This window comes from Pseudomonas sp. SST3, assembly GCF_003325755.1.
In genome coordinates, this window is sequence record NZ_QORI02000010.1 from 1 (window position 1) to 115,343 (window position 115,343).

The 115,343-nt window shown below is 59.7% G+C and carries 95 protein-coding genes, 3 tRNA genes and 8 pseudogenes (1 of these 106 running past the window's edge); 47 read left to right on the forward strand and 59 right to left on the reverse strand.

What is annotated here, in order from left to right; translation table 11 throughout:
- A pseudogene (locus DQ405_RS11800) lies at positions 1–460 on the forward strand (Tn3 family transposase); the annotation flags it as partial.
- 22 nt (positions 461–482) lie between these two features.
- Here the strand turns inward: DQ405_RS11800 and DQ405_RS11805 are convergent.
- Positions 483–785: pseudogene (locus tag DQ405_RS11805) on the reverse strand (MerR family DNA-binding protein); the annotation flags it as partial.
- 141 nt (positions 786–926) lie between these two features.
- On the opposite strand from DQ405_RS11805, the gene DQ405_RS11810 reads away from it, so the two are divergent.
- Together DQ405_RS11810 and tnpC are read left to right on the forward strand one after the other, a co-directional pair.
- Complete coding sequence (locus DQ405_RS11810) at positions 927–3,944, forward strand: Tn3 family transposase (RefSeq protein ID WP_168424415.1); 3,018 nt, start codon at positions 927–929, stop codon at positions 3,942–3,944.
- Positions 3,941–4,303, forward strand: a complete 363-nt coding sequence (gene tnpC / locus DQ405_RS11815; protein WP_125024939.1) for a Tn3 family transposase post-transcriptional regulator TnpC — start codon at positions 3,941–3,943, stop codon at positions 4,301–4,303. Before DQ405_RS11810 ends, tnpC begins: the two co-directional genes overlap by 4 nt.
- Before the next feature lie 235 nt (positions 4,304–4,538).
- On the opposite strand, the gene DQ405_RS11820 is transcribed toward tnpC, so the two are convergent.
- The 8 genes from DQ405_RS11820 to merR all read right to left on the reverse strand — a co-directional run bounded on the left by DQ405_RS11820 (position 4,539) and on the right by merR (position 12,382).
- The gene (locus DQ405_RS11820; protein WP_125024942.1) at positions 4,539–5,885 is read right to left on the reverse strand and encodes a dihydrolipoyl dehydrogenase family protein; all 1,347 of its coding nucleotides are present in this window, start codon (positions 5,883–5,885) and stop codon (positions 4,539–4,541) included.
- Complete coding sequence (locus DQ405_RS11825) at positions 5,882–7,693, reverse strand: glycoside hydrolase family 15 protein (RefSeq protein ID WP_168424416.1); 1,812 nt, start codon at positions 7,691–7,693, stop codon at positions 5,882–5,884. Before DQ405_RS11825 ends, DQ405_RS11820 begins: the two co-directional genes overlap by 4 nt.
- Positions 7,694–7,860: 167 nt before the next feature.
- Positions 7,861–8,667, reverse strand: coding sequence for an SDR family oxidoreductase (locus DQ405_RS11830; protein ID WP_125024946.1), 807 nt, complete (start codon positions 8,665–8,667; stop codon positions 7,861–7,863).
- Positions 8,668–8,749: 82 nt separating this feature from the next.
- Positions 8,750–9,043, reverse strand: a complete 294-nt coding sequence (locus tag DQ405_RS11835; RefSeq protein ID WP_125024948.1) for a hypothetical protein — start codon at positions 9,041–9,043, stop codon at positions 8,750–8,752.
- Between the two features lie 94 nt (positions 9,044–9,137).
- Positions 9,138–9,833, reverse strand: coding sequence for a hypothetical protein (locus DQ405_RS11840; RefSeq protein WP_168424417.1), 696 nt, complete (start codon positions 9,831–9,833; stop codon positions 9,138–9,140).
- A gap of 479 nt (positions 9,834–10,312) precedes the next feature.
- On the reverse strand, positions 10,313–11,095 hold the full coding sequence (locus DQ405_RS11845) for a hypothetical protein (RefSeq protein ID WP_168424418.1): 783 nt from the start codon (positions 11,093–11,095) through the stop codon (positions 10,313–10,315).
- A 498-nt stretch (positions 11,096–11,593) separates the two neighbouring features.
- Complete coding sequence (locus DQ405_RS11850) at positions 11,594–11,809, reverse strand: hypothetical protein (RefSeq protein WP_168424419.1); 216 nt, start codon at positions 11,807–11,809, stop codon at positions 11,594–11,596.
- A gap of 144 nt (positions 11,810–11,953) precedes the next feature.
- Positions 11,954–12,382, reverse strand: a complete 429-nt coding sequence (merR, locus tag DQ405_RS11855; protein WP_168424420.1) for an Hg(II)-responsive transcriptional regulator — start codon at positions 12,380–12,382, stop codon at positions 11,954–11,956.
- 71 nt (positions 12,383–12,453) lie between these two features.
- On the opposite strand from merR, the gene merT reads away from it, so the two are divergent.
- The 5 genes from merT (at position 12,454) to merD (ending at position 16,695) form a co-directional block, all read left to right on the forward strand.
- On the forward strand, positions 12,454–12,804 hold the full coding sequence (gene merT, locus DQ405_RS11860; RefSeq protein WP_168424421.1) for a mercuric ion transporter MerT: 351 nt from the start codon (positions 12,454–12,456) through the stop codon (positions 12,802–12,804).
- A gap of 18 nt (positions 12,805–12,822) precedes the next feature.
- On the forward strand, positions 12,823–13,101 hold the full coding sequence (gene merP, locus DQ405_RS11865) for a mercury resistance system periplasmic binding protein MerP (protein ID WP_125024960.1): 279 nt from the start codon (positions 12,823–12,825) through the stop codon (positions 13,099–13,101).
- Between the two features lie 212 nt (positions 13,102–13,313).
- Positions 13,314–15,002 carry a mercury(II) reductase gene (merA, locus tag DQ405_RS11870; protein ID WP_168424422.1) on the forward strand — a complete coding sequence of 563 codons (1,689 nt, stop codon included), beginning with the start codon at positions 13,314–13,316 and terminating at the stop codon, positions 15,000–15,002.
- A gap of 16 nt (positions 15,003–15,018) precedes the next feature.
- The gene (locus tag DQ405_RS11875) at positions 15,019–15,672 is read left to right on the forward strand and encodes a tetratricopeptide repeat protein (RefSeq protein ID WP_168424423.1); all 654 of its coding nucleotides are present in this window, start codon (positions 15,019–15,021) and stop codon (positions 15,670–15,672) included.
- 618 nt (positions 15,673–16,290) lie between these two features.
- Positions 16,291–16,695: a mercuric resistance transcriptional repressor MerD gene (merD, locus tag DQ405_RS11880; RefSeq protein ID WP_125024966.1), complete on the forward strand. Its 405-nt coding sequence runs from the start codon at positions 16,291–16,293 to the stop codon at positions 16,693–16,695.
- A gap of 486 nt (positions 16,696–17,181) precedes the next feature.
- Here merD and DQ405_RS11885 read toward each other — a convergent pair whose 3' ends face one another.
- From DQ405_RS11885 to DQ405_RS11900, 4 genes and pseudogenes are all read right to left on the reverse strand, one after another.
- Positions 17,182–17,793: an HAD-IA family hydrolase gene (locus DQ405_RS11885; RefSeq protein ID WP_168424424.1), complete on the reverse strand. Its 612-nt coding sequence runs from the start codon at positions 17,791–17,793 to the stop codon at positions 17,182–17,184.
- Between the two features lie 53 nt (positions 17,794–17,846).
- Positions 17,847–19,162: pseudogene (locus DQ405_RS11890) on the reverse strand (three-Cys-motif partner protein TcmP).
- 20 nt (positions 19,163–19,182) lie between these two features.
- Complete coding sequence (locus DQ405_RS11895; RefSeq protein WP_168424425.1) at positions 19,183–19,926, reverse strand: phage Gp37/Gp68 family protein; 744 nt, start codon at positions 19,924–19,926, stop codon at positions 19,183–19,185.
- A 29-nt stretch (positions 19,927–19,955) separates the two neighbouring features.
- On the reverse strand, positions 19,956–20,927 hold the full coding sequence (locus tag DQ405_RS11900; protein ID WP_168424426.1) for a site-specific integrase: 972 nt from the start codon (positions 20,925–20,927) through the stop codon (positions 19,956–19,958).
- Between the two features lie 178 nt (positions 20,928–21,105).
- Between DQ405_RS11900 and DQ405_RS11905 the strand changes: the two genes are divergently transcribed.
- On the forward strand, positions 21,106–22,137 hold the full coding sequence (locus tag DQ405_RS11905; protein WP_168424427.1) for a DNA-binding protein: 1,032 nt from the start codon (positions 21,106–21,108) through the stop codon (positions 22,135–22,137).
- 101 nt (positions 22,138–22,238) lie between these two features.
- Here the strand turns inward: DQ405_RS11905 and DQ405_RS11910 are convergent, their stop codons facing one another.
- Complete coding sequence (locus DQ405_RS11910; RefSeq protein ID WP_174824670.1) at positions 22,239–22,541, reverse strand: hypothetical protein; 303 nt, start codon at positions 22,539–22,541, stop codon at positions 22,239–22,241.
- 319 nt (positions 22,542–22,860) lie between these two features.
- Here DQ405_RS11910 and DQ405_RS11915 point away from each other — a divergent pair.
- Positions 22,861–23,814, forward strand: a pseudogene (locus DQ405_RS11915) (sugar ABC transporter permease); the annotation flags it as partial.
- A gap of 94 nt (positions 23,815–23,908) precedes the next feature.
- Here the strand turns inward: DQ405_RS11915 and DQ405_RS11920 are convergent.
- The 3 genes from DQ405_RS11920 to DQ405_RS11930 are packed head-to-tail and all read right to left on the reverse strand — an operon-like array spanning position 23,909 to position 25,727.
- Positions 23,909–24,958: a threonine aldolase family protein gene (locus DQ405_RS11920; RefSeq protein WP_168424428.1), complete on the reverse strand. Its 1,050-nt coding sequence runs from the start codon at positions 24,956–24,958 to the stop codon at positions 23,909–23,911.
- Positions 24,959–24,981: 23 nt separating this feature from the next.
- Positions 24,982–25,356 (reverse strand): DUF202 domain-containing protein, encoded by a 375-nt coding sequence (locus tag DQ405_RS11925; protein ID WP_168424429.1) that lies wholly within the window; start codon positions 25,354–25,356, stop codon positions 24,982–24,984.
- A 2-nt stretch (positions 25,357–25,358) separates the two neighbouring features.
- Positions 25,359–25,727, reverse strand: a complete 369-nt coding sequence (locus DQ405_RS11930; RefSeq protein WP_168424430.1) for a YidH family protein — start codon at positions 25,725–25,727, stop codon at positions 25,359–25,361.
- Positions 25,728–25,961: 234 nt separating this feature from the next.
- Between DQ405_RS11930 and DQ405_RS11935 the strand changes: the two genes are divergently transcribed.
- Positions 25,962–26,453 (forward strand): copper chaperone PCu(A)C, encoded by a 492-nt coding sequence (locus DQ405_RS11935; RefSeq protein ID WP_168424431.1) that lies wholly within the window; start codon positions 25,962–25,964, stop codon positions 26,451–26,453.
- A 145-nt stretch (positions 26,454–26,598) separates the two neighbouring features.
- Here the strand turns inward: DQ405_RS11935 and gorA are convergent, their stop codons facing one another.
- On the reverse strand, positions 26,599–27,957 hold the full coding sequence (gene gorA / locus DQ405_RS11940; RefSeq protein ID WP_168424432.1) for a glutathione-disulfide reductase: 1,359 nt from the start codon (positions 27,955–27,957) through the stop codon (positions 26,599–26,601).
- A 72-nt stretch (positions 27,958–28,029) separates the two neighbouring features.
- Here gorA and DQ405_RS11945 point away from each other — a divergent pair, with 72 nt between their 5' ends.
- Positions 28,030–28,452 (forward strand): VOC family protein, encoded by a 423-nt coding sequence (locus DQ405_RS11945; protein ID WP_168424433.1) that lies wholly within the window; start codon positions 28,030–28,032, stop codon positions 28,450–28,452.
- A 49-nt stretch (positions 28,453–28,501) separates the two neighbouring features.
- Here the strand turns inward: DQ405_RS11945 and galU are convergent, their stop codons facing one another.
- Positions 28,502–29,341 (reverse strand): UTP--glucose-1-phosphate uridylyltransferase GalU, encoded by an 840-nt coding sequence (gene galU, locus DQ405_RS11950; protein WP_168424434.1) that lies wholly within the window; start codon positions 29,339–29,341, stop codon positions 28,502–28,504.
- Between the two features lie 1,126 nt (positions 29,342–30,467).
- On the opposite strand from galU, the pseudogene DQ405_RS28550 reads away from it, so the two are divergent.
- The 6 genes and pseudogenes from DQ405_RS28550 to DQ405_RS11975 all read left to right on the forward strand — a co-directional run.
- Positions 30,468–30,668, forward strand: a pseudogene (locus tag DQ405_RS28550) (HAMP domain-containing protein); the annotation flags it as partial.
- Between the two features lie 345 nt (positions 30,669–31,013).
- Positions 31,014–31,532, forward strand: a pseudogene (locus DQ405_RS28555) (methyl-accepting chemotaxis protein); the annotation flags it as partial.
- A 204-nt stretch (positions 31,533–31,736) separates the two neighbouring features.
- On the forward strand, positions 31,737–33,125 hold the full coding sequence (gene hemN, locus DQ405_RS11960; RefSeq protein ID WP_168424436.1) for an oxygen-independent coproporphyrinogen III oxidase: 1,389 nt from the start codon (positions 31,737–31,739) through the stop codon (positions 33,123–33,125).
- Between the two features lie 336 nt (positions 33,126–33,461).
- Positions 33,462–35,105, forward strand: coding sequence for a VRR-NUC domain-containing protein (locus tag DQ405_RS11965; protein WP_168424569.1), 1,644 nt, complete (start codon positions 33,462–33,464; stop codon positions 35,103–35,105).
- Positions 35,102–37,360, forward strand: a complete 2,259-nt coding sequence (locus DQ405_RS11970; protein ID WP_168424437.1) for an ATP-dependent DNA helicase — start codon at positions 35,102–35,104, stop codon at positions 37,358–37,360. The genes DQ405_RS11965 and DQ405_RS11970 overlap by 4 nt, the downstream gene beginning before the upstream one ends.
- Before the next feature lie 294 nt (positions 37,361–37,654).
- Positions 37,655–38,923 (forward strand): OprD family porin, encoded by a 1,269-nt coding sequence (locus tag DQ405_RS11975; protein WP_168424438.1) that lies wholly within the window; start codon positions 37,655–37,657, stop codon positions 38,921–38,923.
- Positions 38,924–39,117: 194 nt separating this feature from the next.
- Here DQ405_RS11975 and DQ405_RS11980 read toward each other — a convergent pair whose 3' ends face one another.
- The 6 genes from DQ405_RS11980 to kdgD all read right to left on the reverse strand — a co-directional run bounded on the left by DQ405_RS11980 (position 39,118) and on the right by kdgD (position 47,258).
- Positions 39,118–40,032 carry an aldose 1-epimerase gene (locus DQ405_RS11980; protein WP_168424439.1) on the reverse strand — a complete coding sequence of 305 codons (915 nt, stop codon included), beginning with the start codon at positions 40,030–40,032 and terminating at the stop codon, positions 39,118–39,120.
- Between the two features lie 189 nt (positions 40,033–40,221).
- Positions 40,222–41,151: a 2-hydroxyacid dehydrogenase gene (locus DQ405_RS11985; RefSeq protein ID WP_168424440.1), complete on the reverse strand. Its 930-nt coding sequence runs from the start codon at positions 41,149–41,151 to the stop codon at positions 40,222–40,224.
- 336 nt (positions 41,152–41,487) lie between these two features.
- A complete protein-coding gene (gene garD, locus DQ405_RS11990; protein WP_168424441.1) occupies positions 41,488–43,053 on the reverse strand; it encodes a galactarate dehydratase in 1,566 nt (521 codons plus the stop codon).
- Positions 43,054–43,354: 301 nt separating this feature from the next.
- Positions 43,355–44,698 (reverse strand): glucarate dehydratase, encoded by a 1,344-nt coding sequence (gene gudD, locus DQ405_RS11995; RefSeq protein WP_174824671.1) that lies wholly within the window; start codon positions 44,696–44,698, stop codon positions 43,355–43,357.
- Between the two features lie 109 nt (positions 44,699–44,807).
- Positions 44,808–46,250, reverse strand: a complete 1,443-nt coding sequence (locus DQ405_RS12000) for an aldehyde dehydrogenase family protein (protein WP_168424443.1) — start codon at positions 46,248–46,250, stop codon at positions 44,808–44,810.
- 96 nt (positions 46,251–46,346) lie between these two features.
- A complete protein-coding gene (gene kdgD / locus DQ405_RS12005) occupies positions 46,347–47,258 on the reverse strand; it encodes a 5-dehydro-4-deoxyglucarate dehydratase (RefSeq protein ID WP_168424444.1) in 912 nt (303 codons plus the stop codon).
- A gap of 644 nt (positions 47,259–47,902) precedes the next feature.
- Between kdgD and DQ405_RS12010 the strand changes: the two genes are divergently transcribed.
- The 10 genes from DQ405_RS12010 (at position 47,903) to DQ405_RS12055 (ending at position 58,716) form a co-directional block, all read left to right on the forward strand.
- On the forward strand, positions 47,903–49,297 hold the full coding sequence (locus DQ405_RS12010; protein WP_168424445.1) for an enolase C-terminal domain-like protein: 1,395 nt from the start codon (positions 47,903–47,905) through the stop codon (positions 49,295–49,297).
- Between the two features lie 57 nt (positions 49,298–49,354).
- Positions 49,355–50,320 carry a tripartite tricarboxylate transporter substrate binding protein gene (locus DQ405_RS12015; protein ID WP_168424446.1) on the forward strand — a complete coding sequence of 322 codons (966 nt, stop codon included), beginning with the start codon at positions 49,355–49,357 and terminating at the stop codon, positions 50,318–50,320.
- Positions 50,321–50,389: 69 nt separating this feature from the next.
- A complete protein-coding gene (locus DQ405_RS12020) occupies positions 50,390–50,875 on the forward strand; it encodes a tripartite tricarboxylate transporter TctB family protein (RefSeq protein ID WP_168424447.1) in 486 nt (161 codons plus the stop codon).
- 10 nt (positions 50,876–50,885) lie between these two features.
- Positions 50,886–52,442: a tripartite tricarboxylate transporter permease gene (locus DQ405_RS12025; protein WP_168424448.1), complete on the forward strand. Its 1,557-nt coding sequence runs from the start codon at positions 50,886–50,888 to the stop codon at positions 52,440–52,442.
- Positions 52,443–52,980: 538 nt separating this feature from the next.
- On the forward strand, positions 52,981–53,805 hold the full coding sequence (locus DQ405_RS12030) for an NAD-dependent epimerase/dehydratase family protein (RefSeq protein WP_168424449.1): 825 nt from the start codon (positions 52,981–52,983) through the stop codon (positions 53,803–53,805).
- A gap of 39 nt (positions 53,806–53,844) precedes the next feature.
- Positions 53,845–54,744: an SMP-30/gluconolactonase/LRE family protein gene (locus DQ405_RS12035; protein WP_168424450.1), complete on the forward strand. Its 900-nt coding sequence runs from the start codon at positions 53,845–53,847 to the stop codon at positions 54,742–54,744.
- A gap of 87 nt (positions 54,745–54,831) precedes the next feature.
- Complete coding sequence (locus DQ405_RS12040; RefSeq protein WP_168424451.1) at positions 54,832–55,806, forward strand: TRAP transporter substrate-binding protein; 975 nt, start codon at positions 54,832–54,834, stop codon at positions 55,804–55,806.
- A 67-nt stretch (positions 55,807–55,873) separates the two neighbouring features.
- Entirely contained in the window at positions 55,874–56,401 is a 528-nt protein-coding gene (locus tag DQ405_RS12045; RefSeq protein ID WP_168424452.1) for a TRAP transporter small permease, read from the forward strand.
- Positions 56,402–57,682: a TRAP transporter large permease gene (locus DQ405_RS12050; protein ID WP_168424453.1), complete on the forward strand. Its 1,281-nt coding sequence runs from the start codon at positions 56,402–56,404 to the stop codon at positions 57,680–57,682.
- Between the two features lie 125 nt (positions 57,683–57,807).
- Positions 57,808–58,716, forward strand: a complete 909-nt coding sequence (locus DQ405_RS12055) for an EamA family transporter (protein ID WP_168424454.1) — start codon at positions 57,808–57,810, stop codon at positions 58,714–58,716.
- Positions 58,717–58,842: 126 nt separating this feature from the next.
- Here DQ405_RS12055 and DQ405_RS12060 read toward each other — a convergent pair whose 3' ends face one another.
- On the reverse strand, positions 58,843–59,595 hold the full coding sequence (locus tag DQ405_RS12060; RefSeq protein ID WP_168424570.1) for a FadR/GntR family transcriptional regulator: 753 nt from the start codon (positions 59,593–59,595) through the stop codon (positions 58,843–58,845).
- Positions 59,596–59,762: 167 nt separating this feature from the next.
- Here DQ405_RS12060 and DQ405_RS12065 point away from each other — a divergent pair, with 167 nt between their 5' ends.
- Entirely contained in the window at positions 59,763–60,008 is a 246-nt protein-coding gene (locus DQ405_RS12065) for a hypothetical protein (RefSeq protein WP_168424455.1), read from the forward strand.
- A gap of 49 nt (positions 60,009–60,057) precedes the next feature.
- Here the strand turns inward: DQ405_RS12065 and DQ405_RS12070 are convergent, their stop codons facing one another.
- Complete coding sequence (locus DQ405_RS12070) at positions 60,058–60,306, reverse strand: hypothetical protein (RefSeq protein WP_168424456.1); 249 nt, start codon at positions 60,304–60,306, stop codon at positions 60,058–60,060.
- 204 nt (positions 60,307–60,510) lie between these two features.
- Complete coding sequence (locus tag DQ405_RS12075; protein ID WP_241729958.1) at positions 60,511–60,789, reverse strand: hypothetical protein; 279 nt, start codon at positions 60,787–60,789, stop codon at positions 60,511–60,513.
- 349 nt (positions 60,790–61,138) lie between these two features.
- On the opposite strand from DQ405_RS12075, the gene hglS reads away from it, so the two are divergent.
- Positions 61,139–62,539 (forward strand): 2-oxoadipate dioxygenase/decarboxylase HglS, encoded by a 1,401-nt coding sequence (gene hglS, locus DQ405_RS12080; protein ID WP_168424457.1) that lies wholly within the window; start codon positions 61,139–61,141, stop codon positions 62,537–62,539.
- A 133-nt stretch (positions 62,540–62,672) separates the two neighbouring features.
- Here the strand turns inward: hglS and DQ405_RS12085 are convergent, their stop codons facing one another.
- Complete coding sequence (locus DQ405_RS12085; RefSeq protein ID WP_168424458.1) at positions 62,673–64,019, reverse strand: aspartate aminotransferase family protein; 1,347 nt, start codon at positions 64,017–64,019, stop codon at positions 62,673–62,675.
- A gap of 101 nt (positions 64,020–64,120) precedes the next feature.
- Here DQ405_RS12085 and DQ405_RS12090 point away from each other — a divergent pair, with 101 nt between their 5' ends.
- Positions 64,121–65,032, forward strand: coding sequence for a LysR substrate-binding domain-containing protein (locus tag DQ405_RS12090; RefSeq protein ID WP_168424459.1), 912 nt, complete (start codon positions 64,121–64,123; stop codon positions 65,030–65,032).
- 139 nt (positions 65,033–65,171) lie between these two features.
- On the opposite strand, the gene DQ405_RS12095 is transcribed toward DQ405_RS12090, so the two are convergent.
- From DQ405_RS12095 to gacA, 7 genes are all read right to left on the reverse strand, one after another.
- A tRNA-Leu gene (locus DQ405_RS12095) sits at positions 65,172–65,258 on the reverse strand.
- A 160-nt stretch (positions 65,259–65,418) separates the two neighbouring features.
- Positions 65,419–65,613, reverse strand: coding sequence for a PLD nuclease N-terminal domain-containing protein (locus DQ405_RS12100; RefSeq protein ID WP_168424460.1), 195 nt, complete (start codon positions 65,611–65,613; stop codon positions 65,419–65,421).
- A 177-nt stretch (positions 65,614–65,790) separates the two neighbouring features.
- A tRNA-Cys gene (locus tag DQ405_RS12105) sits at positions 65,791–65,864 on the reverse strand.
- Positions 65,865–65,908: 44 nt separating this feature from the next.
- Positions 65,909–65,984: transfer RNA gene (locus tag DQ405_RS12110), tRNA-Gly, on the reverse strand.
- Positions 65,985–66,054: 70 nt separating this feature from the next.
- A complete protein-coding gene (gene pgsA, locus DQ405_RS12115) occupies positions 66,055–66,612 on the reverse strand; it encodes a CDP-diacylglycerol--glycerol-3-phosphate 3-phosphatidyltransferase (protein WP_168424461.1) in 558 nt (185 codons plus the stop codon).
- Positions 66,613–66,647: 35 nt separating this feature from the next.
- On the reverse strand, positions 66,648–68,468 hold the full coding sequence (gene uvrC / locus DQ405_RS12120) for an excinuclease ABC subunit UvrC (RefSeq protein ID WP_446730878.1): 1,821 nt from the start codon (positions 68,466–68,468) through the stop codon (positions 66,648–66,650).
- Positions 68,468–69,112, reverse strand: a complete 645-nt coding sequence (gene gacA, locus DQ405_RS12125; RefSeq protein WP_168424463.1) for a response regulator transcription factor GacA — start codon at positions 69,110–69,112, stop codon at positions 68,468–68,470. Before gacA ends, uvrC begins: the two co-directional genes overlap by 1 nt.
- Positions 69,113–69,454: 342 nt before the next feature.
- Here gacA and DQ405_RS12130 point away from each other — a divergent pair, with 342 nt between their 5' ends.
- Positions 69,455–70,063, forward strand: coding sequence for a hypothetical protein (locus DQ405_RS12130; protein ID WP_342030412.1), 609 nt, complete (start codon positions 69,455–69,457; stop codon positions 70,061–70,063).
- On the opposite strand, the gene arsB is transcribed toward DQ405_RS12130, so the two are convergent.
- A complete protein-coding gene (gene arsB / locus DQ405_RS12135; protein ID WP_168424465.1) occupies positions 70,060–71,163 on the reverse strand; it encodes an ACR3 family arsenite efflux transporter in 1,104 nt (367 codons plus the stop codon). The two genes, DQ405_RS12130 and arsB, sit on opposite strands and share 4 nt — an antisense overlap.
- A gap of 202 nt (positions 71,164–71,365) precedes the next feature.
- Between arsB and DQ405_RS12140 the strand changes: the two genes are divergently transcribed.
- From DQ405_RS12140 to arsJ, 5 genes are read left to right on the forward strand one after another with little or no spacing between them, the layout of a single operon-like run.
- The gene (locus DQ405_RS12140) at positions 71,366–71,722 is read left to right on the forward strand and encodes a metalloregulator ArsR/SmtB family transcription factor (protein ID WP_168424466.1); all 357 of its coding nucleotides are present in this window, start codon (positions 71,366–71,368) and stop codon (positions 71,720–71,722) included.
- A gap of 17 nt (positions 71,723–71,739) precedes the next feature.
- Positions 71,740–72,471, forward strand: a complete 732-nt coding sequence (arsH, locus tag DQ405_RS12145; RefSeq protein ID WP_168424467.1) for an arsenical resistance protein ArsH — start codon at positions 71,740–71,742, stop codon at positions 72,469–72,471.
- A 26-nt stretch (positions 72,472–72,497) separates the two neighbouring features.
- Positions 72,498–72,824, forward strand: a complete 327-nt coding sequence (locus DQ405_RS12150; RefSeq protein ID WP_168424468.1) for a YnfA family protein — start codon at positions 72,498–72,500, stop codon at positions 72,822–72,824.
- A gap of 25 nt (positions 72,825–72,849) precedes the next feature.
- Positions 72,850–73,857, forward strand: a complete 1,008-nt coding sequence (locus tag DQ405_RS12155) for an ArsJ-associated glyceraldehyde-3-phosphate dehydrogenase (protein WP_168424469.1) — start codon at positions 72,850–72,852, stop codon at positions 73,855–73,857.
- A gap of 42 nt (positions 73,858–73,899) precedes the next feature.
- A complete protein-coding gene (gene arsJ, locus DQ405_RS12160; RefSeq protein ID WP_168424470.1) occupies positions 73,900–75,132 on the forward strand; it encodes an organoarsenical effux MFS transporter ArsJ in 1,233 nt (410 codons plus the stop codon).
- Between the two features lie 108 nt (positions 75,133–75,240).
- Here arsJ and DQ405_RS12165 read toward each other — a convergent pair.
- From DQ405_RS12165 to DQ405_RS12215, 11 genes and pseudogenes are all read right to left on the reverse strand, one after another.
- Positions 75,241–76,973: pseudogene (locus tag DQ405_RS12165) on the reverse strand (PAS domain-containing hybrid sensor histidine kinase/response regulator).
- On the reverse strand, positions 76,957–78,120 hold the full coding sequence (gene ercA / locus DQ405_RS12170; protein WP_168424471.1) for an alcohol dehydrogenase-like regulatory protein ErcA: 1,164 nt from the start codon (positions 78,118–78,120) through the stop codon (positions 76,957–76,959). Before ercA ends, DQ405_RS12165 begins: the two are co-directional and overlap by 17 nt.
- A gap of 112 nt (positions 78,121–78,232) precedes the next feature.
- Entirely contained in the window at positions 78,233–80,149 is a 1,917-nt protein-coding gene (locus DQ405_RS12175) for an alpha/beta hydrolase family protein (RefSeq protein WP_168424472.1), read from the reverse strand.
- Between the two features lie 41 nt (positions 80,150–80,190).
- Positions 80,191–81,344: pseudogene (gene pqqE, locus DQ405_RS12180) on the reverse strand (pyrroloquinoline quinone biosynthesis protein PqqE).
- Positions 81,316–81,591 carry a pyrroloquinoline quinone biosynthesis peptide chaperone PqqD gene (gene pqqD / locus DQ405_RS12185; RefSeq protein ID WP_168424473.1) on the reverse strand — a complete coding sequence of 92 codons (276 nt, stop codon included), beginning with the start codon at positions 81,589–81,591 and terminating at the stop codon, positions 81,316–81,318. Before pqqD ends, pqqE begins: the two are co-directional and overlap by 29 nt.
- 44 nt (positions 81,592–81,635) lie before the next feature.
- A complete protein-coding gene (pqqC, locus tag DQ405_RS12190; RefSeq protein WP_168424474.1) occupies positions 81,636–82,388 on the reverse strand; it encodes a pyrroloquinoline-quinone synthase PqqC in 753 nt (250 codons plus the stop codon).
- 101 nt (positions 82,389–82,489) lie between these two features.
- Entirely contained in the window at positions 82,490–83,401 is a 912-nt protein-coding gene (gene pqqB / locus DQ405_RS12195) for a pyrroloquinoline quinone biosynthesis protein PqqB (RefSeq protein ID WP_168424475.1), read from the reverse strand.
- A gap of 48 nt (positions 83,402–83,449) precedes the next feature.
- Positions 83,450–83,521, reverse strand: a complete 72-nt coding sequence (pqqA, locus tag DQ405_RS12200) for a pyrroloquinoline quinone precursor peptide PqqA (RefSeq protein WP_003253598.1) — start codon at positions 83,519–83,521, stop codon at positions 83,450–83,452.
- Positions 83,522–83,689: 168 nt separating this feature from the next.
- Positions 83,690–84,808 carry an oxidoreductase gene (locus DQ405_RS12205; protein ID WP_168424476.1) on the reverse strand — a complete coding sequence of 373 codons (1,119 nt, stop codon included), beginning with the start codon at positions 84,806–84,808 and terminating at the stop codon, positions 83,690–83,692.
- A gap of 242 nt (positions 84,809–85,050) precedes the next feature.
- Positions 85,051–86,571, reverse strand: a complete 1,521-nt coding sequence (gene exaC / locus DQ405_RS12210; RefSeq protein WP_168424477.1) for an acetaldehyde dehydrogenase ExaC — start codon at positions 86,569–86,571, stop codon at positions 85,051–85,053.
- A 234-nt stretch (positions 86,572–86,805) separates the two neighbouring features.
- Positions 86,806–88,584, reverse strand: a complete 1,779-nt coding sequence (locus DQ405_RS12215) for a methanol/ethanol family PQQ-dependent dehydrogenase (protein WP_168424478.1) — start codon at positions 88,582–88,584, stop codon at positions 86,806–86,808.
- A gap of 553 nt (positions 88,585–89,137) precedes the next feature.
- Between DQ405_RS12215 and DQ405_RS12220 the strand changes: the two genes are divergently transcribed.
- The gene (locus DQ405_RS12220) at positions 89,138–90,295 is read left to right on the forward strand and encodes an MFS transporter (RefSeq protein WP_274597414.1); all 1,158 of its coding nucleotides are present in this window, start codon (positions 89,138–89,140) and stop codon (positions 90,293–90,295) included.
- A gap of 46 nt (positions 90,296–90,341) precedes the next feature.
- Here DQ405_RS12220 and DQ405_RS12225 read toward each other — a convergent pair whose 3' ends face one another.
- On the reverse strand, positions 90,342–91,241 hold the full coding sequence (locus tag DQ405_RS12225; protein ID WP_168424480.1) for a substrate-binding periplasmic protein: 900 nt from the start codon (positions 91,239–91,241) through the stop codon (positions 90,342–90,344).
- 5 nt (positions 91,242–91,246) lie between these two features.
- The gene (pedF, locus tag DQ405_RS12230) at positions 91,247–91,684 is read right to left on the reverse strand and encodes a cytochrome c-550 PedF (RefSeq protein WP_168424481.1); all 438 of its coding nucleotides are present in this window, start codon (positions 91,682–91,684) and stop codon (positions 91,247–91,249) included.
- 344 nt (positions 91,685–92,028) lie between these two features.
- Between pedF and exaA the strand changes: the two genes are divergently transcribed.
- From exaA to DQ405_RS12245, 3 genes are all read left to right on the forward strand, one after another.
- Positions 92,029–93,888, forward strand: a complete 1,860-nt coding sequence (gene exaA / locus DQ405_RS12235) for a quinoprotein ethanol dehydrogenase (protein WP_168424482.1) — start codon at positions 92,029–92,031, stop codon at positions 93,886–93,888.
- 154 nt (positions 93,889–94,042) lie between these two features.
- A complete protein-coding gene (locus DQ405_RS12240; protein WP_127839262.1) occupies positions 94,043–94,690 on the forward strand; it encodes a pentapeptide repeat-containing protein in 648 nt (215 codons plus the stop codon).
- Positions 94,691–94,808: 118 nt separating this feature from the next.
- Positions 94,809–95,408, forward strand: a complete 600-nt coding sequence (locus DQ405_RS12245; RefSeq protein WP_178114095.1) for a 3'-5' exonuclease — start codon at positions 94,809–94,811, stop codon at positions 95,406–95,408.
- A 227-nt stretch (positions 95,409–95,635) separates the two neighbouring features.
- Here the strand turns inward: DQ405_RS12245 and DQ405_RS12250 are convergent, their stop codons facing one another.
- The 4 genes from DQ405_RS12250 to DQ405_RS12265 form a co-directional block, all read right to left on the reverse strand.
- Positions 95,636–97,939, reverse strand: coding sequence for a TonB-dependent receptor (locus DQ405_RS12250; protein WP_168424483.1), 2,304 nt, complete (start codon positions 97,937–97,939; stop codon positions 95,636–95,638).
- A gap of 515 nt (positions 97,940–98,454) precedes the next feature.
- Positions 98,455–99,114 carry a response regulator gene (locus tag DQ405_RS12255; protein ID WP_168424484.1) on the reverse strand — a complete coding sequence of 220 codons (660 nt, stop codon included), beginning with the start codon at positions 99,112–99,114 and terminating at the stop codon, positions 98,455–98,457.
- Positions 99,111–100,376 (reverse strand): HAMP domain-containing sensor histidine kinase, encoded by a 1,266-nt coding sequence (locus DQ405_RS12260; protein WP_168424485.1) that lies wholly within the window; start codon positions 100,374–100,376, stop codon positions 99,111–99,113. Before DQ405_RS12260 ends, DQ405_RS12255 begins: the two co-directional genes overlap by 4 nt.
- A gap of 59 nt (positions 100,377–100,435) precedes the next feature.
- A complete protein-coding gene (locus DQ405_RS12265; protein WP_168424486.1) occupies positions 100,436–100,873 on the reverse strand; it encodes a copper-binding protein in 438 nt (145 codons plus the stop codon).
- A gap of 154 nt (positions 100,874–101,027) precedes the next feature.
- Here DQ405_RS12265 and DQ405_RS12270 point away from each other — a divergent pair, with 154 nt between their 5' ends.
- From DQ405_RS12270 to DQ405_RS12295, 6 genes are all read left to right on the forward strand, one after another.
- Complete coding sequence (locus DQ405_RS12270; protein WP_168424487.1) at positions 101,028–102,221, forward strand: ABC transporter substrate-binding protein; 1,194 nt, start codon at positions 101,028–101,030, stop codon at positions 102,219–102,221.
- Positions 102,218–102,724 (forward strand): tetratricopeptide repeat protein, encoded by a 507-nt coding sequence (locus DQ405_RS12275; RefSeq protein WP_241729960.1) that lies wholly within the window; start codon positions 102,218–102,220, stop codon positions 102,722–102,724. The genes DQ405_RS12270 and DQ405_RS12275 overlap by 4 nt, the downstream gene beginning before the upstream one ends.
- Before the next feature lie 32 nt (positions 102,725–102,756).
- Entirely contained in the window at positions 102,757–103,728 is a 972-nt protein-coding gene (locus tag DQ405_RS12280; protein ID WP_168424489.1) for a YVTN family beta-propeller repeat protein, read from the forward strand.
- On the forward strand, positions 103,725–104,453 hold the full coding sequence (locus DQ405_RS12285; RefSeq protein ID WP_168424490.1) for an ABC transporter ATP-binding protein: 729 nt from the start codon (positions 103,725–103,727) through the stop codon (positions 104,451–104,453). Before DQ405_RS12280 ends, DQ405_RS12285 begins: the two co-directional genes overlap by 4 nt.
- A gap of 56 nt (positions 104,454–104,509) precedes the next feature.
- Positions 104,510–105,301 carry an ABC transporter permease gene (locus tag DQ405_RS12290; protein WP_168424491.1) on the forward strand — a complete coding sequence of 264 codons (792 nt, stop codon included), beginning with the start codon at positions 104,510–104,512 and terminating at the stop codon, positions 105,299–105,301.
- A 304-nt stretch (positions 105,302–105,605) separates the two neighbouring features.
- A complete protein-coding gene (locus tag DQ405_RS12295) occupies positions 105,606–106,271 on the forward strand; it encodes a response regulator transcription factor (RefSeq protein WP_168424492.1) in 666 nt (221 codons plus the stop codon).
- A 107-nt stretch (positions 106,272–106,378) separates the two neighbouring features.
- On the opposite strand, the gene nahK is transcribed toward DQ405_RS12295, so the two are convergent.
- The 5 genes from nahK to DQ405_RS12320 form a co-directional block, all read right to left on the reverse strand.
- Positions 106,379–109,027, reverse strand: a complete 2,649-nt coding sequence (gene nahK, locus DQ405_RS12300; protein ID WP_241729962.1) for a hybrid sensor histidine kinase/response regulator NahK/ErcS' — start codon at positions 109,025–109,027, stop codon at positions 106,379–106,381.
- Positions 108,945–110,084, reverse strand: a complete 1,140-nt coding sequence (nosP, locus tag DQ405_RS12305) for a nitric oxide-sensing protein NosP (protein WP_178114103.1) — start codon at positions 110,082–110,084, stop codon at positions 108,945–108,947. The genes nahK and nosP overlap by 83 nt, the downstream gene beginning before the upstream one ends.
- 235 nt (positions 110,085–110,319) lie before the next feature.
- The gene (locus DQ405_RS12310) at positions 110,320–111,507 is read right to left on the reverse strand and encodes a porin (RefSeq protein WP_168424495.1); all 1,188 of its coding nucleotides are present in this window, start codon (positions 111,505–111,507) and stop codon (positions 110,320–110,322) included.
- A 283-nt stretch (positions 111,508–111,790) separates the two neighbouring features.
- Positions 111,791–114,319, reverse strand: coding sequence for a pyrroloquinoline quinone biosynthesis protein PqqF (gene pqqF, locus DQ405_RS12315; RefSeq protein ID WP_168424496.1), 2,529 nt, complete (start codon positions 114,317–114,319; stop codon positions 111,791–111,793).
- A gap of 101 nt (positions 114,320–114,420) precedes the next feature.
- Positions 114,421–115,343 carry the 3' portion of a MerR family transcriptional regulator gene (locus tag DQ405_RS12320; RefSeq protein WP_168424497.1) on the reverse strand. 19 nt of this gene lie beyond the right edge of the window, so the window shows 923 of its 942 coding nt (coding positions 20–942); its start codon lies beyond the right edge, outside the window — the gene reads right to left on this strand; it ends in the stop codon at positions 114,421–114,423.

The following is a 115,343-nucleotide window of genomic DNA, read 5'->3' on the forward strand; positions in this document are numbered from 1 at the left end:
CGTAATCGAAGAGCTGATCAGCCAGGATTATGAGCTCCCTGCGTACTCGACCCTGAATGATCTCGCTGAGCGAATTCATGCCGAATCCCAAGAGGCAATATTCAACCTCGTAGTAACCAGAACGCCAGTCGAGGTGATCCACAAGTTAAAGGATCTGCTCGACACTGATTTCGGCCGACGCCAGAGCGACTTCAATGCGCTGAAGCAGGCGCCCAAGAAGCCATCTCGCAAGCACTTGGAGGTGCTGATCGATCATCTGGCTTGGCTCGAGAGCTTCGGGGATCTGGGTGCCATTTTTGAAGGAATAGTCGACACCAAGATCCGTCACTTCGCTGCCCAAGCCGCGGCGTCGGACGTAGCCGAGTTGAAGGACTGCTTACTGCCGAAGCGCTACACGCTGATGCTGGCCTTAATCTACCGCATGCGCGTGCGGACCCGGGATCATATGGCCGAGATGTTCAGCCCCGCGCGCCGAACGCCATTCATTTAACGCATGCGTCCTCGCTTATTCCCGCGAGAATTCCACAAGCCTTAACTTCCCGCCCATCGTTGCAATTTGCCCGCAGCGAAACGAGTTGTCGTTCCAGTGATTGCAAAGCGGCTATCTGAGACCTGACTTGAGAAATGTGATCATCAAGCAAGGCATTAACGGCCGCACAAGGCCGGCCAGGGTCATCTTGGTAACTTTGGAGTGCATGAATTTCTGGAAGTGAAAGATTCAGAATTCGGCAGCGTCGGATGAACGCTAGCCGCTCGCCATGCTTCTCGTTGTAAACCCGATAGGGGTGATGCCGAGATAACGGAAAATCAGGACATATGGCGCATGTCGTTGATATAAACGTAGATTTATCGCCATGTACCATCCTGTCAGCGTCATGCCTCTAAGCGTCTATGCTGTTTATTCTTGCCTGCTTGGGGGTTAAACGATGGCTGCATTGGAAAGGACGGCGTATCCACGACTAGCAACCACTCTTAGAGGTAAGGACTTACTCCACAGCTACTCGCTTTCCCGAGTTGAGCTTGAATGGATTGCCAAGACAGCCCGGAGCCCTGCTCTGTCCCTTGGGCTTGCAATCCAGCTCAAAGTCTTCCAAGAGCTCCATTACTTTCCTCATCTAGACGAGGTACCTTCGGAAATCCTCGGCCACATCAGGGACGCGCTTGGCTTAGGCCCTCGCATCACTCCGCATTATGCTAATCCGCGTACTTTATATAGGCATCAGGCGGCTATTCGTGAGCACCTTCAAATCAAGGCCTTCTATGGTAGTGAAGCGCTAAGCATAGCTCTCCGACTCGCGCATGAGTCTGCCGAGGTACTCGACCAGCGGGCGGATATTATTAACGTGCTGATCGGCGAGTTACTACAGCGTAATTACGAACTTCCGGTCTATTCCACGCTTAATGACGCTGCTGAAGATGCTCTGGTTGCAATGCAGGGACGGTTATTCAATCTCGTTGTAGCCCGAGCGCCAATCGAGGCGATCGACAAGCTGAAAGAGCTGCTCGACACGGATTTTGGGCGTCGTCAGAGCGACTTCAACGCACTCAAGCAGGCTCCCAAAAAGCCCTCCCGCAAGCACCTGGAAGTGCTGATCGACCACCTGGCGTGGCTAGAGAGCTTCGGGAATCTGGATGCTATTTTTGAAGGAATCGTCGATACCAAGATTCGCCACTTTGCTGCCCAAGCTGCGGCATCGGACGTGTCTGAGCTGAAGGACTGCTCACTGCCGAAACGCTACACCCTGATGCTGGCCTTGATCTATCGGATGCGCGTGCGGACTCGGGATCATCTGGCCGAGATGTTTATCCGCCGGATATCGACGATCCACAAACGCGCCAAGGAGGAGTTGGAGCAAATCCAGGCACGGCAACGTCAGAAGTTAGAGCACCTGGCAGCAACTTTGGATGGGGTTGTGCAAATTCTCGTTCAAGAGCCGGATGACCACGAGGCTGGCAGCCTGATTCGGGAATACCTATCACCCGACGGCAATCTGGATCGATTGCGAGAGACCTGCGCCGAAGTGCAAGCCACTGGAGGAAATAACTATCTGCCTCTGATCTGGAAGCACTTCAAGTCCCATCGCTCCTTGTTGTTCCGTCTCAGTCATCTTCTCCAACTGGAGCCAACGACTCAGGATCGGTCACTGGTTCAGGCGCTTCAACTGATCCAGGACAGCGAAAATCTACACCGCGAATGGATCGACGAACACGTCGACGTGTCCTTTGCGTCAGAGCGTTGGGTCAAAGTTGTGCGCCGTTCTGCCACCGAAGGACCGCCGACCAACCGACGCTATCTAGAAGTCTGCGTATTCTCCTATCTAGCCAGTGAGCTGCGCTCGGGTGACATGAGTGTGCTGGGGTCGGAATCTTTCGCCGACTATCGTAAGCAGCTGCTCCCCTGGAATGAATGTCTTCAGCGACTACCTGCCTACTGCGAAAAGGTGGGACTGCCAGGCACGGCGAAGGAGTTTGTTGCTTCCCTCAAGGCCCAGCTGGAGGAAACCGCGCAGCAGCTGGATGACAAATTGCCCTCTTGCCGAGGTGACGTATCGATCAACGAAGCCGGCGAGCCGGTGCTGCGCCGAGTGACAGCACGAGACATCCCGCCTTCGGCCATCTCGCTACAGACAGCGCTTATCCAGCGCATGCCGGCCAGGCACGTGCTCGACATCATGGCCAACATCGAGCACTGGATTCAGTTCACGCGGCATTTCGGACCAATGTCCGGCAACGAGCCGAAGCTCAAAGAACCGGCCGAGCGTTACCTGATGACCATCTTCGCGATGGGCTGCAACCTCGGTCCCAACCAGGCAGCTCGGCACCTTGCGGGGAACGTGACCCCGCACATGCTCTCCTATACGAATCGCCGCCATCTCTCGCTGGAGAAGCTGGACAAGGCCAACCGCGAACTGGTGGAGCTCTATCTCCAGCTGGACTTGCCCAAGGTATGGGGTGACGGTAAGGCGGTGGCAGCGGATGGCACCCAGTTCGACTTCTATGACGACAACCTCTTGGCCGGGTATCACTTCCGCTACCGCAAGATGGGTGCCGTGGCCTATCGGCACGTGGCAAACAATTACATCGCGGTCTTCCAGCACTTCATCCCACCAGGCATCTGGGAGGCGATCTATGTGATCGAGGGGCTGCTCAAGGCGGACCTCAGCGTCGAGGCCGACACGGTGTATTCCGATACGCAGGGACAGTCTGCGACGGTCTTCGCCTTTACCCATCTGTTGGGCATTAATCTAATGCCGCGGATTCGTAACTGGCGCGACCTGGTGATGTGTCGACCAGATCGCGGGCTTTCCTACAAGCACATCAACCGCTTGTTTACCGATACGGCCGATTGGCAAATGATCGAGACCCATTGGCAGGACCTTATGCAGGTCGCCTTGTCGATCCAGGCTGGAAAGATTTCCTCGTCCATGCTGCTGCGCAAGCTAGGTTCCTACAGTCGGCGCAACCGCCTCTATCATGCTGCGCAGGCGCTCGGTGCTGTGGTGCGGACAATCTTCCTGCTCAACTGGATCAGCAGCCGTGAGCTGCGCCAGGAGGTGACCGCCAATACGAACAAAATTGAGTCGTACAACGGCTTTTCCAAGTGGCTGTCCTTCGGCGGCGACGTAATTGCCGAGAATGATCCGGATGAGCAGCAGAAGCGCCTGCGCTACAACGACATGGTGGCCTCATCAGTGATCTTGCAGAACACCGTAGACATGATGCGCATCCTGCAGAAACTGGCCCGCGAGGGGTGGCAGTTCACCGATGAGGATGTGTCCTTCCTCAGTCCCTACCTGACTAGCAACGTCAAGCGCTTCGGCGAGTTCAACCTCAAGCTCAACCGACCGCCGGAGCCTTGGATCAAGGACTCGGTGTTTCAACAAGCCGCCGGCTCGCTGCGGGTGATCACTCCCCGCCAGATCGATATCGAGAAAGCCTTATGATCAACCTTCCTACCGCATCCTTTCGCATTACCCCCTATGGAGAGGTGGACGCTGTGGCGTTGGAAAATCTACGCGACGGCTTCGACACGTCGCAACTACTCCGACTGGTTGATCGATTGGACTCCTGTCTGGCCGAACTGGGTGGAATCACCGCCATGCGCGATGAATTGCTGAATTTGCATGCGATGGCGCTGACGCTAGTCGAAGGCGCCGTACCGACAGTCCCTGCTGAGAATATCCGTATCTGGGAGGTGGCCGAATCGTTGAGGCTAGATCTTGAAGCGCTGAGCTCCTGGATTCGCGATGCCCAGTTGACGACCGCACCGCTGAGAGGTCTTGCTCCGGACGGCGGTGCGTAATTGTGTGCGCAAGGCAATGCGGCGGTGACGCATACGCTGTGCGCCAAATGAAAGGCCGCTCGAAGGCGGCCGGAGGGGTGTCGCACGGATGAGCCTTAGGCTAGCCCCAGCAATTGGTATTTTCGCGAGCTGCTCTGAGGATATCCGAACAGAAAAACAAACACGCTCTTACGGCCAAAGCCGAACCTTTGCGGAATAACGCAAAGTCTTGGCAGGGCAATGAATATACCTGCGCTCACACCATATAGCCGATATCGGATGCGCCGGTGGGATAGGCAAACATCGTCGACTTGATGTCGTCGGCGGTAAGTCCATGACGGATCGCCAAGGCAAACAAATTGATCACTTCATCGACATTTGGCCCCACCAGATGCGCGCCAAGTATCCGGCCCGATCCTTCTTCTACCAGCACCTTAAAGCCATAAACCGACTCGGCGGCCTGACGCGCGGTGAACCAGCCGGAGGCCTGTTCACTTTTGAGGTTGAATTTCAGGCCTTGCTCACGCGCCTGCGCCTCGCTCAAGCCGACGCTCGCAATAGGCGGGATCGTGAAGGCCACGCTTGGAACCCCCTGATAATTGGGCACACGGTGATTGCCTTCCAGCAAATTCGCCACAACCACCTTGGCGTCATGGCTCGAAACCGGCGTCAACGGCGGGCCCATCTGCGCGGCATCGCCGGCAGCATAAACGGCCGGGTTGGAGACGCTTTGCAGGTATTCGTTGAGCTTGAGCTTCCCACCTTCCGTAGCGACTCCGGCAGCCTCAAGATTCAGGGCGTCAAGATCGGGGGCGCGTCCGGCGGCATGGATCACGCAGTCGGCCTCGAACTGCAGCTTTTGCCCGCCGCTGGACGCCTGCACCCTGTAACCCTCACCGATCTTCTCAATGGCTTCGACCTGTGTCTCGGTGTGCACCTGGATACCAGCCTCCTGGAACGAGGCCATCAGCCAACCGACCAGTTCCGGCTCAAAGTGTTTCAGCATCTGGGCACCATGCTGCAGAACCACCACCTCTGCACCCGCCCGTGCCGCAAGGTGCGAAAACTCCGCCGCGATATAGCCGCCGCCGACCAGCACGATCTTTTTCGGCAGTTTTTCCAGGGTCAGGAACCCTTCGTTGCTGATCAAATACTCCTCACCGGGAATGCCCAGCGGGATCGGCTCTGCACCCGAAGCGATAAGGATGTTCTCCGCCTCGAGTGACTGGCCTTCGACATCGAGCGTATTGGGACCGGTGAACCGGGCGCGCCCATGGTAGGTATCGATGCCCTTGTCGGCGTAGCGGCGTTCCTGCTTTTCTGGGACCGGATCGGTAAAGCTGCGCTTGAAGCCCATCAATTCCGGCCAGTCGATGCTCACCTCGCCGGTGACACCTTTACCATGCATGCGCCGGGCATGATCCAGCGCGTGGGCGCCGTTGATCATCATCTTTTTGGGATCACAGCCACGCAGCGCACAGGTCCCGCCAAAAGGTCGGAAGTCGATGACGGCCACTGTGCGGCCGGCTTGCCGAACCCGCATTGCAGCCCCCATGGCTGCTGTTCCCGCGCCAATAACGATAAGCCCGTATTGTTTGGTCATGGATTCGTCCTCTCAGTGGTTGAGCGTGGGTATGCCTGTAACAGCTCCTGCGGATCCAGAATGGATCGCCTGGACTCAGATTCTGCCGGCGCGTCGTGGGGGGCGTGCCACAAAGCCTGTCGGTGCAGCATGAGCTCAGCGGCTCGTTTCGAACGGTCAGCATGAGTTCCGCTGAGCGATTCGGCCCCGCCTTCCTCATGGAGCCGCAAGTGGATAGCACTATTAATCAAGGCCAGATGAGTAAAGGCTTGTGGGAAGTTGCCAAGGAAGGCGTCGGTCATCGGGTTGATTTCTTCGGCGTAGAGCCCTACGTCATTGGCTTTGGTCAAAAGCCGCTCGAACAACGTACGCGCCTCCTCGGCACGGCCGCAGATCAGCAGCGCATCAACCAGCCAGAAGCTGCAGATTAGGAACGCGCCCTCGCCACCCGGAAGACCGTCCTCAGTGAGGTAGCGGTGGACGTAGTCACCCACACGTAGTTGTTCCTCCACCGCTTCCACTGTGCGCGCCAGCACTTCTGGCTCTAGGGGCATACCCAACAAGGTAACGAGCAGAAGCGCCGCGTCGAGATCCGGATAACCGAAAGCCTGCACCAGGTGCCCGCCACTGGGATCGACTCCCCGCGTTGAAACAGCCTCCAGAATTTCTGCCCGCGCAGCATCCCAAACTGGATTGGGGCCCAGCAGACGCAGCGCCCGGTCGAGTGCTACCCACGCCATCGCCTTGCCGTGAACGTGAGGGCGAGGTTCGCCGCGCATTTCCCAGATTCCCTGGTCGGACTCGTGCCAGTGTTCGGCTACGTGGTTGGCCATTTCCCGAATAATCGTTTCCAGTGTGGAATCAACGGGACCACCAAGGGCCTGGTAGATCAGCGCCCAATCGGCAAGTTCGCCATAGATGTCGACCTGTTTTTGGGTGTAAGCGGCGTTGCCGACCCGTACCGGAGAGGCACCGTCATGGCCTTCCAGGTGATCGAGCAGGCGTTCATCCAGTTCCGCCTCGCCGGTAATGCCGTACAGGATCTGCAGTTCAGGCAGCGTTTGCACGCAGCACAGCCCCAGATATTCGCAATACTTTCGTGCTTCACCGCCATAGCCGAGCGCGGCCAACGCTTGAAGTACGAATGACGAGTCGCGCAACCAGGAAAAGCGGTAATCCCAATTTCTGACGCCTCCGGCCTCTTCAGGTAGCGAGGTGGTCGGCGCTGCCACGATCGCTCCGGACGGCGCGAAGCTCAGGGCTTTTAAAACCAACGCACTGCGCCTCACCATGTCATCGTAAGGGCCTTGATAACAGCAGCGCTTGCACCATTGTTCCCAAAAAGCGCGGGTTATCGCCTGCAACCGGTCGACCTGGGCCAGGGGGGCACGGGCGGCATCCGATTCCGGGGCGATAACAAACGCTCTCCGTTCGCCAGCCTCTACTGTCAACACCGTGTCCAGCATCGGAGCTCCAGCAGCCGGTGCCGAATCGCAAAAGAGTATCGGCGCTTCGCTGTCCTGGCTGAAACCTCGATCAAATGCCTGCACGGCGCTTCGATACTCAACGCGAAGCTCGCTGCGCCCCTCCAGGCCCTCCACGACACGCACTAACCAGCCTGGCGCGTTGAGGGCGACATAATCTGCCTCGTCGGCCGTTGGGTCACGCCCTACCGGCATGAAATCGGTCACGGCGACTCGACCGCTTGGCGTGGTGAATACGGTGCGCAGCATATTGGTGTCCGGCACGTAGGCCCGCTCGACAGCGGTTTTTTGGGTGGGATGAATCAGGAAAAACGCACCCTTGTTTATGTCGAGCAGGCGCCACAAGCTAGGCTCGGCATCGAAACGACCGAGACAGCACCAATCGATGCTGCCGTTGGTGCCGACGAGCGCGGCACCATGGCAATCGCCGATCAGGGCGTAGTCCTTGATCGGCTGATATTTCTGGGTTCTTATCGGCTCGTCTGGCGCGTTTGGCTTTGCTGCACCCATGTTTAGCCTCCTTCCCGGAACGCTGGGTAGAGCAGCATGCCGCCATCGATAAACAGCGTTGTGCCGACGACGTAGTCGGATTCATCCGAGGCCAACCAAACGGTAGCCTTGGCGACATCCTCGGCCTCACCGATTCGCCCGTAGGGGATCAGCTTCAGTAATTTTTCTTTGGCCTCTTCGGTTTCCCACGCGTCCTGATTGATCGGCGTCTTGATCGCTCCAGGCGCGATAGCATTGACGCGAATTTTTTCGGGCGCCAACTCCTGCGCCATGCTTTCCATGAGTAACTTCAACCCGCCCTTGGCGGTGGCGTAGTTCACATGCCCGGACCAGGGAATCGCCTGGTGCACGGAGCTGGTAAAAATGATTTTACCCAGCGCTGGTGAACGCTCTGGATCGAGGCCTTGATGGCGAAAGCGGCGCACCGCCTCTTGAGTGCAGACGAACTGTCCGGTGAGATTGACTTCGATAACCTTACGCCAGTCGTCCAGTGTCATTTCGGTGAACGCAGCATCACGTTGGACCCCGGCATTGGCGACCACTATGTCGACGCCACCCAGCTTTTTCTCAAGCGCGCCAAACAATCTTTCACAATCTTCAGGCTTGGAGACATCCGCCTGCACCGCAAACGCCTTACCGCCGCGGTGGGTGATATCCGCCACCACCCGTTCGGCCTCTTCCTGGCTGGAGCGGTAGTTAACTAAGACCACCGCGCCTGCGTCGGCAAGCGCGCAGGCGATGGCCCGTCCGATCCCGGAGCTTGCCCCGGTTACCAGGGCTCGTTGCCCTGCCAGCAATTTTTCGGTCATAGAACCTCCATTCAGACGGTGGCTTTGGCAGGCCGCCGCTCGTTAAGAAGGGCACCACGGACACGCGCTTCCATGATCGGTTTCAGCGCGGTGGTTTGCCTTCGTTATCAATCGGGTTGTCTTCAGTGGCACAGGTGAGTCCCGATGAACAGCGGCCCTCGTTGCGGGGACAGGTTGCACAGCCGCGCTTGAGATACCAGATGAAGCCAATCACACCGACCACGGCAAATAGCCCACCCATCACAGGCCAGCTCGGCACCAGAAAAGCCAGTGATACTCCTGAAAGCAAAAGCAGCGGAATGCCGCAGCACAGCAGATGCAGCCCTGCGAAGGCCGCTATGAGCAGTCTGGAATCGCCAGTCTTTCTGTTTTTCATATATCCCGATCCGGTTTGACCATTGTTCGGGCGAGGAGCTGTCGCTTCCCCATCCACTTGCCGTGGGCCGCATTCGCGTCTTAACCACAGGCCATCATCCGTAACGGGTAATGGCAGGTTGTGCTTCGAGGAATTGCATTTTCTCCGCCATCACAATCGCAGCCAAATGCCAACGATTCGCACGGTGGTAATTGCGCAGAAACGCATCTCGAACATCGGCGCGGTGACTGAGGACAGCCCCATGGTTCCAGCGATTCATGAAAGCCTCCACGCTGAATACATGACCAACCATGATCATGCGGTCGTCGATCGCGTCCGTATCCAGACGGCCCAACGACTCGGTACTTTTCGCGTCGTGCACGGCGTTGTAGGGCGCAGGAAGTGCATAATCGCCCTGTTCGAGCAAGACCTTCAGTTCCGTCAGATTGGGCTCACAGACGTCATGCCGATAGGTTTCCATGGACTGGCGAAGCTTTGGGTTCTTCAAGGTCTGAATATAGAGATTGCACTGTCCCATGCAGACCCATTCCCGAAGATAGCCTTGGGAAACGGCGTAATATTCGCTAGCGTCCAGTGTTGTGCGGTTATTGCGGGTCGACTCGTACAGTTTTAGTGGCTCGTCGCTGTAGGGAGTGCGGCCATACTCCTCGCCAATTACGATTTGCGGCTGCTGATCGCCGCCCTCGGTACTACCCCCCATCAACCGGCTCGCTGCTTTCTCAAGGATGTTTTGATCATGCGGCTTACCATGTATTTGGTCGCTCATTGAAATAACCTCCGCTTGGCTCATGATCCAGCCGTTGTTTCGCTTGCTAATCGCCCCTCAAAACCGAGAGGCAACGATTGTTCTTTTACTGATATCAACGAACATAGGGCGTTCAGCGTTAGTAACGTACCAACGTACGGCTATAACCTGCCGAAGCATCCCGAAACACCCAGGCAAACCACCGGGCAGACTCCAAACCGCACACCTGCTACCAAGCACGCGCAGGTCACCGGCTCGGCGTCGAAGCGACTAAAACAGACCAGGCGATTGAACCGTCGCGCGCCGCCAGACAACGGAACATGCCAGCCACCGGCGGATAATCCCGGGCCAGGCGGTAACACGGCTACGGTACTGCTAGGCCGCTTATGAAAGCGGCCGTCTCGGGATGCTGGTTAATTTCGAGGCCTTGATGAAGATTCATCGGGCCGGAAAATCTTTCTAGCAGCCGATGATTGGCCATCGATGTGATTCTTTTGGTCATTAAGTCGACTTGTATTGGCGGCCTACTTCCGAGGCTCATGCTTCGTTGATGGAGGAGCTTCTTTAAGTAAACTAAAGACCGTTCCCTTGTCTCGTATATAGCGCTGAGCTAATAGCCCCACGATTGCACCAAAGACAAGGTGAACGAGAAGGCTGGCAATAAACAGGCCAGGCCAAGCGCCGTAGATTCCGAACGGCCCAAACATCAAGGGCACTGGTGGTAAAGCCATCATGCCCATTTCAAAAAACAGGATCCAGGCAACCCCCCAGCCCCAGTGTGCCCGCCCGGCAATCAAGGCATATAACAGCGCGAATGTGCTTCCGTTGAGGACGATATGGTAAACGGAGCCGGTAAACGTAACGATCGGGCTATCTGTCATTTTTCCTGTAATCCACTTGCCGAACATGACTGGCATATCGCTTGGGAACCAGCCCATCCAGACACCTAGCAAACGTACAGGCTCACCACCGATAAATGTTCCAATCAGGCCCACAGCCAAACCGACACCGATCCGGTTAGCCAGGCGCGGATAACGGCGTACTGAATAGACCCATATCAAGGCAATCACGATCAGGGCGGGGATGATTACGTCCATGATGTACCAGGAGGTAAACGAGTGCATCATCTTCATGAACTCAGGTACCTTGGCCGGATCTGGCGGAGAGAACCACATATCAGCCATTGATATCCCGTTTGAAATCATGAATGCATATCCGCCAAATGTAATCATCAGAACCGGCAGGGAACCTGCAATGATTGTAATCGCTGTAAGCGCGAATTCGATTTTGGAGCTAATTGGTTTCATACAAGCATCCGGCACAAAATAGTTTTTTAAGTTTTAGCCATGTTCTTCGCGTAATTCAGTTTCGGTCAGTATGCCAACTGCTAGTTTGCTTGCTGGCTGTCCTTCCAGCTGGGTATGGTGATTGCTCATCTAGTGATATCAACAAACGCAGGGCGTTCAGTGTTAGTGACGTACTAACGTACGGCTATAGCTGCTAAGGCATCACGGCCACTGACTCACTGCTTTCTGGCGGGCCGCTTTCACAGCCATTTATGAAGGGGAACAGTCGAACTGAGGAAGGCACTCGCAGGACACCGTCCCGGACTACATCTGCAAGTGGTGAAAGTAAATTGCATCACACCGCTATAACAGCACGACGTGGCTGATAGGCGAGCGGACCTTTCGCTGGGCCCCGTCAAGCGCAACTGAGACAATGGCTTTTCTTCGTTGGGCTAGCCATAACCGGCTACGCCAATGGCTAGCCAGCTATGGCTTCGGAAAAGAAGCGGCTCAATTTCCTCACGCACGCGTGAGGAATTCTTTGGCCCGCCTGACCCGTACCTTGTCTTGGTCTTGGACTTCGCGGAAAAAGTCGGCCAAATCCTGGTTACCCGCTTGCTGAGCATCACGAATGTATTGATCGCAGGCCTTCGCGCCGTGAAGCGCGTGATAAAGGATGCTCGTTAGATTGTAGGTGACATCGCTAGTATCAGTTTTCGTTGAGTCGGTGCTCATCTCGATTCTCCTTATGGGGGTAGTAGCCTTTCTGGGAGAGGTCGAATCAATCAAGAAGTTCATAATCACATACGTATCTATGTACGCAGATAGTTGCTTGAGCTGCTGCCGAATCAGGCCGAAGCCCGAATTATATTGAAGCTATTAAGCTAAACGAGTGGTGCTTGCGGCCTGTTGTAACGACACGATGAGCGGACAGCTGATACTGTTATTTTGCTGATGGCAGCGGCTCGTAAATTCACACAGGATAATTTTCATTCGTTCTAGGTCCTCCAGACGAGAGCGTATATCGGATATTTTACGCTCTGCGATTTCCGCCGCCTCAGCGCAATGTGTCCCGTCTTCGAGCTTAAGCAGCTGTGCTACTTCAACTAGTGAAAAGCCAAGACGCTGTGAGAACTTAATGAACTTGACGCGCGCTATATCCGAATCTCCATAGCGGCGAATGCTTCCGTAGGGCTTTTCCGGTTCGGGTAGCAAGCCCTTACGCTGATAGTACCGAATGGTCTCTACGTTTACGCCGGCTGCCTTGGCGAAGACGCCGATGGTGAGGTGGTCGAGTGTTTTTTTCATAACGCTTGACTCCGTAGCTGGATACGGAACCAAGATTATGTCATTCACACATTGATCGAAAGGAGGGTTCCATGTCGGAACCGCGAAGTGGTCGTGCTGCACTTGTCACGGGAGGGCTTGCCGCAGTCGTCGCCTCGGCTTGCTGCCTGGGGCCTCTGATTCTAGTAACCCTGGGAATCAGCGGTGCCTGGATCAGCAACCTGGCAGTTTTGGAGCCTTATCGGCCGATCTTCATCGGCGCGGCACTGATAGCGATGTTCTTTGCGTACCGGGGGATCTTCCGTCCGGCACAAGCCTGCAAGCCGGGTGATGTCTGTGCGGTGGGGCGGGTCAAAACCTCGTACAAAGTGCTCTTCTGGGTCGTGGCCACGCTGGTTCTGGTTGCGCTTGGGTTCCCTTATGTCCTGCCACTGTTTTATTGAAACCGGAAGGAAAATGTCATGAAAAAAATCTTAACAGCAATCGTCCTGGCCGCTGGGTTCAGCTCATCCGTTTGGGCCGCTTCGCAAACCGTCACGCTTTTGGTACCCGGCATGACGTGTTCGTCTTGCCCCATCACGGTCAAACACGCGCTGAACAAGGTCGAGGGGGTCAGCGAGGCGCAGGTTAGCTTTGCAACCAAACAGGCTACCGTGACTTTCGACGATACGCTGACTGACGTCGAGGCGCTGACCAAGGCGACTACAGACGCCGGTTATCCATCTGAGCTGAAAGAATAGTCTAAGCCGGCAGCACGCTTGACTAGGCTCGCCATGTATCCAGGCGGCGCCAATTCTGCTCGCGGCGTCTCCACTCGCTTATCGGCGCAGTGGAGGCCATCGCAAACGTGCTAGCCGAGCATGTCTACCGGTCAGATGAATCGTCAGTAGTTACCGCGCCGGACCAATGCCGAAAGGCTGTCGGCCCCCAGTGCGAAAAAAGGAAATTACATATGAGCAAAACAGATCAAGTCACCCTTCAGGTGACGGGCATGACCTGCCCAAGCTGCACGCAACACGTCGAGGCAGCGCTACTGAAGGTATCTGGCGTATCGCATGCCGTTATCGAATACTCGGAGGGCCTTGCTCGTGTTACGGGCACCAGGCCGGACCTGTCAGCCTTGACCGCTGCTGTCCAGGCGTTGGGTTATCAGGCCGCCCCTGTGGAGGGCGGCTCGCGCAGCGAGGAATCGGCAGGTACGCCCGGCTGGCAGACTGGCGAAACCGCCACGCGGAGCACTGGCGGTCGGTTGCATATTGCGGTCATCGGTAGTGGCGGAGGCGCGATGGCGGCCGCTCTCAAGGCTGCCGAGAATGGTGCGAACGTCACCCTGATCGAGCGCGGCACCATTGGCGGAACCTGCGTCAACACCGGCTGTGTACCGTCGAAAATCATGATCCGCGCCGCGCACATCGCGCATCTGCGCGGCGAGAGTCCATTTGATGGGGGGCTTTCGGCAGCAGCTCCAACCGTGTTACGCGACCGGCTGTTAAAACAACAGCAAGACCGCGTCGAGGAACTGCGCCACGCCAAGTACGAAAGCATTTTGGACAGTAGCGATGCTGTGAGCGTGATCCGTGGTACGGCGCGTTTCAAGGATGGCCACACCCTGACCGTGGCATTGGCCGAAGGCGGTGAGCGCGAGGTGACCTTCGACCGCTGCCTTGTCGCAACAGGCGCGAGCGCGACCATTCCACCGATCCCCGGTCTCGACGGCACCCCGTATTGGACATCCACAGAGGCATTGGTGAGCGAGACCATTCCGGAACGGCTTGCCGTGATTGGCTCGTCTGTCGTCGCACTGGAACTGGCGCAGGCATTCGCCCGCTTGGGCAGTCAGGTCACCGTTATTGCCCGCCGCACGCTGTTTTCCAGCGAAGACCCGGCCATAGGCGAGGCAGTGACAACCGCTTTCCGGGCCGAAGGCATCGAAGTTTGGACACACACGCAGGCAAGCGCCGTGTCTTATGCCAGCGGCGAGTTCGTACTGACGACTGACAAGGGCGAGTTGCGGGCCGACAACCTGTTCATAGCCACCGGACGCTCACCCAACACCGAGGGCCTGCATCTGGAACGCGCTGGAGTGGAACAGGACCAGCGTGGTGGCATCCTGATCGATCAGGGCATGCGCACCAGTGCACCGAATATCTATGCAGCGGGCGATTGCACCGACCAGCCGCAGTTCGTTTACGTCGCAGCCGCCGCAGGCACGCGTGCGGCAATCAACATGACCGGCGGCGATGCGAAGCTGGATTTGGATGCCATGCCAGCGGTGGTGTTCACCGATCCGCAGGTCGCCACCGTTGGCTACAGCGAAGCAGAAGCTGAGCGCGCCGGATTTGCAACCGATAGCCGTACGCTGTCGCTCGACAACGTGCCGCGCGCGCTCGCCAACTTCGATACGCGCGGTTTCATCAAGCTTGTCGCCGAGGCTGGCTCGGGCCGCCTGCTTGGCGTGCAGGCAGTGGCACCGGAAGCGGGCGAAATAATCCAAACCGCGGTGATCGCCATCCGTGCCCGCATGACGGTACAGGATCTGGCCAACCAGCTTTTTCCCTACCTGACGATGGTCGAGGGCTTGAAGCTGGCTGCGCAGACCTTCACGAAGGACGTCAAACAGCTGTCCTGCTGCGCGGGATGAAATCAAGGAGGTTGTTATGTCTTGTAAAAAACTCGCGGGACGCTTTCCTCGGTCTTCACTGAGAAGCCTGTTGCTCGGTGTTGCAGCATTGAGTTTGTCAAACGCGGTTCTTGCCTATGACTTTTCAAAGCTGGAGACGGCATTTGAAACCTTGTCGCCGGAGACCATTAACAGCTGGGAGCAAAAAGCGCACGCCGATAATGCCCTCGCGCAAAATGTCGTAGGCGTGGCTTACAAGTGTGGCATCGGTGTAAAGCAGGACCATGCAGCGTCGGTCAAATGGTTCCGTATGGCAGCTGAGCAGGGTGAAGCTGATGCTCAGTTCAACCTGGCGCGCCTCTATGGAAGTGAGGTCAACGGGGTTTACAAGAAAGCTCGCGCAGTCCCTGCAAACGATAAAGAAGCGCTCAAGTGGTATCAGCGCTCGGCAGAGCAAGGACATACACAGGCCCAGGTAAAACTGGCGGAGATGTACGCAGATGGAGCGGACAAAGGCCTGCACGTTCAGGGCTTTGTCCTGGCTTATAAATGGCTGAGCCTGGCTGCAGCTGCAGGGGAACCAACGGCGAAAGAACTTATCCAGGTCTATTCGACACGGATGGAGCCCGAGCAGGTGGCTGAGGCCGAGTCGCTTGCGCAAGAATGGTTGAACCAAAAACGCGCTAGTTAAGCGTTGTATTCACGCCGATAGGCAAACAGGAGCGGGCGCATCTTGGTTTTTCCTGTTCTGTAACATCGCCGATACGTCCCGTATCCTGCTTGCCGCCCTAGTAGCCAAGAGGGCCCTTGGTACCAGATATAGCCGGAGCGTTGCCCACACCCAGGCCAACGCCCAGTGGCCGGACAGCAGGCGATCATCGCTCACTGTTACGCATACGATGCTGACTTTAATCACATCGTCAGAGCGCGGCAGGCAGGTCCGTTTCCTATTGATGCGCCCATCTTTGTTCAAAAAAAACTTGATCCCGTAGCCTGGTACGGAGACAGCATCCTCTTTTCTGTCTTCAGCGGCTAGAGACCGCCGCTAGGTAAAAATATCCGAACGCGGGATTTGCATGTACACACAAGGAAAGCGCTGTATTACACCTAGGCACAGTAACCAGAAGTACCTGTCTGGAAGCTTTGAGCGGCTACCTCCCGAGGGGGACTCGCGGCTTCCGATCAAGCTCACGAAGGGGTACGCCGTTTACCAGCATAAAGGAGCCCAAGCGGTAAACCTTGTGCAGAAGCTCCAGCCGGCGCGAGATTTCCGCTTACTGTTGGCCCACGACGAAAGCGTTAGCTCTTCGTGACGGAATACACTGTATCTAGGCTGGCGAAGGAAGCGGGAATCAGCATCAACGTGGTGCGTGACTACGTACTGCGTGGTTTGATACAGCCGACACGGCGTACAGTCAGTGGTTATGGCCTCTACGACGAGTCTGCGCTGTCCCGGTTGCGTTTCGTTCGGGCTTCATATGAATGCGGCATTGGGCTCGATAAGCTGGGCCAGTTATGCCAAGCGATCGATGCTGGAAACCGGCTGGATACCATGCGATGCATAGAACATTTGCATGTTCACATCAAGCAGCGGCAGCGGGCATTGACTATTGTTGAGGCCCAATTGGTAGAGGTGGCTGAGCATGCCTCGGAGCAAGGCTGCGGTGATATGTTGTCCAAGTGGTTTGAAGCCAACCTGACACATGACGGATGAACTGTTAATTATATGATCCTAGGTCCAGCCGAGGGACATGATCCGGCGGCGTGAAGGTCGAGTAGTCGGCCCTGGTGGATCGTCAGCTATTCAGCGCGGTGCACCCCGCCAAGTTCTAAGCCATTACGCCGATGCTGGTCTGCTTACTATTAAACCGTACTGCTATCGTGCGGCGATGTTAGCGACTGGCAGTTGAGCTAAATGCCAACATTTAGTTCTAGGACGGGCTTTGCCGCCAGGCCGCTAAAAGAGATCGCAGGATCGATGTACCGCATGGCTGAGTTAATGTCTTTCCAACCGACATAGGTCATCAGCGCCTTGAGCTCCCAGCCGTTGGCCGTGGCCCAGGTTACCAGGGCACTGATTGACGTGATTCAGAGCCAAGCGCGACGCCAGATTGCCGAGAGCTGAGATGGATGACGAGGGCAGATCGGTGCCGATTGTACTTAACAGGCGGCCCGTAAAATAAAGGCTCGGCGGAACGCGCTACTGCAGAACAAATTCCGCAAACTCCCTCAGTGTGGCAAACCCAGCTTGCCGTACCTTACCCTCACGCTGCAGGTGATGGCCCTGCATGCCCAGTGTCTCTGGCCCTAGAACATCGGCAACCAGCGTATCGCCGATCATCGCGATGGCGGAAGCCTCAAAACCAAGTTGTTCGATCACCTGACGATAAATTCCAGGCTCTGGCTTTATCGCCCCGACCTCGAAGCTCCACGCGTAAACATCGAAGGCGAGCAAGAGCAGCTTGGCTGGGATCGCATAAGGGGCCGCGAGATTGGAGCACAACGCGAGCTTCAGGCCGGCCTCCTTCAGTTGATTTAGCGATTCCAGGGTGTCCTCAAAGCAGCGAATGCTGGCCAACTCGGTGAAAAGATCGGTTTCAAGTCGAGCCAGCTCGAAATGGTTCAATTGGGCACCGAACAAAGCGGCAGCTCCAGCTAAGCCCAAATTTTGGGTCATGAGAGTCCGCGCATCGCCTGGCTTTGGTCGCCTGCCCTGAAGCCGCAGTTGCTGCATCAACTGACGGAAAGGATGGCGTCGCTCGCCAATCTGGAGCAGCGTGCCAAATACGTCGAAAACTACTGCTTGTATCACGCCGGTACCTATACCGTTAAAGGCGAACCGCCGCCAAAGAGCGGGGCCGAACCTCAATCTTCTGAGTTGAACTTCTTCAGTGGTGGCAAGAAGAAGATGGGTCTCTGCGGCGGAGCAATCAAAACGTCAGTCGATCTGATGCTTGTGCCTTTGCGGCGCCTTGTTTTGCCCTCCTTGTCGACTGCCAGCAAATCACCGGTCGCGACAGCCATATGGAGAGCCTGCTTTACGCGAAGCTCATCAGCCATGGTGTAATTGGTCAATCCACTCATCAGGCTCAGAAAAGGTTGCCGTTCTACTTCGTAGACCTGCTTAGGCAAGAGCTCTGAAAGCTCGCCACGGATGCGGTCATCCGTGGCATCGTCGAAGTGGTGCTCATCCAGCAGCAAATCGTGTTGACCTGTCACGGCGATATCACGATTGGCGTCGTAGCCGAAAAAGCTGGAAGGCGACAGCAATGTGGGAAAAATTGTTGCCGTATTTCCAGTGGATCTTCTTCATCACATCGTTGGCGCGGTAGTTGTTTGCCAAGTGGATGAACCAATAGGCCATCGGGTTGCTGCCGGCCGGACGAATGAAGAAGACGGTCATGTACTGGGCACCGCTTTCCTGCTTGATCCCCTCGGACAGATAGCGCTGGATAAGGTATTGCCAGCTCCGCGGCTGATGCGCCTTCAGCTGTTTAAGCATGTCCCAAGGAACATGCTGATCCAAGCCTATATTTTGCAATGGCTTTCCGGTTCGCTTGGCGGTCGGCTAGGTAGGTAACCAGAAAATCGACATTGAAGGTCAGTAAGACCTCAGCATTGCTGAGGTTCTGGAAAATCCATTTGATCTTTGGAAACGGTACGTCGGCATAACCGTACTGATCCAGCAGGAAGAGCACACGCTCCCCTTTGCCGAAGTGCTTGAGCTTCTGAGCGATTATCGGCAAGGCCTCGGTAAATTCGGCGCGATGCAGATGCACATCCTGGCCAACCCGAGGGGCGTGACCGCGTGCGCCCAATACCGAATGCAAGCAGGCGATGTTCTCGGGCTTCACATCCACGAAATAGTGCTGGGAGCGGATGGGGCGCGGCTTGATGCGCTCGAGGTTGTTGCGAATTTCCGACGCCTGAATCGCCTCCAGAGCAATCACTGGAGAGCCGAAGTGGTGTTTGCCTGAGCCGTCATGGTAGATACCGCCACCACTGAAGCCATCGACGATGGATAAACCCAGTTCTGGCATCAGCTGGTTTCGCAACAGCACGTCGATGTACGTCTGGATGTATTCATCGATGATCTGGTGTTTGATCTTGCTGTGCGGATCAATGATCGGGAAGGTCTGCGTGCTCCAATCCCAGCGGTACTTTTCATCATCCTTGGCCATAGCCTATTCCTTGTACTGATTCAGGCGAGATTGAGCAGAGGGATTTCATCCCAGGTCTGGCCGTTCAATAGTCGGCCATTCGCCCTTTTCGAACGCTTCACTCCGTCGGCCCCCCAGCCGCCCCATTGCTTGAAGAAGAACGCTGAGCCAAAGGCATCGCACTGGCGATGAATATTGTCGACCCACTCTTGCTTCATCGGCCGCGCCTTAGGCCCTGACTCTCCACCGACAATGACCCAGTGGATGTCGGTCAGATCCAGCTCACCTAAGTCCTCCAGCAGTGGCTCGGCAGAGAGGAAGCGAATCGTGGCATCGACTTTGCGCAAGTAGTCGATCCTCGGCACTCCATATTCGCGGTCCTCAACTGACACCCCCAGCCAGGCATTGGCTGGCGGCGTCCGCTTACTGAAGTAGGCGGCCAGACGCTCGGCACGCTTGGTGAGGATTTGAAAGGTGTGCTGGGAGGCCTTTCGGATGACCTCGAACACTTGGTCAATATATTCGTCCGGTACGCTCTCGTGGAATAAGTCGGACATCGAATTGACGAAGTAAATGGTCGGCTTCTTGCGCTGCAGCGGTTCCTGCAGCTTTTCCGGTCGCAGACTCAGGCGAAAACCGTTCTCGTAGCCAGGCGTCCCCATGGCCTGCAGTCGCCGCGCCATATTCTCCGCATAGCAGTGTTTACAGCCCGGCGACACCTTGGTGCAACCCACTATTGGGTTCCAGGTCATTTCTGTCCATTCGATGCTGGTCTGCGTACTCATTGCACCGTCACTCCTGTTGTGCGTCGATGTTAGTGAGAGGCTGGCAGCTGAGTCAAAGTGCCAGCATTGAGTTCAAGGGCGGGCCTAGCCGCCAGGCCACCAAAGGAGATGGCAGGATCGATATAGCGCATGGCTGATTTAATGTCCTTCCACCCCACATACGTCATCAGGGCTTTGATATCCCAGCCGTTAGCGGTGGCCCAAGTAGCGAAGCCACGGCGCAAAGAGTGGCTGGTGTACAGCTCAGCCGGAACACCGGCGCGCTGCAGGATTTGGCGCAACAGCGTGATGGAACTTCCGGGATGCAACGCTTCGTCGTTGAGGTGCCCCCAGCGATCCACACGGCGGAATACCGCCCCGCGAGTAATCCCGGAGACACTAATCCAGTCGAGATAGGCCTGCACCGGGCACAGTTGTTTCAAGGCCGGTGCGTAATGGGTGGTACCGAAGTTTTCCCGGTCACCCTTGCTCTGCGGTAGAAACAAGCGCATGCCAGCGCCGGCTTCAGCCTGTACATACTCGACCTTTAGTCGACAGAGTTCGTCGCTTCTAAAGCCCCGCCAAAAGCCAATCAGCAGCAAGGCCGCGTCACGCCGGCTACGCAGCAGCCTAGCTAAGTCCCCTGATATCTGAGCTCGCTCGGCTTCCCGATTCAACCATTGAGCCGCGTGTTCGAGATGCTGCAGCTGCAATGGAGCAGCTTGCTTGGCTTGCGCCGGATGCAAGGTGCGAATGCCTTTGAGTACCTGGCGCACCGTGGGGGTCTTCGTCGGGTCAGGAAAGCCTTGGGTGATATGCCACTGAGCCAGGGCCGCTAGGCGCTGCTTCAGCGTGTTTAGGCTCAAGGTGTCTGCGTAGTCAACTAAGTAGCGGACGATGCTGTCGCTGGTCGCGGGCAGGAAACCACCCCAAGTCACTTCGAAGTGCTCGATTGCTGATTGATAGCTGCGGCGAGTGTTTTCTCGCGTGCCAGCTTGCAGATAGCGCCCAACGTCCTTCATCGCCGAAATGACCTTTTATGTACCGAGAAATGGCGTTAACAAGTCATTTTATGCCGATTAGATTGAATAATGCTTCATTATTTTATCTGAATTTAACTATAACACCTCGCTTTACAACGGCAAGTTTTAGTACGTAAATACGTAGTATGTAAAACGTTACGAAATCGTAGGAGCAGCCATGGCCCGCGGCGGCATTAATAAAGCACTGGTTCGGAAGGCCCGCCAAACCATCTTGGCGCGAGGCGAGAATCCCAGCATCGATGCGGTGCGGGTCGAGCTCGGTAATACCGGCTCGAAAACCACCATTCATCGCTACTTGAAAGAGCTCGAAGATGCTGAGCGCGGCCGGGACGCGGCCTCGATCCCGCTCAGCGAGCAGCTGGCCAATCTGGTGTCCCAGTTGGCAGATCAGCTAACGGAAGAGGCTCAGGCCGACGTGGCCCAGGAGCGGGAGCAATTGGCACGCGAACGGCTCGATTTTCAGAACCAGGCTCGGCTGGCCGAAAGCCGAACCCAGCAGTTGGAAAGTCAGTGCAGCGGGCTTACGGAACAGCTCCAGGCTGCCCAGCACGCGTTACAGCAGGAGCAGCAGCACCGCCAACAGAGCGAGATCGAGAACGCCCGTCTGTTGCAGGCCAACCGCGACCTGGAGGAGCGCCTAAAGGACCGCGATGGACAGATTCGCTCGCTGGAGGAAAAACATCAGCACGCCCGTGATGCCCTGGAGCACTATCGCCAGGCTGCCAAGGAGCAGCGTGAGCAGGAGCAGCGCCGGCACGAGTCTCAGGTGCAACAGCTGCAACTGGAGCTGCGGCAGTTACAGCAGACCCTGATCGTCAAACAGGATGAGCTGACCCAGCTCAACCGCGACAACGCACGGCTGCTCGCCGAGGCGCGGCAGTTACAGAAGGATCAACATGCGCAGCAGCAGCTTCTCACCCAGAAGGCTCAGGCCTTAGAGGTCGCTCAGCGCTCGCTGACCGGAATGGAGCGTACGAATGATGCCTTGGAACAACGCAGTAACACTTTGCAGGCCGAAGTAGCCCGGCTTGGTGAAAGGGCCGAGGTTCAGGCACAAAAAGCGCAGACCTTACAGGAGCGTTTGTCCGAAGCTCTCTTGCAACTGAAGCTGATTGAGCATTCACCGCTTGCCAACGGCGGTGCGGATAGCCATGAACCGTTACCGGGGCCAGAAGCAGACACGCCTTAACTTGGGCGGGCGTCAACTGAGCAACGCCGCCGACGGACTGGATTTGTCAGGGTCGCATCGTCGTGAATGAGATGCTACGAACCGGTCTTTGGCCGGCATACTCAACCTTCGGCCCAAAAATCATCCTTGCGCACCAAACCGAACTCATCCTGATTGGTGTCAAGATCATCATCAAACATGGTGTTAACCATTCGCTCCCGACGTAGCATGGCCAGCGTTCGGAAAAAGCAGGGCTCGCAGAGGTGAACCTCATAACGCTCACCATCATGCTTGGAACCATAGCCCCAACACGCTTGAAGAACGCCAAACTGCTGGCCATAGCCCTCAATACTTGTGCTTTGGCAACAAGCGTCACAGGTAACGTCTGAAGTCGTTTCCGTTGGCTGCATTGCAACGTGCCGCATGATCCTCACCTCCGAGGAGAGAAAGTTTACAGCTGCCATCGAGCCCACATTCGAGACCGAAAATGGAAGATGTCGCGAAGGCCGCCTCGAACCATCACTGGGGAGAAGGATATCTTGAGATTAATTGGGGGTGGGCGAACATGCGCAAGCATGTGAGAGCAACACAAAGCCTAGAAATCAAACATTTATGGTTTGAATGTCTTAATTTCTCCGTTATCTCGTCATGCTTCCATAAAAATCCCCATCATGGAAAAGGCCTGATAAATCAATCAGGTAGGAGAGATGTGAGTGAATTTTCCCCTTATCTCGGCATGGCCCCATTATCAGCGGCGAGATCGATCTGTCGGTGGGCTCGCTGCTTGGCCTGCTGGGCGGGCTGGCGGCGATCCTGGACGTGATTTACAACGTGCCGCTCCTGGCGAACCTGAGCCTGGTCGCCCTGTGCGGGCTGATGATCGGGCTGGCAAACGGCTACATGACCGCCTACCTGCGCATCCCCTCCTTCATCGTGGGGCTGGGGGGCATGTTGGCGTTTCGTGGGATCCTGCTGGGTATCACTGGCGGCACCACCATTGCTCCGGTATCGCCGTCCCTGGTTTACATCGGCCAGGGTTATTTGCCGCATACGGTGGGTGTGGTACTTGGCGTACTGCTGTTCGCCCTGACGCTGTTCCTGACCTGGAGACAGCGCCGCAATCGCGCCCTTCACGGGCTGGCTGCGCACTCGCTGGTTCGCGACCTGTTGCGCGTGGCCTTGATAGGCGCCGTGCTGGCCGGGTTCGTCTACACGCTTAACAGCTACGACGGCATTCCGGTTCCCGTGCTGCTCCTGCTCGTTCTGCTTGGCGTGTTCAGCTACGTCACCAGCCAGACCGTATTCGGCCGACGCATCTATTCGGTTGGTAGCAACATGGAGGCGACGCGGCTATCGGGCATCAACGTCCAGGCCGTGAAGCTGTGGATCTTCGGCATCATGGGCGTGATGTGCGCATTCGCCGGCATGGTCAACACCGCGCGCCTGGCCGCCGGCTCACCGTCGGCCGGCAGCATGGGCGAACTCGACGCCATCGCCGCCTGCTTCATTGGCGGCACCTCGATGCGCGGTGGTTCCGGCACCGTCTACGGCGCCCTCCTTGGCGCGCTGGTCATCACCAGTCTGGACAACGGCATGTCCATGCTCGACGTGGACAGCTACTGGCAGATGATTGTCAAAGGCAGCATTCTGGTGCTGGCCGTGTGGGTAGATGTGAGCACCCGAACCGGGCGGCGCTGATCCAGTCCGGCATGAATACTTGAGGAGCGCCGAGGCTCCGGTCCTCTTGCCCTCTCACTGCCGCGCCGTCATTCAACAAGCGCGGCCACCTCCCTTATTGATGGTTCTGAATCACAACGCTGCGGATGTCTTCGGCCAACTGTCGAACACGCTCCTCGCTGGTATCCCAGGAGCACATGAAGCGCGCACCGCCGACACCGATGAAGGTGTAGAACATCCAACCGCGGCTTCTAAGCGCTTCCAGGGCCAAGGGTGGGATGCTTACGAAAACGCCATTGGCCTCGACGGGAAACATCAGCTCCACGTCCGGCACATCGCTGATCAACTTCGCAAGTAACTGGGCGCAGCTGTTCGCATGGTCGGCGTATCTCATCCAGGCATTGTTTTCCAGCAAGCCGACCCATGGCGCAGATAGAAAGCGCATCTTGGACGCCAGCTGTCCGGCCTGTTTGCAGCGGTATTCGAAATCCTCAGCCAAGTCCCGATTGAAAAAAAGAATGGCTTCGCCCACGGCCATGCCGTTCTTCGTGCCACCGAAACAGAGCACGTCCACGCCAGATTTCCAGCTCAGCTCCGCCGGGGACAGACCGAGAAACGCGCAGGCATTGGCGAAGCGTGCCCCGTCCATATGCAGATGCAGCCCCAGCTCCTTGCAGGTATCGCTGATCGCTCGGAGCTCGTCAGGCCGATAAACAGTGCCGATTTCCGTGGCTTGGGTGATGCTCACGACGCGAGGCTTGGGGTAATGAATGTCCTTGCGTTTCAACGCGATTTCACGAATCGCCGCTGGCGTGAGCTTGCCCCCCTCGGTACGCGCGACCAACAGCTTGGATCCGTTAGAAAAGAATTCCGGCGCGCCGCACTCGTCGGTCTCTATGTGAGCGATATCGCCACAGATCACGCTGTGATAGCTCTGGCACAGCGCGGACAGTGCCAATGAGTTGGCCGCGGTGCCATTGAACGCAAAGAAAACTTCGCAGTCGGTCTCGAACAGCTCGCGAAAATGATCGGCTGCACGCGTCGTCCATTGGTCATCACCATAGGCACGATCATGGCCCTGGTTCGCCCGAGCCATGGCTTCCCAGGCTTCCGGGCAAATGCCAGAGTAGTTGTCACTGGCGAATTGCTGATTGGCGGTGGTCATCTAAGCCTCTTTGGGTTGCTGCCTCAGCTGCTGATCGGCAAGAAAATAACGGTATAAAGCCCTAGCGCGCCGAGTACGGATACCGAAGCGCCCAGCCACAAGACAGAGACCGCGTCGGCGTGGATGCGTCCGCTTTTCAGGCCGCTGGCACTGCGTGTGTAACGACGCTTCTGTGTGGTCCATATCCCCAGCGATGTCGCTAATGACAACGCAACCAGCGTGCTGACAAAAAAACCGTGATACGGCATCCAGCGCAAGAAAAGTGCGCTGACGGTAATCATCGTCAGCAGCGTCCTGCCCCAGGCCAGCGAGGTGCGCTCCGGCTGAAGCCCGGGATCCTCGTGCAGTGGCGGAGGTGGCGGTTTTGGCTCCAGACGGCGACGAAAGGACACGTGCATGGTCAGTTACGAAGTGCGACGAAACTGATCAAGACCAGTGTAACCAGGGTACCGCCAATCGACAGAATCGGAATCAGCAGCGGAAAAGGCAACGGGCCGCTGTGGCGCATGGCCCGCTCGATGGTCAACCAGCGGACGCATGCGGTTGAGCTGATAAACATAGCAAGCAGCAGCAGCGAGATCGACAGGACCTTACGTACCTCCAGCGAAAAGATTCCACCGGCAAAGGCTTCGACTGCCACGCCGCCGGCCAGCAACGCCAAAGACGTACGGATCCAGGCGAGAAAGGTTCGTTCGTTGGCCAGGGTGAACCGCGGATCGGGTTCTTTCCCACCGGATAGCAACCGGTGACTCCAGCGACTTCGTTCCATTGGGTGATACATCTCCGATCGGGTGATTTAACGGATGAACAAACGTTGTCCTTTGTGTCTGCCTTCTAGCGCTAACTGGCGCTGGCGAGGCCTGGGATGGAGCGGGAACGGCCCCGGTTCATTCAAACAGAAACGCCGCTGGCCTGCAGGCTCCATTGCGACCACTCGTATCGGTGATCCGAACACCAAGCCGCATGCTAATGTGCGCCGTCGCAAATCACCCTGGAGAGATTCATGTTGCTTCGCATGGTTACCGCTCTTGTGCTTGGCACAGCCACCCTGACGGTCACGGCAGATGATCATATGCATGCCCATCACGCCATGGCCGGAGCGCCTACCGTTACGCAGGTATGGTCCCGGGCCATGCCGCCAACCGTCCCGACCGGCGCAGTGTATTTCACCTTGAGAAACCCTGGCGACACGCCGGATCGGCTGATCGACGTTAAAACGACCCGTGCCGAGAAAGCCGAGCTGCACACACATATCCATAAGGGCGACGTGATGCGAATGGAGCGTATCGAATCGGTCGAGGTACCGGCCGGCGGCGAGGTGACGTTCAAACCGGGCAGCAGCCACGTGATGCTGTTCAAGCTGAGCGAACCGTTGGTGGCCGGCGAGCAGTTTCCGCTGACGCTGATATTCGAGAATGCCGGTGAGGTGACCGTCGACGTTGCTATTCATGAGGATGCGCCGGAACCGAGCACCCACGCTCACGGACATCAGTGACATCGCGGATCGCCGGCGCGGAAGCCCCGTCAGGTTCCCGCTCCGGCGATCGTATCGGCTGGACGACGGCCCCTCCTCCTCGCTCCTTATATCCACGGTCAGAACCGCAGCCATTCTCTACATGATGAGCAGCGTCAGATCCTGATCAGATCCCCGTGGGTGTGCGCATGGTCACGAACTCTTCGGCGGCCGTCGGGTGAATGCCGACGGTATCGTCAAAGATTCGTTTGGTGGCGCCCGCCTTCAATGCCACGGCCATGCCTTGCATGATCTCGCCAGCATCGGGCCCTGCCATGTGGCAGCCCAACACCTTATCGGTTTCGGCATCGACCACCAGCTTCATCAGGCTGCGCTCGAGGCCGCCGGTCATGGTCAGCTTCATCGGGCGGAAGCGGCTCTCGAACAGCACCACCTTGTGGCCCTGCTTGCGCGCTTCCTCTTCGGTGAGGCCGACGGTCGCCATGTTCGGCAGGCTGAACACTGCCGTCGCGATGGTGTTGTAATCGACCGGCCGATATTCCTCGGGCTTGAACAGCTGACGCGCCACCGCCATACCCTCGGCCAGGGCGACCGGTGTCAGTTGGATTCTGCCGATCACATCGCCAATTGCCAGGACCGAGGGGGTCGATGTCCGGAACTGCTCGTCAACCGCGATGAAGCCACGGTCATCCAGCGCGACCTCAAGGTTTTCGAGCCCTAGCCCATCGAGCATCGGCCGGCGGCCCGTGGCGTACAGGATGCAATCGGCCTCCAGCGTCCGACCGTCTTTCAAGGTGGCGAGCAGGCTGCCATCGGGCTGTTTGTCGATCCGTGCAATGTCCGCATTGAACTGCAGGTCGATGTCCTTCTTGATCATCTCGTCCTTGAGATGGTCGCGCAGCGAACCATCGAAACCGCGCAGGAACAGCTCGCCCCGATACAGCAACTTGGTATCGGCGCCACAGCCATGAAAAATCGATGCGAATTCGACCGCAATATAGCCACCGCCGACCACCAGTACGCGGCCTGGCAGCTTGTCGAGATAGAAGGCTTCGTTGGAGGTTATAGCGTGTTCGCGACCGGGTAGGTCCGGCACGAAGGGCCAGCCACCGGTGGCGATCAGAATATGTTCGGCACTGTAATACTGGCCCTCGACTTCAACGGTGTGGGCGTCGATCAGCCGCGCATGTGCCTGCAGCAGCGTAACGCCGCTATCGATCAACAGGTTCTTGTAGATGCCATTGAGCCGCTGAATCTCGCGGTCCTTGTTGGCTATCAGGGTTTTCCAGTCGAAGGTCGCGCCGTCGATGGTCCAGCCGTAGCCTTGGGCCTGGCCGATGTCTTCGGCATAGTGGGCGCCGTAGACCAGCAGTTTCTTCGGTACGCAGCCGACATTCACGCAGGTGCCACCCAGATAACGGCTTTCGGCGACCGCGACGCGGGCACCGTAGCCGGCAGCGAAACGGGCCGCACGGACGCCACCGGACCCTGCGCCGATGACGAATAGATCGAAGTCGTAAGCCATGAACTGTTGTCTCCCTTCTAGAACGCACAGCATAACCCAGGCCATCGGCCTGATTCATCGAAGGAGTGCCGCATGCGCCCTACCCTGACCCACCTCGCGTTGCACGTACCCGACCTTGACGCGTGCATCGCCTTCTATTCGCAGTTTTGCGCAATGCACGTATTCCACGAACGCGCTGGAAAAGGCTCGCGCATCGTTTGGATGGCCGAGCCCGGCAAGGAGCGGGAGTTCATCTTCGTGATCATGCCGGGCGGTCAGGATCGACACCTGGCGGACAACGACTACAGCCATTTCGGGTTTGCGCTTCAGAGCCGCGGCGAAGTCGATGCGATTGCCGCACGTGCGCGTCAGGCCGGCTGTCTCATCTGGGAGCCGCGCGACGAACCCTATCCGGTCGGCTATTACTGCGGCGTTCGAGATCCGGCTGGCAACTACGTCGAGTTCAGCTACGGACAGCCGCTGGGGCCTGGCGCCGAAGACATGTCGGCTCCCTGAAAACGAACAAGGCCACCCGAAGGTGGCCTTGTTCTCGACACGGCGTGAATCAGAATGCCTTGCCGGTGAGGTAGAAGTTCTCGTAGCAGAAGTTGGTAGCCGCAATGTAACCCTCGGCACTACCGCAGTCGAAACGCTGGCCCTTGAACTTGTAAGCCAGCACGCAACCGTCCTGTGCCTGACGCATCAGCGCGTCGGTAATTTGAATCTCACCACCCTTGCCCGGCTCGGTCTGTTCGATCAGGTCGAAAATGTCCGGCGTAAGGATGTAGCGGCCAATGATCGCCAGATTGGATGGCGCGTCTTCCGGCTTGGGCTTCTCGACCATGTGGCTGACGCGGAAGATGTCGTCGCGGATCATCTCGCCGGCGATCACACCATATTTGCTGGTCTCTTCCGGCGGCACTTCTTGAATGGCGACGATGGAGCAGCGGAACTGGTTGTACAGTTTCACCATCTGGGCCAGCACAGGATCACCCTCGACGTTGATGCAGAGGTCATCGGCCAGAACCACGGCGAAGGGTTCGTCACCAATCAACGGTCGGCCGCTAAGAATCGCATGGCCCAAGCCTTTCATTTCGACCTGGCGGGTGTAGGAGAAGCTGCACTCGTCGATCAGCTTGCGAATGCCGACCAGGTACTTTTCCTTGTCCGTGTTGCGGATCTGGTGCTCAAGTTCGTAACTGATATCGAAGTGGTCTTCCAGGGAGCGCTTGCCGCGACCAGTGACGATCGAGATCTGGTTGAGCCCTGCGGCCAGTGCCTCTTCAACCCCGTACTGGATCAGGGGCTTGTTCACTACCGGCAACATCTCCTTGGGCATGGCCTTGGTTGCAGGAAGGAAGCGCGTGCCATACCCGGCCGCAGGAAAAAGGCATTTTTTGATCATGTGAGTCCTTGAAAAGATAGTTCCGGTTGATGCACTGCGCCTGGATTGGTCAGCAGCCATACCCTGCATGTCCCGCCGCCAGCGGCTGACTAGAGGCTACGACCACCGAAACGAGAAGGGGTTCGCAGGGTTCTACAGCAAATTCCGGGGAGGTACCTTCGAGCCAACGAGCTGACCGATGGTCGTTGACTTTCAGGCAGTCATAGATTGATCGGTACTGAGCCGCTTGCCAAGTAGGCACATCAAAGCCGTTAGGTTGTGATGGCTAGGTTTCGACGCGCCAAGAATCACGCAGCGTGGCAGCCAGGATCGATACGGCCACATCTATTCCAAGAACCGCTGTGCTTCTTGCCATCGCCTCGACATATTTGCTTGATGCAAATCAGTGAAATGGCAAATAGCCGCTACGGACGGCGAGCGTCGCTAATCCGCACCTGACCGTTGCCTCTACCATATCGGCACCTGACCGTATGCCTGGTGGCTCCTCCCCTTGCTGCTACAGCTCCGCGCTTGTTGCGGTAGTAGCGCATACGCGTTATCGACTCCGTGCAGTATTGAAGGAAAGACAATGCGCAGCGCTCCCGCTAATCGACAAATGTCCGTCCAGGCGAAAATCAACCTGGCTCTGGTGCTGGTCTTCGCACTGGTGTTTTCCGCGTCGCTCTACCACGCTGCCAGCACCGAAAAGCAGTTGGTGCTGCACGTCGTCGAACAACAGACCAAGGACGCCGCCGACTCCTATTTCGATAGCATCAACACCATGATGCTCACCGGCACCATGGCCCAACGCGAAGTCCTGCGAGACAAGCTCCTGGCCCGCCCCGGCGTGATCGATGCGCGCATCATTCGTGGCGAACCGGTAACCAAGGTCTTCGGACCGGGCTTCGCTCATCAGGCACCTGAGGACCAGCTGGATCGCCGCGCACTGGCTGGCGAAGGCACGGTACAGGTCAGCAACGGTAAAAACGGCCGAGTGCTGACCGTGATCAACCCGATCCGCGCCCACCGTGATTATCGCGGCACCAATTGTCTTTCATGCCACCAGACTGCCGAGGACACGGTGATGGGCGCGGTGCGAATCAGCTATGACCTGTCAGCGCTCGACGGCGAGGTCAATCGCAACGTCATGGCCTCTGCCGGTATCCAGCTGCTGTTGCTGCTCATTGGCCTGATCGTGGTGAGCTACATCATCCGCCGCGTGATCATCAGCCGAATCAACGACATGCGTTACACCATGGAAGCGATGACCGATGACGAGGATCTCAGTCGCGTTGTGTCGGTCCATGCCGAGGACGAAGTGGGTGCCATGGGACATTCGTTCAACCGCATGATCGGCAAGTTCCGCCATAGCCTGGAAGCGGTTGCGGGAGTCACGCGACAACTGGGTGAAGTGTCGGATCGGGTGTCCGTGGTGGCTGAGAAGACCCATTCCGCAGTCATGACTCAACGTAGTGAAACCGACATGGTGGCCTCGGCAATGAACGAGATGAGTGCGACGGTGCAGGAAGTCGCACGGCACGCCAGCCAAACGGCCACCGCGTCCAGCGATGCGGATGGGCAAACCAAGGCCGGCGTCACCCTGGCCACCGAAGCGCTGGATGGCATCGAAGCGCTGATTCGGGAAATCGAGCGCGCCGCACAGGTGATCAAACAGGTGGAAGCTGACAGCACTTCTATCGGGATGGTGTTGGATGTCATCAATGGCATCGCCGAACAAACCAACCTGCTCGCGCTCAACGCTGCTATCGAAGCGGCACGCGCCGGCGAACAGGGCCGCGGTTTTGCAGTTGTCGCTGATGAAGTTAGGACCCTCGCCTCGCGCACGCAGCAATCGACCCGCGACATCCAGGCGACTATCGAGCAACTGCAGACCGGTGTGCGCGACGCGGTCAAGGCCATGGAAGGTGCCCAGCTCCGTGCTCATGCCGGCTCCGATTGCGTCGCGAAGGCAGCCCGGAGTCTCAACGTCATCGCCGGCGAAGTGGGCACGATCAACGACATGAACATGCAGATCGCAACGGCTGCCGAACAACAGGGAGCCGTCGCCGAGGAGATCAACCGCAACATCACCACCATCAGTGATATTGCCGACACGACCTCCGCGGACGCCAGGCAAACGTCGCAGATAAGTGATGAGTTGGTACGGCTGGCCGCCGAACTGAACCGTCTGGTCGGGCGATTCAGGCTTTGAACAACGGTGCCTGGGTTGAAATGCGTCTGGAAAGCCGGAGCGTTGGCGCAGTGACTGTCGATTACCGCACCCTAGTCGCAGCTTCTTGATCTGAGACAGCTGAACCGTGACTAGAATCAAGAATAATTGCGCCACGATGTCGCGCGCCGCTGACGGGATGCACTGTCCGGCCACTCACCCATAACCCGCAAGGTGAAACTACACATGGACCAAACGCCGAGCTTTAACCGCGCCCTGGTCGAGAAATATGACCGTCCCGGTCCTCGCTATACCTCGTACCCCACCGCACCTCAGTTCCATCAGGCTTTCGCCATCGATGACTATCGCAGCGCCGCGAAGGACACCAACGAGGCCGCGACGCCCAAGCCGCTTTCGGTGTATATCCATATCCCGTTCTGCAAGAGCCTTTGCTACTACTGCGCGTGCAACAAGATCATCACCCACAAGACCGATCGTGCCACCGAGTACCTGGAATACCTCAAGCGTGAAATCCAGATGCAGGCCAGGCTGTTCGATCGCTCGCGCAAGCTGACCCAGTTGCACCTCGGTGGCGGTACGCCGACCTACCTCACCAGCGAGCAGCTGGCTGACCTGATGGCCACATTGCGCGGTACATTCAACATGGACGACAGCGACGACCACGAGTTTTCGCTGGAAGTCGATCCGCGCACCGTCACGCCCGAGCAGATCCATGGTCTGCGCAAGCTCGGCTTCAATCGGCTGAGCTTCGGCGTACAGGATTTCGATGAACAGGTACAGATCGCGGTCAACCGCATCCAGACCGAAGAGCAGACTCGCGAGCTGGTCGAAGCCGCCCGCGCTGCCAAATTCAAGTCGATCAGCGTCGACCTGATCTACGGCCTGCCGCTGCAGACCGTCGAAAGCTTCAACACCACGCTGAACAAAATCATCGACATCCGCCCCGACCGGATCGCCGCTTACAGCTATGCACATCTACCCGAGCTGGTGCGCGCGCAGAAGCTCATCCGTCCCGAAGACATGCCGCCGCCCGAGCGCAAGCTGGAATTGCTGGAACTGACCATCAAGCGTCTGACCGATGCGGGTTACATCTATATCGGCATGGATCACTTCTCGCTGCCGGACGACGAGCTGGCCCGTGCCCGCGCCAACGGCACGCTGCAGCGCAACTTTCAGGGGTATTCGACCCACGCAGACTGCGACCTGATCGGACTGGGGATTTCTTCGATCGGCAAGGTCGGCGACAGCTACAGCCAGAACGTGAAAGAACTGTCGCAGTATTACGCACGGCTGAACGACGGGATGCTGCCGGTGCAGCGCGGTTACAAGCTCAGCGAAGACGACCGTCTACGTCGCGATGTGATCATTGCGCTGATGTGCCATGGCCGTATTGATTTCACTGAAATGGAAAAGCGCTACGGCATCGTCTTCCAGGAGTACTTCGCCGATTCGCTGGCCAAGCTCGACGAGCACGTTGCCGATGGTCTGGTAGATATCCGCGATGACGCTGTGGTACTGATGCCCCAAGGGCATTTGATGATGCGCAACGTCGCCATGGCCTTCGATGCGTACCTCGGCGGCGAACAGCGCGGCCGGTTCTCACGCACGGTGTAACCAGCGGCCCGGTCGGCGCCTCTTCGTCGTAAGAGGCGCCACGGCGGCGAACGCAGGCCGCAGGCCGCAGGCCTGTCAGCCACGAAGCTCGCCCGTGGCTAGCGACACCTCCTTTCTTTTCCGCAGCTTTGCCCTCCCTCCGTTGCGCCAGACAAACCCACCATCGATACGCAGCGGCTCCCATTGGGCATCGGCGTCCTTGCGACGGTCTTTGCGTAACTGATTACCAGCCGATCAAACCGTCGATCGTCCCACCGTTGCCAAATCAACGAACAACTGTATAAATACCCAGCCAGTCGGGCCGATGCGCCCATGTTTGACCGAACCGGACGTTCGATGCGCCAGGCCCTGGAAAACCCCTTCTATTACCTCGATAACTTTCGGCAGGTGCTTGCCTGGGTTGGCGAACGCCATGGCGACCTGCTGAACGACAACGAGTGCGCGTTTCTCGACCGATTCAGCCAAGTCTCCCAAGCATCACAGGCGTTACTGGTCCGCATGGTGATGCGCAAGGGGACGCTGTTTCGTGCCAGCAAGCTGCGCTATGCGGAGATCGGCTGCCCACTGGAGGCCGCCGCCTCGCTGATCGAGCACGGCTGGATCGATGTCGATCCGACGCTGGATCTGGTTCAGCTCTTCAGCCTGCTGAAAAAGGACGAGCTGATCAGAGTATTCGGTGCCGCAGCTTGTCGCGGTCAGCGTAAGAGCGACCTGCTAACGGCTCTGATGGCGGAACATGCCGAGCCCAAATCCTTCCGCAGTTGGTGTGAGGCGCTCGACGAGGTCGCCTTCGGACTGAACATCAGCGAGCTCAGTGACCGGCTGCGGTTGATGTTCTTCGGCAATATTCATCAGGACTGGACCGAGTTCGTGCTCGCTGACCTGGGCATCTTTCGCTACGAGCAGGTGAGCTTCTCCGCCGCTTCGCGCGCGTTCCACAGCCGCGACGAGGTGAACGCCTATCTGCATCTGCATCGTTGCCGCGAGCGCTTCGAGGCTGGCGAGGCGCCGGATCAGGTACTGGTCGATATTCCGAGCGCGCCCTACGCCAACGAGTGGCTGGAGCATCGGCGCGGGAAACTGCTCCTGAGCATCGGCCGCCAATGCGAGCGTATCGGCGACCTGAACCAGGCCCTGCGTCTGCATGCGTCCAATGTCTATCCCGGCGCGCGTGAACGAGCAATCAGGGTGCTCGAACGTTACGGTCAGCCCGAGGCAGCTTTGCAGGTGGCAAACGAAGCCCATGCCGCTCCCGAAAGCGAACATGAAGCCCAGCAGCTGCATCGCATCCTGCCACGCCTGCGCCGCGCCCTCGGTATGCCTGGTGTACGTCGCGTCACGGTAGCCGAAGCCGAGCGCATCGATCTGCTTCTGCCCAGACAACCAGGCCTGAGTGTTGAACATGCGGCGCGAGAGCATCTGTCACACAGCGAGGCGCCGGTTTACTACGTTGAGAATGGCCTGATCAATTCGCTTCTGGGCCTGCTGTGCTGGGACGCGATCTTCGCGCCGCTACCGGGCGCGTTCTTCCACCCGTTCCACGCGGCGCCGGCGGACCTCGCCCGACCGGACTTCTACAGCCGTCGGGCCGGGTTGTTCGACGAGTGCCTGGCCAAACTGAAAACTGGCGAATACCGCGACTGCATACGCCGGGTATATCAGGAGAAGTTTGGCGTTCAGTCGCACTTCGTCAGCTGGGGGCTGCTCGATGAGCAGCTGATGGAGCAAGCGCTGGCGTGCGTGACCGCTGAGCATCTGCGCGTGTGCTTTCAGCGCATCCTGCTCGACGTACCGAATCACCGCAGCGGGTTGCCAGACCTCATCCAGCTTTGGCCCGGCGAAGGTCGCTACCGGATGATCGAGGTGAAAGGCCCCGGAGATCGTCTACAGGACAATCAAAAGCGCTGGATTGACTTCGCCTTGCGTCACGCTATTCCCATCGCCGTCTGTTATGTGCAATGGGCCGAGGACACGCCTTGAGCTATCGCGTTGCGGTCCGCGCGCTGTGCGAGTTCACCGCCAAAGAGGGCGATCTGGACCTTCGCTTCACGCCCTCTCCCACCGCGCTGGAAGGCATGGCCGGGCATGCCACCGTTACCGCTCGCCGAGCGGAAGGTTACGAACGCGAGGTGGCGCTGGAAGGCCAGTATCTGGAACTGCTGGTTCGTGGCCGTGCGGATGGCTACGACCCCGCCCAGAACCGGCTGGAAGAAATCAAGACCCATCGCGGCGACCTTGCTCGACAGCCCGCCAACCACCGTCAGCTGCACTGGGCCCAGGCGAAGATCTACGGCTGGCTTCTTTGCGCATCACGCGCACTGGGCTCCCTGAATATCGCCTTGGTCTACTTCGAAGTCGCCAGCCAGAAGGAAACGGTACTGGTCGAGTCTTTCACCAGCGAAGAGCTACAGGCCTTCTTTGATACCCAGTGTCAGCGCTTTATCGCTTGGGCCGAGCAGGAACTGGAGCATCGGAATGAACGCAATCAGGCACTCACGACGCTGAAGTTTCCCCATGGGGAGTTTCGCCGGGGCCAGCGGCAACTGGCTGAAGCGGTGTACAAGGCGGCATGCACCGGAACGCATTTGATGGCGCAGGCGCCGACCGGCATCGGCAAGACCCTCGCCACGCTGTTCCCGCAACTGAAATCGTTTCCCGGCCAGCAACTGGACAAGCTGTTCTTCCTTACGGCGAAGACCTCCGGGCGGCAGCTGGCTTTGGATGCACTTCTCAGCCTTACGACGGGCTCCACGCCCCTGCGCGTGCTGGAACTGATCGCACGTGACAAGGCTTGCGAACACCCGGACAAGGCTTGCCACGGAGAATCCTGCCCGCTGGCTCGCGGCTTCTACGATCGGCTCCCCGCTGCGCGCGCAGCCGCCATCGCCCGCCCGATGCTCGATCGGCAGACGCTACGTGAGGTGGCCCTGGCGCATCAGGTCTGTCCTTACTACCTCAGCCAGGAACTGGCCCGTTGGGCCGATGTGGTGGTCGGCGATTACAACTATTACTTCGATCTGAGCGCCCTGCTCTACAGCCTGACATTGGTCAATCAATGGCGTGTCACCGTGCTGGTAGATGAAGCGCACAACCTGCTGGAACGCGGGCGAAGCATGTACACAGCCGAGCTTGATATTCGGAATTTCAAAGGCTTACGAACGGTATCTCCAAGTAACGTGAGAAAACCGATCGAGCGTATTTTGCGCTACTGGAGTGAGCTGCATAGCGCGCAGATCGACTGTTACCACGTTCATCCGGAACTGCCGCAGAAGCTCATCGGCGCGTTGCAGCAGGCCATTAGCGCAATCACGGATCATCTGGCCGAGCAACCGGCGGGCCTCGAACCAGCGGTGCAGAGAGCGTACTTCGATGCAATGCATTTCTGCCGCCTGGCGGAGCTGTTCGGGACGCATTCACTGTTTGACTGCACGTTGCTGCCGCAGCGTACCGCTCGCGCCGGCCGCGCATCGATTATCTGCATCCGCAACGTGTTGCCAGCCCCCTTTCTCGGCCCGCGCTTTCTCGAGGCACGGTCCTGCGTGCTGTTCTCTGCCACGCTCAACCCGAGACGGTTCTATTCCGACACCTTGGGGCTTCCGCCGAATCAGGTCTGGGTCGACGTTGAGTCACCCTTTCGTGCTGAGCAGCTGGAGGTTCGCCTGGCACGCCATATCTCCACGCGTTATCAGGATCGTGTTGCTTCACTGGAGACGATTGTCGAGTTGCTTGCACAGCAGTATCGCCAGCGCCCGGGCAACTACCTCGCGTTCTTCAGCAGTTTCGATTATCTGCAGCAGGTGACCAGTCTGCTGTCGGCCACCCATCCGGATCTCCCGATCTGGGAACAGACTCGTGGAATGGACGAACCTGCCCGCGTGGCATTCCTGGCGCGCTTTACTCGCGACAGCCGAGGCATCGGTTTCGCCGTATTGGGCGGCGTATTCTCCGAGGGGATCGATCTACCTGGGGACCGACTGATTGGCGCATTCATCGCCACGCTTGGTCTGCCCCAGGTCAATCGGGTCAACGAGCAGATGAAGGCCAGGATGGACCAGCTGTTCGGCACCGGCTACGACTACACCTACCTCTACCCCGGCTTGCGGAGAGTCGTACAGGCTGCTGGTCGGGTGATCCGCACCACGGATGATCAAGGCGTGGTGCATCTGCTGGACAATCGTTTTGCACGTGCACAGGTCAGACGACTTCTCCCCGATTGGTGGCATATTACGGAGTGATCCCTGAGTCATCGCATCTCCTGTTCTTTCGTGGCTGTCTAGCCCTGCGCATTGAGCGACACGTCGACCCCCCCTATTGACGTGGGGTAGAGTGATTAGACGAAGGTCGAAGGCCTAACAAATCTTTACAAATTACGTTGACAAGCTTCTGTGTGCCGCCATAATCCGATGCGTCGTATGACAACTGATAACAGTTTTGTCATGACAAGCGCTGTCCACGGCTGCGCTAGACCTCGCTCCATTCGGCCCACGGTTGAAAGAAGCGGACTACCAAAAAAAGGGAGCACAACAACAATGACCCCACGCAACCCCCTCTCTGCCGCCATATTCGCTGGCACGCTGACCATGGCGCTCGGCATTCCTGCCGTTGCTCACGCCGCAGACGGCTTTGTTGACGGCACCAAAGTCACGCTCAACGCCCGTAACTTTTACATCAACCGTAACTTCGTCGATCCGGCTTTCCCGAATGCACTGAATCCTCAGAATAAGGCCGAGGAATGGACGCAGAGCTTCATTCTTAACGTCCAGTCCGGCTACACCCCGGGCCCGATTGGTTTCGGCGTCGATACCTTGGCGATGCTGGCGGTCAAGCTCGACGGCGGTGGCGGCACGTACGGTACAGGCTTGTTACCTCGGCACAGCGATGGCAAACCTGCTGATAACTTCGGCCGTCTCGCCGTTGCCGCCAAAGCCAAGGTGTCCGAGACCGAGCTTCGCGTCGGTGAATGGCAGGTCGTGGTTCCGGTGCTCCGTGCAGACGATGGCCGCTCCCTCCCGCAAACCTTCCAGGGCGGCATGATTACGTCCAAAGAGATCAGCAACCTGGCGCTGTATGGTGGCCAGATGCGCCAGAACAGCACCCGTGACGACGCCAGCATGGAAGACATGTTCTTCGGTGGCGTGGGCTCCGATCGTTTCAACTTTGCCGGCGGTGAGTACTCCTTCACCGAGAAGACCAAAGTCGGCCTCTGGCATGCCCGCCTCGAAGACATCTATCAGCAGAACTATGTGCAGTTGCTTCATACCCAACCCTTGAGCGACAACCTCGCCTTCACCGCCAACCTCGGTTACTTCACCGGCAAGGAAGAAGGCAGCGCACTGGCTGGCGACCTGGACAACAAGACGTACTCGGGGCTGTTCGGTCTGCAAGCTGGCGCTCACACCTTCTATGTCGGTTTGCAGAAGGTCAGCGGCGATCAGTGGATGCGCGTCAACGGTACCAGCGGCGCCTCGCTGGCCAACGACAGCTTCAACTCCGCCTATGACGCAGCCGATGAGCGTTCCTGGCAGCTGCGCCATGACTTCAACTTTGCCGGTGTCGGCGTCCCTGGCCTGGTTCTGATGAACCGCTACATCAGCGGCGACAACATCACGACCGCCAGCGGCGAAGAAGGCAAAGAATGGGGCCGCGAGTCCGAGCTGGCTTATACCGTTCAAAACGGCGCGCTGAAGAACCTCAACATCAAATGGCGTAACTCCAGCATGCGTCGCGACAGCTCGTTCAGCCGTAACGAGTTCGACGAAAATCGTCTGATCTTCAACTACCCGATCTCGATTCTGTAAGCGTCACCACGCTGGACGCAACGCTCCTCGCTCCTGTTGCGGAAACTTTAGCCCGTCCTTGTGACGGGCTTTTTTTGCGTGATTTGAAGAACGATTACGGGTTTTGCCATGTGAAGTAAGGCAGCTGGAATCAACGCATCTCGTAATCGTGGGCGCGGGCTCCTACGGGGGTCTGGGGCGCTTTACCGCTATGCTCAGGAGTCGGCGCCAGTGCGTTTGATCTCCATCTGTAAACTGACCTGCATCGTTTCGCCGGGCGCCAATATCCGCATTCCGTTCGCGACCGGGTCGTCCATGCCGAGGGCATTGTTGGCGTGGGTTACAGGTTCCACCGCGAAGAAGCCCATCTCAACGGGTGGCGAGAACACGACAAGGTGATCGAGCGCCTCGCTGGCGTTCATGATCAGCGCCACGCCCTTGTCCGGCCAGCGTATGCATACCGGGCCCGTACGGCTGACGAAGCAATTGTCCAACCCCGGCTCCTGCAGCGTTCGGCCGCTGGAAAAGTCCCATTCTGCTGAAATCTTTGTCAGTTCCGCCGGCAGATTTTGCGTATCGTTTTGCCACACCGATTGCGCGCTGAACTGTAGCTCACAACCGTCGTGGCGAAGAAAGTACGGATGCCAACCAAGCCCCCCTGGGGCCGATCGGGTATCTGTGTTGCGCAGATTCAGAACGAGCGAAATGCCTTCTTCGCTGAGCTGAAGTCGATGCTCCAGTTCGAAGGCAAATGGCCAATCCGTCACCGCCTCATCCTCGGGCCGATGCGTGAGGCTGAGCACCAGGCTGTCTGAGCCCTGCTGCGTCACCGCCCATGCCCTTTTCCAGGCGACACCGTGAATGGGTAGCGGAAAATCAGGCGACGGTCGGTTCAGCGGATAACGCTGGCCGTCATGCACGAAGGCACCATCACCCACACGATTGGAAAACGGCGCCAAGACGAAACAGCCGGTCCTACGAACATTGTCAGAGCCGTCCCAGGGGCGCAGCAAGTCAATGCCATCGATGCTCAAGCGGGTGATCGCTCCGCCCAACGCCGGACAGACCGACAGCTGCAGTGGGCCATGCCGAAGCTCGATCTGGGTCAGGTTTGGTTGTGGGTCGGTCATGACTAACGCTCCTCTGACGAGCCGACGCTGCTCGCAGGTGTGAATGAAAAGTGGCGCTCCATACTCGCGGGTTTGTGGCTCGCGGTGTGGTAGCGCCATGGGGGGATTGCTCGAAAAGTGTCGCCCTGTCTTTTGGACGTGGGGTCGCGGCATGTGCCGCATTTATCTGAATCGGACAGGTAAGTGCGATCAGACCGTCGTCAGCAGTTCCCCGCACTCGAGAAACGCACGGAGATTCGCAAACAGCAATTCTTCCATCGCAAGCCGGGTTTCCTCGGTGGCGCTGCCGATATGCGGGAGCAGAACGACATTGGGCAGATCGAGCAGAGCCTGCGGCACCTTCGGCTCATGCGCATAGACATCCAGTCCGGCCCCGCCCAGGCGCCCTTCGAGTAGCGCTTCGACCAATGCCGGCTCATCCACCACGGAGCCGCGGGAGACGTTGACCAATATGCCCTTAGGGCCAAGCGCATCCAGCACCTCACGGCTGACGAGGTGGCGGGTGGCGTCCCCTCCCGGGCAGGCCAACACGAGAAAATCGCTCCAGCGAGCCATCTCGATCAGGCTCGCCTCGTAGCCGTAAGGGCTGCCTTCGACCGGCCGCCGGTTGTGGTAACGCACCTGCATATCGAAACCGTTGGAGCGCTTGGCAACTGCTTCGCCGATGCGCCCGAGGCCAACGATACCGAGACGTTTGCCGCTGACCCGGGTCCCCAGAGGCAGACCACCAGAAGGCCACTCGCCGGCACGAACGAACCGATCGGCACGCGACATTTTTCTCGCGCAATCGATAACCAGGCCGAACGCGAGGTCGGCCACACAGTCGTTGAGTACGTCCGGCGTGTTGCTCACCGGAATGCCGCGCGCCCGGGCTGCCGCCACATCGATCGCGTCGTAGCCGACACCGAAGCTCACGATCGCGCGTAGGTTGGGCAAGCGTTCGATCAGCGCCGCGTTGCAACCGAAACGGGCTGAGGTCACAACGATCTCGATGCGCTGAGCGTGGCTGTCGAGCAGCGCATCGGCGCCCGGCTCCCATAGCGCTAGTACTTCATGCTCCGCAGCCAGGCCGCGGTTGAAACGTTCGGTCAGTGGGCCGAGCTGAAGAATGCAGGTCATGTCATTGCCTCGTTGAAATCAGGTGCCGTGCGCAGTTCAGATCACCTTACCGACGTTCAGCAGGCTTCAGGGATCAAATCCGAACTTGAATGCACGCATCGGTTCGAAACCAGCGGACCCGGTGATGCATCCCCCCGCAATCCCCCTCGCTGACCGGACGCACCGCCGGCCGATCCGCCACGACAGACATCAGGTACTCCTGCGTGCTCGACATCGCCGAGGATGCCGACAGTGCCGAATCATGGCTTCCTGTACCGCCATTGAACGCGTCGGATAGTGTTCTGACTCAGCGGCACGCCGAAGCGGCGCGCCAGCATGACATCAGACGCGGGACGATCAGGTGATGGGCGCAGGGTTGAACAGGGTAATGTCGTTGTGCAGCTTGTGCTGCTCGGCGCAGGTCTGCTTGCGGCCGCTGGCGACGTCCAGATAGTAGTGGAACAACTCCCAGCCCAGTTCCTCGATGCTGGAGCGGCCGGTGGCGATGCGGCCGGCGTCCACGTCGATCAGATCGGGCCAGCGCTCAGCCAGTTCGGTACGGGTGGATACCTTGACTACCGGCGCCATGGCCAACCCGTAAGGCGTACCCCGCCCGGTCGTGAACACGTGCAGGTTCATCCCGGCTGCCAACTGCAACGTCCCACAAACGAAATCGCTGGCCGGCGTCGCGCAATAGATCAGCCCCTTGCCACTGAAACGCTCACCCGGACCCAGCACGCCGTTGATGGCGCTGCTGCCGGACTTGACGATGGAGCCCAGCGCCTTTTCAACAATATTGGATAAGCCGCCCTTCTTGTTGCCAGGCGTGGTGTTGGCGCTACGATCGGCGGCGCCGCGTTCGAGGTATTGGTCGTACCAATCCATTTCACGAACCAGCGCTTCGGCCACTTCGGGGGTTTCGGCGCGCGAGGTCAGCATGTAGATGGCATCGCGAACTTCCGTGACCTCAGAGAACATTACGGTCGCGCCCGCTCGAATCAGCAGGTCCGAGGCGTAACCCAGCGCGGGATTGGCTGTGATGCCGGAGAAGGCATCGCTACCGCCGCACTGCATGCCGAGGATCAGTTCAGCGGCCGGCACGGTCTCGCGCTGGCGGCGGTTGAGCTTCTGCAGACGCGCTTCGGCCAGCGCCATGATCTGCTCGATCATCTCGCCGAAACCGGTATTGGACTCCTGCAGGCGATACAGCCAGGGTTCTCTCAGGTCAACGGACGCATCGCCTTCGTGCATCACCTGTTCGGCCTGCAATTTCTCGCAGCCGAGGCTGATCACAAGCGCTTCGCCCCCCAGGTTGGGGTTTCGCGCCAGGTTGCGCACGGTGCGGATCGGGATATAGGCGTCTTTGGCATTGATCGCCACACCGCAGCCGTAACTGTGGGTCAGCGCTACCACGTCGTCGACGTTGGGATACTTGGGCAGCAACTCCTTACGGATGCGGGCGACGGCGTGATCGAGCACGCCGGTGACGCACTGCACGGTGGTGGTAATGCCGAGGATATTGCGTGTTCCCACAGTGCCATCGGCGTTGCGGTAGCCCTCGAAGGTGTAGCCCTCGAGCGGCTCGAGCCGAGCCGGGACAGCGTCGGCCATGGGCAGACTGTCGAGCGGCGGCGCCGATGGCATGCGCAACTGGGTTTCCTTCACCCATGAGCCGCGCGCAATAGGTTCCAGCGCATAACCGATGATCTGGCCATAACGGCGCACGGGCTGGTCGATGGCGATATCAACCAGCGCGACCTTGTGGCTCTGCGGTACCGACTCGACCGTGACCAACCCGTCCTCAAACCGCGCGCCGATTGGCACGCCACCGTCGTTGACCACTACCGCGACGTTATCCGCTTCGTTCAGGCGGATGTAACGAGGTGAATCTTGATGTTGAATCAGTTCAACGGTTTCGTTCATTTAGGTCTCCGGAATGGCCCGGTTATTGTTATCGAAGGCGTTGCGACTAGCTTTCCTTCGCGAGCAAGCTTGCTCCTACAAAAGCGGTGCTGCACAACCCTGTAGGAGCGACCTTGCTCGCGAATGGCGTCTCGGCTACGAGGCAGTCCTGTGGCATATCGCGAGCAAGCTCGCTCCTACGAAAAAGCGGTGCTGCATAACCCTGTAGGAGCGACCTTGGTCGCGAATCGCGAATGGCGTCTCGGCTACGAGGTGGCCTTGGGATCGTTCGCGAGCAAGCTCGCTCCTACAAGGACGCGGCTCAACGCACCATGCATGGCCGCTTGTTGTTGAATTTCCAATCCGGGATCAGGTACTGCATGGCGATGGCGTCGTCACGTGCACCAAGCCCCTTCTCCAGATACAACTCATGGGCCTTCTGCAGCGCATCCCGATCCAGCTCCACACCGAGCCCGGCCTTGGCCGGCACAGCCACTTTGCCACCGACGATCTGCAGCGGCTCGCGAGTCAGGTACTGACCATCCTGCCAGATCCAGTGGGTGTCGATCGCGGTGATCTTGCCCGGTGCGGCGGCCGCCACGTGCGTGAACATCGCCAGCGAGATATCGAAGTGGTTGTTCGAATGCGAGCCCCAGGTCAGGCCCCAATCGTGGCACATCTGCGCGACGCGTACTGAACCGCTCATGGTCCAAAAATGCGGGTCGGCCAGCGGAATGTCCACCGACTGCAATTGGATCGTGTGGCCCATCTGCCGCCAATCGGTGGCAATCATATTGGTCGCGGTCGGCAACCCTGTGGCGCGGCGGAACTCGGCCATCACCTCGCGGCCGGAATAGCCGTTCTCGGCGCCGCAGGGGTCTTCGGCATAGGCCAGCACGCCGTGCAGGTCCTTGCACAGATCGATCGCTTCGGCCAGCGACCAGGCACCGTTGGGGTCGAGCGTGATGCGCGCATCGGGGAAGCGCTCGGCCAACGCGCGGATGGCCCTCACCTCCTGGCTGCCCGGCAGTACGCCGCCCTTGAGTTTGAAATCCTTGAAGCCGTAACGCTCATAGGCCGCTTCGGCTTGGCGCACCACGGCTTCCGGCGTCAGCGCTTCTTCGTTACGTATACGGAACCAGGCGTCGCTGGCGTCCGATTCACCGCGGTAGCCGAGGTCGGTCTTGTTGCGGTCAGCGATGTAGAACAAATAGCCCAGCATCTCGACTTCGTCACGCTGTTGGCCATCACCCAGCAGTGCGGCAACCGGCACGCCAAGGTGCTGGCCCAGCAGGTCGAGCAATGCCGATTCCAATGCGGTGATGGCATGGATGGCGATGCGCAGATCGAAGGTCTGCAAGCCGCGACCACCCACATCGCGATCAGCGAAGGCCTTGCGCGCCTGGTTCAGCAAGCCGTTGAAGTTGCCTACCGATTGCCCGACAAGAATGCTCCGAGCATCTTCCAGGGTCTGGCGAATCGCCTCGCCACCGGGGACCTCGCCGACACCCGTGTTGCCGGCGCTGTCCTTGAGAATGAGAATGTTGCGGGTGAAATACGGACCATGGGCGCCACTCAGGTTGAGCAGCATGCTGTCCTGACCAGCGACCGGAACCACCTGAAGCTCGGTGACGACCGGAGCGCCTTGATGCACTGGGTTGTTCATACGCATCTCTCTATTGTTCTTATGGTCCGACGTTGCGGAAAAACCTTCGTTGCCCAACGACGCGATCCGGCTGGGTTCACCGGATCGCCCCCCTCGAGCGCACCGGCTGTCAGCCGATGTAGGTGGTCTTCACCGTGGTGTAGAACTCCTGGGCGTAGCGCCCCTGCTCGCGTGGGCCGTAGGACGAGCCTTTGCGGCCACCGAACGGCACGTGGTAGTCCACGCCTGCGGTCGGCAGGTTGACCATCACCATCCCAGCCTGGGAATGGCGCTTGAAGTGGTTGGCGTACTTCAGCGAAGTGGTGCAGATGCCTGCGGACAAACCGAACTCAGTGTCGTTGGCTATCGCAAGCGCCTCATCGTAGTCCTTGACCTTCACCACGTTGGCCACCGGCCCGAAGATCTCTTCACGGCTGATTCGCATGTCTGGTTTGCTGTCGACGAACAGCGTCGGCGCGAGGAAGTAGCCTTCGGTGCCGCAGCTGACACGCTCGCCACCACAGGCCAGACGTGCGCCCTCTTCCTTGCCAATCTCGATGTAGCGCAGATCCTGCTCAAGCTGTGCTTGGGACACCACGGGGCCAACATCGACCCCCTTCTCCAGTGCAGAACCCACCTTAATCTTCTTGATGCGCTCGACCATAGCTTCGACGAAACGGTCGTAGATGCCTTCGGTCACGATGATCCGACTGGACGCGGTGCAACGCTGGCCAGTCGAATAGAACGCGCTCTGGGTGGCCAGTTCAACGGCAGTGTTGAGATCGGCGTCATCGAGGATGATCTGAGGATTCTTGCCGCCCATCTCCAGCTGAACCTTGGCCTGACGGCCTACGCAAGTCGCTGCGATGCCGCGACCAACACCTACCGAACCGGTGAAGCTGACGCCATCGACGCGCTTGTCGTTGACGATGGCTTCGCCGACTTCGCGGCCCTTACCCATCACTAGATTGAACACGCCAGCCGGGAAGCCGGAGCGCGAAATGATTTCAGCAATCGCCCAGGCACAACCGGGCACCAGATCAGCGGGCTTGATGACCACGCAATTGCCGTAGGCCAGCGCCGGTGCGATCTTCCAGGCAGGAATGGCGATCGGGAAATTCCACGGCGTGATCAGACCGATAACGCCCAGCGGCTCGCGGGTCACTTCAACGCTCACACCCGGACGAACCGACTGTAGCGTCTCGCCGGCCTGGCGAAGACATTCACCGGCGAAGTACTTGAAGATGTTGCCGGCACGAGACACCTCACCGATGGCTTCCGGCAGCGTCTTGCCTTCTTCACGAGCCAGTAGATTGCCCAGCTCTTCGCGGCGGGCGAGGATTTCCAGACCAACTTTCTCCAGCGCATCGGCGCGGGCCTGAATGCCGGATGTCGACCAGGCAGGGAATGCCTTTCGAGCGGCGGCGATGGCGGTTTCAACCTGCGCGGCATCCGCCTGGGCGTATTCGCCGATCACGTCCGAAAGGTCGGATGGATTGATGTTGGCCTGATAGTTCTTGCCAGCTACCCACTGACCATCAATGTAATTGTCATAACGTTTTGTGGCTGCCACGTAACGCTCTCCTTCGTGAGGTCCGCCGCGAGCGCCCAATAGCAATGGTCGGCATCTCTGGCGGCGGGTGGGGCGAGTGATAGGTCGGGCGTACCGTTATTGGGCGCCCTGCTTTTCGATAAGCGCGGCGAGTGCTTCGTACTCGTCCGGGCGCAGGTCGGTCAGTGGCGCACGCACAGGCCCGGCGTCGTATCCGGAGATCCTGGCGCCTGCCTTGACGATACTGACTGCATAGCCTTTGCAGCGATTACGAATATCGAGATAGGGAAGGAAGAAATCGTCGATCAGCCGGCCGATCGTTTCATGGTCGTCGCGCGAAACGGCGCGATAGAAATCCATCGCCATTTTGGGAACGAAATTGAATACCGCCGAGGAGTAGACCGGTACGCCGAGGGCCTTGTAGGCCGCTGCGTACACCTCTGCGGTAGGCAGACCACCGAGGTAGGTCAGGCGATCCCCCAGACGGCGGCGGATAGAGACCATTAGCTCGATATCGCCCAGACCATCCTTGTAACCGATCAGGTTCGGGCAACGCTCGGCCAGTTGCTCCAGCAGCGGCGCGGTCAGGCGGCAGACGTTGCGGTTGTAGACCACCACGCCGATGTCGACTGATTTGCACACTTCTTCGACGTGGCAGGCAACCCCCTCCTGACTGGCTTCGGTCAGGTAATGTGGCAGCAGTAGCAGACCCTTCGCGCCCAGGCGCTCGGCTTCCTGGGCGTAGGCAATAGCCTGACGAGTCGGGCCGCCAACGCCGGCGAGAATCGGAACCTGGCCCGCACAGGTATCGACTGCGGTCTTGATGACGTCCGGATATTCCTGGGGCGTCAGCGAAAAGAATTCGCCGGTGCCGCCCGCGGCGAACAGCGCCGTCGCGCCATAGGGCGCCAGCCATTCCAATCTCTTGATATACCCGGCGCGGTTGAAGTCGCCTTGCTGGTCAAAGTCGGTAACCGGGAAAGACAGCAGACCTGAGGAAAGGATGGCCTTCAGTTCTTGTGGGTTCATTGTTTGAGCATCCTGTGAAGCTATCGGTATGGAGTTCGGGCCGCAGCCTTGGAGATACGTTATCGTACAACAACAAGAGGCGCCACCTGTTTGTTGAAGATTTTCCCGCTAGCTATCGCGAGCGGCTTCCGTTGATAGTTGACCACTCACGAGCACAGGCATCGGTTCGGTTGTCCGAAAATATCGCAACCGCACAAGCTGGAGGCGTCAGCGAAACCCCGGTGTAGGCCGTCAAGCAGGAATGAGCCGATCACGATGTTTCAATCGTTTGACATCCTTTCGTGGCACTGCTAAAAAATCACCAAGTCATATGACAACGTATGACAGATACAAGTAGAGCTCAAAAGCCATGAACTTCTCCGCATCGTCTCGCGCGTTGTCACAGCCGCCCTCCTCTGCGCCGAACCACTATTTGCAGCAGGCGCATCGCACCTGGCGAGTATGTACCGTGGCCACGCGTGCCACAGCGACACGCCACCACCTACCACATTACGCATTCACTGCCAGGAGGAGTCGGTCGCCCATCGCCGCCGGCTGCCTCGCTCTTTCGAACATTCAGGCACGCGCATAACACGAAGGACGCGCCTGGCAAATCATTCACGATTAATCCTCTCCTACAACAATAAGCAGGAGCTACACAGCAGATGCTAGACGCAAAGATGGTGACCCCGGCGGTAACCGAGATGCAGGTCATTCCGGTAGCAGGTTACGACAGCATGCTGTTGAACCTGTGTGGTGCCCATGCCCCGTACTTCACGCGAAATCTAGTGATCCTCAAGGACAGCGCCGGCCGCACCGGTATGGGCGAGGTTCCGGGTGGTGAAGGCATCCGCCAGGCCCTTGAGCGCACCAAGGGACTGGTCATCGGGCAGCCAATCGGCCGCTACAACCGGGTGCTGAATGCGTTGCGTCACGCCATCGCTGGCGGTTCTGCCCGCGGCCCGCAGACTACACAGCATCAGGTGACCTCAGACGCAGAGGCCGCCGTATTGCAGCAGCCGCACGAGATCAACCTGCGACTGGACAATGTCATTACCGCGGTTGAAGCCGCTCTCCTCGATCTGCTCGGCCAGCACCTTGACGTGCCGGTCGCGGAACTGCTCGGCAGCGGTCAGCAGCGCAACAGCGTGCCGATGCTGGCATACCTTTTCTATATAGGTGATCGCACCCGCACTGACCTGCCCTACCTCGCTGGTACCGGGTCGGCGGATGACTGGTATCACCTGCGCCACCAGCAGGCGATAACCCCGGAGTCGATTGTGCGGCTGGCCGAGGCGGCGACGGCGCGCTACGGCTTTAAAGACTTCAAGCTCAAGGGAGGCGTCATGCGAGGCGACCAAGAAATGCAGGCAATCGCTGGCATCAAGGCGCGCTTCCCAGACTCCCGCGTAACCCTGGACCCCAACGGAGCCTGGTCACTGGACGAGGCCATCAGGCTGTGCAAGGGCCAGGGGCACATCCTGTCCTACGCCGAAGATCCCTGCGGTCCGGAAAACGGCTACTCGGGCCGCGAGATCATGGCCGAATTCAAGCGTGCCACCGGCATTCCCACCGCGACCAACATGGTCGCCACTGACTGGCGGCAGATGGGGCATTCGCTGCGTCTCGAAGCGGTCGACATTCCGCTGGCTGACCCTCATTTCTGGACCATGCAGGGCTCGGTGAGGCTGGCTCAGATGTGCGAGCAGTTCAGCCTGACCTGGGGCTCGCATTCCAATAATCACTTCGACGTATCGCTGGCGATGTTTACCCATGCCGCTGCAGCTGCGCCCGGCAACATCACGGCGATCGACACCCACTGGATCTGGCAGGAAGGCCAAGAGCGCCTGACTTGCGAACCGCTGCAGATCGCTGGCGGTGAGGTTCAAGTGCCAGACAAACCGGGCCTGGGTATCGAACCGGACATGGACCGGATCATGGCCGCGCACGAGCTCTACAACAAAGTCGCCACTGGTGTCCGTGACGATGCCATGGCCATGCAGTACCTGGTGCCTGGCTGGAAATACGATCCCAAGCAACCAAGCCTGGGGCGTCAGTAACCTCCAAAAAAACAAGACAAACAAAGCGCCGCAACCCAACCATCGGAGAGACCCACAATGAAAAAAGCTATCAGCGCCTCCCTTGTTTCCGCCGTATTGGCAACCGCCGTCAGCGGTGCCTATGCCGCCGAAACCGAGTGGCCCACTCGTCCGGTACAGGTCGTGGTCATTGCTAATGCCGGCGGCGACACCGACTTCAATGCACGCACCATGGCCAAGTACTTCACCAAGATCACTGGCGAAGCGATGGTCATTACCAACGTTGCCGGTGGCGGCGGCACCTTGGCTGCCGAGCAGGTCAAGCAGGCCGATCCGGATGGCAACACCATCCTTTTCACCCATACCGGGCAGATGATCGTCAACGAGGTGGCTGGCCTGACCGAAGACAGCCTGGATGCCTTCGATATTTGCTGCATCGCGGGTGTCGACAAGGGCACTGTGTTTGTCGCGTCGAAAAGCTCGGGCCTGAAATCGCTGGAAGACCTGATTTCAAAATCCAAGGCTGAACCCAGCAGCGTTACCTATGGCACCGAGATGGGCAGCTATTCGCACCTGCAGGGCCTGATGTTTGAAGGCCTGACCGACACCAAGCTGAAGATGGTCGATGCCGGCACGGTGTCGGAAAAAGTCGTCGCTTTGCTGGGCAACCGTATTGATCTAGCCGCGATCAGCTACGGATCGGTACAGGACTACGTGACCAGCGGTGAAATGGTTGCTCTGGGCCAACCCAACGAAGAGCGCAACCCGCTGCTTGGCGACGTGCCGACGTTCAAGGAACAAGGCGTCGATTTCGTCATGGAGAAGCCGTACATCGTGGCGTTCCCGGACGGCACCGATCCGGCGATCATCGAAAAGATGGCTGGCATCGTGAAGCAGATCACCGAGATGCCGGAGTACTCCGAGGAACTGCGCAAAACCTTCAAGCAACCAGTGAGCTACTTCGCCACCGAGCCCTCCATCGAGCGCCTGCAGAAGACCCGCGATGAGTTCATGCAATACAAGGATGAGCTGCGCCAGCGCTAATAGACACCGCAACGTCATGCCGGGCGCAATCGCGCCCGGCAGCCTTCCCTTCCAGACGAGATCCGCCCCATGGATACCTATAAGAGAAAGGAGTTACTCGTCGGAGCCCTGATGCTGGGTGCCGGCCTGTTCTACCTGTTCCTGACTATTAATCTTCCGCGAAAAGGCTTTATCGACGCTTCGACCGTACCCTACGTTTTATCCGTCGGGCTGTGCCTGCTGGGCGCATTACAACTGCTCACTGCGACGAAGGCGACACAGCTCGCGGCCGATCCTGATGCAGAAAACGAGCCCTCCGAGAAAAAACCTGACTACCCCACCGTTTTCAAAACGCTGGGGCTGATTGCCGTCTACGTCGCACTGCTACAAAAGGTCGGCTTCCCGATCATGACGGTGCTTTATCTGTATGCGCAGTTCATCGTGATCACGCCACGTGAACAAAAGATCAACCACCTCGCCTATATCGTGATTTCGGTCGTGGCATCGGCAGTCATTTTCGTCACCTTCCGCCAGGGCTTCGATCTGATGCTCCCGACTGGCTTTCTGAAATTCTAGGAGACGGAACATGTTCGAACTTCTCCAGGCCGGCTTCGGCGCCGTCTTCTCCCCCTACATATTTATCCTGATCACGCTCGGCGTCGCTGTCGGTATCGTCTTCGGTGCGGTTCCAGGACTTTCCGCGACCATGGCCATCGCCCTGTGCCTGCCATTGACCTACGCGATGGGGCCCGCCGCCGGTCTGTCGCTGCTGGTTGCGCTATTCATCGGCGCCACATCAGGCGGCTTGATATCGGCAATTCTGCTGAAGATCCCAGGAACCCCCGCCTCCATCGCCACCACCTTCGATGGCGGGCCGATGATGGACAAGGGCGAGGGCATGAAGGCTCTCGGGGTGGGTGTGGTGTTCTCTTTCCTAGGCACCATTTTCAGTATCGTCGCCCTGTTATCCATTGCCCCCTCGCTGGCGAAGGTCGCCTTGCGCTTCGGCCCTCATGAATACTTCGCCATCGCAATCTTCTCGCTGACGCTGATCGCCACGCTGTCGACCGGGTCTCTGCTCAAGGGCATCTATGCGGGCACCTTGGGGTTTGCCTTTTCCACTGTCGGCATCGCGCCTGTCGATGCGATTCGCCGCTTCACCTTCGACTCCCCCAACCTGAACGGCGGCTTCGCCATGTTGACGGTGATGATCGGCATGTTCGCGGTGGCAGAGGTCATCAAGATCGCCGAAACCGGCCGCTCTGCGCACAAGACTCAAATTGCCTCGGTGAGCATGAAGAACGTCAAGGGTTTCGGCTTTTCACTGAAGGAGTTCTTCGGGCAGATCCCCAACGCGTTCCGCTCGGCGCTGATCGGGATTGGGATCGGCATTCTGCCCGGGATAGGTGCCGGCACCTCGAACATCGTGTCCTACATCATCGCCAAGAAGCGCTCCAAGCATCCCGAACAGTTCGGTAAGGGAGCGGTCGAGGGCGTTGTTGCCAGCGAAACTGCCAACAACGCCGGCATCGGTAGCGCCATGATTCCGCTGATGACGCTCGGCATTCCTGGCGACACCGTTACCGCGATCCTGCTTGGCGGCTTCATGATCCATGGGATTCAGCCCGGACCGCTGTTGTTCATCAGCCAGGGTGCGCTGGTCTACACCATCTTCGCCGCGCTGATCCTGGCTTCGGTGCTGATGCTGGTTCTGGAGTTTTATGGATTACGGATGTTCATCAAGCTGTTGGCGGTGCCCAAGCACATTCTTCTACCGATCATCCTGGTGTTGTGTGTGGTGGGTGCGTTTGGCCTGAGCAGTCGCCTGTTCGATGTATGGACCATTCTGCTGTTCGGTCTGATCGGCTATGGGTTCGTCAAAGGTGGAATGCCGGCCGCGCCATTCATCATCGGTTTCATCCTGGGGCCGATGGCCGAAACCAATCTACGTCGCGGATTGATGTTGTCTGATGGCAGTTTCATGGGTTTCCTCGCCAACCCGATCTCGGCAGCCTTTCTGGCGCTGGCCCTGCTGTCCGTGCTTTGGCATCTATTTAGCGCACTACGCGGACGTAAGGGTGCGGTGGCCACGCTGCAGGCGCCTGAACGCACGACGCCCGCCAAAACGGGTGTCGATGGGTAAAGCGCCGTACTTCACCGCGGCCACACGCAGCGAGCCCCGCTTAGCCTTGGCGGGGTTTCGTTTTTCTTCTGCGGCGATATCTTTTGGGGCTCCTCTCCCCCTACCCTCTACACGGTATCCAGCACTGACGCGCGTCGTCGATCACCGCAAGCAGGACGCCAAAGGCACCTTCAGGCTCGTTTAGCCCCGCTATAACTCGCTCCGCAGCGCTTGCGACGTCGTCATACAACGTCAAGAAGTAGCCGAACCCTAAATCAGTGCCCATTGCGTGCAGGAGCCCCTCGACTTTAGTGGTATGTGCAAGCCTTGCGTGGGCGACTAGCGTGGCGGCTGAGGTTCAGGGAACTACTTGTAAGAACAAGGGTGTGGCCGTTTTTGAAAGGCCGCGCAAGCGGCAAAGAATAGATTTCCGGCATGATCATTGACGATCGGAGATTTGGGTCAGCGGGTTGACAACTCTCTGGCTGGCGCAAATAATCGAGCCCAGTCATATGACAACCGATGACATCAAGAACAATAAGCGACGGGCAGACCTACTATGACAAGCACGACGATCAGTCCCACACCCTTCAATCGCCTCCTGCTGACAGGCGCGGCAGGGGGATTGGGTAAGGTATTACGCGAAACGCTTCGCCCTTACGCCAACATTCTTCGCCTTTCCGACATCGCCCCGATGGACCCCGCCGCCGGACCACATGAAGAAGTCGTGCCCTGCGACCTCTCAGACAAAGCTGCCGTACATGCACTCTGCGAAGGCGTTGATGCCATTGCACACTTTGGCGGCGTGTCAGTCGAGCGGCCCTTCGAAGAAATCCTCGAAGCGAACATCCGCGGTGTATTTCACATCTACGAAGCCGCACGCCAACACGGCATCAAGCGCGTTATCTTCGCCAGCTCCAACCATGTGATCGGCTTCTACAAGCAGACCGAAAAGATCGACGCCAGTGTCGCCCGGCGCCCGGACAGCTACTACGGCCTGTCCAAATCCTATGGCGAAGACATGGCGAGTTTCTACTTCGATCGATATGGCATCGAGACCGTCAGCATCCGCATCGGCTCGTCCTTTCCCGAGCCGCTCAACCGTCGAATGATGGCCACCTGGCTCAGCTATCGCGACCTGACCGATCTGATCGAGCGTTCGTTGTTCACGGCAAATGTCGGCCACACGGTGGTCTACGGTGCGTCGGCGAACCGTGACGTCTGGTGGGACAACCACATGGCGGCGCACCTAGGCTTCGAGCCCAAGGACAGCTCCGAGGTATTCCGCAGCAAAGTCGAAGCTCAGCCACCCTATGCAGCCAACGATCCGGCTGCGATCTACCAGGGCGGCGCGTTCTGCGAAGCAGGCCCATTCGACGAGTGATCCTTCCGCCACGCCGCGAACAACAACAAGAGAATCGCCATGGCAAACCACGCAGAATTGATAGTCGACGCGCAGAACGCAACCGGAGAGAGCCCGGTTTGGGTTGCGCATGAGCAAGCGCTGTACTGGGTCGATATTCCCAACCGCCAGTTGCTACGCTGGCGGTCGGCGGACGCGAAGGTAACCCGCTGGACCGGCGATCAGATGGTTGCCTGTGTCGCTCCGCGCGACGATGCCGGCAATAGCTGGGTCGCCGCGATGGAGGATGGGATCTTCGATATCGCTCCTCAGGATGACGGCACGCTCTCCTCGACACGTCTTGCCGACGTTCGACATAGCCATGACAACATGCGCTTCAATGACGGCCGCTGCGACCGCCAGGGGCGCTTCTGGGCCGGCACGATGGTGATGGACATGGCTGCGGGCATTCCGGCCGGTGCGTTGTATCGACTCGACGGCGACACCAACAGCGGTCCGCTGAGCGTGCGTCTGGATGATCTCATCGTTCCCAACGGGCTGGGCTTCAGTCCGGACGGCCGGACCATGTACCTCTCCGACTCGCATCCCAGCGTGCAATGCATCTGGGCGTTCGACTACGACATCGACAGCGGCACCCCTCACAACCGCCGTCTGTTCGTCGATATGAACCAGCATCCCGGCCGTCCCGATGGCGCCGCGGTGGACGTCGACGGCTGCTACTGGATCTGCGGCAACGACGCCGGCCTGATTCATCGCTTCACGCCAGACGGCCGTCTCGACCGCTCCCTCGAGGTCCCCGTGAAAAAGCCCGCCATGTGCGCATTCGGTGGGCCGGGCCTGGATACGCTTTTCGTCACATCCATTCGCCCAGGTGGGGATCTATCCGATCAGCCACTGGCCGGCGGCGTGTTTGTCCTGCAACCCGGCGTTGCAGGACTGGAGGAACCCTTCTTCCGCTAACGCTTCACCCACCAAGGACAGGCTCGCAGTTGCCCGCCCTTGACGCTCGCAACGCTGCATACCAACAACAACAAGATGGAGATCCACATGAACTTCAAACGCAAGTTGCTTATCGCCGCGCTTCCCCTCGCCTTCTGCCTATCCAGCACGGCTCATGCAGCCATGACCCTGAAGATCGCCGAGGTTCACCCGGCCGGTTACCCGACCGTCGTCGCTCAGGAAAACATGGGCAAGAAAATCGAAGAAGCCACCGACGGCGAGCTGAAGTTCCGCATGTTCTCGGGTGGTGTACTCGGCTCCGAGAAAGAAGTCGTCGAACAAGTGCAGCTCGGTGCCGTCCAGATGACTCGCGTCAGTCTGGGCACGCTCGGCCCGGTCGTCCCCGATGTCAACGCCTTCAACATGCCGTTCGTGTTCCGAGATCATGAGCACATGCGCAAGGTCATTGATGGCGAGATCGGCCAGGAGATCCTCGACAAGATCACCAACTCCGAATTCAACATGGTCGGCCTGGCATGGATGGACGGCGGCGTGCGCAACCTCTACACCAAAGAGCCAGTGCGTAACCTTGAAGACCTCAAGGGCATGAAAATTCGCGTGATGGGCAACCCCTTGTTCATCGACACCCTGAACGCGATGGGCGCACAGGGTGTAGCGATGAATACCGGCGAAATCTTCAGCGCCCTGCAGACCGGCGTGGTCGATGGCGCCGAGAACAATCCGCCGACCATGCTCGAGCACAACCATTTCCGGGCCGCGAAGAACTACTCGCTGACCGGCCACCTGATTCTTCCCGAGCCGATCGTGATTTCCAAGGCAACCTGGAACAAGCTCACCCCTGAGCAGCAAGAGATCGTCAAGAAGTACGCCAAGGAAGCGCAGATCGAAGAGCGCAAGCTGTGGGACGAAAAAACCGCCAGCAGCGAGGCCAAGCTCAAGGAAGAAGGCGTCACCTTTATCGAAGTGGACAAGAAACCTTTCTACGATGCCACCGCCCCGGTCCGCGAGAAGTACGGCGCGCCTTATGCCGAGCTGATCAAGCGTATCGAAGCCGTCCAGTAATTCGTTCTCTCTGAAACTTGCGGCGCGGCGGGCCTGAACCCGCCGCCCGCGCCTGCGGTGAAGTCTGATGAAAAACACGCTGCTGCGCGTCAATGACGCAATCTACAAGACCTGTGTTTGGGTCGCGGGGGTGTCCATTGTGGTCATGTCCATGATCATCCCCTGGGGGATCTTCGCGCGCTACGTGCTGGGCTCCGGGGGCGGCTGGCCTGAACCGGTGGCCATTTTGCTGATGGTGATCTTCACATTTCTGGGCGCCGCGGCTAGCTATCGAGCCGGGGCGCATATGGCGGTGACCATGTTCACCGACCGGCTGCCCGAACACCTGCACCGCCACGTCGAACTGTTTGTGCAAATTCTGATGGGCATCATTTGTCTGTTCATGGCGATTTGGGGCGTGAAGCTATGCATCGCCACTTGGAATCAGTTCATGAGCACGCTGCCGACGCTGCGCGTTGGCATCACCTATTCCCCAATTCCGATTGGCGGCGCCGTCACATTGCTGTTCGTGATCGAGCGAATCGTTTTCGGTGACCAGAGCCATCGGCGTGCGGTCAATTACGAGCTGGTCGAAGACAGCAAGGAGGCCGTGTAAATGGATGCGCTGATTCTGCTCGGCAGCTTTGCCGTCCTGTTCCTCCTTCGTATGCCCGTAGCCTATGCGCTCGGCCTATCGGCGTTGATTGGCGCCTGGTGGATCGACATACCGTTCGACGCGGTGATGATTCAGGTCGCTGGCGGGGTCAACAAGTTCTCGTTGCTGGCGATTCCGTTCTTCGTGCTGGCCGGGGCGATCATGGCTGAAGGCGGCATGTCTCGCCGGCTGGTTGCATTCGCTGCCGTACTGGTCGGTTTCGTGCGCGGTGGTCTGTCGCTGGTCAACATCATGGCATCCACGTTCTTCGGCGCCATTTCCGGCTCCTCACTGGCCGACACCGCTTCGGTGGGTTCTGTGCTGATTCCGGAAATGGAGAAGAAAGGCTACCCCCGCGAGTTCTCCACGGCGGTGACGGTAAGCGGTTCCGTCCAGGCGCTCCTGACCCCGCCCAGCCATAACTCGGTGCTGTACTCCCTGGCAGCGGGGGGCACCGTCTCGATTTCGTCTCTGTTTATCGCCGGCATCGGTCCAGGGCTGTTGTTGAGCGCAGTGATGATGACCATGTGTCTGATCTTCGCGCGGGTGCGCAATTACCCCAAAGGCGAAGTCGTCCCGCTCAAGCAGGCGCTGAAGATATGTGTCGAGGCACTCTGGGGCCTGATGACCATGGTCATCATTCTCGGCGGTATCCTGTCAGGCATCTTCACAGCGACGGAATCCGCTTCGATTGCAGTCGTCTGGGCGTTCTTCGTGACGATGTGCATCTACCGGGACTACAAGTGGCACGAGCTGCCCAAGCTGCTCCATCGGACCGTTCGCACGCTGTCGGTCGTGATGATCCTGATCGCCTTTGCCGCGAGCTTTGGCTACATCATGACGCTGATGCAGATCCCGTCGAAGATCACCACGATGTTCCTGACGCTATCGGACAACCGCTACGTCATTCTGATGTGCATCAATATGATGCTGCTGGTACTCGGCACGCTGATGGACATGGCGCCGTTGATCCTGATCCTTACGCCTATCCTGATGCCGGTGATCATGGGGATTGGGGTGGATCCGGTGCACTTCGGCATGATCATGCTGGTCAATCTTGGAATCGGCCTGATCACCCCACCCGTGGGCGCGGTATTGTTCGTGGGAGCAGCCATCGGCAAGGTCACCATCGAGAACACCGTCAAGGCCCTGCTGCCCTTCTACCTTGCGCTGTTCACGGTGCTGCTTGCGGTAACCTACATTCCCGCGATCTCCCTCTGGCTGCCCAGCCTGGTGCTGTAACTGCGTTTTCCGCAAGACCCCGACGCGCCCACCCGGGCGCGTTTTTGCTCACAGGCTCGAACTGCCACTGCTCGTTGCAGACGGCGCTCGAACATAGTGATGCCGCTTAGGACAGGATTGACCCGATGCAAACTGCCGCACCATTTCCACGTCACATTGCTGTACTGGTTCTCGCGACCGTGGCTTGCTCGTTCGCAGCCAACCATATCGCCGCGCGGATTGCCTTCGATCACGACACCGGCCTGTTGCTGGCCATGCTCTTCCGCGCCGGGGTCACATTGCTGGCTCTGGTCGCACTCGTATTCTGGCGGCGCGAATCCTTGCGCTTGAGCGCTGCTACGTGGGGTTGGCAGATCCTTCTTGGGCTGCTGATCGCGATCCAGAGCTTTTGCATCTACTCGGCGGTAGCGCGCATTCCCGTTGCGTTGGCTCTGCTGGTGGTGAATCTCTCACCCATATTGCTCGCACTGCTGAGCTGGGCACTCGGCGGCCCACGACCAACTCGCCAGGCGGCGGCGATCATGGGTTTGATTCTGGTCGGCCTGGTGCTTGTGCTCGATGTCCCGACACGGCTGATCAGCAGTGAGTCGCCTGATGGTCAATGGATAGCTGGCATTCTGTACGGCCTAACCGCGGCAGCGGTGTTCGCGCTGGCGCTATGGATCACTGAGCACAAGCTGTCGAGCATGGCCGGTTCAGTCCGCAGCATGCTGACGCTGGTTATGGTTTTCGGTACCTCTGCCCTGCTCGGGACAAGCGGCCTGATACCGGGAGGGCTAGGCCTGCCCAGCGCAACCGCCGGCTGGATCGCGCTGGGTTGCCTAGTGCTTCTGTATGGAGCGGCCTTCTCTACGCTCTTTATCTGCATGCCGCGGTTAAACATCGCGCGCAACGCTCCGGTCATGAACATCGAGCCGGTGGCCGGCATGCTGCTTGGCTGGTTGGTGCTTGGCCAGTTACTGGCCCCGCTGCAAATACTGGGCGGCTTTATTGTGGTGGGTGGCGTTGTCCTGCTGGCCTATCGCAAGAACTGAGCAGGCGGAGCAATGACGAGTTGGCGCATATCGCGCCAACTCGTTGGGTTTCACTGCTAAACAAGTTTGCCAGCGTCCCGGTAGAGTCAGGACGGCCTACTGGCGGATAGGGATCTGGAGAGTTGGTCAGCTGACGTTGTCTGTCTCCGCCTCCTCATGTGCATGGCGGAGGCGCTCACGGCTGTTGGTGAGATGCAGGCGCATCGCAGCACGAGCTGATTCCGCGTCCTGGCGAGCAATAGCGTCGTAGATCTGCTCGTGTTCACGACCCAGACGCTGCTGGTAGTGCGGTTGATCATCATGCGCCAGGCGTGCCGAATTCAGCCGGCTGCGCGGGATGATTGCCGTGCCCAGGTGATTCATGATGTCCGTGAAGTAGCGATTACCGGTCGCCTCGGCGATCTGCAGATGGAACTGGAAATCCGAGACAGCAGCTTCACTGGAGAGCGCTGCACTCTGCTGCAACGAGTCGAGGAACGCCCGCATCGCCGCTAGCTGCTCCGGTGTCCGCCGTATGGCTGCCAATCCGGCCGATTCGACCTCAAGACTAATCCGCAGCTCGAGAATCGATAACACGTCACGTAGCGTGCCGATGGTTGCCGGATCGATGCGAAGCCCCGTGGTACTGGGCGTATCGAGTACGAAGGTACCGATGCCATGGCGCGTTTCCACCAGGCCGGACGCCTGCAACCGGGAAATCGCTTCCCGCACCACCGTCCTGCTCACACCCTGTGCCTGCATGATTGCCGACTCGGTAGGTAGCTTGTCACCACGCTTGATGACGCCGTCGCGTATCTGCTGGGACAGCTCCGCTACCAGTTCCTGCGCAAGACTGCGGTGCTTTCGGCGGACGCGTGGCTGAGCGCTCTGGTTTTCCATAGACACATCGATCTCTTGAAGCGAAGTAAGCCGTATCATAGCCCAGTGGTTGTACGATAACTATCCAGCGAGCTTATATTCGGCTGATATGACCTTGCGTCCGAAAACGGCACGGCTCTCCCTTGGCTCCTATACTGACGGAGCCACCCCCTCAGGAGACCGACATCATGCGGCGCATAGTCCTATCCATCGCAGCTGCCTTCATCAGCATGCCCCTATGGGCGATGCACTGTCCTATGGACATGGCCAAAATCGACGAGCAGCTGAAAACGAACCCGCCAAGCGATCCGGCGATTCTGACCCGAGTCAAAGAACTTCGTGCCGAAGGTGAAGAACTGCACAACGCTGGCGACCATGAGCAATCGCTAGAAGTGCTGGGAGAAGCACAAGAGTTGCTCGGCATGGAAGGGTAAATCTGTCATCGCTTCCGCCGAGCAGCTGCTGGACAGTGTCGCTCGGCGGTCAGACCCCGCCATCTTCGCTCGAGCAGCGAATACGTAGCTCCTTGCGGTCGAAATCCTCCTCGCTGCTCAGGGTTTCATAACCCTCCGGACAGACCTCTCTCGCGCGCGTCTCGCAGCCAGGCTGTCCGGCGATCTTGGTACAAGCGAACACATATTCATCGGTACCGTCCGCAGGCGGCACTGTTTCTATTGCGCTACAACCGGCCAATAGAGCCGTCGTCAGTGCGGCGATAAGGCGGTATTGCATGGTGGGCTTCATCATCGGCGGTCTGGTCTCGATGCTGGTTGAACAAAAACTCCTCGTGCACTCATGACACCGTCATCGGTGCAAATACGATCCGAGCGCTAGCTGCCTTGTCCGCCCCTCCCATACAACGCATCCCCACCTAACTCTTCGCCAGCGTGGCTCAAGACAGCGGCAAAACGAGGCAGACGCCTATCGTTGCTGGCGCTAGCGCGGGTTAGGCGCGTCGTCCATCTCGGCGTTGTCGAGGTCGATATCAGGGGTCCCGCGCTCGGTGGCTGTGCCATGCGTTCGGTCACGCGGAGCCTGTGGTTCGTTGCCAGGCAGCTCGTCGACGCCCGCCTGGTCATCCGGATTCACATCCGTGCGCCCCGGGCTCAGCGGCGGTGCGGAGCCTGGAATCAGCACACCGTCGTCTTCATCGTCAGCACGCGTATCAGTACGGGATTCGCCCAGCGGTTGCCGATCTTCGTTTTCGATGCTCATCGCTCACCTCTACTGGTTGCTCTGTACAGGTTAAGAGGATCGGTAAGCGTCTGCGTTCAGGCCAATGGACCGCCACTTGTCATCCCAGCCGCATGGTCTGTAGCTCGCCCGTCTCAGCGAGCAACATCACACCGAGGACGGTACCGCTGCCACCTGATCGAACTCGCTATGAAACAATCGCACCGCAGTTCGGCTCCAACAACGCTGGCTAACGGCTAACCTCCATGGCGTGCAAACGCGCAACGGCCAGGCGACTCGCGAGACAGCATCGAGTCGACTGTCAGCCGTTGAGCCACATCTGATCCAGCAACGCACCCCTATCATCACTCGAGCCCCAGGAGATCCATCTATGCAAGACTCTGGCTTCGTCAGCCGAGATGAAATACGCGCACAGTTCTCATGTGCCATGTCTGACATGTATCAGACCGAGGTGCCCTTGTACGGGGCATTGCTGGAGCTGGTCGCGGAAACCAACAACGAGCTGCTGCGCACGTCCCCTTCAATCCGCGAACATATGACCAAGACGGGAGAGATCCACCGACTTTCCATGGAACGCCATGGGGCCATCCGAGTGGGCACCGTTGAAGAGCTGGCGACCATTCGGCGGCTATTCGCAGTGATGGGCATGCAACCCGTGGGTTACTACGATCTTGGCCCTGCAGGTGTTCCCGTGCATTCGACTGCGTTCCGCGCCGTGCATGAAGATTCGCTGCAGGCCAGCCCCTTCCGGGTGTTCACCTCCCTGCTGCGCCTCGAGCTGATCGACAACCCCGACCTACAAAGACTGGCTAAGTCGATACTTGCCAAGCGAAGCATATTTACCCCCGGCGCCCTCGAACTGATCGCCAGGGCCGAACGTGACGGTGGGCTGACAAAAGCCGATGCGACGTCCTTCATCAACGAAGCGCTGGAAACGTTTCGCTGGCACACCCACGCGACTGTTACCGCCAACGAATACACCAAGCTGCATGATCAACACCGCTTGATTGCCGACGTGGTCGCGTTCAAAGGGCCGCATATCAACCACCTGACGCCCCGCACGCTGGACATCGACAAGGTTCAGGCAGAGATGGCTGCACGCGGCATGAGCCCCAAGGCCGTGGTGGAGGGGCCGCCCCGACGCCAATGCCCGATCCTCTTGCGTCAGACCAGTTTTAAAGCGCTGGAAGAGCATGTCGCCTTCGCTGACCAGGACAGTCCAGAAGGACGCCATACGGCCCGCTTCGGTGAGATCGAGCAGCGCGGAGCTGCGTTGACGCCCAAGGGCCGGGCGCTATACGACAAGCTGCTGAACGCAGCCCGCGCGCAGCTAGGGGAAGCGCCGTCCGAAGGCAATGCCGTGCGTTATGCCGCGCTGCTTGCGGAGCAATTCGAGGCATTTCCCGATTCGCTTGATGAGCTACATCATCAACAGCTGGCCTATTTCCGTTACCTCCCTACCGAGCAGGGCCTCGCTGCGCGGCATGTCGAACGCGCCAGCTCCCTGCAGGCATTGATAGACGCAGGCCATGTCAGCTACGAACCGCTTGTTTATGAGGATTTTCTGCCTGTCAGCGCGGCAGGCATCTTCCAGTCGAATCTGGGCGACAATGGCAGCGCCCGCTGCAACAGCACCGGCAGCCAGGCGGAGCTGGAAGCCGCACTGGGCGTGCCGGTGCTCGACGAGATGAAGCTCTATGAATCGTCGCAGGCCCGATCCATTGATCGTTGCATGGAGTTTTTCTCGCCGGGCTCCATCCATGCGCACTGATGGCGAAGGCGAATGAGTCGCCTGGAGGGACGGCGCAATACTTCAACCGGGACAAGCTGCCGCGCTCAGCGGGCACGTTGAGCGTACCCGCTGAGTTGCTCGGGAGATCGAGCTGCGCTTGAACAGCGCTGAGTCAATCGAGGTCCTGCAGCGCCTGGCCGACGGCATCGAATACGCGGTCGAGATCTTCATGTGTGGCATTGAAGGTCGGACCGAACTGTAGGGTGTCGCCGCCGAAGCGGACATAGAAGCCGGCTTCCCACAACGCCATGCCAGCCTCGAAAGGACGGATGATGGCATCACCGTCACGCGGCGCGACCTGCACCGCGCCAGCGAGCCCGCAGTTACGGATGTCGACAACGTGCTTGGTGCCTTTCAAGCTGTGCAGCACCTTCTCGAAATGAGGGGCCAGCTCAGCGGACTGCTCGACGAGATTGTCTTTCTTCAACAGCTCCAACGTGGCCAAACCGGCAGCGCAGGCGACCGGGTGAGCCGAATAGGTGTAACCGTGCGTGAACTCGACGGCGTGCTCGGGGCTGGGCTGATGCATGAAGGTGTCGTAGATCTCACGACTGGCAATCACCGCACCCATTGGAATCGCGCCGTTGGTGATCTGCTTGGCGACGTTCATCAAGTCCGGTGTCACACCGAAGTACTCGGCTCCGGTCCATTTGCCCAGGCGGCCAAATGCAGTGATCACCTCATCGAAGATGAGCAGGATGTTGTGCTGGGTGCAGATCTCACGCAGACGATGCAGATAACCATGCGGCGGGACGATAACACCGGCCGAACCGGACATCGGCTCGACGATGACGGCAGCGATATTAGAGGCATCATGCAGCTCGATCAGTTTGAGCAGTTCGTTTGCCAGCTCTACCCCGCCCGTTTCGGCCGCGCCTTTTGTGAACGCCATGTCTGGCTGCAAGGTATGCGGTAAGTGATCGACATCCATGAGCTGCCCGAACATCTTACGGTTGCCTCCGATGCCACCCAGGCTGGTGCCAGCGATATTGACGCCGTGATAGCCGCGGGCCCGACCGATCAGTTTGGTTTTCTGCGGCTGGCCCTTCAGACGCCAATAAGCGCGGGCCATTTTCACGGCCGTATCGGCGCACTCGGAGCCTGACCCAGTAAAAAACACGTGGTTCAGCTCTCCAGGTATCAGCTCAGCGATCTTCTCCGCCAGTTGGAAGGACAGCGGATGACCGTACTGGAACGCCGGCGCGTAATCGAGCGTACCGAGCTGGCGGGCAACCGCCTCTTGGATTTCCCTGCGGGCGTGCCCAGCGCCGCAGGTCCAGAGTCCGGAAAGACTGTCATAAATGCGCCTGCCCTGATCATCGATCAGCCAACTGCCTTCGGCTCCGACGATCAGCCGTGGATCACGATGAAAGTTGCGGTTAGCCGAGAACGGCATCCAGTGAGCATCCAGCTTCAGCTGTTTGGCGATGGTAGAAGGACACTGCAGAAGCTGATTCATCACGCGAACCCTGAGTCGGTTGGACATGACTCAGCTTGTGCCTGCCCGTTAGGTGAGTTAAATCTATATCTTCTTTACTAAACGTATGGATTTACTTACGTGTGAGCAAGAAAGCTCCGCTTAACCAGGTCGCCGATTTCGACCTTCGCCTCATCAGGCTCTTTCGCACCGTCGTCGAATGCGGCAGCTTCTCTGCTGCCGAGAGCATTCTGGGGATAAGCCGCTCAGCCATCAGCCTGCACATGAGCGATCTAGAGAAGCGACTCGGCGTGCGTCTGTGCCAACGGGGTCGGGCCGGGTTTGCCCTGACCGATGAAGGACGCGAGGTGCTACGCGCGGGTGATGCCGTGCTGGCGGCCATCGAGGGCTTTCGCAGTGAGGTCAACCAACTGCACCAACAGCTGCGGGGCGACCTCAACATTGGCATCGTCAACAACCTCGTCACGCAGCCGAAGATGCGCATTACCCAAGCTCTCAAAGCGGTCCGTGCTCAGGGTGCGGGCGTGCGGATCAACATCAGCATGAGCACACCCGGCGATATCGAGCGTGGCTTGCTGGACGGCCGCCTACACGTCGGCGCCGTCCCGCTGGTTTCACCCCTTTCCGGCCTTGAGTACAGCCTACTCTACGAAGAACACTCGAACCTGTACTGCAGCCGGGAACATCCATTGTTCGCGCGCGCCGCGACAGTCGACATGGATGAACTCAGCTGCGCCGATGCGGTGGTACCCAGCTATCGCATGACTGCCGAAGCAATCGGACTGCATCAGCAGCTCAGCCTGGCAGCGTCAGCGACCGATCGCGAAGGCATTGCATTTCTCATTCTCACCGGCAGCTACATCGGGTTTTTGCCAGACCACTACGCGGCGAACTGGGTCGACAAGGGATTGATGGCGCCGCTGAATCCAGAGCGACTGTTCTTCGATACCAAGCTGGCGCTGGCTACGCGAAAGGGCCGTCGCCATCACCTGATCCTTGAGCATTTCATCGAGGCTGTTCAGCACACCGCCTAGACCACGCGGTCGCCGTATTCATGGAAGGCATACGGGTCGATGGACTAGGCTGTCACGGCGATGGAATGGGCGAATGCGGAACGATTCGAATCGTGCGGGAAAATGGCTTTCCCGGAGATCGCGTGGACTGAGGTGTTATTGGTGCCCGGAGCGGGAATCGAACCCGCATACCCTTTCGGATGAGGGATTTTAAGTCCCTTGCGTCTACCAGTTTCGCCATCCGGGCGGGACGGTGAGCGCGATGCTCGATCGCGGCGCAGGACTATAACCAGCCACCCGCCGAGGTGCAACCCGAACGGTGCATCGTGACCGCTGTTTTGAAGCTCTGCAGCGTGTAGCCCGGCAAGCAGGGAGCGTGTCGTTACTAGTTGGCTAAACCTGATGCCCTACTGAGTGCGTCGTATGCCCGCGGTCAGCCAGAATAGCAAACCAAGAACGGGAAACAGCGCGATACCTATTGCCCACAGCGCCTTGGCGCCAACCGTGCGGTCGCTTTTGAACACACTGATGATAGCGAGCAGATCCAGCGCGACCACAACTACCGTGATGGCTATGGCGAAGTAATTCATTGCATCCGACATGCAGCTCTCCTTGGTCAGCTCATACGTAATGAGTCCAGGACGTCTCGCTACAGTTCCTTTGCATTGCCTGATCTAGGCTGCCGCGTCGAGCCGGCACCTGGAGACTACGAACGACCTGCGTGCCGAATTCCAGGCATAAAAAAAACCGCAAGCTTGCGCTTGCGGTTTCTTCACTAATGGAGGCCGATGTCGGAATCGAACCGGCGTACACGGATTTGCAATCCGCTGCATAACCACTCTGCCAACCGGCCTCAAAACGATGACGCCGCATACTGCGGCGTCATCGTCAACAAACTGGAGCGGGAAACGAGACTCGAACTCGCGACCCCGACCTTGGCAAGGTCGTGCTCTACCAACTGAGCTATTCCCGCATCGTCTTGGTGACGGGCGCCATTTTATAGTTTCGGCACGCCCCGTCAAGCCCTTGATTAAAAAAGTTTTTTATTTCTTTTCTGTAGGGCTGAGGTGGGGCCAGGCAGCCATCAGGTAATTGACCATGGACCACAACGTCAGCCCAGCGGCGACAATCAGCAAGGCATAGCCAAGCCCTACCCAGACAGTCGCAAGCGGCGGGTTGGCCAACAGTATGACGAGCGCCACCATCTGCGCCGCCGTCTTCCACTTGCCCAGGTTGGACACCGCCACCTGCGCCCGAGCGCCCAGTTCGGCCATCCATTCACGCAGCGCAGAGACCACGATCTCCCGCCCGATGATAATCGCGGCCGGCAAGGTCAACCAAAGGTTCGCATGCTCTTCAACGAGCAATACCAATGCCACCGCCACCATCAGCTTATCCGCGACCGGATCGAGAAAAGCACCGAACGGCGTGCTTTGCTGAAGCTTGCGGGCAAGGTACCCGTCCAGCCAGTCGGTGATCGCGGCGATGGCGAACACCGCGCTGGCGGCCAGATAACTCCATTGGAAGGGAAGGTAGAACAACAGAATGATGATCGGTATCAGCAGTACGCGCAGCACGGTGAGAATGTTTGGAATGTTCATCGATACCACTGATCTGCGAGTTTAGGGGTGTGATTCTACTCACTGTGCAGAGCGGCATAAATCGACTCGGCAAGCTTTTTACTGATGCCAGGCGCCTTGGCGATCTCGTCGAGGCTTGCGCGGCAGAGTTCCTGAAGACCACCAAAGTGCTTGAGCAGTTCGCGGCGGCGTTTCGGTCCGATGCCGGGCACGCCCTCGAGCGTAGAGGTCATTCGAGTTTTTCCGCGTCGCGCGCGGTGGCCGGTGATGGCGAAGCGGTGAGCCTCGTCGCGCACCTGCTGAATCAGATGGAGCGCGGGAGAATCGCCGGGCAGCGTGAATTCATGCGCTGCGTCGTTGAGATAGAGCGTTTCCAGACCCGGCTTGCGGGTGACGCCCTTGGCCACGCCCAGCAATATCAGTTCCGGCACGGCGAGTTCCTGCAGCACCTCACGGGCCATGTTGAGCTGCCCTTTGCCGCCGTCGACCAACAAAATGTCCGGGAGCTTGCCCTCCCCTTCGGCGGCCTTTTTGAAACGACGGGAAAGCGCCTGGTGCATCGCCGCGTAATCATCGCCTGCGGTCACGCCTTCGATGTTGTAGCGGCGATAATCGGACTTTAATGGCCCTTCCGGACCGAACACCACGCAGGACGCGACCGTGGCCTCACCACTGGAATGGCTGATGTCGAAGCATTCCAGCCGCGTCGGCAACTCGTCCAGGTCCAGTGCCTCAGCCAGGGACTGGAAGCGTGCGGCCAGATGCTGGCGACTCGCCAGGCGCGCCCCCAGCGCCTGTTCGGCATTGGTCAGCGCCAGTTGCTGCCAACGCGCGCGGGTGCCACGAACACGATGCGTAATGATCAGCTCGACGTCGCGTAGCTCGGTAATCGCGCTGATCAAGGTGTCAAAGTCTTCATGGACGGCATTGACGATCAGCTCGGACGGCAAATCCCGCTCCATGGAGCTTAGGTAATACTGCTCGAGGAACGCCTGCAGTACGTCGCTGACGCTCTCTTCGATCGCGACCTGCGGGAAGAAATTCTTGCTGCCGAGCACCCGCCCTGCGCGCACGCTGATCAGGTGCACGCAGGCGCCCCCCGGACTCACCACGGCGGCGACGATATCGACATTGCCGCTGCCGCCTTCCATGCTCTGCTGATCCTGCACGCGCCGCAGAATGCCGATCTGGTCGCGGATCTCCGCGGCGCGCTCGAAATCAAGCGCCATCGCGGCCTTCTCCATGTTCTTCGACAGTTCTTCGGCCAAGGCATTGCTACGCCCCTCCAGGAACATCACCGAATGCCGGACGTCTTCGGCATATTCCTCGGGGTCAACTAGATTCACGCATGGCGCCTTGCAGCGCTTGATCTGATATTGCAGGCACGGCCGGGTGCGATTGCGGTAATAGCTGTCTTCGCATTGGCGAACGAAGAAAGCCTTTTGCAGAAGGCCCAGGCTCTCTCGGATTGCCCCCGCGCTGGGATACGGACCGAAATAACGACCCGGCTCCTTCTTTGCGCCGCGGTGAATGCTGAGCCGGGGAAAGTCGCCGCTCGAGAGAAACACGTAGGGGTACGACTTATCGTCGCGCAGCAGGATGTTGTACGGCGGGCGCCATTGTTTGATCAACGTCTGCTCGAGCAGCAGGGCTTCGGTCTCGTTCGCCGTGATGGTGGTTTCGACCTGGGCGATCTTTGCTACCAGCGCAGCTGTTTTCGGCGCCTGCCCTGTTTTACGGAAGTAGCTCGCCAACCGCTTCTTGAGGTTTTTGGCCTTGCCCACATAAAGCAGCTTGGCCTCGGCATCGAACATTCGGTAGACACCGGGACGCCCGCTGCAGGAGGCGAGGAATGCAGACGAATCGAAGCCGCTCATCAATTGATGGTGTCGACCATGCCGTGCCGGACCGCGAGCAATGCCAACTCGACGTCACTGGTCACCGAAAGCTTCTCGTAAATGCGATAGCGATAGGTGTTGACCGTCTTTGGTGACAGGCAGAGTTTGTCGGAAATGGTCTGAACCTTCTGGCAGTTGGCGATCATCAGAGCGATTTGGATTTCGCGCTCGGACAGTAAGTCGAAAGGCGATCCGTTGACCTTCGGCTGGAATGACTTCAGTGCCAGTTGCTGAGCAATTTGCGGGCTGATGTAGCGCTGTCCGGCGAATACCATACGGATCGCCTGAATCATCTCATCGAGCGCCGCGCCCTTGGTCAGATAACCGGCGGCACCCGCCTGCAGCAGACGTGTCGGGAACGGGTCTTCTTCGCAGATGGTGACCGCAATGACCTTGATATCCGGATGACTTCGCAGGAGCTTACGGGTGGCTTCGAGACCACCGATTCCGGGCATCTTGACGTCCATCAACACCACGTCCGGTTTGAGTTCGCGCGATTTCTTTATTGCGGCCTCGCCGGATTCCGCCTGACCGATCACCTGAAGGCCATCGATATCGGCGAGCATCCTGGAAATGCCTGTGCGTACCAGATCGTGGTCATCGACCACCAGCACCCTAATCAAGCAGACACCTCTTTCAGTGCAAATTCAAAGCTGGCTGGCTGCTCGCTTCATAAGCGGCGAACTCTATCAAAAAATCCATCGGCATACCCAGACCATACATCGCAAGATGGCTATATGACAGCACGCAACCGCCCCGCTGTTCGGGACTTTGTTGTGAACGTAAGCGCGCGAGAGCAAGTCTGACCCATTGATCAACATAGCCTCTAACCGCCGGTGTCGCCTTTGTTTCCAAGCCTCGTCGCAGCCCTTGCGCTAGCTACGGTCCATCTTTTCGCGGGACGTCTACGCAGGCTCAATCGTCTGCCCCGCAGCCGCTGGCTTTCGATGGCCGGAGGCGTTTCAGTGGCTTACGTGTTCGTTCATCTCCTACCGGAGCTGGCGCGTGGTCAGGAGGTGATGGACGGTAGCGATATCGCGTTGCTCAGCTATCTCGAACATCATGCCTATCTGCTAGCACTGCTTGGCCTCGCCGCCTTCTATGGCCTGGAGCGCCTGATCAAAAGACACCGAGACGAACTGCCCGAACATGAGGAGTCCCACGCGGGTGTGTTCTGGCTGCACATTACGGCGTTTGCCATCTACAACGGTCTGATTGGCTATCTGTTGGTGCATGGTGAGAATGGCAACCTGAGCTCGCTGATACTCTACTGTGTCGCGATGGGGCTGCATTTTCTGGTCAATGACTTCGCCCTTCAGAGCGATCACAAGGATCTGTTCAGGCGACGTGGCCGCTGGCTGCTCGCGGCCATGCCGCTGGCCGGTTGGGCGGTGGGGAACGCTACCGAGGTTTCCGAGCTGGCCGTTTCGGCGCTGACAGCGTTCGTTGGCGGCTCGATCATTCTGAACGTTCTCAAAGAGGAACTACCGGAGGAGCGCAAAAGCCGTTTCGGCGCGTTTCTGATCGGTTCGCTCGGTTATTCGATTCTGCTGCTCAGCTTTCAGAGCGGCTAATCGCGGCTCGCGTAAGGCGTCAGCCCTGCCTGCCGTAGTGCCATGTTGTACCACTCACGGCTGCGATTGACCGTTCGAACCAGCCAAAGCATGACCGGCACTTCGATCAACACACCCACCACCGTGGCGAGCGCCGCGCCCGAGTTGAATCCATAGAGCACGATCGCCACTGCTACCGCCAGCTCGAAGAAATTCGATGCGCCGATCATTGCCGACGGGCCGGCAACATCATGACGCACCTGCCATTTGCGATTCAGCCAATAACCAAGGCCAGCAATGAATAGCGTCTGTAGCAGGATCGGCACTGCCAGCATGGCGATTATCAACGGCTGTTCAATGATTGCCTCGCCCTGGAACGAAAACAGCAGCACCAGCGTGGCCAACAGCGCCACAATCGAGAACGGTGCGCTTCGAGTCAGCGCCGCCTGGAATACCGCGGCCCCACGCACCATCATCCGAGCGCGAATGAACTGGGCGATGGCCAACGGAATCACGATATACATCAACACTGAGAGCAGCAGCGTGTCCCAAGGCACCGGAATGGATGACACGCCCAGCAGCAACGCCACGATCGGCGCAAAGGCGAACACCATCACGACATCGTTCAGCGCCACCTGAGTGAGCGTGAAATTGGCATTGCCGCTGCAGAGATTGCTCCAGACGAACACCATCGCGGTACATGGCGCGGCGCCCAGCAGAATCAGTCCAGCCATGTAGCTATCCAGCTCAGCTGCGGGTAACCAGGGGGCGAAGATATGCTTGATGAAAAGCCAGCCAAGCAGCGCCATGGTGAACGGTTTTACCGCCCAGTTGATAAACAGCGTGATGCCCATGCTGGCACGCTGCGCATACACCTCACGCAGCGAGGAGAAGTCGATCTTCATGAGCATCGGGATGATCATTACCCAGATCAGCAATCCGACCGGAATATTCACATGCGCGACTTCCAGCGCGCCCATCGCCTGAGCGGCAGCTGGCGCATAGAGACCAAGCAATGTCCCGGCAACGATGCACAGAAATACCCAGAGTGTCAGATAGCGCTCGAAGAAACCGAGCGGCACACCCTCAGCCTTTTTGGCGGCCTCATATTGGCTGGACATTCAGAATCCTATTCTCGCTAGATATAAGCCCGCATACGCTAATCCATATGTTTTTGCCCGTAAAGCACAGCGCGTTTATCACTTCGGTGTGACAAACATATAAATGGGCTGAGAATCGATTGACTTGGCCCGCTGCTTTACCTTACATCTGATAAACAATATATTCGTCAAAACGTATCTGCTTCGATGGCATCGACTCTCGATGATTGAGCACCTGACTCCTATTACCGTTTTCAAATGCCTGGCAGACGAGACCCGTGCGCGGATGACTCTGCTGATCGCCCGTGAAGGTGAACTATGCGTCTGCGAGCTGACCTGCGCCTTGAGCGAGATCCAGCCCAAAGTCTCGCGGCACCTGGCGCAGCTTCGCAGCTGTGGACTGCTTGCGGACCGCCGTCAGGGTCAATGGGTCTATTACCGGCTCCACCCGCACCTGCCCGACTGGGTACATCAAATGCTGCAAGCCATTCTCGACGCTAACAAAAACTGGTTGGCCCCCAATAGCCAGCGGCTGGAAGCGATGCGCAACCGGCCCGAACGCACCGCCGTATGTGGCTGAGCAAACCAGGAGCTGCCATGACCGATCGTGATCTGTTTCAGACCGATGTACCGAACATCGACAGCGATTTGCTCGCCCTCCCCGACCTGGAGCGGCTTGGCAATCCGGGCGACCTGTCCCATCCTCCGCGAATTCTTCTGCTCTACGGCTCGAACCGCGAACGGTCATTCAGCCGCCTGCTGGTCGAGGAAGCCTCGCGCCTGTTACGCCGCCTTGGCGCCGAAACGCGCATTTTCGATCCGTCGGGGCTGCCGCTGCCGGATGACGCACCGGATACCCATCCGAAGGTGAAGGAGCTACGGGAGCTGATGACTTGGTCCGAGGGGCAGGTCTGGTGTTCTCCCGAACGGCATGGTTCGATGAGTGCGGTATTCAAGGCGCAGATCGACTGGGTCCCTCTCGCGCTCGGCGCCGTCAGGCCGACGCAGGGCAAGACCCTAGCCGTGATGCAGGTCTGCGGCGGCTCGCAATCGTTCAACGTTGTGAATCAGCTGCGCGTGCTGGGTCGCTGGATGCGCATGTTCACCATCCCCAATCAGTCCTCGGTGCCCAAGGCCTTCCTGGAGTTCGACGATGCCGGCCGAATGAAGCCCTCGGCCTTCTACGATCGGCTGGTCGACGTCATGGAAGAGCTGATGAAGTTCACGCTCTTGCTGCGCGGTCGCCAGGACTATCTGGTTGATCGCTACTCCGAACGCAAGGAATCAGCCGACGCGCTGTCCCGCCGCGTCAACCAGCGGTCCATCTAGCAACGCGTCGACCCAGCGAGATCTGAATGTTCAACACCTTTGCCTTGTTTGCCGTTACCGCCGTTGCCGAGATCGTCGGTTGCTATCTGCCCTACCTCTGGTTGAAGCAGGGCAAAAGCATCTGGCTGCTGGTCCCCGCCGCGTTGTCACTGGCGCTGTTCGCCTGGTTGTTGTCGCTGCACCCAACCGCCGCAGGACGGGTCTATGCCGCTTACGGCGGTGTCTACGTTGGCGTGGCGATGCTCTGGCTGTGGCTGGTCGATGGCGTTCGGCCAACCCCTTGGGACCTGCTCGGCTGCGCGGTAGCCCTGCTCGGCATGGCCATTATTATGTTTGCACCGCGTGCCGCCTGAATTTTGCTATCTAGAGTGATCTGATATGACCGTAAAAGTAGGCATCAACGGCTTTGGTCGCATTGGCCGTTTGGCGCTTCGCGCCTCCTGGGGCTGGCCGGAGCTGGAATTCGTTCGGGTCAACGATCCGGCCGGCGACGCCGCTACCCATGCTCATCTCCTCAACTTCGACTCGGTTCACAGCCGCTGGCAACACGAGGCGGGCAGTAACGATGATTGCCTGTTGATCGAGAACAAGCGGATCCGTGTGACCGCGAACAAAGCGATAGCCGATACCGACTGGTCCGACTGCGATCTGGTGATCGAGGCCAGCGGCAAAATGAAGACCGTCGAGATGCTACAAAGCTATCTGGTGCAAGGCGTGAAGCGCGTCGTGGTCAGCGCGCCGGTCAAGGAAGCCGGCGCACTCAACATCGTCATGGGCGTCAATGACCAACTGTTCGATCCTGCGCAGCACCGCATCGTCACCGCGGCGTCCTGCACCACCAACTGTCTGGCGCCGGTGGTCAAAGTGATCCACGAGCATCTGGGCATTCGCCATGGCTCGATCACCACCATCCATGATTTGACCAATACCCAGAGCATCCTTGATCAGCCGCACAAGGACCTGCGGCGGGCGCGCGCCTCGGGCATGAGCCTGATCCCCACCACCACCGGTTCGGCGACCGCAATCGCGGAGATCTTTCCCGAACTGCGCGGCAAGCTCAATGGCCACGCCGTGCGTGTGCCGCTGGCGAATGCCTCGCTGACCGACTGCGTATTCGAGGTTGAGCGCGCAACCAGCGTCGAAGAGGTCAATCAGCTACTGCAGGCCGCCGCGAGCGAAGGCCCGCTAAAGGGCATCCTCGGTTACGAAGAGCGCCCGCTGGTTTCCATCGATTACCGCACCGACCCACGCTCTTCCATCATCGATGCGCTGTCGACCATGGTCGTCAACGGTACCCAGGTGAAGCTCTACGCCTGGTACGACAACGAGTGGGGCTATGCCAATCGCACCGTGGAATTGGCACGAAAAGTCGGCCTGGCCGGGTAACTCTCCGGTATCCGCCCCCCTTACAACGCAACAGGATCGTCCATGCACGCCCTTTCCCGCCTCGCGCCCGAGGTTCGCCAATATCTGCTGGTGACCGGCAACTACTGGGCGTTCACCCTGACCGACGGCGCGCTGCGGATGTTGGTCGTGTTGCACTTCCATACGCTGGGCTATACGCCGCTGCAGATCGCCGCACTGTTTCTGTTCTACGAGCTGTTCGGCGTGATTACCAATCTGGTGGGCGGCTACCTGGGCGCGCGGCTGGGGTTGAACCGCACCATGAACATCGGCCTGGCCGTGCAGGTGCTGGCATTGCTGATGCTGACGGTGCCCGTCACGTGGCTGACGATACCCTGGGCGATGGCGGCTCAAGCACTGTCGGGTATTGCCAAAGACCTGAACAAGATGAGCGCCAAGAGTTCGATCAAACTCCTGGTGCCGGACGCCCAGCAAGGCACGCTGTACAAGTGGGTGGCGGTACTCACCGGATCGAAGAATGCGCTCAAGGGCGTGGGCTTTTTTCTGGGCGGTGCCTTGCTCGCGGGCGTCGGTTTTCGTGGTTCTCTGCTGGTTATGGCCACTGCGTTGGCGCTGATCTGGGCGGCCAGCCTGTTCCTATTGAAGAAGGACCTGGGCAAGGCCAAGGCAAAACCAAAGTTCCGCGAACTGCTCTCCAAAAGCCGCGCCATCAACGTTCTGTCAGCCGCACGGTTGTTTCTGTTCGGTGCGCGTGACGTCTGGTTCGTGGTGGCCCTGCCGGTTTACCTCTCGACCGTGTTTGGCTGGGATTTCTGGCAGGTCGGTGGCTTTCTAGCGCTCTGGGTGATCGGTTACGGAATCATCCAGTCGCTCGCCCCAGCCATCACCGGCAGGAAACGAGGACAGGTTCCGGATGGGCGCGCCGCTTTTGGTTGGGCAATATTGCTGGCAGGTCTGCCAGCGGGCATCGCCTTGGCGCTGGGTACGGAGCTGTCGCCGCAGACGGTGCTGCTCGGCGGCCTTCTGCTGTTCGGCGCCTTGTTCGCGGTGAACTCGTCGCTGCACAGCTACCTCATCGTCTCCTATGCCAAAGCCGACGGCGTGTCGCTGGATGTCGGCTTTTACTACATGTCCAACGCCATGGGCCGGCTGCTGGGTACGCTGTTGTCCGGCTGGGTCTATCAGCGTTACGGACTCGAGGCCTGCCTCTGGATATCGAGCGCCTTCGTGCTGCTTGCCGCATTGATATCGGTCGGTCTGCCCCGGCACCCCCAGGCAGACCCATCAGCCCATTGAACGTGCCGATCTTCGGCAAGTAAGCAACCTCGCCGACCAGGCGGTGAACAGAGACAATCGCACCGGCTCACACTCGGCCAGCAAGGCGGCTACCTGACCCGCACTACACTACGGACGGCTTGCCTGAGAAGGCTCCCTGTGCAGATCGGCACCGCTGTTTTGCCAATGCTCGCGCTTGTCATTTAGCAGATGGCTCAGGACCGAGCGCATCTTTCCGGCCTTGACCGGTTTGTTCAGCACAGGCACGCCGAGTCCCTGCAGTTGGCGGCGACACTGATCGCTGCGATCAGCCGTGACCATCACGACAGGAATCGATTGACCGAAATGCGCGCGTAGCGCAACGACCACATCCCAGCCTGTCACGCCCCGATCGAGGTGATAGTCGGCAAGGATCACCTCGGGTGGCGCGCCGCCGAGCACGGCCAGAGCCTTCTCCTGGTCAGTAGCGGTCAGCACGTCGCAGCCCCACTGACCAAGTAACGCCGCCATGCTGTGCAGAATGCTCGGCTCGTTGTCCAGAACCAGCAGGCGCCGACCGGGCAGTGGGTCGCCGAGCGCCGGCACCGCAATCGGCGCCGCGGTTGGCAGCGGCAAGGGGTTGTCGGCAAGCGGTACATCGATGCTGAACACCGAGCCCCGCCCCACCTGAGAACGCACCTGGACGCGGTAGTCGAGCATGGAGCCGATGCGGTCGACGATGGCCAGCCCGAGCCCGACGCCGGCACGCTCGGCAGCCCTTTGCACGCCCAATTGGTTGAACTCGAGGAAGATCGATTGCATCTGATCCGCCTCGATGCCCCGCCCGGTATCCCAGACTTCGATCCGCAGGCAGTCGCCACGTTTGCGTGCGCCGAGCAACACTCGCCCTCGGTCCGTGTAACGGCAGGCGTTGCTGAGAAAGTTGCGCAGGATGCGCGTCAGCAACCGGAAGTCGCTGCGCAGCGCGTAAGCCGGGATGTAGTGATCAAACCCGAGCCCTGCCGCTTCGGCCACCGACTGGAATTCGGACACCAACGGCAGCAGCACTTCATCGAGGCGATAAATCTCGATGTCGGGCTTGATCGCCTGCTGGTCCAGCTTGGAAATGTCGAGCAGGTCAGTGAGCAGATCCTCCGCGCCTTCCAATGCCTGATGCGCGCGTTCAACAAGGTTCTGCTCGGAATCCGCAAGTCCCCGCTCGCGCAACGTCGAGATCAGCAGACGCGCTGCATTGAGAGGCTGCAGCAGGTCATGGCTGGCGGCGGCCAGGTACTTGTCTTTGCTGTGATTGGCCGCCTCGGCCGCATCACGCGCTTTGCGCAGTTCCAGGGTGCGTTCCGCGACCCTTTGCTCCAGCTGCTCGTTCAGTTGCAACAAGCGCAGCTGGGCCAGCTTGCGCTCGGTGATGTCGGCGACGAAGCCTTCGACCAGTCCATCCTCATCAGGCTTGAGCAGCAGGTTCATCATCACGTCGAGTGCGCTGCCATCCTTGCGTCGCAACCGGGTTTCATAGCCGAAGAGCCCATGCTGAGTACTCAGGACCTGCCGAATCCGCTTTAGCTCTTCTTCACCTCCGATAAACAGGTGGTGGGAAAGGTCGGTCAGCGCCCAGAGTGCCTCGGCGGGGCTGTCGTAACCGAGCATGCGTGCCAATGCCGGATTGGCGGCACGGATGCCCTCCTGCAGACTCGCCTGGAAGATGCCGTGCACAGCATGCTCGAACAGCCATTTATAACGGTTACGCTCGGCTTCCAGCTCCTCCAGCCGCGCCACCAGCTCGGGGTAGTGGCTCTTGCGCGCCGAGTGCGTCCCGAGCCCGAGCAGCCCGGCAGCGCATCCGGCTGGTCAGAGTGCTTCGGCATAAACCACCTCGACGTCGCGCTGGGTCGAGGAGCGTGGGTTGGTGAGGATGCACGGGTCTTGCATCGCGTGTTGGGAGAGGAACGGAATGTCTGACAGATTCACCCCGTGCAGGCCCAATGTTTCGTTGAAGCCTATGGTCCTCTTGAGATCGATCAGATGCTGCACGAGACGCTCACGGATCTGTCGGTGGCTCATCCCTCGACTGTCGATACCCAGGGTTTCGGCAACGATTTTGAAGCGATCCGGCGCCGCATCGTAATTGAACGCGACCACGTGCTCGACCAGCACCGCGTTGCACAACCCATGAGGCAGATCCAGGAAGCCACCGAGGCTGTGCGACATCGCATGCACCGCCCCCAGGATCGCGTTGGAGAATGCGAGTCCCGCCTGCATGCTGCCGAGCATGACCTTTTCACGCAGCTGAATATCGGCCGGGTTGGCGATCATCTGTACCAGATGGCCATTGATCAAGCGCATGGCTTCCAGCGCATGAGGATCGGTCAGAGGGCCATTACCCGTGGATACGAAGGCTTCGATGGCATGTACCAGCGCATCGATGCCGGTGCATGCCGAAAGGAACGGGTCCATGCTCAGGGTGGTTTCCGGATCGATCAGCGATACATCGGGCACGGCGCCCTTGCTGACGATGGAAAACTTCATCCGTTCTTCCTGGTTGGAGATGATCACGAACTGCGAGACATCAGCCGAAGTACCGGCAGTTGTCGGGATAAGGATGATTGGCGGGCTGGGCACCCGTAGCGTATCGACGCCTTCGAACTCGATGATGCTGCGCCCGTGGGCGACGGCAATGCCGATGCCCTTGGCACAGTCCATCGGGCTCCCGCCACCGACCGCGACGATGACGTTGCAGCCCTCGCTGCGATAGACCTCCGCACCGGCCATTACCTCCTCGGTGCGGGGATTAGCAGATACCTGGGTGTACAGGCAGTGCTCGATGTTCTGACTGATCAGGCTGGCCTGAATATCAGCCACCCATCCAGCGATGACGACGCCGGGATCTGACACCAGCAGTACCTTGCGGGCACCGAAGTTTTTGGCGTAGTTGCCGGCGCTATGGCGGCATCCGGCTCCGAATACGATTTCGGGAGAAACGAACTTGCGCTGCAGGCTGATATTGGGGCTCATACAACGGCCTTGGTTATTTTTATATGTCCAGCAAGCGTACTGCTTTCCATCATCAAAGCAATCCGCATAAAGCCCAACATACCGAGGTGTCCGGCTGAGCGGTGGGTATGCTTCAGCGAAGCACTCGCTGATAGAAGCGGCACTCCCTTTCCAGCGCGTCAGCCAGGTTGGCCGCCTGCCGGAAACCGTGACGCTCTTCGGGATAAAGGCAGTACTCGACGGGCACGTTTCGCTGACGTAGCACTGCCACCATCGACTCGGTCTGTTCGGGCAGCACGACGGCGTCCAGCCCGCCCTGAAAGAAGATCACCGGGGCGCGGATATGCACCGCGTTGTGCAACGGGGCGCGTTGACGGTAACGGTCGGCGTGACGCTCTGGGTCCCCGATCAGCCAATCCAGATAGTCCGCCTCGAACTTGTGCGTGGCAGCTCGTAGTGCAAGCGGATCGCTGACGCCATACAGACTGGCGCCGCCGCTGAAGGCTGCATCAGACACCAGCGCGCAGAGCGCGGTATACCCACCGGCACTCGAGCCACGAATGAAGGTCCGCGCCGGATCGATCTGTCCGCCCACCGCCAGTGCCTTGACGACAGCACGGGCATCCTCCACATCGACAACGCCCCACTGTTCACGAAGCCGTTGACGGTAGGCGCGGCCGAACCCGCTACTGCCGCGGTAGTTGAGATCAGCCACGGCAAAGCCGCGCTGGGTCCAATACTGGATACGCGGATCGAATACCGGGTAGCACGCCGAAGTGGGCCCTCCATGCAGGAAAACGACCAACGGCGGACGTTCGCCGTCCAGGCTGCGGCAGGCTGCGTTGACCGGCGGATAGAAGAACGCATGCGCGGTTTCGTCATTCCCCGTGGCGAAGCTGAACGGCTGCGGACACGACAGCTGATCGGCTGCCAGCGGCTGTGCCCCACCGGCGAGGATGCGGACCTCCCCGGTACTCCGCCGTAGCGCCAGTACCGCCGGCACGCAATTCGCCGCACCGGCAATGCAGTAATAGTGCTGGTCATCCGCAGCCAGCTGTCGACAACGGCTGAACTCGGTCGCCAACGGACGCTCATGGCCCACGCCGTTCTGCTCGAACAGCAAGCCGTAGCCATTAACCATGCGTGTCAGCAACAAGCCACCATCGGCCAGCGGTAGATAACTGACTGTACCCAGCTGCCACGGCGCCGGCGCGTGATCGAAGGCAGGCCAAGCAGCCGCGCCGGGGCCCTTCTCGCCGTCTGCAGGTGTAAAGGCTGGAACCAGCTGACCACCCTGTTGCCGCCAGGGTTGCCACCAACCCGCGCGATCGCTGAGGCAGTAGAGCGTGCCATCCGCTGCAAAGCGCGGCTGCTGCAAGGATTCGTCGCTTTGCGCTCCAGCCAGGCATCTCGGCGTCTGCCATGCGCCATCACCGCCGCGTTCAGCCATCCACAAGCTGGACGCCGTCCAGGGCTGCTCCGGGCGCTGCCATTGAATCCAGGCCATGCGCTGCGATTCGGCATCAATGGTCGGTGAAGAATAGAAATCCGCGCCTTCGGCAAGGACGCTGCGAGCACCGTCGAGCACCGAGAAGCTGACCAGTCGATGTTCTACGCACGCGTCCGCATGGGTTTCCTCTACCGCCAAGACGGTCGATCGCACCGGATCGAACTGCAGATCGCCGTAGCGGCAAGACGGGCGCTGCGTAAGCGCAACGGGTTCGGCTGCCGTTTCGTGGTCAATGGTCTGCAGATAGATCTGCTGGTCCTTCTCGTTGACGAAGGCCACCCCCTGATCCGTCAGGCATAAGGTACCGCCGCCGTACTCGTAGACTCGGCTGCGCAGCGATACATCAGCCGGGGTCACACACACGGCGCGACCGGCTCGCCAGTACCACAGCGTACTGCGAGCATCCGCCGGATCGTATTCGATCCAGAACACCCCACCATGACCAGCCCGAATTTCGGCAAAGTCGCGGCTCGCCGATGCGGCCTTCTCGGCGCTCCAGTCGCTGGGCCAGAAGCCATAGGGGACAGCAGTCTTGTTCATCGTGATAGTGCTCGACAGGCATAAGCTCGCATCAGACGACCTTACACCTTCAGGATCAGTTTGGACGCCTTCTCGTTGCGGAACGTCAGTTCATCCAGCCCGCGCGGGCCTGCTCGGCCTCGGTACGCGCAGCGAGAATCTTGCCGTGATGGGCGGATTTGCTACACACCGGGTCGGCATTGGTCGCGTCGCCGGTGAGCATGAACGCCTGACAGCGGCAACCGCCGAAGTCCTTTTCCTTTTCATCGCAGGACTGGCAAGGCTCGGGCATCCAGTCGAAGCCGCGGAATCTGTTGAAGCCCATCGAGTGCTTCCAGATCTGCTCGATGCTTTGCTCACGCACGTTGGGAAAGCTGATCGGCAACTGGCGTGCGCTATGGCACGGCAGCGCCGTGCCGTCGGGCGTGATGTCGAGAAACAGATTGCCCCAGCCGTTCATGCAGCCCTTGGGGCGCTCTTCGTAGTAATCCGGGGTGACGAAGATTAGCTTGCATGGATGGTTCTCGGCAGCGAGCTTGTCGCGCCACTCGTTCGTGATGCGCTCGGCGCGCACCAGCTGTGCCTTGCTTGGTAACAGCCCGGCGCGATTGAGTTCGGCCCAGCCGTAAAACTGGCAGGTGGCGAGCTCGACGAAGTCGGCTTCCAGCTCCAGGCAGAGCTGGATGATGCGGTCGATGTTGTCGATGTTGTGCCGATGGGTGACGAAGTTAAGCACCATCGGATAGCCATGGGCTTTCACCGCTCTCGCCATGGCGAGTTTCTGCGCGAAGGCTTTCTTGGAGCCGGCGAGCAGGTTGTTCACCTCTTCATCGGCCGCCTGGAAGCTGATCTGGATGTGGTCGAGCCCGGCACCAGCGAATGAGGCGATCTTCTCCTCGGTCAAGCCTATGCCGGACGTGATCAGGTTGGTGTAATAGCCGAGGTCACGCGCCGCCTTGATCAGCTCGGCCAAGTCCTGGCGGACCAGCGGCTCGCCGCCGGAAAATCCCAGCTGCGCCGCGCCCATTTCCCGTGCCTGCCGGAACACCTCGATCCATTCGGCAGTGCTTAGCTCATCGTGGCTGCGGGCGAAATCAAGCGGATTCGAGCAGTACGGGCATTGCAACGGGCAGCGATAGGTCAGCTCCGCCAACAGCCACAGCGGTGGGCCGGGCTCGAAGCCCGGTTTAGCGAAGCTCGATCCAGAACCTTTCAATGGCTACCTCCAAGAACGCAACGATGTCTTCTTCTATTCCTTCCGCATCCGGATAACGCGCTTGCAAATCGGCAACGATGGCGCCGACCGTGCGCGCGCCATCTACTTCACCCAGCACCGCCGACGCGCTCTCGTTCAGCTTGATCATGCCCTCTGGATAGAGCAGCACATGGCAGTCCTGCGCGGGCTCGAACTGAAAGCGAAAACCGCGGCGAAAGGCCGGTATCTTGGTCAGCAGGTCACTCATTGCCAGCTCCTCGGGCTGTGCGCCAGGTGTGGTCATGTTGAGGCTCAAAACGTGATGCCCTTATGCCAGACGCGCTCGCTCGTCACCGTATGGTACGGCGGACGGCCGAGCTCATACGCCATGCTCATGGCGTCCAGCATGCTCCACAAGACGTCGAGTTTGAATTGAAGAATGTTCAGCATGCGTTCCTGGGCTTCGCGGGTGGTGTAGTGCTCCAAGGTGATGCGCAGACCATGTTCGACATCGCGGCGCGCTTCCTTCAGGCGCTTGCGGAAATAATCATAGCCAGACGGATCGACCCAGCTGTAATGCTGAGGCCAGGCGTCCAGACGGGACTGATGGATGGTCGGTGCGAACAGTTCGGTAAGTGAACTGCTGGCTGCCTCCTGCCAGACCGCGCGACGGGCGAAATTGACGTAGGCATCGACGGCGAAACGCACGCCCGGCAAGACCAGTTCCTGGGAAAGCACCTGCTCGCGATCCAGCCCGACCGATTCGGCCAACCGCAGCCAGGCCTCGATACCGCCCTCCTCACCCGGCGTTCCGTCGTGATCAATGATGCGCTGTACCCACTCCCTACGCGTATCACGATCCGGGCAGTTGGCCATGATCGCGGCATCCTTTACCGGAATGCATACCTGATAGTAGAAGCGGTTCGCCACCCAACCCTGGATCTGCTCGCGAGTTGAGCGGCCTTCGTACATCGCACGATGGAACGGGTGATGGATATGGTAGTAGTCGCCCTTGGCGCGGAGTGCCGCCTCGAACTCAGCGGGGGTCATGGCTGGGAGGGTCATAGCTGTTTCCTTACGGGGTGTTGTGCGGGCTGCCTTTTCCAGGCCGCGACGGCCGCGGCCACCAGCGACTGATTGGCCGGATGCGCCGAGCACTGCTTGCGCTACAGCTCGATGCTCATGCCATCGAACGAGACTTCGATTTCGTGCTGGTCCAGCACCGCACGCTCGGCGGAATCCTCGTCGAGGATCGGATTGGTGTTGTTGATATGGATGAGGATCTTGCGTGCCGTCGGCATGCCATCGAGCACCTCGATCATGCCGCCAGGGCCGCTCTGCTGAAGATGGCCCATTTCGCTGCCGAGCTTGGTCCCTACTTCACGCACGCGCATTTCATCGTCTCGCCAGAGCGTGCCGTCGACCAGCAGGCAATCGGCGCCGCGCATGATTTCCAGCAGCTCAGGGCTGACTTTGCCAAGTCCCGGCGCATAGAACAGCTTGCCGCCGGTCTTGCGGTCCTCGATCAACAGCCCGATGTTGTCACCTGGATGTGGGTCGTTACGGTGCGGCGAATACGGCGGCGCTGAGCTGCGCAGCGGGATCGGCGTGAGCGTCAGGCCCGGGCAAACCGGAATGGTGAAACTGCCCTCCAGCGCGATGGGGTTCCAGCGCAAGCCGCCGTTCCAGTGCTCGAGCATGTTGAACAGCGGGAAGCCGGTGCTAAGATCCTGATGAACCATGTCGGTACACCAGACGTCATGCGGGCAGCCTTCGCGCAGCGTCAGCAGACCGGTTGTGTGATCGATCTGGCTGTCGAGCAGAATGATCGCACCGATCGCCGTGTCGCGCGGACCACGCGCCGGTTGCAGCTTCGGAAACGACTCCAGCTGGGTGCGGATATCTGGCGAGGCGTTGCAAAGTATCCAGTCCTCACCGTTATCGCTGATCGCGATCGACGATTGCGTGCGAGCTTTAGCGCGCAAGGTTCCATTGCGCAGCCCAGCGCAGTTGGCGCAGTTGCAGTTCCACTGGGGGAAGCCGCCGCCAGCAGCCGAGCCGAGAATCTGGATGAACATGGGCAGCTCCCTTAAAGCAAAGCCCCGGTCTGAGCCGGGGCGGATAAATCAGCGGTTGGCGAAGTACATGGTGACTTCAAAACCAATGCGCAGGTCGGTAAAAGCAGGTTTGGTCCACATAGTTCGATTCCTCTCTTATGGATGCCGGATTATCCCGACGGCTCATTAAGCACTCTAGTCTGTAGAAAGCAGAATGGTACTTTGGAAGGAGACAACGACCTGCCTTGGTAGTGCCTGGGAAGTAGCCCCAGCGTGCTGACGTGCCTTTGCAACCATCTGGATGGCAGGCTAGCGCCGGCGTGTTGCCGGTCGATCATTCACACCACGCCACGCCAGCTCGTTGGTCAGCGTGGCCATTGGCGAGAACATGTCGAAATCAAACTCGGTCATGGCATCGCCATCCCGGACGCGTAACGGCCAGTCGTGATTGGCCAAGGCGGCCTTCCCGACAGCCACAAGGTCAAGTTCGCCGTCATCGAGCAGCTTTTGCGCTTGCTCGCCCGTCGTCACGCTGCCATTGCCAATGACCGGAATCGATACGCTCGCCTTGGCGATCGCTGTCAGGGTCGGCCCTTCTTCGAAGGCCGGCGCACCCACGTCATATTCGGTGATATGCAGATAATCCAGCCCCGCCTCGGCCAGCATGGCGAAGCGAGTCCTGGCCTCTTCGACCCCGCCCTCCCACTTCAGCCGGCTCGCGGTGACCATCCCTTGGGATAGCCGCATGCCCACCAGGAAATCAGCGCCAACTGCTTCGCGTACCGCTTGGATAACCGCCAGTGGTAATGCCAGCCGGGCCCTATAGTCGCCGCCCCAGCGGTCAGTACGCTGGTTGAATTCGCTGCTGATGAACTCATGAAGCAGGTAGCCATTGGCGCCGTGCAGCTCCACTCCATCGAAACCTGCGTCGCGCGCATGGCGGGCCGACTGAACGAACCCGGCGATTGCCTCCTGGATTTCTTTCTCGGTCATCTCGGCAGGTGTGGCGTAAGGCCCCTCGCCGCCATAAAAACTAAGCTGCGTTCCGCCCGGCTGAACCGCTGAGGGCGCGACATGACGAGCATGGTGAATGTTGCCCTGGGTCTGCGCACCGCCGTGCATCAGCTGCGCGATGAAGGCGGCGCCGGCCGTATGCACCGCCTCGACCACCGGTACCCAGCTGTCGCGCTGGATCTCCGTGGCCAGGCCCGGTTGATTGAAATAGCCCTGGCTGTAGGCCGTATCGGTGTAGGTTCCTTCAGTGATCAACAGGCCGAAGCCGCCCTCGGCGAATGCCTGGTAGTAGTCGCGCATCAATTCATTTGCATTACCTTCCGGCTCGGCGCTGACGCGCGTCATCGGCGCTAACACGGTGCGGTTGCGTAAATTCAGCTGGCCCAGCTGAACGGGTTCGAGTAGTGCGGGCATTGGCAATTCCTCACGAAACAGGGGACTTGCTGAATCTGAGGTGCTCAAGGATGCTGGAGTTCGGCCCGTGCGATAGCTGGTCTGCCAGACCCCCAAAAAAAACGCGGCCTGAAGGCCGCGCTGCGTTGATGAACCATCGAGACCCTACTCACCCAGCCCGAGGTCCCCGCACTGTGTGCGAGCAAATGATACCGGCGCGTTGGAGCAAACGCGCCGGGTCCTCCGAGTTACGATTCGCCCCCTTAAAAGAAGCCCAGCGGGTTGATGTCGTAGCTGATCAACAGGTTCTTGGTCTGCTGATAGTGGTCGAGCATCATTTTGTGGTTTTCACGGCCGACCCCAGACTTCTTGTAGCCGCCAAACGCGGCGTGGGCGGGATAGAGGTGGTAACAGTTGGTCCAGACGCGACCGGCCTTGATGCCACGGCCCATGCGGTAGGCGCGATTGATGTCGCGGGTCCAAACGCCAGCTCCGAGGCCAAACTCTGTGTCATTGGCAATCGCCAGTGCTTCGGCTTCGTCCTTGAATGTCGCAACACCGACCACAGGCCCGAAAATCTCTTCCTGGAATATGCGCATCTTGTTGTGGCCCTTGATCAGGGTCGGCTGCACGTAATAGCCGGTGGCCAGACCACCTTCGAGCTTCTCGGCGGCGCCGCCAGTCAGAATCTGCGCGCCTTCCTGCTGGGCTATTTCCATGTAGGAAAGGATCTTGTCGAACTGTTGTTCGGACGCCTGGGCGCCGACCATGGTGTCAGTGTCCAACGGGTTGCCGCGCTTGATCGCTTTGATCTTCCTCATCACCACTTCCATGAAGGGTTCAAAGATCGATTCCTGAATCAACGCACGCGACGGGCATGTGCAAACCTCGCCCTGGTTGAAGAAGGCCAATACCAGACCCTCTGCCGCCTTCTCGATGAACGCAGGTTCCGCATTCATGATGTCTTCAAAGAAGATGTTCGGGCTCTTGCCGCCCAGTTCGACGGTGCTCGGAATAATGTTCTCGGCCGCGCAGCGCATGATATGCGAGCCCACCGGGGTGGAGCCGGTGAAGGCGATCTTGGCGATGCGGCTATTGGTGGCCAGAGCCTGCCCTGCTTCCTTGCCGAAGCCCTGAACGATGTTCAGCACGCCGGCCGGTAACAGGTCACCGACCAGCTCAGCAAATACCATGATCGACAGCGGCGTTTGCTCGGCTGGTTTGAGCACCACACAGTTACCGGCTGCCAGCGCCGGCGCCAGTTTCCAGGCCGCCATCAGCAGCGGGAAGTTCCACGGAATGATCTGTCCGACCACGCCCAGCGGCTCGTGGAAGTGGTACGCCGCGGTGTGTTCGTTGATTTCGGCAGCGCTGCCTTCCTGAGCACGAATGCAGCCAGCGAAGTAGCGAAAATGATCAGCTGCCAGCGGCACGTCGGCGTTCAAGGTTTCACGAACGGCCTTGCCGTTGTCCCATGTTTCGGCGATGGCCAACTTTTCCAGGTTAGCCTCGATGCGATCGGCAATCTTCAGCAGGATCAACGCACGATCTTGCGCCGCAGTCTTGCCCCATGCATCGGCAGCTGCGTGCGCAGCGTCCAGGGCCTTCTCGACATCTTCAGCCCCGGATCGCGGAAACTCGGCGATCACCTCGCCGTTGACCGGCGAGGTGTTGACGAAATATTCACCCTTGACCGGCGGGACGAATTCACCGCCGATGAAGTTTCCGTAACGTGGCTTGAAAGAAATGACGGCGCCTGCCGTACCGGGTTGGGCGTAGATCATGAGCGGCCTCTCTAGTTTTTCTGCTTGTCGGAGCCTGACCGGGGATGGACAGGGCATGGAGCGATCTTAGGCAGGCTGTGCCCATCCCCGGTATGCCCCCAAGGGACAGGTGCGTTCCTCATTTGGTAGTAGGCGCAAGGGCGTCCTCCCAGCCTGGCGGGCCACAATCACACCTCCACGGGACGCAGAAACGAAAAAGCCGGCATTTAAGCCGGCCCTTCGATAGCACTCGGATCAGCGCTGGGCGACGACCTGTTCCTTCGGCAGCTTGAAGGTCCAGACCATGCCGCCCTGGTTGAAGTCCTTCACTCGCTTGGCGACTTCTCCACCCCATAGCGGTACCGCGCCGCCCCAGCCAGAGAGCACGGAGACATATTGTTCGCCGTCCATTTCCCACGTGACCGGGGAGCCGATGACGCCGGAACCGGTGTTGAATTCATACACCTTCTTGCCAGTCTTGGCGTCGAACGCCATCAGGTAGCCTTCCGGGTTGCCGGTAAATACCAGGTTGCCCTTGGTTGCAAGAACGCCACCCCACAGCGGTGCGTAGTTCTCGTACCGCCAGACTTCCTTGCCGGTCTTCGGGTCGATGGCGCGCAGGACGCCGATGTATTCCTCGTTCAGCGGTTTAATGGTGAAGCCAGCACCGAGATAAGCCGCGCCCTTCTTGTAGGCCACGCCTTCGTTCCAGATATCCATGCCCCACTCGTTGGACGGCACGTAGAACAGACCGGTGTCCTGGCTGTAGGCCATGGGCATCCAGTTCTTGCCGCCGAGGAATGATGGCGCGACGAACACCGACTTACCCTTGTCCGCTTCGCCCGGTGCGCCAGGACGCTTAGCGTCGTCGTAAAGCGGACGGCCATTCTCGTCCAGACCCTTGGCCCAGGTGATCTTGTCGACAAAAGGGAAACCACGGATGAACTTGCCGTTGGTGCGATCCAGAACGTAGAAGAACCCGTTACGGTCTGCGGTGCCAGCAGCCTTGATGGTCTTGCCGCCCTCTTGGTAATCGAAGGAGATCAGCTCGTTAACACCGTCGTAATCCCAGCCGTCATGCGGTGTGGACTGAAAGTGCCATTTGATCGAACCGTCGTCAGGGTCCAGTGCCAGGCGCGAGGATGAGTACAGGTTGTCGCCTGGGCGCAGGTGCGAGTTCCAGGGCGAAGGGTTGCCCGTACCGAACAGCAGCGAGTCGGTATCCGAGTCGTAGTAGCCGCCGAGCCAGGGCGCGGCGCCGCCGGTCTTCCACAGGTCGCCCGGCCAGGTCTTGCCGGCTTCTCCGCCAGATATCCCGTTCTCGACCTTCTTGCCGTCCTTCATCACGAAGCCCATATGGCCTTCAACGGTCGGGCGGCTCCATAGTAGCTCGCCATTCTTCGGATCGAAGGCTTCGATCTTGCCCACCACGCCGAACTCCCCACCCGCCACGCCGGTAATCAGCTTGCCTTTCACCACCATGGGCGCCGCAGAAATGGAATAACCGGCCTTGTAGTCAGCCACGGTCTTCTTCCAGACGACCTTGCCGGTGTCCTTGTTCAATGCGACCAGCTTGGCGTCGAGGGTGCCGAAAATCACCAGATCGTCATACAGCGCCACACCCCGGTTGATCACGTCGCAGCACGGCATGATGCCGTCCGGTAGGCGTGCATCGTATTGCCAGAGCTCGTTACCAGTGCGCGCGTCGACGGCAAAGACCCGCGAGTAGGAGCCGGTGAGGTACATGACGCCGTCCTTCACCAGCGGCTGCGCTTCCTGCCCACGTTGCTTTTCCCCGCCAAAGGAGAAACCCCAGACCGGACGGAGCTGGCTGACGTTTGTGCTGTTGAGGGTATCCAGGGTGCTGTAGCGCTGCCCTTTCAGGCCCAGCCCGTTGGTCACGATCTGATCGGTGGATTCGGCATCATCAAGGATTTCCTGGTCGGTGACAGCCAAGGCCGACACGCTGGACAACGCCATGGCGGCGCAAAGCGCTGTCAGAGCGAAGGGCTTGCGAAGACCGGTGTGCTTCATTGCGGCTACCTCTGAGGGTTCATTGTTATCGTCGCCGGGAAGTTTCCCGGTCTGCCGTCGATTCTTCGTCCCAAGCCCACCGCCAACAATTGCACGCAGTGCCGATTTCCCTACTTCCTTGGTAGCAATACCCTGCGCAAGGCGCGCCATCGCTACGTCCAATCCGACTGGGCGAGCACGTACCGATGCCCAGCGCGGATACGCCGAAGGAAGGCCCCGGCAGGCCGCGAGCCGGACAACCACCCAGCCCACAGCCATATCAACCATGTTTCGTTGTTCAAGCATCATTCACCGCATGGAGCGCGGCGACGGTCCGTTGCTGCGATAATCGGAGCGCGCCACAGCGCCACAGCGCCACAGCGCCACAGCGCGACGACGCGCTGGCTCGGTGACGAATCGGTGCATCAGCAAGCCAACCGCCTCCGCAGAGCGACAAAGGCAACCTGACCGAGGCGCGACCTTGCCGGAGTGCGGTCGAAACAATTTCACACCCTCAAGCAGGCGTTTTTGAATGAAAGAGAAGTGGTCAGCGTTTCCCTGGGTGTGCTTCGCCATGTGCGTAGGCGTGATGGGTACAGCGCTCATTTCACCGTTGTATCCGCTGTATCAGCACGCCTGGCAGCTCCGCACCAGTGATATCTCGCTGATCTATGTGGTGTACATGGTGGGCGCGCTGTTCGGCCTGCTGTTCATGGGACGTCTGTCAGACACATTGGGATTTCGCACCGTGATGCTGACGGGCCTGCTGCTGGGCTGGGCAGGCACCCTGCTGACCATGCTTGCCTGGAACCTGCCGAGCCTGAATATTGGCCGCTTCGCAGTAGGGCTGTCCTCTAGCCTGATCGTCACGAGCGCCTCGGTGGGGCTCGCGCAGATCTCCCGCGACGGGGCGTCCCAGCACATATCGATGATCACCAGCTTCCTGCTCGCGTTCGGCTTTGGTCTGGGGCCGATAACCGGCGGCATCATTGGTCAGTGGCTGCCGCATCCGCTGATCGTGACCTACGTGCCTTCGCTGATTCTCGGCGTACTGGCCGTGTATGCCTTGATGCGCGTGCAGCTGAAATCTCATGTTGCTGAACTGGCAACCGCGTCGCTCGGTTGGCGATCATTCGTTCCCCGCCTGGCGTGGGCCAACCGTCGTGATTCGCTGGCTTTCACGCTGACCTGCGCCTGCCCGTTCTTTGCCTTCGGCGTATTCGGGATCTACGCATCGATGGCCCCGCTGTTCCTGGAAAAGATGTTGCCATGGCACGGTCCGGTGGTCAGCGGAACCTCGATCGGCGTCATTCTGCTGGCATCGGCCGGGACACAGTTGGCATGCGCCAGGATGAGCGTGCGCTGGTGTGGCCTGCTGGGGCTGCTGGCGGTCGTGCTCAGCAATGCCATGCTCGTGCTCAATTTCAGGCTTGGGTCACCGGCCGTGTTCATCGTTGGGGTATGCGCCGCAGCGGCGGGGCATGGCATGTGCCTGCTGGCCGGCATCAGCATGGTCAACCGCATCGCCACCCCGATCGAGCGCTCCGGATTGATCTCGACCTATCTGGTATGCGGCTATGTCGGCAGCATCGTCCCGCTGATCGCCGCTGGCTGGATTGCCGATCATTATGGTCTGCCCGTCGCCATCACACTGCTGGGCCTGTGTGTCATTGCTATCGCCGCACCGCTGGCGGTGTGGTTTTTCCAGCATCCGCGCATGAGGGAGGCGTGAACGATGCCGCAGATGCGCGAGCAGCTGCGGTGTCTTCGCAATGGGATCAGTTTTCGCTCAGTTCGACTCGGTACAGCTCGGGCATCTCATAGCGCAGCCCGTAACTGGCGTAGCTATCTTCCAGGACGCCGTCCTTGATCAGCCCCTCCAGCACGCCCTCGATCGCATACGCCAGCTGGCGGTTGGATTCGTGCACGGCCATGCCGAGTTCCCACACCTGTTTGCCCATGTTCGGATAGGCATTTTCCGCGAGTTTGAGGTGTTCATCAGCGGCCTGTGCGAGCAACCAGTCGATCTCGCCGCGCATGGCCATGGTCGCATCCACCTCACCCGTCTGCATCGCGGCAAACGCTGCCTGTGCCGTCGGGTAGTGATGAAGCATCGGCGAGATGCTGCCGTTGAATATCGATGACAGATAGAACGATGGAACGCTCTCCACTTCCACGCCAACCGGGTGATAGCGGAACACACCCACGCTGGGCACCTCATCCAGGCGGCGATCATCGTGCGCCGCCTGCCAGCGCTCGCGCTGATAGGGACCGAACATGACCACCAGCTCATTGATCAGCTCGCCCAGCTCGTTCTGCTTGTAGGAGAACTCACGATCGTAAGGCACGCGCATCATCACGTCAGCCAGTACGTCCGGCCGCAGGTAGTGGCCTTTCCATATGAAGTTGCGCAGGTCGTCGTCCAGCGTCTCGTCCGGCGTGACCCACAGCAGCTGGACCTCGAGGCCCAGCCCCGCTGCCAACCGGTTCGCCAGCTCGACATCGACCCCGCGTGGTTTGCCATCGACCATGAAGCTGTACGGTGGAAAATTCTCGTACATCGCCACCTTGAGCACGCCCGAGTCAATGATGTCGTCGAACGCACGCACCTTGACCACGTCCGCTTGGACCCACGCGCAGACCACCAGAAGACAGAGCCCCGCAAGCAACTGGCGCATGATGATCACCGCTTGGCAGCTTCGCTTTCGATATAAGTGCGGATGGCCCAAAGCGCTTCCTGACTGAGGTAATCAGCCATGCGCGGCATGTACACGGCACCGTCGCGCACCGCACCGTTGATGACGCGCTCCTTGTACCACTCGTCGCCATCGTAGCTGGCTTCCAACTCGCGAAGATCGGGGGCGATCCCGCCAGAAATCGCTTCGAGGCCGTGGCAGCGCGCGCAGTTCTGGTTATAGGCGGAGGATCCGATCTCCACGGCCTTGTCGTGGTACTCGCTCGGCGCTCGGTAGGGATTCTCATCAACCCACTCCTCGCCCAACGGTTCCAGCCCTTTGGTCTCGACTTTTTGGGGCGTGACGTCGCCGTGAGCCAGCGCCAGACCGGCGAAACCGAGCAGACCCGTAGCGAGAAGCGCGCGCAATGATTTCTTGTTGTTCATGACTACCACCGTTGATTTCGATTACCTGAGCAAGGCAGCCCCGTCTGGAGCGCATGGTGGTCATCTTGGCGGTCGAACCCTGGTGGCAGAATCCTGCTTTGGTTGTCTGCATCTCCTCCCTTGGTAGTAGGGCCTCGTGCGGCTATTACGAGGCACCGAGGTAGCAAGGCGAAAACACAGGCCGACTGGGAAGTTTTCCCAGCATCAGCGGGAGCTTTTCCGTATCGATCACCGCGACGCCCTCCCAATAATCGAATCGCCTGGCCGGCCGCTGGCCGCACGCCGCTGACTGGTGCGCGAGCATAGCGCCCGGCCTCGTTCGAATCGACCAAGGGAAACCAACCATGACAACAAGATCACCCCTGGGCAGCAAACGCCCTCTCGCCATCGCCGTGCTCGCTGGCGGCCTCTCATTAAGCGGCTTTTCAAGCGCTGCGAATGTCACCTGGGATGACATCGCCAACGATCATCTTTCGACCGAAAACGTGTTGCAGTACGGCCTGGGAACCAACGCCCAGCGCTGGAGCCCGTTGGCCCAGATAAACGATGGGAACGTCTTCAAGCTGACCCCGGCCTGGTCCTTTTCCTTCGGTGACGAGAAACAACGAGGCCAGGAGTCTCAGGCGATCGTGCACGATGGGGTCATCTACGTAACCGGATCCTACTCGCGGGTGTTCGCGCTCGATTCACGTACCGGCAAACGCCTCTGGAGCTACGCCCACCGGCTGCCCGACGACATCCGCCCTTGCTGCGATGTGGTCAACCGCGGCGCTGCCATCTATGGCGACAAGATCTACTTCGGCACCCTCGATGCGCAGGTGGTAGCGCTGAACAAGGACACTGGCAAGGTCGTCTGGAAGAAGAAGTTCGGCGATCATGGGGCGGGTTACACGATGACCGGCGCGCCCACCCTGATCAAGGATCAGAAGAGCGGCAGGGTGCTGCTGATCCACGGCAGCTCTGGCGATGAATTCGGCATTGTCGGCAAGTTGTTTGCGCGCGACCCGGACACGGGTGAAGAAGTCTGGATGCGCCCCTTCGTCGAAGGTCACGTTGGCCGGCTGAACGGCAAGGACAGCACGCCGACCGGCGACATCAAGGCGCCCTCCTGGCCGGATGACCCGAACTCACCCACCGGCAAGAAGGAAGCCTGGAGCCAGGGCGGCGGTGCACCGTGGCAGAGCGCAAGTTTCGATGCCGAAACCAACACTATCATCGTCGGTGCAGGCAATCCGGCACCATGGAACGGCTGGGCGCGCACCGCCGATGGGGGTGATCCGAAGGATTACGACAGCCTCTACACGTCTGGACAGGTCGGCGTCGATGCTACCACTGGCGAAGTGAAGTGGTTCTATCAACACACGCCGAACGATGCCTGGGACTTCTCCGGCAACAATGAGCTGGTCCTGTTCGATTACAAGAACAAAGATGGCAAGACCGTCAAAGCCACGGCCCACGCCGACCGCAACGGCTTTTTCTATGTGGTCAACCGCGAGGACGGCAAACTGCAGAACGCCTTCCCCTTCGTCGACAACATCACCTGGGCCAGCCACATCGACCTGAAGACCGGGCGGCCGGTGGAGAACGAGGGCCAGCGCCCGCCGAAGCCTGAGCCCGGCGAGGCGCACGGCAAATCAGTGGAAGTCTCACCGCCCTTCCTCGGCGGCAAGAACTGGAACCCCATGGCTTACAGCCAGGATACTGGCCTGTTCTACGTTCCCGCCAACCATTGGAAAGAGGACTACTGGACCGAGGAGGTCAGCTACAAGAAAGGCAACGCTTACCTCGGCCAAGGCTTCCGCATCAAGCGCATGTATGACGATCACGTCGGGATTCTGCGTGCCATGGACCCCACCACCGGCAAGGTCGCCTGGGAGCACAAGGAACCGCTGCCGCTCTGGGCCGGCGTCCTCGCCACCAAGGGCAACCTAGTGTTCACCGGTACAGGTGATGGCTACCTGAAGGCCTTCAACGCGAAAACCGGCGAGGAGCTCTGGAAATTCCAGACCGGTAGCGGAATCATCGCGCCGCCGATCACCTGGGAACAGGACGGCGAGCAGTTCATTGGCGTGACCGTTGGCTACGGCGGCGCTGTGCCGCTGTGGGGCGGCGAAATGGCTGTGCTGACCAAGCCGGTTGCTCAAGGCGGCTCGTTCTGGGCGTTTCGAATCCCTAGTTGGGAAAACCAGACCGCCAAACGATAAGACGCCGGCTGTGCTCGATGAGCGAGCACAGCCGCACACGGAACAGCTGGCGGGACATGAACTGGATTGGCCTACAGAGTTGGCGCTCTCCTGGCCTGACGGTCCTCGCCTGAGCCGGCTGCTCTTTCTTCACCTATCGAACATGGGAACCGCCATGAACATATCCCGCTATCTGCTGCCCATCGCAGTGATCCTCAGCGCGCCGCTGCACGCTGACGACCAGCCGCCCACCATCAATGGCTGTGTCATCCAGCCAGAAAGCAAATGTGCCAACGCCGATCTTCGCGGCGCCGACCTGAGCAACCAGGACATGCGCAAGATGGATCTGACCGGCGCCGATCTCACCGGGGCCAACCTGAGGCATGCCAATCTCGACCTGGCCAATCTGGAGAAGGCCAACTTGACCGGCGCCACCCTCACCCGCGCCAGTCTTCAACAAGCCAACCTGCGTCTGGCGAACTTCACCGATGCGCAATTGGTGGCCATTCAGGGTTGGGGACTGTTCGCGCAGGCCGCGCGATTCAATGGGGCCAACCTGACTGCGGCCAATCTCGAATTCGCTCGTTTGAGCGGTGCGAAGTTGCATGGTGCCAACCTCACCGCCGCCAACCTGGAAATGACCTGGCTAAGCAAGGCCGACCTCGACCATGCGAATCTGACCGACGCTAATTTGCAGGAAGGCAAGCTCAACGATGCCAATCTCGGCAACGCGACCCTGACTGGCGCACGCCGACACTATGCAACCTTTCAAGGCAGCAATATGGACGGTTGCTTCGATTGCCCAGTGGACTGGGAGAAGTAATAGGACGGGTGCATCGAACCAGCGCGCCATGCGCTTTAATGGCAGGTGCGCGCCCGTTCCCAGGGGCGACGATTCAGCGGCTTGAAGTGGAGGCCCTATCGATATCCGCATTCCCCAGTTGACCGACCTCGAGCGCCTGCCCCGCTTCGACGGTCTCGCCCTCGACCGTATCGTCACGCCGTCGACGCCCGAGGAATTCGCCCAGGCCGTCGACGACATCCTGACCTTTGCACAGATCGGGTTCGATACCGAATCCAAACCCACCTTCACAGTAGGCGAGCTGTCCAGCGGGCCTCACCTCATTCAGTTCGCAACGCCAACAAAAGCCTATCTTTTTCAGATCGGAATACCCGGTTGCGTCGAGGCCGCTAAGCGGGTGCTGGAGACGGACCAAGTATTGAAAGTCGGATTCGGTCTGGCGTCCGATCGCAGCCGTCTACGCACCCGGTTGGGGATCGAATTGCGGCACAGCGTCGATCTTGGTTCGGCGCTGAGATATCACGGCAAGAAGGGTCAGGTCGGGCTTCGCGGTGCGGTGGCGGCGGTACTGGGTGCCGGTATAAGCAAGTCACGCAGCGTGTCGACTTCCAACTGGGCTAACAAAAATCTGGCCGAAGCGCAGCAGCGTTATGCCGCCAACGATGCCTATGCCGCGCTGATGGTATTTCTTGCATTGGATGCGCAGTCGCGAGCGTTGCTACTGGATCGAGTGATATGAGGCTCGGCCTGGACGACGGACCGTCCGGCCTGAAATGCATACTCAACGAAGGATTGCCGGGTTCCTTTCGCCATCCCTGCCCCAACGTCTATCCGGCGCTGGATGTCCTTTCGCACGTTGTGTTGCAGCTTGAACCGAGATCTGGCTGACCTCTCCGCGACTGCTGAGAGGTCCGGCCAATGATTTTATCGTCGACACGCACCTCCCTGTGCCGTCGTTTTTTACGCTTACAACGCATCCCAAACGTAACGTACGCCCAACCAGCCAGCACGCGGCGCACCGGGCGCGATGAACTGCTCGTGGCGCCACTCCTCCGGGTCGGTTTCGAAGGCATTGCCAGCGCCTACGAAAGGGTTTTCGGCCAAGGCGCCGCTCGTGGCATAGCGCTTGTCGAACAGGTTGTCGACCCGACCGAACAGAGTCCAGTCACGAGCGAAGCGGTAATCGGCACTCAGATTGACCACCGCATAACCCGGCAGTGTGCCGCTGCCCTCGACCTCGTCGTTGGACTGATGACGATTGTTCTCATTGCCCCGCACATACTGCTCGGAATACGCCAGCACAGTTGTACCGATACGAAGCCGATCGTTCAGATTCCAGTCCAAGCCGAGCTTGAGGTTGTGTTTCGGCAACCCTGGCAGGTAGTCGCCACGGGAGATGTGAATCTCGTCATCCGGGCAGCCGCCCTCGCCCTCGGTGCTGTTGTTCTCGGCCAGGATGCATGCAGAGGACTGTAACGTGGCGTGCAAGTAGGTGTAATCCACCCGCCAATCGACCGGCCCTTGCTCGCCGGCCAGGCCCAGCTCGATACCTTGGCGCCTTGTGCGGCCGAAGTTGGTGAAGTAACCCTTGCTACCACCGGTTCCGACGAACAGCAGATCATCGTGGTTAAGGCTGCGGAAGGCCGTGACGTTCCATTCGGTGCCGCTGGCCAGCTGGCCGCGCACGCCAAATTCCAGGGTGCGAGTGACGACCTGTTCCAGGAATGGATCGGCGGCCATGGCGTTGGGCAGGCTGCAGGGATTTTCCGGATCGGCACAACCCAGTTCGATCGGCGTCGGCGCCCGATTGCCTTGGGAGTAACCGCCGTAGAGGGTCACCGCGGGCTGTAACTGCCAGGCGAACCCCAGCGCCGGGTTCAGCTTGCGATAGGTGAAATCGCCATTGAGGTCATCTCCCATGCGATCGGTGTTGACTACCCGGGTGCGGTTGTAGCGTAGCGAGCCGGTCAGCTGCAGCGCGTCGGTTAGCGACCATGTGTCGGTGGCGTAGAGACTGGAAGTGCGGGTGCGACCCAACAGGCTATTGGCTGGGTCTTCGGCCTCGGTGGCAAGAATGCCGCGCTTATCGGTCAGCTCACCGCCTTGCTCGCTCTGGTGAAAGCTGGCGCGGGTGTTGTCGTGGGACAGGCCAAAGGCGAACTGGTGGGCCCCGGCATGACGGGACCACTGCAGGGCCAGGCCGTAGGCGCGCTGGCTAGTACGGGTGCGGTTCAGCACGCCGGTTTCCGGACCCTCGCCGGCCAGGAAGCCGTCGTCTTCCCACTCTTCATATTCGTCTTCGTACTCATCGTTTCCGTCACCGTTAAGGGTCGCTGTGCGGGTGCGCCGCAAATAGACGGTGCCGGACAGCCGGTCGCTATCGCTCAGCCAGTGACTGCCGGAAAACGCCATTAGGTGGCTACGGTTCTCAGTCTGGTCGGGATAGGTAAAAATCGCGTCGCGGTCCTGCTCATGCATGCTTTCGGGGATCAGTCCGTTACCAATCAGATCGTTGTCAGCATGAGCCAGCGTCAGGGCCAGGTCCGTGCTGTCTGTGGTCCAGGCGAATTTGCCGAACAGCTGGCCTACCTCAGACGGCGAATGGTCGCGCCAGCCGTCTTCATCCATCCCTTCGGCCGCCAAGTACCAGGAAAACTCCTCATGTTGGCCGCCATGCTCCACTGAGCCACCGTAGCGGCCAAAGGAGCCGCCGTAGAGTTGCGCCGCGCCGCCAGGATGAGTGTCGCCCCGCTTGGTTTCCAGCGCCAGGGCGCCGCCGAGTGTGTTGAGGCCGTACAGTGGGTTGGAGCCAGGCACCAGAGCCGCCCCAGCGATGGCGGCCTGGGGAATAAGGTCCCAGTGCACCACGTCGCCGAACGCTTCATTGATGCGCACGCCGTCGAGAAACACCGATAGGCCTTGGGCCGTGCCCAGTAGCGGCGAAGCGGTGAAGCCCCGGTAATTCAGGTCTGCCTGATAGGGGTTGCCCTGGGTCTCGTTGAGGTTGACGCTCGGCAGACCGCGCTGCAGTTTTTCTGCCAGAGACTGCCCTCCCAGCTTGCGCAGGCGCTCGTCGTCCAGGGTTTGAATGTTGGCCGGAACCCGATCCTTCGGCAGATCGATGCCGGGCAGCGGAGTCGTGGCGACAACCTCATCACTCTTGAGCTCGAGTGGCTCCTCAGCCTGGGCGAAACCAGGCAACAAGCCGGCAACGGCGAGCGAAAGCAGCGTGCGACGGGGCGTCCAGCTGCGGCAGATCTGATATTGCATGGGCATTCCTTGTTCTTGTTTTGGCGGATCGTGCCGGGGCGGGTTTGCGGGCGACTCTCCATGCTGGCCGATGTCGGCTGGCAAACTGCCAGAACTGATTATCGAGAGCTTCCGCGCACCGCCGACAGGGAAAAATTCCCGGTGCTGCCGGGAATTTTTCCCGACCCCGTGGCGATTGGTCTTACTACCGCCGGAGTAATCCGGAACGAAGGCCTTCGAACCAGATGCTCGATGCAATGCCGGCTCTGGCCTGCTGATCGCCGACCGTCCATACGATTTTTTGGAATACCGGGGCCCTGGTGAGGCTGGCCTTTCTATTGGCTTCAGCTAGTCGACCTGAGGCAGTGCGGATTTTCGAAAAAGGGCGCGTGCGCCTGACGTCGAGCGCTAGAAAAAATTATCAGGAACGGGCTCGTAAAAAGCCCGCAACGGCCGGGACGAGCCGACCATCAATTGTCCAAGCTCAAGAACATGAACAAGCCGAAACCGCTCAGGCGCTTCTTTTGATCCAACGTTCAAGCCTCGCATAGTGTGCGATCACCGACGCGCAGCAACCCGTGATCAATGGCCAGATGCACCATCTCCGCCTGGGAGCTGACCGCCAGTTTGCTCTTGAGCAGCGCCATGTGATTGGAAACGGTCTTACTGCTGATGCAGAGCCGCTCGGCAATCTCGCGTTTGCCGATACCACGGGCGAGCATGAGGAATATTTCCATCTCGCGTGGCGTCATTTCAGCCAGACGGCCTTTCATAGGAGTGGCCGAAGGCCGCTGGCAGGCCAACTCGGTCGCCAACGGCTGCTCGATGAATAGCTGTCCAGCAAGCACCTTGCGCACCGCTTCGACCAATACGTCTGGCGCACAACGCTTGGTCAGATAGCCGGATGCGCCAGCATCGAGAGCCTGGCGGACCAGCGCCAGCTCATCGTGCATGCTGAAAATCAGCACCGGCAGCAGCGGCAGGCGCTGGCGCAGCCGCCGACAGGTTTCCAGTCCGCTGATTCCAGGCAGGCCCAGGTCAAGTACGACGAGGCTGGGAATTACCTCCTGCACCCGCTGCAGTGCCAGCTCCCCGCTCGCGGCCTCGGTCACGACTACCTCCGGCAGTAAGGCTGTAAGCAGGCTGGCATAGCCCTGCCGAACCACCGCATGGTCATCTACCAACAGGATGTTCATGACGATGCTCCTTTGAATGGCAGATCGAGATAAAGCGCCCATCCGCTTCCAGGGCGATGCCGGAAGCGCAATTGAGCGCCGAGGCAGCGGGCGCGCTCGCGCATCGACCGCAGACCAACGCCTGCCCGAGCTGGCGGCTGACCATGGCCGTTATCACGAAGCAGCAATCGAAGACCGTTCGCACTTCCGCGCAGGTGCAGCTGAACGCTGCTGGCCTGCGCATGGCGAGCCACATTGGTCAGCGCTTCCTGCACCAGTCGATAGAGATGAAGCTTGTTCTGTATGGACAAAACCGGAATTGGTCCTCGGAGCTGGAGCCGGCACTCGATTCCCAGCGAGCCCTGCCACTGCTCGACAAGTTGCTCGATGGCCTTTTCCAGCGAAAGGTGGTCGAGCATCACCGGATAGAGATCGCGCACCAGTATGCGAAAGCCGTTCTGTAGATCGAGGCTGTGCTGCTCCAGATGATGCGCGGTATCGCGTACTGCGTCCGGCTTGTCGGCTTGTAAACGCAGTAGACAAGCCCGTGCACGAATACCAGCGACATATTGGCCGAGGTCATCGTGCAGGGCCTGAGCCAGCTGGGTGCGTTCGCGCTCCTGCAAGGCGATCAACGCCTGGGTGAGCTGATCGTTATCGCCCCGCGCCTGCTCGAGGGCTGCAGCCATGTGATTGAAGTGATCGGTCAATCGGCGCGCCTCGGGCAGGCGGTGCGACGACAGTCGAGTATCGAGCCGGCCTTCGGCGATGCGCACCAGCGCGCCGAGCAACTCGGTCAGCACGCGCACGCCCGGGCGCACCGCCCAGCGGATCGCCAGCAGGCTGAGCAACAGCGCCAGGGCAAACAGCGTCAGCAGTTGCAACAGCGAATCCCGAACTTCTTCAACCTCATCGCGCGGATCGACGCTGATCCGCAGATGCCGGCCGTCAGCGAGTAACCGCTCGGTTGCCGGCGCCGACTCGGCGGGATACAGCCAGGCGCTGAGACCGTCGTTGAACGTCTGATCTACACCATGCCCTGTCGAATCTTCGGCCGTCAGCCAGCTCACGCGAACATGCCGCAAGCTATCGGTGAGCCCTGGTCGCAACGATTCGGGATCGCGTTCAGCCATCTCACTCAGGTATTCGACGACGGCCGCCGCGGCATTGAGCTCGCGCTGCACATCATGGCTGGCCTGACGTAAAAGCACCGCTAGGCAGACGGCCGCCACCAGAACGAAAAACAGCGTGACCAGTAAATAGATTCGCCAGAGAGCGGACATACATGGGGTCTCCGGCGTCGTGGGACCGCTGCGCAGGCCCGGATTCATGGCCGAGCGCGCTACTTCACCACGAACCGGCCTTCCATCCCCTTGTTCTGCAGGCCTTTGCAGTAGAACGGGTAGGTGCCCGGCTTGACCGGCAAGAAGAAGATCTCCGCCTCACCTGCTTCCTCGAACTCCAGCTCGACCAGGGTAACGGCCTTGATTTCCACGCCACCTGCCTCGACTTTGCGCAGGAAGATCGACCGGGCGAACTCGGGCGCCTGGAACGCGCATTCCTTTTGCCCGTCGGTGATGACCTTGAGCTGATAGGCAACGCCGGTTTCCAGCTGGTATTCCTTCTGCGAGACCGCGTAGTCCGTTTCCTCGGAGCCGAACTTGAGGTCAGGCAGCGCCTGGGTGCGCAACGTCAAATCACCCGTCGCGTGAGCATGATCGAAGCCGATCAAGCTGCCGAGGAATAGCAAATTGAGCGCCAGCGCTTTGAATGGAGGCATAGGGGTCTGCTCGTTATTGTTATCGGTGGCCCTATCCTATGAGCAGCCGCGGGACGCTTATTTACTACCTTGGTACACAGTGACTGGTACTTTCTGCATATTTCCCCACCCCGCCATGGTTCCTATGCTGGCCGCAACGCCATAGGAGCTGCCCATGCGCCATTTTGTACAACGAGCCGGCTACCTCATCGCCCTCGCCTGCGCCCCGCTTGTTGCCACCGCTGCGCCGGTGGCCGGCGAGACGTTGTCGGTGCGGATCGGGTATCTGGGTTACCGCCCGGATCCGGGTCCGCTTCTCTCCAACGTGATTCCCGAGCCAATCGATGCCGGGCAGCGTGGCGCCGAGTTGGCCATCATCGACAGCAACACCACCGGACGTTTTCTCAAGCACAGCTACACATTGACGACCATCAACAGCGATACTCCCGAGCAACTCCTTGAAGACGCGCGTCAGCTGCATCGGGAAGGCTTACGTTTATTCGTGGTCAACGCACCGGCCGCCAACCTGAGCCAGCTCGCCAATGCAATGCCCAACAGCCTCCTCATTAACGCAGGCAGCGCCAGCGACGAACTGCGCACCACAAACTGCCTCGCCAATGTGCTGCATACCCTGCCCAGCCGCAGCATGCTGGCCGATGCCTTGGCTCAGTTTCTTGCCGTACGCCGCTGGAACCGCTGGTTATTGATCAGCGGCCCGACGCCAGAGGATCAGACCTACGCAGAGGCACTGCGGCGCGCGGCCAAGCGCTTCGGTCACAAAATCATCGAAGAGAAGCCCTGGTCGTTCGATAACGACCAGCGCCGCACCGCCCAGGCGGACATGCCACTGTTCACCCAAGCCGACGACTACGACGTGGTGGTGGTCGCGGATGAGCGCGGCGATTTCGGCGAGTACGTGCCCTACCACACCTGGCTGCCGCGCCCGGTAGTCGGCACGCAGGGCATGACCCCGACCGGCTGGCACAAGACAGTCGAGACCTATGGCGCCGCGCAGCTGCAAAAGCGTTTCGAAGCCCTCGCCAATCGCTGGATGAACGATCGCGACTTCGCCGCCTGGATCGGCGTGCGCAGCCTGGCCACCGCGATCACCAAGCTCGGTGTGACCGACCCGCAGACTATTCGTCAGGTTTCGTTGAGCGACACCCTGCCAATGGATGGCTTCAAGGGCCGCAAACTCACCTTCCGCCCCTGGAATGGTCAGCTACGTCAGCCGATTCCACTGGTGCATCCGCGCGGGCTGGTTTCCAACTCGCCGCAGGATGGTTTTCTGCATCCCACCAGCGAGCTGGACACCCTGGGCTTCGATCGACCGGAAAGTGAATGCCGGCTAAGCGAGGCCAAATCATGAACACGGTTCCCGCCGTGCGCCTCGTTGCAGCCGTGCTGTCCGGAGCACTGATCTTCACCTCAGCCGCCGGGCGAGCCGACGAGCTGGGATACGAGGCCTACATCGACAGCCCCAAGCGGATCAAATGCCTGTACGGCTACGTCACCGCCAAGACCGGCAACTTCGATGCAGCCAGGCAGATCTTCGAGGACTGTGTACGGCGCTGGGAGGACATCTACTCGATGATTTCGCTGGCGCAGATGTACGAGAGCGGCAGCGGCGTCGACAAGGATCTCGAACGCGCCGCGGCATTGCTTAAGCGCGGCGCCGAGCAGCCGGACGACGCCAGCTACGTCAGCCTTGCGCGTTATCACTGGGGCGTCGCATTGGCTGAAGGCCGTGGCGTTGCAATCGATCGGCAGGCGGCTCGGGAATGGCTGATGAGCGCATCGAAGGGCGGCCAGACCGAGGCCGACGACTACCTGATACACATGGATCAGCAAGCGGATTCCGTCACCCGCTGATGTACACGACACAACAACAAGAGAGTTTTCAGATGATTCGAACCCTGCTTGCCACCGCCATCACCAGCACGCTGATCTGCGCCAGCGGATCGACCCTTGCAGCCACTGCCTACGTCTCTAACGAGAAGGACGACAGCATAAGCGTGATCGACCTGAATACCCTCGAGACCGTGGAAACGCTCGAGGTAGGCCAGCGTCCGCGCGGCCTGACGCTCTCGCACGACAACAAACTGCTCTATATCTGCGCCAGTGACTCGGACACCGTCCAGGTCATGGACCTTGCCACGCGCCGGATTATCAAACAGCTACCTTCCGGCGCCGACCCTGAGCAATTCGCCCTGCACCCCAATAACCGCTGGCTATACATCTCCAACGAGGACGATGCCCTGGTGACGGTGGTGGACGTGGATAACGAAGAGGTACGGGCGCAAATCGATGTCGGGGTGGAGCCCGAGGGCATGGCCGTCAGCCCGGACGGCAAGTGGGCGGTCAACACCAGCGAAACCACCAATATGCTGCACTGGATCGATACCGCCACCAACGAGCTGGTGGACAACACCCTCGTCGATCAACGACCGCGCCATGTTGAATTCACCAAGGACAGCAAGGTGCTCTGGGCTTCGTCAGAGATCGGCGGAACGGTTAGCGTGGTGGATGTCGAGCAGCGGCAGATTCTCAAAACCATCGACTTCCAGATCAAGGGCGTCCACCGCGACAAGGTCCAGCCGGTCGGCATCAAGCTCAGCTCGGACCGCAAGTACGCCTTCGTCGCCCTCGGCCCGGCCAACCATATTGCCGTGGTCGACGCTAAAACCTACGAGGTGCTCGACTACCTGCTGGTCGGTCGGCGCGTCTGGCACATGGCATTCAACCTCGACGAGAGCCAACTGCTGACCACCAACGGCGTCAGCGGCGACGTTTCGGTAATCGACGTCGGTACGCTCAAGGTAGTCAAATCGATCAAAGTTGGCCGCTACCCGTGGGGTGTGGTGGTCACGCCATGATCGCGCTGCAGGTGGATGACCTGGGCTTCGCCTATGGTCCTCGCCAGGCGTTGCAAAACGTCAGCTTCAGCACAGCGACGGGGCGTTTCACCGCCCTGCTCGGCCCCAACGGCGCCGGCAAGTCGACGCTGATTGCGCTGCTCACACGCCTCTACGACCTGCAACAGGGCGACATTCGCGTGGCCGGTTACAGTCTGCGCCGCCAGCCGCGCGAGGCGTTGCGGCGTCTGGGCGTGGTGTTCCAGCAGAGCACGCTGGATCTCGACCTCAGCGTCGAGCAGAACCTGCGTTACCACGCGGCCCTGCATGGAATGCCGCCCGGGCTGGCGAACGAACGCATCGAGCTGGAGCTGGAGCGCCAGCAGCTGGGTGAACGACGCAACACCATGGTGCGCGAACTCAACGGTGGCCATCGGCGGCGTGTCGAAATAGCCCGTGCGCTTTTGCACAGGCCCTGCTTACTGTTGCTAGACGAAGCCAGCGCCGGTCTCGATCCGGCCAGTCGCCAAGCACTCAACGCTCATGTACGGGCGCTCTGCCACGACGAAGGCATGAGCGTACTTTGGACGACCCACCTGCTCGACGAAGTGCAGGCCAGTGACGATCTCATCATTCTCAACCGCGGCAGTCTCGTGGCGCAGGGGCGCGCCGACTCGCTATCCGCAGCGGATGAAAGCCTGGAACAGGCCTTCGCTCGCCTGACTCGCAATTTGGCAGCAGCCTGATGCGCCGCGATCAACCCGTGTCGCCCTGCCCCGCGCCAGATCCTGGAGCCATCGCCATGACTGCCTATTGGGAATGCCTACGTGCCATCGTTTGGCGCGAATGGCTGCGTTTCGTCCAGCAGCGCTCGCGTTTCTTCAGCGCCCTGGTGCGCCCGCTGCTTTGGCTGGTGGTGTTCGCTGCCGGTTTTCGCGCGGCGCTGGGCATCGCAATCATCGAGCCGTACGACACCTACATCACTTACGAGACCTATATCGTGCCGGGCCTGACCTGCATGATCCTGCTGTTCAATGGCATGCAGGGTTCGCTGTCGATGGTCTACGACCGGGAAATGGGCAGCATGCGGGTGTTGCTCACCAGTCCGCTGCCGCGCAGCTTCCTGCTGGCGAGCAAAATGCTGGCAACTGCCTTGATCTCGCTGCTGCAGGTCTACGCTTTTCTCGCCATCGCTTGGTTCTACGGGGTGCAGCCACCAGCGGTTGGTCTGCTCACGGCTCTCCCCACGCTGTTGCTGGTGGCGCTGCTGCTCAGTGCCCTCGGCCTGTTGCTGTCCAACGGAATCCGCCAACTGGAGAACTTCGCCGGGGTGATGAATTTCGTCATCTTTCCGATGTTTTTCCTGTCTTCGGCGCTTTATCCATTGTGGAAAATGCGCGAGGCGAATGAATGGCTGTTCTGGCTTTGCTCGCTCAATCCGTTCACCTATGCGGTGGAACTGGTGCGTTATGCGCTCTATGAGCGCTTCAACCCGGTGGCGATGGCGGTCTGCCTCGGCCTGACGCTAGTGTTCAGCCTGCTTGCCGTGCTCAGCTTCAATCCGCAGCACGCCGCGCTACGCCGGTCGGCCTGACGTCCAATTACTACTTTGGTACTGGTTTTCCTGTCGATCGTAGGATTCCCAATTGGGGTTCATTGCTCTGTAATGTGGCCGACCGAAGTACTGATGCTGCGCGCCGCTCGTCCATAGAGGCCCTGCCGAAGCCCTAGCCTCCGCTCCTCGAATAACGTCGAAGGGCTGACAAGCCCGCGGTAGCGACAGCCACTCACTGAGAGATGGGTCAGCGCAACGCCTTGCCGCTGATCGACAAAGCTGCACGGACCAAAGGCCTTTTCCGATCTACCCCACCATAATCACAACAATGAGGTGACCGGCCATGTACAAGATACTGATTGCTGATGACCATCCGCTGTTTCGCGAAGCCATCCATAACGTCATCCGCGACGGCTTTCCCGGCAGTGACATTCTCGAAACCGCCGACCTCGACAGCGCACTGGCGATAACGCTGGAAAACGACGATCTAGACCTGGTACTGCTGGATCTGAACATGCCCGGCATGCATGGGCTCAATGGCCTGATCAATCTGCGCAACGAGGCACCGACCATTCCGGTAGTCATCGTCTCGGCCGAGCAGGACAAGCAGGTCGTGCTACAAGCCATCACCTACGGCGCCTGCGGCTTCATCACCAAGTCCTCACCGCGCGCACAAATGACCGACGCCATCGAGCAGATCCTCAACGGCAATGTCTACCTGCCTTCGGACATCATCCGCAGCCAGAAGGCCAGCACTCGCCGCGCGCAGCACAACGAGCAGAGCATCCCGCCCGAACTGCTCCAGGCACTGACTCGCAAGCAGCTACTGGTATTGGAGCGCATGACCAAAGGCGAATCGAACAAGCAGATCGCCTACAACCTCGACATCGCTGAAACCACCGTTAAGGCGCATGTCTCGGCGATCTTGCGCAAGCTCAACGTGCACAACCGGGTACAGGCGATCCTGTCGGCCGGGGATATCGATTTCACCGCGTATCTGCGCCGCTGAGTCCTACGCGCAGATGCCTTCGCGAGCAAGCTCGCTCCTACGAGAACCGTCGCGCAGAGCCTGTAGGAGCGAGCTAGCTCGCGAAAAGAGCTGGCCGCTCCACTTCTTCACAAACTACCGTGCTCCATCATGTGACAGATCGCGGTCTTCAGCTTCATCGGGCGTACTGGCTTGTGCATCAGCATGTGCCCGAGCGCCCTGACCTGCTGTTTGAGCTCGTTGCTGTAATTGGCCGTGATCATCAAGGCCGGCAACGGACTGGCGCGCCGAGCGTTGACCGTGGCGACCACATCGACACCATTACAGCCGTTGTCCAGATGGTAATCGGCGATGATCAGATCGGCGTCGGCGTGGAAGTTGTCCACTTGGCCCGCCAGATCTTCTTCGGAAAGCGCTGTAATCACGGCGCAGCCCCAGCCTTCGAGCAAAGTGCGCATACCCGCGCAGATCGCAGTGTCGTTGTCGACGACCCAGACTCGCGCCCCCTTGAGCCGCTCCAGCAGCAGATCGGTGGTGGCCGGTTCCACTCGGGTCTTCGGTGCGCGCCGGGACAGTGGCACCTCGATGGCGAACTTCGAGCCGCGCCCCGGTACCGAGCTGACCTGGATGCGGTGACCGAGCATGCGGGCAATCTTGTCGACTATCGCCAGCCCAAGACCGAGGCCGCGGTCCTGGTTGGGACGTACCCCCTCGCCACGTTTGAACTCGTGGAATACCTCCTCCAGCCGGTCTTCGGCGATTCCTACACCCGTGTCCCAGACCTCGATCGAGAGGCTTTGGCGCCGGCGCCGACAGCCGAGCAACACCCGGCCTTGGGGTGTGTAGCGAATCGCGTTGGTGAGCAGGTTGCGCAGAATCCGCGCGAGCAATTGGATATCGCTGCGCACCAATGCTGAGCAAGGTATGAAGTCCAACTGCAGTTGCTCACTGCCGGCTATCTGTCGGAACTCCACGGCCAGGTTTTCCAGGAGCTCGCTCACAGCGAAGGGCGCGATATCCGGCTTGATCACCCCGGCGTCGAGCTTGGAGATGTCGACCAGGGTGCCGAGCAGGTTCTCCACGTCTTCCAGTGAATTGCTGATGTTGCGGATCAGCCCCCCGTTCGGCGCGTCAGGTTGTTCCAGCAACGCGCTGGTGAACAGCCGCGCGGCATTGAGCGGTTGCAGCAGGTCATGGCTGACCGCAGCGAGGAACTTGGTCTTGGATAGATTGGCCAGTTCCGCCTCATGCTTGGCCTCACGCAGGCGCGCTTCGGCATGGGCGCGTTCGTCGATTTCACAAAGCAGTTGCTCGTTCAGGCAGGTCAGCTCTACCGTGCGCTCGCGCACCCGCTGTTCAAGGTTCTGATACGCCTGATGCAGGGCTTCGGCGGTTCGGCGCCGGTCGGTGATGTCCTGGATCAGCACGAAGATGCCGACCACCTCGCCGTTGGGCTGCCGGTTCGGTACGTAGGAGCGCAGCATGTAGCGTGGTTGGCCCGAATGGTTGGGCTCGGCCATTTCGAAGCTGACGTTCTCACCGGACATGGCGCGCTCGATGTATGGCTCGAGCTGCTGCCAATGCTCGCCACTGTGAATTTCCCGCAGACAGCGACCGAGCATGCCGTCGCTGGGCCAGCGATACCATTCCTCATAAACCTTGTTGGTGAACTCGTAGGTCAAATCCGCCGAGACGTAGGCGATCAACGCCGGCACATGATCGGTGATCAGGCGGATCCAGCGCTCGCTTTCACGCAACGCCTCGGCATGGCGGTAGCGCTCGGTGATATCGGTGAAGGTATTGACGAAGCCTCCGGTGGGCAGCGGATGCGTGCGGATTTCCAGGGTGCGGCCATCGAACAAATGCTGTTCGAGCTCGGTCAACGGCTGGCCATTGCCGTCACGGGTGTTGGGTGTCAGTAGCCTGAGCTCGCTGTCGGCCATTGCCTCCTCGAAGGGCCGATTCGCCTCGATAGGCGCGAGACCGCACAGCTCCAGGAACCGCCCGTTCCACAGTTCTAGGCTGCCGTCCGCGCTGACCATGGCCACGCCTTGGGACAGGTTGTCGACGGCGCGCTGCAGCAACCGCGATTTCTGCGCCAGGGCCTGTTCGCGGCGCATGGTTTCGCTGACCTTGACCTCGGTGATGTCGGTATAAAGCATCACCAGCCCGCCTTCGCGGGTCGGCCGTTCACTGACCTGCACCCAGCGACCGGTATGCAGCCGGTAGACGGTTGGCTCGTTGCCCTTGCCTCGATGCTCCTCGGCGATCAGCGCGCTGCTTTCGGCCAACCTTCGCACCTCGGACAGCCGCGTGCCGCTGTTGATGCGCGTACGCGTGCGGCTCCAGATCGATTTGAAGCGCTTGTTGAACAGGACGATGCGCTGCTCCTTGTCGAACAGCACGAAGGCGTCGGAGATACTTTCGATGGCATCGACCAGATGCTGATGGGCGGTTTCGGCCCGCAGCCGTGCATCGCTGAGCAGCCGGTTGCTGGCCTTGAGCTCGGCCATCGCCTGGTTCAACGCATCGGTGCGTTCACGCACCTGCTCAGCCAGCTCGACCGAATGCTGAAACGCGGCATAGGACGCATCGCGACCGGGGCCGCTGGATTCGATGCGTTCGATCAGCGCGGTATTGATACGCCGCAGCTTGTCATTTTCGCGCTCGAGCTCGGCTTGCCGCGTCAACAGTTCAGCTAGCACTCCTTTCTCCGCCGCGTCCTCCAGGCCGACCGATGGCGACGCCGGTGAAGGTCTGGTTGATGTGCATGCCATTGAACTGCTCTCCGTAGGTGTTGAAGCCGATCACCTGCTGGCGTCGGAGAAAAGCGGAGGTCTGCTCCGTGGATCCATCGGCTTCGATTTCAAGCCGCCGCAGAAAGCAATCGCAGCCTATCGTCAGCAGCGGCGAGCCGAGACGTCGTTCGAGCCGCTCGAACAGTGCTTCTAGGTTGGGCATCAGCGGTCCGGGACGCATGGCGGTCAGCACGATGCCGTTCTCCACCGCGCAGTAGAAGGTAAGACTGAGGTCATCGTTGACCTTCTGGATCGAGCGCACGTAGTAGTGTTCGTTGATGCGCACCGCCAGCGGGTGCGCAGCGAACAGCCGGTGATCGAGATCGCTCACGCTCACCCCGATCAGCCGTGCGTACTCCTCGGCCGCCGGCTCGGCATTGAGTTCGTAGACACGTCGCGCGTGGCTGTCAGCCTGGGTCACCACCAGCTTCTCGCTACGCGGCAGGATGTGGTGGGTGGTGAACACCTCGAAATCCAGCCAGGTATTGATCAGCACCACGATGGCCGCACCGCTATGAAACTTGCCGTCGTAGTACACGTGAGTATCGGTCAGATGGTTGTCATCACCGGCCGAACCGCCGAAATGCGGGATGCTGCCAAAGGCGGCACTCAGCGCCGAGAGGACGATTTCCTCGCGGCTGGACAGACCGTCCAGCAGCGTCAGGGCGAAACTGTGATCCTTGATCGGCGCTAGCGAGTTGCTGCGGCAATCGCTGCCCAGGCGCTCCACCAGTTGCTGGGCGTCGATGAGGCCGAAGCGGTCCATTTCGACGATCAGCTCGCTGGCGATGGAAAAGCTGCGGTGATCGAATCCGACGGCCGTGACGCAGCTACGGCCGTAACCTTGGGAGGTGATTTCGCCGGCCGAGGTGCAGCCCACGACGCGCACGCCACCGAAGTACTGCTGCAGCGCATCGCCCAAGGCTGGAAGGTCATATTCGGCCGAGCAGAAGAACAACACGAAACCGAGATACGGATGGATCAGCTGGCGCGCCAGATCCTGTGCCACCGTCTCGGCGTCCTGGGCTTCAGACATTGCCGTGCGTATCGCCTCGCCTTCATGTTCGATCACGCACCGCACCCCATACACCGACGTTGGATGTCCCTATTCTTGGTCAGGGCATAAGGTACGAAAATGCTACTTCAGTACCGACGGCGGCCTGCCAAGGTAGCAAATCGGCGAACGGCCGCAGGTTCGGCGTGGGCCTTCATCGAACGAAAAAAGGCGGACGCCCCGACAGAGGTGACCGCCTGGATGGTACTCGGTGCGCTTAGAAACTCAGCGTGGCACCGATAGCGAAGGTACGGGTGTCCTCGTCAAGGGCGTCGGTGTCCCGGCCAGTCAATTCGAACTGGTTCACCTCGGCGACCAGCTTCAGGTTGTCGTTGATGGTGCGGAAATAGGCCAGTCCGCGGGTTTCATAATCGGCGGCGGTTCCCAGGCCGTTGCCGTCATCCTTGGTCTTACCCGTCGACAGCGCAATGCGATTCTTGCCGAAGGTATAGGAGCCTTGAAGCAGGTAACCGTCGCTGTCCACGTCACGGAGCTGTGCTTCGCCCGCGTTGTTGGTATAGAACGGGTTGATGCCCTCCGCCTGGAAGCCCGACGCAGTGAGGGAGAACGCACCCATCTTGGCCTGAACGCCGTAGCCGATGCCCTTGGAATCGACTTCCTCGACGCTGCTGTCGGTGTTCTTGGAGGTCTGCTGCATGCCGTTAACCCAGGAGTAGATCTTGGCGCCGGCCAGATCTAACTGGTAGGTGATCTCGGTTTCGAAGCGTGGGCTGTCCTGGTAGGCCTCGTCCAGCGCACTGCTGGCATCGTCCGTGGTGTCGACCGGATCCATGATACCGGCGGCGATGCGCAGACCGCTCATGACCGGCGAACGATAGGTGACCTGTGACGTCGGGAACGGGTACGGGTAGCCAGTGCCGATATTGCCGAATGAAACGCCGCCGAAATCGACCAGCCCGAGGGTGTCGCTGACCTGACCGTAACCGGTGAGCATTTCGTCGAGGAAGATGTTGGACCGGCCGAACAAGCCGAAGTCCTTACCGAAGAGCACCTCGCCCCACTGATCATTAGATGCCGTACCGTAGAACTGACGAACGTCGATGCCGGTCTCGGTGCCGTTGGTGTCGCTGTCGTTGATCGTCACCCAGAAGGAGGAGCGACCGCCGATTTTCAAATCGTCGAGCTGCTTACCGAAGTTGAAACCGATGTAATTGGGCAGAAAGCCCATTTTCACCCGGGACTGGTCGCGGTCAAACTGCTCACCGGCACGATCGACGTCGCTGCTGACGTAGAAGGTGTTGAAATAGCCATCAACGGAAAAGGTGGTGTCATCCTTGTCGTAAAGCACGATTTCGGCAGCCGCCGGTTGGCTCAAGGTCATGGCAATCGCGCTGGCCAGAGCCAACGGCAATAAAGGGGTAACCGCTTTCTTCTTGTTGTGCATGGCGCTCTCCGCTGTGTGACGACGGGCAGTCGTGTCGAAGCGGATTATCGAAAGCACAGGGAGGCGCCCATACGCTGCGATAGCGGCGATTGGCTAGTGCTTTCGCCGGTAGGCATTGGCCGGTGCTTAAGCAGATGAGGCGCAAGCTGGAAGAAGCAGCGCTTAGGTAGTAGTCCGTTGCGCTTACGGATGGCGCAGGCAATACGCGCCCGGAAGGCACCGGCCGCCGGAGACGACCAGTCGCGGGACAGGCTTGGTAGGGGCGAACTGGGTTGCGGTGGTCTCAGCGCCAGCGCGCATCCGGCGCAGGTGCGTTGGCGACCACCACCCAGCCACCGATCGCTGCACGCAGGGCTTCCAGGGCAGCGCTCAGGTCGTCGCGCCGCAAGCTGCGCATGGCTGCGGCAACCTGGCTAGAACGTGTAACCTCATGCCCAGCCAAGCAGCACTGCCAGACCTGATCGGCCCAAGCGCGCAGGTCGGTAGGTCCCATGAGGTGCCGTTCACCCGCTTCGATTGCCGCTCGCTCGACTGCTGCAGCCGGCTGATCCGCCAGTTTCAGCGCAAAGCTCGCGAGAAAGGCGTGGATCTGTTCAAGGATCTCTCCGGCCGAAGCCGAGGGCGACTGCACGCCGAACAGCATTCCCGACTGACCGCCGGGTTGGTGGAAGCGACTGAACACGGCATAGCCCAGCTGCAGCTCACTACGCAGACGACGAAAGAATTCGCCTTCGATCAACCGCGCCAGTACTCGCCACGACGCCTCGCATTGGGACGAGCGTTCCGGCAGTGGGCAGAACAGAACCAAGGCCGTTTCATTCGCTGCCGCCCCACCGCTGACATCGTGCCAGTGATCGCGCGGCGGAGCGGTGCTTGCGACCGTCGGTGTTGCTTCAGGCGCCCCCGGTAATAGGTTGAGCGCATCGCCGAGCGGGCCGCTCAAGGCCGGCTCAAATCCCACTGCCACGCCTTGCCACTGCGCCGTCTGCCAGCACCCAAACAAGGTGGAATGGTCAAGCGCTGCACCCTGCCCCCCCGTCATCCCGCTCGCCAACAGCCGAGGCAAGCGTTGGAGCAATTGGCGAATCAGCATGTCGTCGCCACCGAGCGCAGCATCTCGTTCGGCAAGTCGGCGGCCCTGCGCAAGCGAGACAGCCGGCGGCTCAGCCAGCAGAAGCGCCAGGTCGCCTGCTATCGCCGGTATGGCCTCTGCGAAGCCCTGTAATCCGAGGCTCCACACGCTGCCCATATCTTCGAACCGCAGCAACACACCCGCCTGCTGCGCCGCCCAGCGACTCGACCGCATCGCATGCGACACCGCCTGCCAAAGCCCCGACGGCGGCTGGCCGGCGGCGAACTGCCAGCGCAAAAAGAGCGCGGCCTGCGCGTTCGCATCTGCCGGTCCAAGCCAGCGCAGCGCCTGCGGCAACTCGTGCGGCTCGCACCGTTCGGCGCTGGGCCGCAACCAGGGGTTGGGCGCCGGCTGTTGCCAGCCCCAGGGGTTCGGCTCAGCATGCTGCGGCGGCTCGTAAGCCAGGCGCAAGGGGAAGCCCTGGGACTCAATGGGTTCGCAGCCAGCCCTATCAGCGGTGAGAATCAGCGGGCCCGCGTCGATCATTTGCCTCAACAGGCAGCTCAGCGCGTGGCGGATCGCAGCTTCGTCGCTGTCACCGCCCCAGGCCTGCGGCTCTACCCAGTGGCGCAAGCGCATCAGCGGCTCGGCGACTTGCAGGCTTCGCCGACGTACGCGTCGATACTCGTCGCGACACGGCTGCCAGCGCCCGTCATCCGAGAAGAAGCGCAACCAATCGAGCACCGCCTCAACGACCAGTGCCCGCTCGCTCAGCCCTCGCTCTGTGAGCTGCAGCTCGACGACCACAACGCCCTGCCCCGCATACCAATACGGCACGCGCAGCTTTACCGATTGGCATAGATCTTTGTCGCGTAGCCGCTGGACAAGCCCACCAGGCGCCTCGGATGCGATCCATGTCGAGAGATAATCCAATGCCGGCGCGCAATGCTCGGGCATGCCGTCCAGGGCAAACGCTAGGTGCAGTCGCGGCTGCGCTTTCTGGATGTGCAACCGTAGCCAGGCATCACGGTCGCAGCGCAGCGCAGGCGCGGAGCGGGTGACGACGCGACCGGGTGCAAGCGAGCCGTCCGCCAGAGCAGCGAGCCGTTGCAGCTCCTCGGCAGTCTGAGGTCCGGCCAGGAGCAGCTCGATCTGGCCGCTGTGGTAGAAGCGCCGGTGGTACCGCCGCAACGCCTGCTGAAACTGAGCGTCTTCGACCGGCAAGGTGTCGCGGTTGCCGGCGTGAAACCCGGCGAACGGGTGGTCCGGCTCGAAGACGGTGCTCAATGCGGCGTCGCACAGCGTTTCGACGTCCTGAGCGCGAGCGAGGAATTCAGCGTGCAGCACCTCGCGCTCACGCAGCTGCGCAGCCGGGTCGAGCAGCGGATGCGCCAGCATGTCCAGTAGACGGCGCAGGCCTTCTTCGAGCTGGTCGTCCGGAAGCTGAAAGAAGAAATCGGTATGGCGCTCCCGGGTCGACGCGTTCAGCTGCCCGCCGCGCCCCTGAACGAACGGCATCAGGCTCTGCTCGGCGGGATAATCGCGGCTGCCGAGAAACAGCAAGTGTTCGAGAAAATGCGCCAGCCCTGGGTACTCCCAGGAGGCGTCGTGGAAACCTGCATGAACCCGCACCAGGACCGCAGCCTGCGAGCTGTGCGGCAACGGCAACAGGCGCACCCGCAACCCTCCGCTCAGGGTCACTTGTGGCGGGCATTGAGCAGGATCGAGTAGCTGGCGCATTGGCGGCCCTTGTGTTTTAGCGGGTTCGGTGAGCATCGCGCCAAGTCGCGACCAGCACAATGATGCTTAAGCATTGAGCCCTACGCGCCGCTCAACAACCCTTAGGTGTCCAGGCGGCCATCGAGAAATTGCTGGAGGCGGCGCTGCATCGACTTACCGGACTTGCCAAGACAGGCAATTGGCGATCCGAGCAGGCTGTCTTCCGAGAGTTCCGCCGCCTCACCCGCCATTGCCAGCGGACAGTCGAGGCCCTGCGCAAGTATGGTCAGCTGTCGTAACAGCACGGCGCTGGGCGGCACATTGGAATAGAGCACCAGCGCGCGGGGACGCACCCGGTCGCAGACAAGCGGCAGCTCATCGAGCGGCTGACCGAGCGCCAGCACGTTCACTGCAACGGTATCGCCGGACATCAATAATCCACTGACCAGCAGTTCCAGTTCCCGGCATTGCCCCGCCACCGCTGCCAGCAAAACCCGGCCTTCCGCGTGGCTGCTAACGTGCTGCAACCGTTGCAACACGCGGCCGCGGAGGAAGGCATCGAGAAACAGCCACTCGCTGGCCCGGCCATACTCCTTCTGACGCCGCAACAGCTGCTGCCACACCGGCAGCAGTACGTCCTGGAAAACCACCGGCAGCGGGTAATTGGAAAAGATCTGCCCGTAGACCTGATCCAGCCGGGACTCATCGAAACCACTCACGGCGCGTTGCACCTGCCCCATCCATTCAGTCCACTCGTCTGCCGCCGCTTCTTGCTCTGCTGGTTCTGCAGCGCTGCGCGAAAGGATGCTGCCCACCTTGCTTACCGCAACGCCACGTTCGGTCCAAGCGAGGATGCTGCGTACCGCCTCGATATCGGCCATGGAGTAGAGGCGATGGCCGCTTTCGGTGCGAGTCGGCTGTATCAGACCGTAGCGGCGTTCCCAGGCGCGTAGCGTGACCGGATTGACCCCTGTCAGACGTGACACTTCCCGAATGGGAAACAGCTCATCCCGCTCGATCGAATCAGGGAGCGGGAGCGTGGACG

Coding starts and splice junctions, on each gene's coding strand:
- merT (WP_168424421.1), top strand. CDS start 12,454: ATGTCGGAACCGCGAAGTGGTCGTGCTGCACTTGTCACGGGAGGGCTT.
- pqqB (WP_168424475.1), bottom strand. CDS start 83,401: ATGTTCATCCAGATTCTCGGCTCGGCTGCTGGCGGCGGCTTCCCCCAG.
- DQ405_RS11910 (WP_174824670.1), bottom strand. CDS start 22,541: ATGCGGCACGTTGCAATGCAGCCAACGGAAACGACTTCAGACGTTACC.
- pqqF (WP_168424496.1), bottom strand. CDS start 114,319: ATGCGCCAGCTACTCGATCCTGCTCAATGCCCGCCACAAGTGACCCTG.
- DQ405_RS12065 (WP_168424455.1), top strand. CDS start 59,763: ATGCGGCGCATAGTCCTATCCATCGCAGCTGCCTTCATCAGCATGCCC.
- DQ405_RS11835 (WP_125024948.1), bottom strand. CDS start 9,043: ATGAAAAACAGAAAGACTGGCGATTCCAGACTGCTCATAGCGGCCTTC.
- DQ405_RS12280 (WP_168424489.1), top strand. CDS start 102,757: ATGATTCGAACCCTGCTTGCCACCGCCATCACCAGCACGCTGATCTGC.
- DQ405_RS11980 (WP_168424439.1), bottom strand. CDS start 40,032: ATGACCGACCCACAACCAAACCTGACCCAGATCGAGCTTCGGCATGGC.
- DQ405_RS12020 (WP_168424447.1), top strand. CDS start 50,390: ATGGATACCTATAAGAGAAAGGAGTTACTCGTCGGAGCCCTGATGCTG.
- DQ405_RS12290 (WP_168424491.1), top strand. CDS start 104,510: ATGACTGCCTATTGGGAATGCCTACGTGCCATCGTTTGGCGCGAATGG.
- pqqC (WP_168424474.1), bottom strand. CDS start 82,388: ATGACCCTCCCAGCCATGACCCCCGCTGAGTTCGAGGCGGCACTCCGC.
- gudD (WP_174824671.1), bottom strand. CDS start 44,698: ATGAACAACCCAGTGCATCAAGGCGCTCCGGTCGTCACCGAGCTTCAG.
- DQ405_RS11945 (WP_168424433.1), top strand. CDS start 28,030: ATGCGCCCTACCCTGACCCACCTCGCGTTGCACGTACCCGACCTTGAC.
- DQ405_RS12155 (WP_168424469.1), top strand. CDS start 72,850: ATGACCGTAAAAGTAGGCATCAACGGCTTTGGTCGCATTGGCCGTTTG.
- arsH (WP_168424467.1), top strand. CDS start 71,740: ATGACCGATCGTGATCTGTTTCAGACCGATGTACCGAACATCGACAGC.
- exaC (WP_168424477.1), bottom strand. CDS start 86,571: ATGATCTACGCCCAACCCGGTACGGCAGGCGCCGTCATTTCTTTCAAG.
- DQ405_RS11930 (WP_168424430.1), bottom strand. CDS start 25,727: ATGGAACGAAGTCGCTGGAGTCACCGGTTGCTATCCGGTGGGAAAGAA.
- DQ405_RS12060 (WP_168424570.1), bottom strand. CDS start 59,595: ATGGAAAACCAGAGCGCTCAGCCACGCGTCCGCCGAAAGCACCGCAGT.
- pedF (WP_168424481.1), bottom strand. CDS start 91,684: ATGAACAACAAGAAATCATTGCGCGCGCTTCTCGCTACGGGTCTGCTC.
- DQ405_RS11985 (WP_168424440.1), bottom strand. CDS start 41,151: ATGACCTGCATTCTTCAGCTCGGCCCACTGACCGAACGTTTCAACCGC.
- DQ405_RS11810 (WP_168424415.1), top strand. CDS start 927: ATGGCTGCATTGGAAAGGACGGCGTATCCACGACTAGCAACCACTCTT.
- exaA (WP_168424482.1), top strand. CDS start 92,029: ATGACAACAAGATCACCCCTGGGCAGCAAACGCCCTCTCGCCATCGCC.
- DQ405_RS12045 (WP_168424452.1), top strand. CDS start 55,874: ATGAAAAACACGCTGCTGCGCGTCAATGACGCAATCTACAAGACCTGT.
- tnpC (WP_125024939.1), top strand. CDS start 3,941: ATGATCAACCTTCCTACCGCATCCTTTCGCATTACCCCCTATGGAGAG.
- DQ405_RS12310 (WP_168424495.1), bottom strand. CDS start 111,507: ATGCACAACAAGAAGAAAGCGGTTACCCCTTTATTGCCGTTGGCTCTG.
- DQ405_RS12025 (WP_168424448.1), top strand. CDS start 50,886: ATGTTCGAACTTCTCCAGGCCGGCTTCGGCGCCGTCTTCTCCCCCTAC.
- merA (WP_168424422.1), top strand. CDS start 13,314: ATGAGCAAAACAGATCAAGTCACCCTTCAGGTGACGGGCATGACCTGC.
- DQ405_RS12055 (WP_168424454.1), top strand. CDS start 57,808: ATGCAAACTGCCGCACCATTTCCACGTCACATTGCTGTACTGGTTCTC.
- DQ405_RS12220 (WP_274597414.1), top strand. CDS start 89,138: ATGTGCGTAGGCGTGATGGGTACAGCGCTCATTTCACCGTTGTATCCG.
- DQ405_RS12010 (WP_168424445.1), top strand. CDS start 47,903: ATGCTAGACGCAAAGATGGTGACCCCGGCGGTAACCGAGATGCAGGTC.
- DQ405_RS12035 (WP_168424450.1), top strand. CDS start 53,845: ATGGCAAACCACGCAGAATTGATAGTCGACGCGCAGAACGCAACCGGA.
- DQ405_RS12050 (WP_168424453.1), top strand. CDS start 56,402: ATGGATGCGCTGATTCTGCTCGGCAGCTTTGCCGTCCTGTTCCTCCTT.
- garD (WP_168424441.1), bottom strand. CDS start 43,053: ATGAACGAAACCGTTGAACTGATTCAACATCAAGATTCACCTCGTTAC.
- DQ405_RS11850 (WP_168424419.1), bottom strand. CDS start 11,809: ATGAGCACCGACTCAACGAAAACTGATACTAGCGATGTCACCTACAAT.
- pqqD (WP_168424473.1), bottom strand. CDS start 81,591: ATGAGTGACCTGCTGACCAAGATACCGGCCTTTCGCCGCGGTTTTCGC.
- DQ405_RS12070 (WP_168424456.1), bottom strand. CDS start 60,306: ATGCAATACCGCCTTATCGCCGCACTGACGACGGCTCTATTGGCCGGT.
- DQ405_RS11920 (WP_168424428.1), bottom strand. CDS start 24,958: ATGACCACCGCCAATCAGCAATTCGCCAGTGACAACTACTCTGGCATT.
- DQ405_RS12270 (WP_168424487.1), top strand. CDS start 101,028: ATGCGCCATTTTGTACAACGAGCCGGCTACCTCATCGCCCTCGCCTGC.
- DQ405_RS12140 (WP_168424466.1), top strand. CDS start 71,366: ATGATTGAGCACCTGACTCCTATTACCGTTTTCAAATGCCTGGCAGAC.
- DQ405_RS12100 (WP_168424460.1), bottom strand. CDS start 65,613: ATGTCGGATGCAATGAATTACTTCGCCATAGCCATCACGGTAGTTGTG.
- DQ405_RS12225 (WP_168424480.1), bottom strand. CDS start 91,241: ATGCGCCAGTTGCTTGCGGGGCTCTGTCTTCTGGTGGTCTGCGCGTGG.
- DQ405_RS12015 (WP_168424446.1), top strand. CDS start 49,355: ATGAAAAAAGCTATCAGCGCCTCCCTTGTTTCCGCCGTATTGGCAACC.
- DQ405_RS11845 (WP_168424418.1), bottom strand. CDS start 11,095: ATGAAACCAATTAGCTCCAAAATCGAATTCGCGCTTACAGCGATTACA.
- DQ405_RS11925 (WP_168424429.1), bottom strand. CDS start 25,356: ATGCACGTGTCCTTTCGTCGCCGTCTGGAGCCAAAACCGCCACCTCCG.
- pgsA (WP_168424461.1), bottom strand. CDS start 66,612: ATGAACATTCCAAACATTCTCACCGTGCTGCGCGTACTGCTGATACCG.
- DQ405_RS11975 (WP_168424438.1), top strand. CDS start 37,655: ATGACCCCACGCAACCCCCTCTCTGCCGCCATATTCGCTGGCACGCTG.
- DQ405_RS12085 (WP_168424458.1), bottom strand. CDS start 64,019: ATGAATCAGCTTCTGCAGTGTCCTTCTACCATCGCCAAACAGCTGAAG.
- DQ405_RS11900 (WP_168424426.1), bottom strand. CDS start 20,927: ATGAAGGACGTTGGGCGCTATCTGCAAGCTGGCACGCGAGAAAACACT.
- kdgD (WP_168424444.1), bottom strand. CDS start 47,258: ATGAACCCACAAGAACTGAAGGCCATCCTTTCCTCAGGTCTGCTGTCT.
- hglS (WP_168424457.1), top strand. CDS start 61,139: ATGCAAGACTCTGGCTTCGTCAGCCGAGATGAAATACGCGCACAGTTC.
- DQ405_RS11820 (WP_125024942.1), bottom strand. CDS start 5,885: ATGACCAAACAATACGGGCTTATCGTTATTGGCGCGGGAACAGCAGCC.
- DQ405_RS12295 (WP_168424492.1), top strand. CDS start 105,606: ATGTACAAGATACTGATTGCTGATGACCATCCGCTGTTTCGCGAAGCC.
- uvrC (WP_446730878.1), bottom strand. CDS start 68,468: ATGAGCGGCTTCGATTCGTCTGCATTCCTCGCCTCCTGCAGCGGGCGT.
- nahK (WP_241729962.1), bottom strand. CDS start 109,027: ATGGCATGCACATCAACCAGACCTTCACCGGCGTCGCCATCGGTCGGC.
- merP (WP_125024960.1), top strand. CDS start 12,823: ATGAAAAAAATCTTAACAGCAATCGTCCTGGCCGCTGGGTTCAGCTCA.
- DQ405_RS11875 (WP_168424423.1), top strand. CDS start 15,019: ATGTCTTGTAAAAAACTCGCGGGACGCTTTCCTCGGTCTTCACTGAGA.
- arsB (WP_168424465.1), bottom strand. CDS start 71,163: ATGTCCAGCCAATATGAGGCCGCCAAAAAGGCTGAGGGTGTGCCGCTC.
- DQ405_RS11830 (WP_125024946.1), bottom strand. CDS start 8,667: ATGACCGAAAAATTGCTGGCAGGGCAACGAGCCCTGGTAACCGGGGCA.
- DQ405_RS11965 (WP_168424569.1), top strand. CDS start 33,462: ATGCGCCAGGCCCTGGAAAACCCCTTCTATTACCTCGATAACTTTCGG.
- DQ405_RS12205 (WP_168424476.1), bottom strand. CDS start 84,808: ATGCCCGCACTACTCGAACCCGTTCAGCTGGGCCAGCTGAATTTACGC.
- gorA (WP_168424432.1), bottom strand. CDS start 27,957: ATGGCTTACGACTTCGATCTATTCGTCATCGGCGCAGGGTCCGGTGGC.
- DQ405_RS11840 (WP_168424417.1), bottom strand. CDS start 9,833: ATGAGCCAAGCGGAGGTTATTTCAATGAGCGACCAAATACATGGTAAG.
- DQ405_RS12030 (WP_168424449.1), top strand. CDS start 52,981: ATGACAAGCACGACGATCAGTCCCACACCCTTCAATCGCCTCCTGCTG.
- nosP (WP_178114103.1), bottom strand. CDS start 110,084: ATGTCTGAAGCCCAGGACGCCGAGACGGTGGCACAGGATCTGGCGCGC.
- DQ405_RS12285 (WP_168424490.1), top strand. CDS start 103,725: ATGATCGCGCTGCAGGTGGATGACCTGGGCTTCGCCTATGGTCCTCGC.
- DQ405_RS12215 (WP_168424478.1), bottom strand. CDS start 88,584: ATGAAGCACACCGGTCTTCGCAAGCCCTTCGCTCTGACAGCGCTTTGC.
- ercA (WP_168424471.1), bottom strand. CDS start 78,120: ATGAGCCCCAATATCAGCCTGCAGCGCAAGTTCGTTTCTCCCGAAATC.
- DQ405_RS11895 (WP_168424425.1), bottom strand. CDS start 19,926: ATGAGTACGCAGACCAGCATCGAATGGACAGAAATGACCTGGAACCCA.
- DQ405_RS12075 (WP_241729958.1), bottom strand. CDS start 60,789: ATGAGCATCGAAAACGAAGATCGGCAACCGCTGGGCGAATCCCGTACT.
- DQ405_RS12150 (WP_168424468.1), top strand. CDS start 72,498: ATGTTCAACACCTTTGCCTTGTTTGCCGTTACCGCCGTTGCCGAGATC.
- DQ405_RS12240 (WP_127839262.1), top strand. CDS start 94,043: ATGAACATATCCCGCTATCTGCTGCCCATCGCAGTGATCCTCAGCGCG.
- hemN (WP_168424436.1), top strand. CDS start 31,737: ATGGACCAAACGCCGAGCTTTAACCGCGCCCTGGTCGAGAAATATGAC.
- galU (WP_168424434.1), bottom strand. CDS start 29,341: ATGATCAAAAAATGCCTTTTTCCTGCGGCCGGGTATGGCACGCGCTTC.
- merR (WP_168424420.1), bottom strand. CDS start 12,382: ATGAAAAAAACACTCGACCACCTCACCATCGGCGTCTTCGCCAAGGCA.
- DQ405_RS12175 (WP_168424472.1), bottom strand. CDS start 80,149: ATGAACAAGACTGCTGTCCCCTATGGCTTCTGGCCCAGCGACTGGAGC.
- DQ405_RS11905 (WP_168424427.1), top strand. CDS start 21,106: ATGGCCCGCGGCGGCATTAATAAAGCACTGGTTCGGAAGGCCCGCCAA.
- DQ405_RS12040 (WP_168424451.1), top strand. CDS start 54,832: ATGAACTTCAAACGCAAGTTGCTTATCGCCGCGCTTCCCCTCGCCTTC.
- DQ405_RS12275 (WP_241729960.1), top strand. CDS start 102,218: ATGAACACGGTTCCCGCCGTGCGCCTCGTTGCAGCCGTGCTGTCCGGA.
- DQ405_RS12265 (WP_168424486.1), bottom strand. CDS start 100,873: ATGCCTCCATTCAAAGCGCTGGCGCTCAATTTGCTATTCCTCGGCAGC.
- DQ405_RS12255 (WP_168424484.1), bottom strand. CDS start 99,114: ATGAACATCCTGTTGGTAGATGACCATGCGGTGGTTCGGCAGGGCTAT.
- DQ405_RS11935 (WP_168424431.1), top strand. CDS start 25,962: ATGTTGCTTCGCATGGTTACCGCTCTTGTGCTTGGCACAGCCACCCTG.
- DQ405_RS12260 (WP_168424485.1), bottom strand. CDS start 100,376: ATGTCCGCTCTCTGGCGAATCTATTTACTGGTCACGCTGTTTTTCGTT.
- arsJ (WP_168424470.1), top strand. CDS start 73,900: ATGCACGCCCTTTCCCGCCTCGCGCCCGAGGTTCGCCAATATCTGCTG.
- DQ405_RS12250 (WP_168424483.1), bottom strand. CDS start 97,939: ATGCAATATCAGATCTGCCGCAGCTGGACGCCCCGTCGCACGCTGCTT.